Raw genomic sequence first — 106,018 nt, forward strand, 5'->3', positions numbered from 1 at the left:
CGTCGTGGCCCCCGGTGGACAGGGCGGCCTCGGCAACGCGGCGCTCTCCACCACCAAGCGCAAGGCCCCCGGCTTCGCGCTCCTCGGCACCGAGGGCTGGGCGGGTGACATCAGCCTCGAGCTGAAGACCATCGCCGACGTCGCCCTCGTCGGGTTCCCGAGCGCCGGCAAGTCCTCGCTCATCGCCGCGATCTCGGCCGCGAAGCCGAAGATCGCCGACTACCCCTTCACCACGCTCACCCCGAACCTCGGTGTCGTCGAGTCGGGCGAGAGCCGCTTCACGGTCGCGGACGTCCCCGGGCTGATCGAGGGCGCGTCCGAGGGCAAGGGCCTCGGCCTCGAGTTCCTGCGCCACGTCGAGCGCTGCGAAGCCCTGCTGCACGTCATCGACTGCGCGACGATGGACCCGGGCCGCGACCCGATCAGCGACCTCGACGTCATCCTCGGCGAACTCGAGCGCTACCCGGTCCCCGAGGGCCAGGTGCCGCTGCTCGAGCGTCCGCAGCTCATCGCGCTCAACAAGATCGACGTGCCGGACGCCGCCGAGCTCGCCGAGTTCGTCACCGCCGAGCTCGAGGGCCGCGGCTACCGCGTGTTCCCGATCTCCACGGCGTCCCACAAGGGTCTGCGTGAGCTGACCTTCGCGTTGGCCGAGGTCGTCGAGCAGGGTCGTGCCAAGCGCGCGGCCGAGCCCGTCGTCGAGCGCATCGTCATCCGCCCCCGTGCCGTCAACGACCAGGGCTTCACGGTCCGTGCCGAGGGCGGCGAGGAGCACCGCTTCTTCCGCGTCCGCGGCGCGAAGCCGGAGCGCTGGATCCAGCAGACCGACTTCACCAACGAAGAGGCGATCGGCTTCCTGGCCGACCGGCTCGCGAAGCTCGGCATCGAGGACGGCTTGTTCAAGGCCGGCGCGGTCGCCGGTTCGACCGTCGTGATCGGTGGCGACGGCGGCATGGTCTTCGACTGGGAGCCGACGCTCACGTCCACCGCGGAGCTCATCACGAGCGCGCGCGGGACCGACGCCCGCATCGGTGCGACCTCGCGTCCGACCCGCAACGAGCGTCGCGAGGAGTACTTCGAGCGGATGGACGCCAAGGCCGCTGCCCGTGCCGAGCTCGAACAGGAGCGTGTCTCCGGCCTCTGGGTGAACGACGAGGTCGTCACCAGCGACGACCTCGAGACCGGCGACCCCGAGGCCGGAGTCGAGACCGGCGTCGAGACCGGTGACTTCGAGACCAGCGACCAGAAGGACTGACCGCGGCATGACCGACACGACCGCCCGCACCGACCTCGGACTCGTCACCCGGCGAGAGGACATCCCGCGTGCGCGGCGGATCGTGGTCAAGGTCGGCTCGTCCTCGGTCAGCGGTGACGCCGCCGGCCAGATCGGTCCACTGGTGGACGCCCTGGCCAGCGCGTACGGCCGTGGCACCGAGGTCGTGCTCGTGTCGTCCGGTGCGATCGCGACCGGGTTCCCGTTCCTCGGGCTCGAGGGCCGTCCCGACGACCTCGCCACGCAGCAGGCCGCGGCGGCCACCGGCCAGAACGTCCTGATGTTCCGGTACCAGAAGGAACTCGACCGGCACCGGGTCGTCGCGGCGCAGATCCTGCTGACCGCCGGCGACCTGCAGAACCCCACGCACCGGGTCAACGCGCAACGCGCCATCGACCGGCTGCTCGCCCTGCGGGTGCTGCCGATCGTGAACGAGAACGACACGGTCGCCACGCACGAGATCCGCTTCGGCGACAACGACCGGCTCGCTGCCCTGGTGGCTCGGCTGCTCGGTGCCGACGCCCTGGTGCTGCTGTCGGACGTCGAGGCCCTGTACACGAAGCCGCCGGAGCAGCCCGGCGCCGAGCGCATCGACGAGGTACCGTTCGGCGACGAGCTCGCCGGCGTCACCTTCGGCTCCGTCGGCAAGTCCGGCGTGGGGACCGGGGGAGCAGGCACCAAGGTCGCGGCTGCACGGCTCGCGGCCGAGGCGGGCACGTCGGTCCTGGTGACCGCCACGGCCCTCGTCGACCGCGCCCTGTCGGGCGAGCACGTCGGCACCTGGTTCCACGCCGCGCCGCGTCCCTGACACGGGTCGTCGACGGCTGACGGGAGGCGCAGGTCCCGTCCGTCACACGGGCTCGCGTCGGACCTAGAATCGGTCCATGTCGTCGATCGCGCCCGCCCCGACCCTGACCGACACGCTCGTGGCGGCCCGCACCGCCTCGTCGGCGCTGGCGACCGCGACGACGGCGGTCAAGGACGCCGCCCTGGTGGCGATCGCCGCCGGGGTCCGCGCAGCCACCGACGAGATCGTCGCCGCGAACCACGGTGACCTGGTCGCGGGCGAGGAGATCGGCCTGTCCTCCGGTCTCGTCGACCGCCTCCGGCTCGACCCCGCACGCATCGAGGCACTGGCCGCCGCGGTCGAGGACGTCGTCGGCCTGCAGGACCCGGTGGGGGAGCACCTGCGGGGCTCGCTCCTGCCGAACGGCCTGCAGCTCACGCAGGTGCGGGTGCCGTTCGGGGTCGTCGGCGCCATCTACGAGGCACGACCGAACGTCACGGTCGACATCGCCTCGCTCGCGCTGAAGTCGGGCAACGCGGTCGTGCTCCGTGGGGGATCCGCCGCCCAGCGGACGAACGCCGTGCTCGTGGCCCGCATCCAGGACGCCGTCGAGTCGGTCGGTCTGCCGCGCGAGCTCGTGCAGACCATCGACGAGTTCGGCCGTGCCGGAGCCACCGAGCTCATGCGCGCCCGCGGCCTGGTCGACGTGCTCATCCCGCGCGGCAGCGCCTCGCTCATCCAGACCGTCGTCACCGAGTCGCAGGTCCCCGTGATCGAGACCGGTGCCGGCGTGGTGCACGTGTTCCTCGACGCGTCGGCCCCCGAGCAGCGCGCCGTCGACATCGTCCTGAACAGCAAGGTGCAGCGGCCGAGCGTCTGCAACGCCCTCGAGACCCTGCTCGTGCACGAGCATGCGGCCGAGCGGCTGCTGCCCGTGCTCGCGGACCGGCTCCGCGCCTCCGGCGTCACGCTGCGCGGCGACGACGCCACGCGGGCGATCGTGCCGGGCGTGCTGCGCGCCACCGACGAGGACTGGGCGACCGAGTCGATGGACCTCGACCTGTCGATCCGCGTCGTGCCGGACGTCGACGCCGCGATGGCGCACATCGCGCGCTGGTCCACCCACCACACCGAGTCGATCGTCACGAACGACGTCGACACGGCCGAGCGGTTCCTGGCGACGGTCGACTCGGCGGTCGTGATGGTGAACGCGTCGACGCGCTTCACCGACGGCGGGGAGTTCGGCTTCGGCGCCGAGGTGGGCATCTCGACGCAGAAGCTGCACGCGCGTGGCCCGATGGGGTTGCCGGAGCTCACGAGCACCAAGTGGATCGTGCGCGGGAACGGCCAGATCCGCGGCTAGACTGAACGGCGTCTTTCCCCGACCGAACGGAGCACCGAACGATGACCTTCCTCGCAGAAGCTGCTGAGCACGCCTCCGGGGCCCCGGCGTTCGTGTTCCCGATGGTCGGCGCGCTGTTCTTCATCTTCCTGGGCTTCGTCACCTGGAGCTTCCGCGACGTGGCCTACCGCCACTCGCAGAAGTTCGAGGCCACCCGCCACCACGAGACGGGTGTCGACGAGTTCGGTCACACCAAGAGCTGATCTGCACCCGATGCTCGAGAGCACCGGACGACCGCGCATCGGGGTGATGGGCGGCACGTTCGACCCCATCCACCACGGTCACCTCGTCGCGGCGTCCGAGGTCGCTCGGGCGTTCGACCTGGACGAGGTCGTGTTCGTCCCCACCGGTCAGCCGTACATGAAGTCCGGCGTCACGGATGCCGAGCACCGATACCTGATGACGGTCATCGCGACCGCGTCCAACCCGATGTTCACGGTGAGCCGCGTCGACATCGACCGCCCCGGCCCGACGTACACGGTCGACACGCTCCGCGACCTGCACGAACAGCGGCCCGACGCGCAGCTCGTCTTCATCTCGGGCGCAGACGCCGTTCAGCAGATTGTCGACTGGAAAGACCATGATGGTCTCTGGGACCTCGCGCACTTCGTCGCCGTGACGCGTCCGGGACACGACCTGAGCATCAGCGGACTCCCCGAGCGAGACGTAAGCTTGCTCGAAGTCCCCGCACTGGCCATCTCGTCGACCGACTGCCGCGACCGGGTGAGACGTGGTTCCCCCGTCTGGTACCTGGTCCCCGACGGGGTCGTCCAGTACATCTCCAAGCACCACCTGTATCGGAGCGTTGCATGAGTTCGTCCGACGCGCAGCCGCCCCTGTCGCGGCGTCAGGCGCGCGAGCGGGAGCGTGCCGCAGCAGCCGGTTCGCAGCCCGCGACGCCGCCGCCGACCGTCGCCGCACCCACCGAGTCGACGGAACCCCGTCCTCGGCCCGGCTCGCACGTGGCACCCGCTCCCGGCGGTCCGGCCCAGTCCTCCGCTCCGGCGTCCGCCGCGACGGCGACGTCGGCACCGACGGGCACGCCGGCCTCGGCGCCCTCCGTGCCGGTGACCTCCGTCCCCGCGGCCGGAGTGTCGCCGTTCCCGCCCGCCTCGGCGACCGAGATCGTGCCCGGAAGCGGTGGTCTGACCCGCCGCCAGATCCGACAGCAGCGCGCCGCCGAGAACCAGGCGGTCCTGCCGGTCCCGCTGCAGAACCCCACGCCGCAGTCCTCCGACCGCACCGTCGAGGACGTCCTCGGCTCGGTCGACACCATCGAGCCGACCTCGGCGCCGCGCGCCGCGGACGCGCCGTCCGGTTCCGAGACCCCCACGGTGCTCGACGAGGCAGCGGTCGCCCAGGCCACCGAGGCCGACGGGTCGCCCGACGCCCTCGAACCGCTCGACGAAGCCGCTGCGCACGCCGAGGAGCCCCGGCGCCACCGGTCGACCTGGTCGCCGCCCGCCGACGACGGCGACGACGCATCCGACGCACAGCCCGGATACGGGTCCACCGACGCGGCTCCCGCAGCGACGCCCAGCGACCAGACGGGCACCGACCAGACGAGCACCGGCCAGACCAGCACCGGCCAGACCAGCACCGACGCGATCGCACCGGTCGACGCCGCTGCGCCCGAGCACCCCTCGGCCACGTCGCTCCCGGGGATCCCCGACGGTGCGCCGTCGACCCCGGCGGTGTTCCCGCTGTCGCTCGACCCCGAGGACGACGACACCGACCACGACACCAACGAGGTCCCGATCCCGGAGCCCGCACGGACCGAGCCCCCGAAGGTCCCCGCGTCCTTCCAGCGGCCGGCCGAGCCGAAGCCGATGACGACGGCCTTCGAGCCACCGGTCGGGCACTGGTCGCAGCAGGCGCACGGCTCGAACGACGCCGAGGTGCACGACGACTCGACCGGCACCCGCCGGATCGCGGTCACCGACACCAACGCGATCATCCTGCCGAACTCGGCCCTGGCCGACCCGACCGGAGCACTGAACGCGACGGGCGAGGTGATCCTCACGGGGTCCATCGACCTGCCCGCGTCGTTGTCCTCGACGGGGTCGCACCGACCGATCGACGGCGCCGAGGTCGACCGCCTGCTCGAGCAGCACGACGAGCAGCCGGAGACCGACGCCAGCCCGGTGCGCGCCAGCCGCGCGGTGTCCAGCCACACCTCGACCCGCCAGGTCGTCCTCGCCGCCGCGAAGCCGAAGGAGTCGCGCACGCCGCTCATCCTCGGTGTCACGGTCGGCGCCGTCGGTGTCGCCGCAGCCGCGGTCATCATCGTCGCGCTCGTCACGACCCACACCTTCGGCGGCTGACGCCCCGACCCGAACCACCGATCCCGACACCTGCGTCGGCCGCGGCCTGGCCGTGCGTCGGCGGGGTGGCTTATGATCGTGACCCATCAAGCGATCCGGCTCCCTGCCGGGTCGACGACCGGAAGGAATCCGTGACCGCCTCCACTCGCGCACTGGAACTCGTGCAGGCCGCCGCTCTCGCGGCGGACGCCAAGCAGGCCGAGGACCTCGTCGCGCTCGATGTGACCGGGCCGTTGCAGCTCACGGACGTGTTCCTGCTCGCAACCGGTCGGAACGAGCGCAACGTGCAGTCCATCGCCGATGCGGTCGAGGAGCGCCTCCTCGAGCTCGGCGCCAAGACCCTCCGCCGCGAAGGCCGGAGCGAGGGCCGCTGGGTCCTCATCGACGTCGGCGACATCGTGGTCCACGTCTTCCACGACGAGGACCGTCAGTACTACTCGCTCGAGCGGCTCTGGGCAGACTGCCCGACCATCCCGCTCGAGCTCCCGGTGGACCACACCGCCTGATCAGCGACGCGCCCGGGTGACGGCTTCGATTTCGTTGCCCGGCGTTCGCATGGTGTACGCTTCTATGGTGCCTCCGGGGAACCGGTCGGCACGGAAGCAACACAATCTGGGTCTGTGGCGCAGCTGGTAGCGCACCTGCATGGCATGCAGGGGGTCAGGGGTTCGAGTCCCCTCAGATCCACCAACAACCCCCGTCGTTCCCCGGAACGGCGGGGGTTTTCTCGTGGTGCGGGTGGCCGCACGTGCCCGATACGCTGAGCGCATGAGCAACGATGCGCCGCTGTCCGGAACCCCGCTGACGATCTCCGCCGCCGGGTACACGGCCGACATCGCCACGGTCGGTGCGACGCTGCGGACCCTGCGGCACGAGGGTCGCGACCTGATCGTGCCGTTCGCCGCCGACGAGGTCCGTCCGGCGTTCCGCGGTGCCGTCCTCGCTCCGTGGCCGAACCGCGTCGTCGACGGCGAGTACTCGTTCGGCGGTGTCGACCACGAGCTCGCGCTCACCGAACCGGCACGGCACCACGCCCTGCACGGACTGGTCGCCTGGACCGACTTCCGGGTCGAGGCGCAGGAGCCCGACCGCGTGGTGCTCGCCACCACCGTGCAGGCCCAGGCTGGCTACCCGTACCGCGTCGAGGTCCTGGTCGAGTACCGGCTGGACGACGCCGGGCTGCACACGACGATCACCGGCACGAACTCCGGCGCGGACGACGCCCCGTGGGGGACCGGCCCGCACCCGTACCTGGTCGCCGGCGCCGGCACGGTCGACGACTGGACCCTCACCCTGCCCGCGGCCGAGGTGCTCGAGGTCACGCCGGACCGGCTGATCCCGACCGACCTGGTCCCCGTGCACGACGAGTTCGACCTGCGCACCGCCACACGCATCGGCGACCGGTTCATCGACCACGCCTTCACGGGCTTCGACCGCGACGCCGACGGGGCAGCGACCATCGCCCTGACCGCGGCGGACGGCCGGGGTGTCCGCGCGACCTTCGGTCCGGAGTGCCCGTGGGTGCAGGTGCACACGGCCGACCACGTCGTCCCCGAGTACCACCGCGCCGGCCTGGCGGTCGAGCCGATGACGTGCGCCCCCGACGCCTTCAACGACGGTGTCGACCGCGGTCTCGTGGTGCTCGCCCCCGGTGCGTCCCACGCTGCCGCATGGACGATCTCCGCGATCTGACCGGTCCGTCGGCCGGCGCCCGCATCGAGGTCCGCCGGCTCGATCCGGTCCCCGACCTCGGCGCACTGGCCGCCGCGGCCGACGGCGACCTCGTGTGGCTCGACTCCGCGCTGCCGGAGGGCGCACCCGACGCCGCTCGACCACGGGCGCGATGGTCGGTGCTCACGTGGGCGGACGGACCGTTCGCGGCCCGGTTCCGCCACCAGGACCGGCAGGCGTCCGTCGAGGTCGCCGCGCCCGCTGCCGGCTGGTTCGGCTCGTCGTCCTCCGACGACCGTCCGGCCTTCACCGTGCTGGCCGACCTCCTCGCGCGGACGCCGCAGCTGCCCGAGCCGATCGCCGGCTGCGGCTTCGCACTCGGCTGGGTCGGGTTCCTCGGGTACGAGCTCGGTCGCGAGTCCGGCGGCCCGGACCGCACCGCCGACGGCCACGCCGACGCCGACCTGCGGTTCGTGGACCGCGCCGTGGTCGTCGACCACACCGGCGACGCCTGGGCGCTGACGCTCGTCGCCGACGCGGAACCGGCGGCCAGCGCGCAGAACCGGGCGTGGCTCGAGACGGTGACCGGGTCGCCGTCGCCGGCCGACGTGGCGGACGCGGCCACGGGCCTCCCGGCCGGGGTGTCGTCAGCGGTCGGACGCACATCGCGTGCCGACCACGAACGCGCCGTCGACGCGTGCCGCGCCGAGATCCGCGAGGGCAACGCGTTCCAGGTCTGTCTCACCACCTCCTTCTCCGTGCCGGGCGGGGGCCGGGAGGCCCGGGTCGGCCCCGGCACGGACCCGCACCTGTCCGAGTACCTCCGGATGCGGGCGTCGGACCCCGTCCCGTTCGGTGCGTACCTGCGGCTCGGCCCGCTGCGCGTGGCGAGCCGGTCGCCGGAGCGGTTCCTGCGGATCGCCGCGGACCGCACCGTGCTGGCGGAACCGATCAAGGGCACGCGGCGACGACTCGCCGACGCTGCCGCCGACGCGGCCGTGCGGGACGAACTCGCGGTGAGCGCCAAGGACCGTGCCGAGAACGTGATGATCGTGGACCTGCTGCGGAACGACCTGCTGCGGACGGCGATCCCCGGGTCGGTGCACGTCGAACGGCTGTGTGCGGTCGAGACCTACGCGAGCGTGCACCAGATGGTGTCGACGATCGGTGCGGTGCTGCCGTCGGGGACGTCGCCGGCGGACGTGGTGCGGGCGGCGTTCCCACCCGGGTCGATGACCGGCGCGCCGAAGATCAGCGCGATGGCGATCGCCGACCGGCTCGAGGGCACGCCGCGCGGGGTGTACTCGGGGACGATCGGGTACTTCTCGGCGAGCGGGGCGGTCGACCTGTCGGTGGTCATCCGGACACTGGTGACGGTGGTGGACGCACCGGGCGGCGGGCTGGATCCGGTCGAGGTCCGGTCGCGGACGCTCGGGGCCGGGGGAGCGGTGACGTGGTCGTCGGTGGCGGCGGACGAGGCAGACGAGGTCGTGACGAAGACGCGGTCCGTGCTCGGCGCGGTCGGTGCGGTGGCGACGTGGTGAGCTGACCGAACACCCGTTCGACCCGATTGTCCACGGATGTCGGACGCGATTGACATCATCGAACACATGTTCGAATATGAGGGCATGCAGACGGCGGCGGCACTCCGGTCGCCCGGCCCGGACCGGGTCGGGCGGAGCGGTGCTGCGCGCGGGGGTTCGGGTGCTGCGCGCGGGGGCGCGGGTGCTGCCCGTGGGGGCGGCGCGGGCGCTGCGGACCACCTCGGTGACGCCCGGGCGGCGCTCGACCGCATCACGTCCCTGCGGTCCCGGGTCACCGACATGGAGTCCACCCGTGTCGACACCGCCGGGCTCCCGACCGCCTCCGCTCTCGAACCCCTGCTGCCCGGCGGTGCGATCCGGGTCGGCGGCACCTACGCCGTCCCCGAGTCGGTGCTGCTCGCGATCACCATGCTGCAGGCGGCCTCGGCGGCCGGTGCGTGGTGCGCGGTCGTCGGGGTGCCGTCCTTCGGGATCGAGGCCGCGGCCGCTGCGGGGATCGACCTCGAGCGGCTCGTGCTCGTCCCCGATCCGGGCGACCAGTGGCTCGCGGTGACCGCGGCGATGGCCGATGTCGCCCAGATCGTGCTCACCCGGCCGCTCGGCCGGGTGGTGCCGGGCGACGTCGCCCGCCTGTCGGCCCGGCTCCGGCAACGCGGCGGGGCCCTCGTCGCGCTCGGGTCCTGGCCGGGAGCGGACGTCACGCTGCGGATCACGTCGTCGGTGTGGAGCGGCATCGGGCAGGGCCACGGGCACCTGACCGAGCGTCGTGCCACCGTGACGGCGACCGGTCGTGCGGGTGCGGTGCGCCCCACGAGCGCCGAACTGCTCCTGCCCGCGGCCGACGGCACGGTCCGGACGGCGACCCCCGTGCCGTCGGTGGGGTCCGGCGACACCCGGGTGCTGCGGCCCGTGGCGGTGGCGTCGTGACCGCCGCGGTGCTGCTGTGCGTGGCGGTGGCGTCGTGACCGCCGCGGTGCTGCTGTGCGTGGCGGTGGCGTCGTGATCGCGCCGGGGCGTGTCCGGGCCGACGCGATCGCCCGCGGCGGGGCGCTGCCCGAGCCGCCACCGACCCGGACCATCGTGCTCTGGTGCCCGGACTGGCCGGTGATCGCGGCGGCCCGCGCGGCCGGGGCACCGCCGGAGCAGCCCTTCGCCGTGGTCGCGAAGGGCCTGGTGTTCGCGAGCTCCGCGTCCGCACGGCAGCACGGCGTCGTCCGGGGCCTCCGGGTGCGCGAGGCGCAGGCGCGCTGTCCGGAGCTCGTCGTGCACCCCTACGACGATGCGCTCGACCACCGCGCGTTCGAACCCGTCATCCGCGCGGTCGAGGCGGCCGTCCCCGGGGTCGAGGTACTGCGGCCCGGCACCCTCGCCCTGCGTGCCCGGGGCCCGGCGCGGTACTACGGCGGCGAGCGGGCGGCCGCGGCGACCCTGGCGGGGATCGCGGCCGACCACGGTGCCCCGGCGGTGCGGGCCGGTGTGGCGGACACCCCGTTCGCGGCGGAGCAGGCAGCACGGGCCCGACCGGTGCGTCCCGGCGAACGGGTACGGATCGTGCCGGTCTCCGGGTCGTCGGACTTCCTGGCGGCCCTGCCCCTCGGTGTGCTCGGCGACCCCGAGCTCGCGACGGTGCTCGACCGGCTCGGCATCACCACGCTGGGCGATTTCGCGTCGCTCAGTGACGAGCAGGTCCGCGACCGGTTCGGGGTCGCCGGGGCGTTCCTGCACCGGCTGGCCGGCGGACGCGACCCGCGGGAGATCTCGGCACGCGCGATCCCGCCCGAGCTCCGGATCGAGGCCGCCTTCGAGCCCCCGCTCGACCGTGCCGACCAGATCGCGTTCGCGTTCCGGCGCTCCGCCGACGACTTCGCCGCGCGCCTCCGTGCCGCGGGGCTGGTCGCGACGACCATCCGGGTGGGGATCGTCGACGAGCGGGACATCCTGCTCGAACGCACGTGGGCGCACCCCCGGTGGTTCGACGCCGCCGACGTCGTCGACCGGGTGCGGTGGCAGCTCGCCGGCGGGGTCGACCCGACCGGGCTCGAGGCCCCGGTCACCTCGGTCGTGCTCGAGCCGGTCGCCGTCGACGACATGGCGAACCACGAACGCGGGCTCTGGGGCTCCGGGCCGGACGAGCGCGTGCACCACGGGCTGGCCCGGATCCAGGGCATGGTCGGGCACGACGGGGTGGTGAGCCCGCGGGTCGGTGGTGGCCGGACCCTGTCCGAGCGAGTGGTGCTCGTGCCCTGGGGCGACGCCCCACCCGGCGGTGAGCGCGCCCTGGCCGCCGTGCGCGACCGACCGTGGCCCGGCAAGCTGCCCGGTCCGCCGCCCGCCACCGTCCTCGAGCGTCCCCGACCGGTCGACGTGGTCTCCGGCGACGGCGCGAGCGTCGACGTCGACGACCGCGGTGTGCTGTCCGGCGCGCCCGAACGCTTCCGCGCCGAGGGGGACCGGGGCGGCGGGTTCGCACCCGTCACGGCCTGGGCGGGCCCCTGGCCGCTCGTCGTGCGGTGGTGGGAGTCCGGCGGCCGACGACTGCACCGGCTGCAGCTCGTCGACGCCGAGGGCCGTGCCTGGTACCTGGTGCTGGCGGACCACCGCTGGTGGGCGGAGGCGATCGCCACGTGAACCGATCCAGGAGCAGGACCTGATGGGCTACAGCAACCCACCCGTGCCGTGGTCGCAGTTCGAGCGCGCCCTGTCGGACAAGCGCAGTCCGGGGACGGCGAAGGCCGGCGACGGCGGGGACAGCCCGGCGTGGTCGCGCAAGCGCGAGCCGTACGTGCCCACGGACCAGCCGGCGGCTGCGGACGACGGCCCTCCGGTCGTGCCGTACGCCGAGCTGCACGCGCACTCGGCCTTCAGCTTCCTCGACGGTGCCAGCCAGCCCGAGCAGCTGTTCGAGGAAGCCGCACGGCTGCGCCTGCACGCCCTCGCCCTCACCGACCACGACGGCTTCTACGGTGCCGCCCGGATGGCCGAGGTCGCCGAGGCGTACCCGCAGGTCGGCACCGTCTACGGCACCGAGCTCTCGCTGGGCCTGACCGAACCGCAGAACGGCGTCCCCGATCCCGAGGGCTCCCACCTGCTCCTGCTCGCCGACGGGCAGGACGGCTACCACCGGCTCGCGGGCGCGGTGACGAGTGCGCACCTCGCGGCCGGGTCCGAGAAGGGCAGCCCGCGCTACGACCTCGACGAGCTCGCGGGGCGGGCCGACGGACACTGGCGGGTGCTCACCGGGTGCCGGAAGGGCACCGTCCGGCAGGCGCTCGAGCAGGGCGGGGAGTCTGCGGCGGAGACCGCGCTGCGCGTGCTGCTCGACCGCTTCGGGCGCAGCAACGTCGTGGTGGAGCTCCTCGACCACGGCGACCCGCTCGACAGTGCGCGGAACGACGTGCTCGCGACCCTCGCCGAGCGGTACACGCTGCCCCTGGTCGCGACCGGCAACGTCCACTACGCCACCCCGGACCGGTTCCCGGTGGCGACGGCGCTGGCCGCGGTGCGGGCCCGGCGCAGCCTCGACGAGATCGACGGGTGGCTGCCGGCCGCCGACACCGCGCACCTGCGCTCCGGCGCCGAGATGACCCGGCGGTTCGGGCGGTACCCGGGGGCGATCGAGAACACCGTCACGCTGGCCGACGAACTCGGGTTCCGGCTGCGCACGGTCAAGCCCGGGCTGCCCGACCTCGACGTGCCGGACGGCCACACCGCGATGTCCTGGTTGCGGGAACTCACCTGGACGGGTGCACGTCGCCTCTACCCCGGCAGTGCCGACGGCGTGGACCCCCAGAAGCGCGAGCGCATCGAACGCGAGCTCGCGGTGATCGAGGACAAGAACTTCCCCGGCTACTTCCTGATCGTGCGCGACATGGTGCAGTACGCCCGCGGCCGGGGGATCCTCTGCCAGGGGCGGGGCTCCGCCGCGAACTCCGCGGTCTGCTACCTGCTCGAGATCACCGCGGTGGACTCGATCCGCTACGGCCTGCCGTTCGAGCGGTTCCTGTCGGCGATGCGCGACGAAGAACCCGACATCGACGTCGACTTCGACTCGGACCGCCGCGAAGAGGTGATCCAGTACGTCTACGAGAAGTACGGCCGGTACAACGCCGCCCAGGTCGCGAACGTCATCACGTACCGCCCGAAGGGTGCCGTCCGCGACATGGCGAAGGCACTCGGCCACAGCCCGGGGCAGCAGGACGCCTGGTCGAAGCAGGTCGAGCGGTGGGGCTCGGTGACCGAGAGCCAGGACCACGACATACCGCCGGCCGTCGTCGGGCTGGCGAGCGACGTCCTGGGCTTCCCGCGCCACCTCGGCATCCACTCGGGTGGCATGGTGCTCACCGACCGGCCGGTGGGCGAGGTCGTGCCGATCGAGCACGCGCGGATGGACGGCCGCACCGTGCTGCAGTGGGACAAGGACGACTGCGCCTTCATGGGGCTCGTGAAGTTCGACATGCTCGGCCTCGGCATGCTCGCGGCGCTGCAGTACTCGTTCGACCTGGCGGCGGAGCACTGCGGGGAACGCTGGGAGATGCACTCCATGCCGAAGGAGGAACAGGGCGTCTACGACCAGCTCTGCCGAGCCGACACCATCGGGGTGTTCCAGGTGGAGTCCCGCGCGCAGATGGGCACCCTGCCCCGGCTGCTCCCACGGCGGTTCTACGACCTGGTGATCGAGGTCGCCCTCGTCCGCCCCGGCCCGATCCAGGGCGGTGCCGTGCACCCCTACATCCGGCGTCGGACCGGCGAGGAACCGATCACGTACATCCACCCGTCGCTCGAACCGGTGCTCGAACGCACCCTCGGGGTGCCGCTGTTCCAGGAGCAGCTCATGCAGATGGCGATCGCGGTCGGCAACTGCTCGGGCGACGACGCCGACCTGCTGCGGCGGGCGATGGGGTCGAAGCGCGGCCACGAGAAGATCGACCGGCTGCGCGACAAGCTCTACGCGGGCATGTCGGACAACGGCATCCACGGCGAGGACGCCGACGCGATCTACGCGAAGATTCAGGCGTTCGCGAACTTCGGCTTCGCGGAGAGCCACTCGATCAGCTTCGCCCTGATCGTCTACGCGAGCGCCTGGATGCGCCTGCACTACCCGGGGGCGTTCCTGGCCGCGCTGCTCCGGGCGCAGCCGATGGGGTTCTACTCACCGCAGACCCTGGTCGCCGACGCCCGTCGGCACGGCGTCCAGGTGCTCCGACCGGACATCCTGCGCTCCGGTGTCGACGCGACGCTCGAACCGCTCGGCGACGACCAGGTGGTGCCCCCGTGCGGTGACGACGCCTGCCTGCACACCGAGCAGCCGCCGGTGCTGCCCTTCGACAAGGCACTGCCCGACGACACCGCACGGCACCGCCGCGACGGCGCGTTCGCGGTCCGGCTCGGACTCGCCGAGGTCGCCTCGCTCAGCCGGAAGAGCGCCGAGAAGATCGTCGCCGAGCGTGACGCGAACGGTCCCTTCGTCGACATGTCCGACCTGGCCCGCCGGGTGGGGCTGACGACGGCGCAGCTCGAGGCGCTCGCCGCAGCCGACGCCTTCGCCCCGTTCGACATCGACCGCCGCGGGGCGATGTGGTCGGCGGCGCAGGCCGCTGCGGAGCGCGCTGACCAGCTGCCGGACACGCAGGTCGTCGTCCAACCGCCGCTGTTCGGGCAGATGACGAGCGGCGACGTCCTGATCGCCGACATGTGGTCGACGGGCATGACGACCGACGACCACCCCGTCCGGCACGTGCGCGACCGGCTCGCCGCCCGCCGGGTGCTCAGCGTGCAGGACACCGCGACGGCCGAGACCGGGCGGCGGGTCGAGATCGGCGGGATCGTCACGCACCGGCAGCGTCCGGCGACGGCGTCGGGGATCACGTTCATGAACGTCGAGGACGAGACCGGGCTGGTCAACGTCATCTGCAGCGTCGGGGTGTGGGGGCGGTACCGCCGGGTTGCCCGGGAATCCCCGGCGGTGATCGTCCGCGGCATCCTCGAGCGCTCGCCCGACGGCGTGGTCAACCTGGTGGCTGACCGGATCGAGCACCTGTCGCTGTCCGTGCGCACGCGGTCGCGGGACTTCCAGTGAGTGGTCGGGGGCGGCGGTCCGCGCGCGGCGGGCGGCGGGCGGCGGAGTAGGCGCGCGGCTACTCGACCTCGGGCAGTCGCACCGTGACCTCGAGCCCGCCGGAGCGCACGTTCCGCAGCGACGCCGTCCCACCGGCGCGCTCGGCCACCGCACGGACGATCGCGAGCCCCAGGCCGGATCCACCCGGCAGGGCGATCGCACCGGTGGCCGGGTCGGGGTTCGGGCGCGACTTCCGTGCCTCGTCCGGTCGGGTGAACCGGTCGAACGCCACCGGGATGAACGACTCGGGGACACCGGGGCCGTCGTCGGTGACCTGCAGGACACCCTCGCCGCCGGTGCTGCGCCAGGACACGAAGATGCCGCCACCGCGGGGGAGCGCCGACACCGCGTTGCCCGCGATGTTCGTGACGAGCTGCGCCATGCCGCCGGTGTCGAGCCGGTAGCGGGGCTCGTGGGTCCCACCGCCGATGCCGGGCCCGGAGCCACCGACGCCCACCGGGGCCTCGAGGTCGAAGTCGACGGTGACGTCCTTGGCTGACGCGATGAGCCGGACCCGGTCGACGGCCGCCATGACCTCGTCACCGAGGTCGGACCAGGCGGTCTCCGGGCGCTGGTCGCCGTCCTGTTCCAGCCGTTCGGACTCCTCGATCCGCGACAGCGCGAGCAGGTCGTTCGCCAACCGGGAGAGCCGGGCGACGCTGTGCTTGGCGCGCTCGATGTGGGCGGCCAGGGCAGCGGCGTCGTCACCGTCGAGCGACGCCAGGTCGAGCTGGGTGGTCAGGATGGCGAGCGGTGTGCGGAGCTCGTGGCTGGCGTCGGACACCATCTGCCGTTCCCGCTCGGTGGCCTGGCGCGTGCGGGCGAGGAAGGCGTTGAGGGTCGTGGCGAGGGACGCGAGTTCGTCCTGCGCGGGCCCGACGGGCAGCTCGGCCCGTTCGGGCGCGACGGACAGCCGCTCGGCCTCACGGCGCATGCGGTTGACGGGACGGAGTGCCGCGGTCGCCAGGATCCACGAGGCGATGCCGAAGGCGAGCAGGATCGCGACGCCCGTGAGCGACAGGGTCGAGGTGAGGTCGTCGACCACGATCGCCTCGGCCTGCGAGTTCCGGGCGGCGACGACCGTCCACCGGCCGGCCTGGTTCACGGGGTGTTCGACCACTACGCGGTACTCGGACCCGGACACCCGGATGATCGAGGTGCCGGCCGCCGTGGAGGTCAGGCTGCCGAGGGCGCTCTCCACGCGGGTGGGCATCGTCGAGAGCACGATGTCTCCGGACGGTGAGACCACGGCGACGAGCTGCGCGTTGCCCGGCGGGGACAGGTCGGGATCACTGTCCACCTCGAGCGTGGCGACGTAGGGGTCGGCGTCGGCGTCCAGCAGGGTCCGGGTCGCACTCGCGACGACGCTGACCACCTGGAACCGCATCACCAGCACGAGCAGCACGATCACGACCGCGGCGATCGCCGTCGAGCCGATCGTGATCCGTGCCCGCAGCGACAGCAGGCGCAGGGGGCGGACCAGACCGCGTCGTGGGCGGTCCGGCCCCGGGCGAGCGGAGGCCCCGCTCACGCCCCGAGCAGATCCAGGCGGTACCCGCGGCCGCGCACGGTGGCGATCGCGACGGTGGCCTCGTGGGCAACGAGCTTCTTGCGGAGGTACGAGATGTACTGCTCGACGACGTTCGGGTCGACGTGCTGCGAGCCGTCCCAGACCTCTTCGAGGATCTTCGGCCGGTCGACCACGCTGCCGGCGGAGCGCGCGAGCAGGCGGAGCAGCGCGAACTCGGTCGGGCTGACGGCGACGCGCTGGCCCTTGATCGAGATGCGACGGGCCTCGGAGTCGATAGAGACGTCGCCGACCTCGATCGTTCGAGGTGCCCCGGCGGACTCGCGGCGACCGAGGGCGCGGAGCCTGGCGGTGAGCTCGGCGAACGCGAACGGCTTGGTGAGGTAGTCGTCCGCCCCGGCGTCGAGGCCGAACACGCGGTCGTCCACGGCGTCGCGCGCGGTGACGAGCAGGATCCGCACGGGGTCCTCGCGCTCGCGGATCCGTCGTGCGAGCTCGAACCCGGACATGCCGGGCATCATCACGTCCACGACGGCCAGGTCGAACGCCTGCTCGCCGAGGGCGATGAGCGCCTCGACCCCGTTCTCCACCGCCGTCACGCGGTACCCCTCGGCAGCGAGACCGCGCTCCATCAGGGCACGCATCTCATCGTCGTCCTCGACCACCAACAGCCGCATAGTGGACCTCCTCGGACCCATCGTGGCATCGAACGGGCGCGGAGGGCCGATGCCCGGGCCGAACTCACTGAATCTCGTCACAGGAGCGGGTACCGTGGCTGCCAGGCCACCGGGCAGAACGGTCTGTCCCGCGTTCTAGGGACATGAGGACTTCTTGCTTCATTGGTAGGATCACCTGGCGGACAGCGCTTACCCGAAGGGCGGTCCGTTGCACCAGGGGGCACCATGAACGACCCGATCGACCACGCGTCCGTCGACCACCCGTCCGTCGACCACCCGGCCATCGTCCGTCTCCGCGCGGAGCTCGACGCCGCGTGGAAGGGCATCGGCGCGCTCGGCCAGATGGAGGGCGTCCGCCGCGACCGCGTGGTCGCCGAACTGCGGACGGCCGTCCCCGATGTGGCGAGCCGCGCGGCGCGCGAGGTCGGCACCGAGGCCGTCGTCGCGGAGATCAGCCGGTTCGCCGACGTCGGCGTTCCCGGCACCGATCCCGCCGTGCCGGCCGCGGTGATCTGGGACGACGTCGTGCAGACGGCGGCCGAAGCCGCACGCGCCACGCGCTGACCGGCACCGGCACGCCGCGCCCGACCGGCGCCGGCGCTAGCACGCCGCGTCGACCGGCGTCAGTCGTCCTCGCCGAGCAGCTCCTCGCGCACGCGTCGGACGTCCTCGAGCAGAGCGCCGATGAGCACCCAGTGCCGTGAGTTCGGTCGCACGATCTCCATCGGTGCCGTCAGCGCGGGTTCCGCGGTCGCCACCCCGGCATCGTCCCCATCGGCACCCGCGGCGAACGACGGGTCCAGCCGTGTCGACTCGACCCGGGCGCTCAGCGCGCGGACGTCCGAGCCGATCCGGGCCACCTCGGTCGCGATGCCACCGACCACCGGGTCAGCGCGCAGGTCTGGTGCGGTGTTGTCGTGGATCGCCCGGGTCATGCCGGTGACGCGCGTCACCAGGACGCGCAGGTGCTCGGTGATGGCGACGTCGCGGTCGAGGATCGTGCGGTGCCGGCCGCCTCGTGGGTTCATCGTCAGGGACTCGCGAGCCGCGTTCAGTGATGCCTCGGTCTTCGCGTGCTGCTGCCGGAGCGCGCGCGCCCGCACCAGGGCGTCCTGCCACCGGTCGCGGTCCCACCCCTCGGTCAGGCCGATCGCGACGCGTTCGAAGGCCACGGCGGTGTCGCGGGCGAGTCGGGCGACGGCGAGGTGAGCGGGCTCGAGCAGGACCGGCGGGATGATCAGGGCGTTCACGACGAGGGCGACGACCGCACCGATCACGGTCTCGAGGATCCGGTCGGCCGAGTAGTTCGGCGTGACGACCCCCGCGGTGAGCACGAGCATCCCGCTGATGCTGACCTGGGTCGCCGAGGTCGGGGTCAGCCGGAGCACCCAGGCGATGAGGATGGCGAGCACGACCACGAGCAGGACGACCCACACCGAGTCGCCGAGCAGCAGGTGGAACCCGGTGGCGAGCAGCACGCCGAGCACGACCCCGGCGCTCCGCTCGAGGCCCTTGACGAACGACTGGTTGATGCTCGGCTGCACGACGAGCAGCGCGGCGATCGCGGCGAAGGTCGGGAACGGTCCCTGGATCAGCAGCCGGCACAGCAGCACCGCCGCGACGACCGCGACCGCGGTCTTCACGACCTGCAGGAACGGCGTGCGACTGGAGCTGCGGAGACGCGCGACCGGGTTCACCTCGACCACGCTAGCCACCGCCCGCACGCCGAGCCGTGCACGAACGCGACGAAAACGTCCGGACACGGTTGACTGATGTCGTGTGGCCCAACCATGAGCGCGTCATCCCGCAGGCCTTCGCCGGCTCCGGGACCTCTGTCGTGGCCGCACGGGCGCACTCCGTCGAGCCCTCGGGCAACGGCTACCTGTACGGCTACGAGGTCGACACCGTCGACCGGAACGGTCAGCGCGCCACCGTCCTGACGTACGTCGACACCGGCGGCGCGCACGACCAGAACAGTGCGATCGTCACCGATCCCGCGACCGGCGAACCCGTCTCGGTGTGGGCGTACCCGAACGACCCGGGTCTGCCGGTGCTGCCGCAGGTGACCTACCGGGACGCGGTCGCCGAGCTCCTGACGACGCTCGGCATGCCCGTCACCGACCCGGTGCTCACGGTGGCCGCGTACCGACCGGGCAAGCGGGCGGTGGTGCGGGTGGACGCCCCCGAGCGAACCCTGTTCCTGAAGATCGTCCGTCCGCACCGGGTCGCGCCGATCGTGAAGTCGCACGAGCAGTTCGTGGCGGCGGGCCTGCCGGTGCCCCGCGTGCTGTCCAGCCGCGGCGACGGGCTCCTCGTGCTCGAGCGGATCCGCGGCGTGCCGGCCGGCAGCCGCATCCTCGACATCGCCGACGACCCGCGGTTCGTCGCGTCGCTGGCCGCCCTGAGCGGTCGGGTCGCGACCGTCCCGATGACCCAGCAGGCCCGTGCCGACGCGATGGACCACGCCGACTGGCACCGCCGCACGCTCATCGCCGCGTTGCCGCAGGACGCCGACGAGATCGACCGCCTGTACGACGCCATCGGCCGCCGGTCGATCGGCTGGACGAGCGCGACGAAGCAGGTCGTGCACGGCGACCTGCACCTCGAGCAGGTCTTCGTCGACGAGGACGAGCCCTGGCGCATCTCCGGCCTGCTGGACATCGACACCGCGGGATGGGGCTTCCCGGTCCGCGACATCGGGGCGGTCGTCGCCCACCTGGTCGTCACCGGCCTCTGGCACCGATCGCGCGGAGACGCCGACCGCGGAGCCGCAGCCGAGCGCCTCGCCGACGCGATCGCCCGCGACTGGGTCGCCCGCAACTCGCGCGAGACCGACCGCATCGGGCCCGCAATCGGTGCCCAGCTGCTGGCCCACGCCGGCGGCCAGGCGACCACCGGCTCCGCGAACGGCATCCAGACCGCCGAGCAGCTCCTCGCGGCGACGCGGGCCGCGTTGGCCGAGGCTGCTCCGGTCCTGCCGGCGGCCGGCCTGGTCCGCCCGCGGTCCGCGCCCCGCGTCTGACGGGGTTCCACGGCACGCCGCGCGCCTAGCGCCCAGTTTTCACGACACGCCACGCGCCGAGCGCCGAGGTTCCACGACATGCCGCGCGCGGTGCGCCGAGGTTCCACGGACGCTTCCGAGGCGGCGTGAGATGCCAAGATTTCGGAACCCCGGGCGCGGCGGTGAATGCGACCCGTGGCGGTCGGGAGGCCCGGGGCGGGCCCGCCCCGGGCCTCCCGGTCGGCCGTCGCGAACGTTCCAGATCCCGTGGGACGCGCGCGGGAAGGGGACGCTCGGGCCGCAACGGCCAGGAGGCGCGACGCGCGCGGGCGACGAGGAGTCGCCTCTGTCGGGGGTCGGGGAGTAAACTGAGCGCGCACGCACCGCGTTCCCGCGTGCCGCGTCGATTCCGGACGCAGCCGTCGATCACTTGATCGACGCGGGAACCGGGCCGTGACCGCCCCGCGGGGGCGTCACGTGCGTGTGACGACGCCGGATCCCGGCGCGGACCGTCGCACCCGGCGCCGAGCAGGCGCTCGCGGTGGAACGGTCCGCGGGACTCCACCGGACGTCCCGAAGCGGGGACCGGCGAAGCGGTGGGCCACGGTGGCCCGCAGCCGAACCGGAGCCGTGTCAGGCCCCGGTGCAGGACTTCCGCCCCACGGGCGGCTCGCCCCGATGCGTGGGCGGAACAGGAGGAGCGTTGGCTCGATCAGGCACCCGGCGAGCTGCCGGCGGGACGCGGACCGCGTCACGTCGGACGAGGCCGCTGGACAACGACGGCGTGATCCCCGTCCTCGCCCGCGCGGTGCGCGAGGTCGAGGCGGCGGCGCAGCGCGGACCGCTCAAGGCGACGAACCGGACGAAGTTCCAGGCCGTCGCACTGCTCATGCGCGAAGAGCGCGCTCGGGTGAAGGGCGACACCGACCTCACCGACTCGCAGCGCGCCGAGCAGCTCAAGCGGCTCGACGGCGTGGCGACGATCCTCGCGAAGACCGCGGCCCGCGACACCAGCGTCATCCAGCTGCTGGCAGAAGAGGTGCAGGTCTCCGAGGCGACCCGCGCCGTCAAGCGCGACATGATGATCGCCGGCGGCATGGAGCTGCAGCCCGAGGACCTCGTCATCGCAGCGGAGCCCACCCCGGTCGCCGAGACCCCGGTGCGCGCGGTCACCCCGCAGGCGGTCGTGCAGCGTCAGCTCGCCAACCCGTTCCTGCCGCCGGACTTCGCGCTCGCCGACCAGCCCGTCGCGCACCCGCGTCGCCTGGCGAACTGGGAGCTCTTCGGTCCGCTGTTCAAGTCGTTCGAGTACGGCGCAGGCGGGGGAGCGGCGACGATGCCGCTGCCCGAGCCGACCTCGCTGCACTCCCGCTCCGGCACCACCCTGATGAAGCACCAGGCCGAACTGGTCGCCGCCGCGTCGCAGGGGCACCGCACGTTCCTGCTCGCCGACGAGCCGGGCCTCGGCAAGACAGCGCAGTCGTTGCTCGCCGCCGACGCCGCCAACGCGTTCCCGCTGCTCGTCGTGGTGCCGAACGTCGTCAAGACGAACTGGGCGCGCGAAGCCGAGCGCTGGGTGCCGAACCACCGCGCTACCGTCATCCACGGGGACGGCAACGACCTCGACGGGTTCGCCGACATCATCATCGTGAACTACGAGATCCTCGACCGGCACGCCGGCTGGCTCGGGGGCTTCGGCTTCAAGGGCATGGTCGTCGACGAGGCACACTTCATCAAGAACAAGGACTCGCAGCGCGCTCGCTTCGTGCTGCAGATCGCCGACCGCATCCGGCAGCGCACCGCGGCACCGCTGCTCATGGCGCTGACGGGCACCCCGCTGATCAACTCGGTCGAGGACTTCCGGACCATCTGGGAGTACCTCGGCTGGATCGACGACAAGAAGCCCCGCGCGAAGCTCATGAACGAGCTCGAGGAGATCGGCTTGACGCCGGCCGACCAGGGCTTCTTCGTCGAGGCCCGCCGTGCCGTGATCGACCAGGGCATCGTCCGACGCCGCAAGGTCGACGTCGCCGCGGACATCCCTGCCCGCCGGATCGCCGACATCCCCGTCGAGCTCGACGGCGACGAGGGCCGCTCCATCCGCGATGCCGAGCGCGAGCTCACCGCGAAGCTCGTCCGCCGGTACCACCAGGCGCTCGACGCCCGCACCGGGCAGGACCCGGTCGTCGGCATCGACCACAAGCTCGTCCGGCAGGTCGCGCGCTGGGAGCTCGAGGACCAGGACGCCTCGTCGACCGGCGAGAACGTGTTCTCGATGGTCCGACGCATCGGTCGCGCCAAGGCCCAGCTCGCAGCGGACTACGCCGCGCAGCTCGCGTCGAACGTCGGCAAGGTCGTGTTCTTCGCGAAGCACCTCGACGTGATGGACCAGGCGGAAGAGGTCTTCGCTCGACGTGGCCTGCGCACCGCCACGATCCGCGGCGACCAGACGGCCACGCAGCGCACGGCGCAGATCGACTCGTTCGTGAACGACCCCGACGTCGCCGTGATCGTCTGCTCGCTCACCGCGGCCGGCGTGGGCCTGAACCTGCAGGTGGCGTCCAACGTCGTGCTCGCCGAGCTGTCGTGGACGAGCGCCGAGCAGACCCAGGCGATCGACCGCGTGCACCGCATCGGGCAGGAAGAGCCCGTCACCGCGTGGCGCATCATCGCCGCGCAGACGATCGACACCAAGATCGCCGAGCTCATCGACTCGAAGGCGTCCCTGGCCGCTCGCGCGCTCGACGGTTCGGACGAGGAACTCGTCGACTCCGGCGACATCCAGCTCGACGCCATGGCCGCGCTGCTGACCGAGGCGCTCGGGGGCTAGCTCCGGGGCGGGCGGCGCGCGACGCGCATCCGTTCAGCACAACCAAAGTCCGTCCGAACCACGTGATCACGCGGTTCGGACGGACTTCGGTCGTGCGGGGCTTCGCGCCAGGGGGTGCCGCTCAGATGCGGGACTGCACCTCGGCCAGCGACGGGTTCGTCGCCGTGCTGCCGTCGGGGAACACGAGCGTCGGGACGGTCTGGTTGCCGCCGTTGACCTCGGCGACGAGTTCCGCCGTGCCCGGGGTCTGCTCGATGTCGACCTCGGTGAAGGGCACGCCGGCCTTCGTCATCTGGTTCTTCAGCCGGGCGCAGTAGCCGCACCAGGTGGTCGTGAACATCGTGACGCCGCCGGCTTCGGGGGTGAACTGCTCGCGGGTGATCGTGTCGCTCATGGCGCCAGGCTAACCCCGCTGTCTGGACACCCTTGACGTGCTTATCCGATATAGCTAGGTTAAGCCGCATGGATCCGATCCGACGCGTCACCGCCCCGACGCTCGACGTGCTCGACGCACTGCTGGCCGCCGACGGCCCGGCATGGGGGCTGCTCGTCATCAAGGCCACCGGGCGCCAGGCCGGCACCGTCTACCCGATCCTCGAGCGACTCGAGCGGCAGGGGTGGATCACGTCGTCGTGGGACGACGAGACCGACCGACCGGGGCCGCGTCGTCGGCTCTACGAGTTCACGCCCGATGGGTTCGACGCCGCACGCGACCTCGTCGCCGCGCGTCCGTCCGCCGCGACGCCCGTTCGTCCGGCTCGCTCGGCCCACCGGCCGGTGACCTCGTGAGCGCGCTCGACCGGGTGCTCGTGGGGGCCGCCGTCGCCGTCTCGCCCGCAGCACACCGCGCCGCCCGCCGCGAGCAGTGGCTCGCCGACGTGCGCGATGCCCACGAACTCGACCTCTCGCCGACTGCACTCGCGTTCGGCGCGTTCACCACGGCGCTGTTCCACAGACGCGCCGGCCACCGATCCACCTGGGGGGACACCATGACCGCACTGCCGACACCCGTCCGTTCTGCACCGCACACCATCCGGACCGTGCCGGTGCTGGTCGCCCTCGCGGTCGTGTCGTTGCTCGTGGAAGGGGCGTGGCTCATCCTGCAGCCGAACTACGGCTACGAGAGTGCCTCGGACCGAGTCCTCGGCATCACCGGGACGTGGTCTCTGGTGTTCTTCGTGCCCGGTGCGGCCATCGCGCTGGCAGCGCTCACGCTCCGCACGGGTGCTCGACGCCGTCGCCTCGGCGCCAGCATGATCGTCGCGGCGGCCGTCGGCGGTGCGCTGCAGCCGATCCTCACGCCGCCGACGAGCCTGCCGATCGCCCTGGTGCCCGTCGTCCTCGCCCTTGCCGGGTGGCTGGTCGCGGCACGCGCTGCGCGGTGGACCTGGGTACTCCTGGTCCTCCCGGTCGCTGTCTTCGCCCTGCAGTGGGCCGGCGTGCTCTACCCGCTCGTCCCGGTGCGGTGGAGCCCGTTCCTCGTCACCCTGCCCCACCTGGCGATCGTCCTCGCCGGAGCGGTGGCGTCACGGTTCTCCACCGATGCGCCCGCGGTGGTCGGGGCGCACGGCGAAGCCCTGGTAGACAAGACCGTGTGAGTGACACCCACCTCGAGATCGAGCGCACCTACGACCTGCCAGAGGGCGGTGCCCTGCCCGACCTCGTCGGCGCCGGTGGCATCCTCCGCACCGAGCACCAGGAGCCGTTCGAGCTCGATGCGACGTACTGGGACACCGAGCGGTACGACCTGGTGGCGGCGCGGGTCACGGTCCGCCGTCGGACCGGTGGCCCCGATGCCGGGTGGCACATCAAGCGCTCCGAGTCGGACACGGTCCGCCACGAGCAGCACTTCCCGCTGACCGACGACGCCGACACGGTGCCGACCGAGGTCCTCGCGGCGCTCTTCACCGAGCGTCGCGGCCGTGGCCTGCGCCCCGTGGTCCGCATCACGACCACCCGCACCGTCACCCGCCTGCTCGACGAGGACGGCGACCAGGTCGCCGAGCTCGCCGACGACCAGGTGACCGCGCAGCGCCTCGACGACGACGCTCCGGAGACGCCGCGCACCTGGCGCGAGGTCGAGGTCGAGGCCGTCGCCGACGTCGACCCGCAGGTCGCGCACGAGCTCTTCGCGGCCCTGGACGGGCGCTTCGCGGCCGTGGGCGCCGGCCCCGCCGCCGTCGCGTCCAAGCTGGCACGCGGGCTGGCAGGAGCACCGGCACCGCGCCTCCAGACCGAGGAGAAGCCGGACAAGGGCACGACCGCACGCGTCCTCGCGAAGCGACTGCGGAAGCTGCGCGCTGCGCTGCTCGGCCAGGAATCGCGGCTCCGCTCCGGCGACGCGGCCGACCTCCGGCAGACGGCTGAGACCGCACTCGAGATCGCCTCGATCCTCGGCGCCTACCGTCCGGCGTTCGCCGACGGTGACGCCGTCGACCGAGCCGCCGAGGCGGCCGACGGCCTGGCTGCCGTGACCGCGCGCGCAGCACTCAACGAGTACCTCATCGACCGGTTGCCGCGCGCGTCGACCCCGGCGCAGGACGACCTGGTCGACTCCATGACCCGCGAACGCATCCTGGCGTCGACCCGTGAGCGCCGCGACCAGTCGGTGCGGGACGTCGTCGCGTTCGTGCACGGCGAGCCGTTCCTCGAGCTGCTCGACGCGCTCGACGACGCCGTCGAACGTCCGACCCCGACCGAGTGGTCGCTCCGTTCGCCGAAGAAGGTCGCGCAGGACGTCGGCGCCGTCGTGAAGCCGCACATCCGCGAGCTCGTCCGGGCCGCGGTCGCCGACGACACCTCGGACACCGCCGCCGAGCGCGAGGCCGCCGACCGTGCGACCACCGAAGCCGCCTGGCAGGGCACGATGCGGGCACGGATGGCGATGGACGTCCTCGGCGACGACGCGTTCCCGCACGCGCTGTGGAAGCGGATCGGCAGCGCAGCCGACGTGCTGACCGAGCGTGTTCGATCGCTGCACGCCCTCGACGCGCTGCGGACCAACGCGGCGATCGCCGAACGCGGTGGCGAGGGGACGTTCGGCTACGGCGTACTCGCGGGGGACCGGGTGCGCCTGGCCGAGGAGTCCTACGACGAGGCGGTGCACGCGCTCAACCGCGTGTGAGGCGCGCCGCGCGGCGGGTGCCGCGCGACTCGGGGCGCGGGTCGCGGGTCGCGGGCGCGGGCGTTCGCTTGGTGAGCAGAAATGGTCGGGTGCGCGCGCGCAACCCGACCATTTCTGCTCACGAAGTCATCAGGCGGCGGGCGTCTCGTCGGCCAGCCCGAGCACGTCGAGCAGCCAAGCGAGCTCGAACGCCCGCTCCTTCCACGAGGCGTACCGACCGCTCACGCCGCCGTGGCCCGCGGACATCTCGGTCTTCAGCAGCACTGGCGCCCCGACCTCGCGCAGCTTCGCGGTCCACTTCGCCGGCTCGACGTAGAGCACACGGGTGTCGTTGATCGACGTCACGGCGAGGATCCGCGGGTACTGCACGTCGTCGCGGACGTTCTCGTACGGGGTGTACTCGCTCATGTAGCGGTAGACCTCGGCGTCGTGTAGCGGGTCGCCCCACTCGTCCCACTCGATGACGGTCAGGGGCAGGTCGGGGTCGAGGATGCTCGTGAGCGCGTCGACGAACGGCACCGCGGCGACGATCCCGGCGAACCGGTCCGGTGCGATGTTCGCCACCGCACCCATGAGGAGCCCGCCGGCGCTGCCGCCCTCGGCCACGAGCCGGTCCGCGGTGGTGCGGCCGGACTCGATCAGGTGGTCGGCGACCGCGACGAAGTCGGTGAACGTGTTCTTCTTCGTCAGCGTCTTGCCGTTCTCGTACCAGTGGCGACCCATCTCGCCGCCACCACGCACGTGGGCGACCGCGAAGACGACGCCGCGGTCGAGCATCGACAGACGCATGACGCTGAAGCCCGGGTCGATGGAGTGCTCGTACGAGCCGTAGCCGTACAGGTGGAGCGGCGAGGGGGTGTCCGCGTCGACGGCGTCGCGCCGCCAGACGAGCGAGATCGGTACGCGGGTGCCGTCCGCCGCCGTGGCCCAGTCGCGCTCCTGCGCGTAGTCGGCGGGGTCGTAGCCGCCGAGCACCGGCTGGCGCTTCAGGACCGTCACCTCGCCGGTCGCCAGGTCCAGGTCGCTGACCTCGGACGGGGTGACGAACGAGGTGAACCCGATGCGGAGCGTCGGCTGGTCCCACTCGGGGTTGCCGCCGAGACCGGCCGAGAACAGTGCTTCGTCGAACGGGACCTCGTGCGCGTCGCCGTACCCGTCACCCTCGATGGGGATGATCGCGATGCGGGGGAGCGCCTCGGAGCGGTACTCGAGCGCGAGGTGCCCGGCGAAGGCGTCGACGGACTCGATGCGGCGCTCGGTGTGGTGCGCCACCACGACCCGGCGGTCCCGCTCGGACGTGGGGTCGTCGGCGGGGACGTCGACGAGCTCGAAGTTCTCGGCACCGTCGTTGTGCAGCACCAGGAACCGGTCGCTGCCGCCGACGATGGCGTGCTCGATCTCGTACTCGACGCCGTCGCGCCGCGGCCACACGACCTGGAACTCGCCGGTCGGGTCGGCGGCGTCGAGCACCAGGGCCTCGGACGTGATCTTCGACCCGAGCTCGATGACGATGTACTGCGACGACCGGGTGACACCGACGCCGACCCAGTAGCGGTCGTCGGGTTCCTCGAAGACCAGGACGTCGTCGGACGCCGCCGTGCCGACGGCGTGCCGCCAGATCTTGTCCGGGCGCCACGACTCGTCGACCGTCGGGTAGAAGACGTAGCGGCCGGCCGGGTCGAACGTCGCGCCGGCCCCGGTGTTCGGGATGGCGTCGCCGAGATCGGTGCCGGAGGCCAGGTCGCGCACGTGCAGGGTGTACCGCTCGTCGCCCTCGACGTCGATGCCGTAGACCAGGCGGGTGCCGTCGTCGCTGATGTCGTAGGTGCCGAGGGAGAAGAACTCGTGGCCGTCGGCCAGGGCGTTGCCGTCGAGGACGACCTGCTCGCCGGGGAGGGTCGACTCGCCCTCGACGACAGCCGGCGGGGTCCAGTCGTCCGGACCGGCGATCGGCGCGCGGCAGTGCACGCCGTACTGGCTGCCCTCGGCCGTGCGGGTGAAGTACCACCAGCCGCCCATGCGCACCGGCACCGAGAGGTCCGTCTCCTGGACACGGTTCTTGACCTCGGCGAAGACGCGGTCGCGCAGCGGGGCGAGGTGGTCGGTGGCGGCGTCGGTGTAGGCGTTCTCGGCCTCGAGGTAGGCGAGGGTGTCCGGCGACTCCTTGTCACGCAGCCACTCGTAGTCGTCGACGAAGTCGATGCCGTGGTGGGTCCGCGTCACGGGCCGCTTGGCGGCGGTGGGCGGGGTGGCCTGGGAGTGCTCGGTGCTCACCATCCCACCCTATGCGCACGGCCCCGTGGCGAGCCGGGCGTCACGCCGCCGCACGCAACCGGTCCGACCACGCCCGTGCGTCCACCCCCGCGCGGATCCGCTGCTCGAAGGCCTCGAGCTCGTCCACGACGGCCGGTGCGACCCAGGCACGGTCACGCCGCCGCTCGGTGACCGGACGCAGCACCCCGGCGCGGACGAGGTCTGCAGCCACGGAGCCGGCCAGGTCGGCGTCGACCGGTCCGCCGTCGACGCCGGCGGCGAGGAGGTCCTGCAGCCGGGTCTCGGTCAGGACCGGGTCGTCGGAGAGCGCCCGCCCGACGACTGCGTGCACACCCGTGGCACACGGACCCGCCATCCGGTCGGCCGCGTGCTCGTCGAGCAGCAGGGCGGCCACGGTCGCCTCGTCGCACACGGTGCCGATGGCGATCGCGATGTCTGCCACCAGGGCGTCCACGATCCCGTCGCGGTACCGCTCGAGGTGCCGGAAGTACCGGCCCCGATCCGCTGCGAGCGCGGTGGCGATCGGCGCGGTCACCGTCGTCGTGACGCCCCGGCGTCGCAGCACGGCGCTGATCAGCGCACGTCCGATCCGGCCGTTGCCGTCGGTGAACGGGTGAATCGACTCGAACTGGGCGTGCCCGATCGCAGCCTGGGCGATCGGGTGCAGGTCCGTCCGGTGCAGGAACGCGAACAGGTCGGCCATGAGGGGCGCGACGAGCTCCGGCGGCGGCGGGACGTACGTCGCCAGCCGCGGGGTGTCACCGCCACCGATCCAGTTCTGGACGCTGCGGTAGCGCCCGGCGTACCGGCCGTCGACCGGGTCGTCGCGCATGAGCAGCCGGTGCGCCTCGAGCAGCGCGGTCTCGGTGATCACGCCCGTGTCCGCTGCCGCGACCAATCCCTCGATCGCACCGGCGGCGCGGACGACGACGGTCGCACTCGGGTTCGCGCGGATGCCCACGAGCGCTCGGGCGCAGTCGTCGAGCGACGCGGACTCGTCCTCGATCCGCGACGAGGCGACGGCCTCGGTCCGACCGATCACCGATCCGAGGGGCGCGAGCCGGGAACCGTGGTGGACGTCGAGCGACCGGAGCGCCGCGGCTGCGCGGTCGAGCAGCGCCTCGGTCCGGACATCGGGCTCCCACCGAGCACGAGCGATCACCGGTGGGAGCGACACCCGGACGGACGTGGTCATCCGATCGGCGCGGGAACCCCGGCGGGCACTGCGCCACGGACGCGCCGCGCTGCCGTGCACGGGCCATCCGCGGTGCAGGAGCACGCCGCCGTGCGCGGTCTGGCCCCCGAGCGCGGTCGAGCCGTCGTGGACGTGCGGGGTCTCGCTCCGATGCACCATGCCGGGAGCGTAGGGACCCCCGGACGCCCGACGCCAGGAATTCGTATTTCGCCGGCCCGCGTAGCGTTGGTGGCATGAGCAACTCCTTCGCGATCACCGGTGCCCACGTCGTCCCCGTCTCCGCCCCCGCCTTCGACGGTGGCGCGGTCGTCGTCGAGGACGGCCGCATCACCGCGATCGGCCCGGACGTCACACCGCCCCCGGGGATGACCGTCGTGGACGCAGCCGGTGCGTGGCTCGTCCCGGGCTTCGTCGAGTCCCACGGCCACGTCGGCATCCACGAGGAGGCGAACGGCGAGGCCGGCAACGACACGAACGAGATGACCGGCCCGAACATGGCCGGGGTTCGTGCGATCGACGCGATCGACATCGACGACGAGGGCTTCCGCGACGCGCTCGCCGGGGGGATCACGAGCATCGTCGTGAAGCCGGGGTCCGGCAACCCGATCGGCGGCCAGACCGTCGCCATCAAGACCTGGGGCGGGCGCACGGTCGACGAACAGCTCATCTCGGACTCGGTGAGCATCAAGAGCGCGCTCGGCGAGAACCCGAAGCGGGTGTACGGCGGCAAGGGTCAGACGCCGGCGACGCGCCTCGGCGTCGCGAAGATCATCCGTGACGCCTTCGTCGAGGCCCAGAACTACCGCGCCGCCCGTGACGCCGCCGCCGCGAAGGGTGAGCCGTTCGCGCGTGACCTGACGAAGGAGGCACTCGTCCGGGTCCTCGACGGCGAACTCGTCTGGGACCAGCACACCCACCGCCACGACGACATCGCGACCGCGATCCGGCTGTCCGAGGAGTTCGGCTACCGCCTGGTCGTGAACCACGGCACCGAGGCGCACAAGATCGCCAGCCTGCTCGCCGAGAAGGACATCCCGGTCATCTACGGCCCCCTGTTCACGAGCCGCTCGAAGGTCGAGCTCCGCGACCGCGGCATCCCGAACCTCGCGACCATCGCCGCCGCCGGCGTCCGGGTCGCCATCACCACGGACGCCCCCGTCGTGCCGATCGGCATGCTCGTCGACCAGGCCACCGCCGCGGTGAAGGAGGGCCTGCCCGCACAGACCGCGCTCGAGGCGCTCACCGTCAACCCGGCCGAGTTCCTGGGCTTCGGTGACCGTGTCGGTCGGCTGGCCGTGGGCCACGACGCCGACCTCGTGCTCTGGGACGGCGACCCGCTCGACGCGACCAGTCGCGCGACACGTGTCTGGATCGACGGCCGGCAGGTCTTCGAGTGGGCGGACGGCACGGGCGTCACCACCCCGCGCTGGTAGCGCTCCCGCGCCCCGCCCTCGAGACGCCGGCGTCTCGGCACCACGCCGTCACGTCCGCGAGACGCCGTCGGATCCGGCGGCGCCGGGACGACACGACGGCGTCTCGCGCTGGCAGTGCACGCAGCTGACGGCGGACGGGAGGCACGGTACAGGGCCGCCACGGGCCTCCCGTCCGCCGCGTGGTCGGCCGCACGACGCCGGCGTGTCCGCACCACGCCGTCACGTCCGCGAGACGCCGCCGGATTCGGCGGCGCCGAGACGACACGACGGCGTCTCACCGAGCGAACCGAGCGAACCGAGCGAACCGAGCGAACCGAGCGCACTCGGCGAACCCGGCCGGCTCAGACCTCGCGCGCCAGCAGGAACTCGTTGATCCGGTCCGTCAGGTCCGCGTCGATCGCACGGGCGTCGCCGTTCACGGAGCGGATCGGCGCCGCCTGCCGGACGCTCGACACGAGCCAGAGTGCGTCGGCAGCCTGCAGATCGGCGAGCGTGACGAGTTCGTAGGCGGTCTCGATGCCCTGCTGCTCGGCGAAGCGGAAGACGTCGGCTTGCGTGGTGCCGGCCAGGATCCCGATGTCGGTGCGCGGCGTGACGAGCCGGTCGTCGACCTTCAGGATCAGGTTCGCGCGCGTGCCCTCGAGCACGTAGCCGTCGCTCGACACGAACAGGGCGTCGTCGGCACCGCGGCGGACGGCCTCGCGGAGCGCTGCCATGTTGACCGCGTACGACAGGGTCTTCGCGCCCTGCAGCAGCCACGGCGAGGTGCGCTCGACGTCGTGTCGGTAGCCGCGGTCCAGCACGACGACGGAGATGCCCTCGGTGCGCGCGGCGGTCGAGTCGACGGACGGTGCGGCGTAGACCCAGCCGGTGGGTCGGTCGGTGCCCTCGACGCCACGGGTCAGGACGGTCTTCGCGAAGGCCTCGCGGACCGGGTCGAGCCGGGCGCAGACGGCCTCGATCGCCTGCCGCCAGGCGTCGGGGTCCGGCGCGGGCAGGTCGAGCATCGCGGCGGAGCGGCCGAACCGGTCGAGGTGCGCCTCGAGGGCCTGCGGACGACCGTCGACCACCGTGATCGTCTCGAACACGCCGTCGCCCCGGGTGATGCCGAGGTCCTGCACCTGCAGGTGCTCCTCGAGCGGCTTCGCCCAGGTGAAGGCGTCCGCTGCGGTGTCGTGCGGCGCGGCGTCGCGGGAGGGCTGGTTGAGGATCGCGAGCACGGTTTCGGTCATACGCCCATCCAATCGCACACACGTCCGCGCACGTTGTGCGTGGGCGCGCTTCGTGCGTGGGCGTCAGCTCGCGTCGGGCAGGGCGCCCATGAGCTTCCACACCGCCTGGGTGAGCTCGGGGTGCTGCAGCGCGATCCGGCGCAACCGGTGGTACTCCTCGCCGAGGACAGTGCCCTGACCGGACGCGGGGTGCATCGACCACTGGGCGTGCCGCTTGCCGATCGCGGCGTCGAGGTCGACCGCGTCGGCCCGCAGGATGAGCACGACCTGCTCGTCCACCGTGGGGAGCGTCGGCATGAACTCCCACGGGTCCTCGCCCTGGCGGCTCCGGTGCTCGACGAGCATCGAGATCTCCTCGGCGGCCTCGGCGCGCAGCACTTCGAGGCTGCGCCCGGTCCTGCGGGGCTCAGCCATGGTGCCCCCGCAGCACGCCTGCCATGGGAAGAGCGTACGACACATCTTCGGCCAGACTTGACGGGTGACCCCGCGCGACGAGAGCAAGTCCCAGCACCCCCGAGTGGTCGTCGTCTACCTGCTGCGCGACGGCGCGAGCGGGCCCGAGGTCCTGCTCGGGGAGAAGCGCCGCGGTCTCGGCACCGGCCGGCTGGTCGGCCCGGGCGGCAAGCGCGAGCCCGGTGAGTCGGCGGTCGAGACCGCCGTGCGCGAGGTGCGCGAAGAGGTCGGCCTGCGTCTCGAGACGGTCGACCTGGAGGCCCGTGGCACGTTGGACTACCGGTTCCCGTACCGGCCGTCCTGGTCCCAGGTCTCGGACGTCTTCGTGTGCCGCCGCTGGCAGGGCAGCCCGTCGGGCTCCGACGAGCTCGAGCCGCGGTGGATCCCGGTCGCCGACGTCCCCTACGAGGCGATGTGGGACGACGCGAAGTACTGGCTGCCGGCGGTGCTCCGTGGGGGTTCGGTGCGTGCACGCTTCACGTTCGCCGACGACGACGCGACGGTCGCGGGCTTCACCGGGACGGGTGTCGAGTCACCCGCGTAGAGCGGATCAGCGGATCTGCTGGGTGCGGGTGCTGCCGGTGCGAGCTTCCTCGGCGGCGGCGATGACCTCGGCGTCCCCGCTGCGACCACCGAGGGGCCGGACGAAGAAGTCGATGATCCCGAACACGATCGCGCCGACCATGGCGAACATCGCCCAGCCGACGAAGAGCCCGGCGGTGTTCCGGCCGTCGGCGGGTGCGAGCACGATGCTCGCGACGTAGAAGCCGACCGTCAGCACGAGGAGCACGACGACGACGGTGACGAGGACGCGGTGCCAGGTGATGCGCGGGTTCATGCCCCCCAGGATACGCGCCGCCGACGCCTCACCGGTCCGCGTGGCGTCCGTGCGGCGGCTCGTCCCCGGCGTCGACGCGAGCGGACGTGTCGGACCGAGCCGGTGCCCTGGAGCCCTCGGTGCGTGGGACGGGACGCGTGCGTGGTCCGGTCCCCGCGCCTCCCGGCCGTTGCACGGGGCCGGTGCGGTCCCCGGTCCGCACCACGGGGATGCGGCCGGTGGGGGTGGTCTCGGTCTCGAGGCCGTCGCGTCCGCCGGTGAAGACGTCACCGCCGACGCGGGCGTCCTCCCAGTCGTCGTCGCTCAGGACGCTCAGGGTGCCCGTCTCGGTGGACTCGAGGCCGTGGCGCTCGAGCTCGGCGTCGCGCTCCTTGCCGAGGAACTCACGGTTCGCTGTGTTGGCGTCCTGGAACATCGTGGTCCGGCCCGTGACGATGGCGCGGATGCGTCGCCGCTCCCACCACTTCTTGCCGAAGTACATGAGCACCAGGCCGACCGCGGCGTAGCAGCCCATCGTGATCAGACCGCGGGCAGGGCCGGGGCCGACGCCGTAGATCTGGTGCTTGATCATGTCGACCATGCTCGACCCGACGACGACGTTGTTGAGCCAGGCGAACGGCTCCGGCATGAACCACTTCGGGTACGCCCCACCGGACGACGGCATCGACAGGAACACGAAGCAGATCATGGCAGGGGCAGCGATGAACCGGCCGACGAAGTAGCTCAGCCCGTTGACGGCGAGACCGATCGCGACGATCCACCCCCACGCGATGAGCACGAGCTGGATCCAGTGGCCGTGGATGGCGCCGACGACCGGACCGGCGAGCGTGTTCGTGATGAGGGAGATGACGAGCCCGCCGACGACGATGACGGTCATGCGGGTGCGGTGCCGGAGCGGGCCGCCCATGATCCCGATGAACATCGCGACCATGTAGCCGCCGATGCACCAGGCGAGCATCACGTACATCGGGACGGTGCCGTACTCGTCCCACGCGGGCAGGGGAGCGAGCTCGGTGATCTTCGGGGTCGCGACGCCGATGCCCGTGAGCACCGCGCTCAGTGTCGCCGGCACGAGGCTCGCGACCTGGAACTGGTGGGCGCTCGCCTTGAAGAACTCGTTCGTCGCGGGGTCGTAGGCGACCGCCATCGACCCCGCGATGACGTCCCGCTTCGCCGCCGCCAGGGAGTCGTAGGTGTGGAACACGAACTCGCCCGGCAACGCCTTCTGCACGGCGGCGACGAGTGTCGGGTCGCTGCCGACCAGGGCGATCGGCACGTCGTGCGGGTGCGGTGCGTGGAACGCGAAGACGTAGCAGAGGCAGAAGCCGACGATGAAGAACAGCGGCATCCAGAGCTGCAGGCCGATGAGCTGGAGCGACGGGTGCAACGTCGAGTACCAGCGGCGGTACGCGCCGTGCTGCTGCGGTGCCGGCACGGGTGCCTGTCGGCGCAGAGCCGGTCGGGTGGAACCGGCGACCTTCGCACCCCGGCGGGGCTTCGTGCCACGGGCCGAGGGGCGGGTGCTGCGTGGCTTCGGCGCCGACGTCGGCCGGGACCCTCCGGGACGGTCCGGGGTGTCGTCGTTCCTGTTGACGTCGTTCCGCGGCGTGCTCACTCGGCGCTGTGCTCCTGTTCTCGGACGGAGCGCCAGGATACGCCGAGGCACTCAGGAGCGGCTGCGTGAGGCCTGCGCCGAGTCCATCGCGAGTTCTTCGGCGTCGAGGGTCACGAGCACACGGCGCATGACCTCTTCATCGAGGTTGCCCTTCTCGCGCTCCTCGAGCACGATCTCGCGTCGTCGGTCGAGCAGCTCGCGCCGGATGTCCTGGATCTGCGAGCCGCGCAGGCGCATCGGGGCGTTGCGCTCCTCGACCTCTTCTTCCTCGGCGTCCTGCCGGAAGGTCTCGACCTGCCGCTCGAGTCGGGCCTTCAGCCGGTTCACCACCGAGTCGACCGCGACGTCGCCGTACTGCTTCGACCAGTCCGGCCGTCGCTTCTCGAGCAGCTCGATGGCGGCCTCGGTCGTGCGCTGGTTCAGCCGCATCTCGCTCCGGACGTCCTCCTCGCCCTCGGCCGGGTCCTGCACCTTGAGTGCACGGATGACGAAGGGCAGGGTCAGGCCCTGCAGCAGCAGCGTGCCGACGGTGACGAAGAACGCGATGATGAAGATCGTGTCCTGTGCGGGGATCTGCGTCGGGCTCGCGACCACGGACACCGCGGCGGCGAGGGTCACCACGCCGCGCATGCCGGTCCACGAGATGACGGTGAGCTCGCGCCAGTTGAGCTTCGGCTCGGCCGTCCCGCGCATCCACCGCAGTGACGGGTGGCCGCGGGAGAGCTTGATGCGCAGTGGACGGAGCCATCGCCCGTTGAAGCGGTTGCGCACGTACGACTCGAAGATGAAGAGCGGCCGCACCAGGATCACGACGCCGAGCACCACTGCCGCGGCGGTGAGTGTCTGGCCGAGACTCCGTTCGCTCTCGACCAGGTCCTGCACCACGGTGTTGAGCTGCAGGCCGATCAGGGCGAAGACGAAGCCCTCGAGGATGACGTCGATGCTGGTCCACAGCGGACGCTCCTGCAGTCGGGTGGCGTAGCCCTCCTTCGGCGAGTTGTAGCCGATGTACAGGCCGGCCGTGACGACCGCGATGACGCCGGAACCGGACAGGTCCTCGGCCAGGATGTAGGCGACGAAGGGCAGCAGGATGCTCATGATCGTCTCGACCACGGGGTCGTTGAGCCGCATCCGGATCCAGTGCACGACGACGCCGAGCACGATGCCGACGGCCAGGCCGACGCCGATCGCCAGGCCGAAGATGCCGAGGTCCTGCCAGATCGTGAGCGATGTCCCCGCGATGATCAGGGTGAACACGCGCACCAGGGTCAGGGACGCGGCGTCGTTGATCAGGCTCTCGCCGGACAGCACCGTCATCACCCGGCGGGGGAGCCCGAGCTTGCGACCGATCGCGGCGGCGGACACGGCGTCCGGCGGGGCGACGATCGCACCGAGCAGGATCGCCGCGGGCAGGGTCATGTCCGGGATCAGGAAGTACGCCACCGCGCCGACCACGAGTGCCGTCACGATGACCAGGAAGATGCCGAGACGTCGGATCTGCTTGATCGACGTCCGGAAGCTCTGCCACGACACGTCGAGGGCCGCCGAGTAGAGCAGCGGCGGCAGGATCACCGTCAGGATCACCTCGGAGTCGATCTCCATCGCGGGCAGCCCCGGCAGGAACGACGCTGCGAGGGCGACCGCCGTCACGAGGAGGGGAGCGGGGAGTCCCTTGGCCCGTGCGAACCCGGTCACCGCGAGCGATCCGACCAACAGGATGAGGAGCTCGACGGTGTCCATGGGACTCATTCTCGCATCGGCATGGTTCCGAATCTGAACGAGTCTGAAGCTCCGGTGAACAGCAGGTTGCCGATCAGGTTTGCTCCGGAGGCCGTCGATGGGGAACACTGGCCCGCGGTGGACATCACACTCATAGTCGTCCTGGTCATCGCGTTGGCCCTCTTCTTCGACTTCACAAACGGTTTTCACGACACCGCCAACGCGATGGCGACTCCGATCGCGACCGGGGCCATGAAGCCCAAGGTCGCGGTCACGGTCGCCGCGGTGCTCAACCTCGTCGGTGCGTTCCTCAGCACCGCGGTGGCGACCTCGATCTCGCACGGCCTCATCAACGAGGGCCCGGGCGGCGTCGCGATCTCACCGGAGATGATCTTCGCGGGGCTCATCGGAGCGGTCGTGTGGAACATGATCACGTGGCTCCGCGGGCTGCCCTCGTCGTCGTCGCACGCGCTGTTCGGCGGACTGATCGGCGCCGCGATCGTCGGGGCCGGGTTCCAGTCCGTCAACTACGTCGCGCTGCTGACGGTCGTCATCATCCCGGCCTTCGCGTCCCCGGTGATCGCGTCGCTCGTGTCGTTCCTGTCGACACGCATCGCGTACCGGATCACGAAGCGTCCGGTGTTCCCGAACGAGCGCGGTGGCTTCCGCGTCGGGCAGATCTTCACCTCGTCGATGGTGTCGCTCGCACACGGCACGAACGACGCCCAGAAGACGATGGGTGTCATCACGCTGACGCTGATCGCCTCGGGGGCGCAGTCGTCGAACCAGGGCGTGCAGTTCTGGGTCGTCGTCGCCTGTGCCCTGGCGATCGCACTCGGCACCTACACGGGCGGGTGGCGCATCATCCGCACGCTCGGGTCCGGCATCACCGAGATCCGTGCCACCCAGGGCTTCGCGGCCGAGGCCTCGACCGCCGCGACGATCCTGGCGTCCAGTCACCTCGGCTTCGCGCTCTCGACCACGCAGGTGTCCTCCGGCTCGATCATCGGTGCCGGGCTCGGCCGCCGCGGCTCGAAGATCCAGTGGTCCACCGCCGGCAAGATCGTCATCGCGTGGTTCATCACGCTGCCCGCCGCCGCAGCCGTGGGTGCGGTGGCCTCGGGCATCGCGCGCCTGGGCGTCATGGGGCTCGTGATCGACGCCGTGGTCGGCGCCGCCGTGATCCTCGGCCTGTACCTGTGGTCGCTCCGGAAGCCGCACGAGGGTGCCTCGGCGATCGAGGTCGACGTCGCCGCGAACGCCGTCTACACCCGCAAGGAACTGCGCGACCTGCAGCGCAAGAAGCGTGCGGACGCCGTCGCCGACCGCCGCGCCGCACTGAGCCGCGAGCGCACGCTCCGCCGCATGGCCGCACGCAAGGGAGGCCGTCGCTGATGGGTATCGACTGGTTCGCATTCGTCACCGTGGCGCTCGTCGCCGTGGTCTCGTCGTGCTTCGTCGTCGCCGTGTACTCCGTCGGTCTCCGGTTCTGGAGTGCCGCGGACACCCGCGCGGGCAAGTTCACCGTGAAGGACGACGGCACGATCGGTCCGGCGACCGCCGGGTTCCCGAACCCCGCCGGAGCGACGACCGCGGTGCGTGCCTTCCGTGCGCTCGCGATCCTCTGCTACGCGGTCTGCGGCGCCGTCGTGCTGTACGGCATCTACCTCATCGTCCCCCAGTTCCACTGACGCGGGGCGCGCGGGGCGACGCGCGCTTCGTGAGCAGAAATGGTCGGGTGCGTTCCGGCGACCCGACCATTCCTGCTCACCATGTGCGCGCCCCCGCTCGGCTCCCGGACCGGCCGGACGGACTGGGCTAGCCTCGACGTGTGACCGGCAACGAAGCAGCACAGGCCCCCACCGGGGCGCAGACCCGTACCGAGAGCGACTCGCTGGGGTCGCGCGAGGTCCCGATCGACGCGTACTGGGGCATCAACACCCTGCGGGCCCTGGAGAACTTCCCGATCACGTCGGTGCCGATCTCGGTGTACCCGGACCTCATCGAGGCGCTCGCCACCGTCAAGCAGGCGGCAGCGCGGGCGAACCGGGCGATCGGGGTCCTCGACGACGAGCGCGCTGACGCCATCGACCGTGCTGCGCAGGAGGTGCGGGACGGCGCCCTGCGTGAGCAGTTCGTCGTCGACATCGTGCAGGGCGGTGCCGGCACGAGCACGAACATGAACACGAACGAGGTCCTGGCGAACCGGGCCCTCGAGCTCCTCGGCCACGAGCGGGGCGACTACGGGTACCTGCACCCGATCGACCACGTGAACCGCAGCCAGTCGACGAACGACACGTACCCGACGAGCATCAAGATCGCGATGATCTTCTCCGCCCGGCGGCTCATCGAGCAGCTCGAGCAGCTCTCCGCGGCGTTCGCCGAGCGCGGGAACGCCTTCGCCGACGTGCTCAAGGTCGGCCGCACGCAGCTGCAGGACGCCGTGCCGATGACCCTCGGGCAGGAGTTCACCGGCTTCTCGCACACGATCCAGGAGGACGCCGACCTGCTCCGCAAGGTCCTGCCGCTGCTGGCCGAGATGAACCTCGGCGCGACGGCGATCGGCACCGGGATCACCGCGGACCCGCTCTACCGCGACGAGGTCCGCCGGCAGCTGCAGGACGCCAGCGGCATCGACGTCGTGACGGCACCGGACCTGATCGAGGCGACGAGTGACGCCGGCGCCTTCATGACGCTGTCCGGCACGGTGAAGCGCAGTGCCGCGAAGCTCTCGAAGATCTGCAACGACCTGCGGCTGCTCGCGTCGGGGCCGCAGGCGGGACTCGGCGAGATCACCTTGCCGGCGCGCCAGGCGGGCTCGTCGATCATGCCGGGCAAGGTGAACCCGGTGATCCCCGAGGTCGTGAACCAGATCGCGTTCGCCGTGGTCGGCGCCGACACGACCGTGACGATGGCGGCCGAGGGCGGACAGCTCCAGCTCAACGCGTTCGAGCCGATCATCGCGCACTCGATCCTGCAGTCGCTGCAGTGGATGTCACGGGGCTGCGCGACGTTGCGCGAGCACTGCGTGACGGGCATCGAGGCGAACGAGGCGAAGCTCGCGGCGCAGGTCGACACGAACGTCGGGGTGGTCACGGCCCTGACCCCGTACATCGGCTACGCGGCTGCGGCGTCGATCGCGCACACCGCACTGACCACGTCGACGCCGATCTCGACGCTCGTCGTGGCCGCCGGCCTGATGGACGAGGACCAGGTGCAGCGCGTGCTGAGCCCGGCGCGGCTGTCCGGCATCGAGCTCGCGACCGGTGCGATCCCGGTGGTCACCGAGGAGATGCTGGACCGAGCGGCACGCGAGCGCTGACGCGCAACCAGCGCCACCAGCGCAACCAGCGCGTCCAGCGCAAGCATGGGCGGCACGACCGCCTCAGGGTATCGGCGCCTCGCCGACGCGCACCTGCTGGGCCACGTCGCGCAGGTGCTCCTGCGCCGGGGTCGGCTCGACGTCCTCGTCGGCGGCGACCTGGGCCGCGGTGGTCCGGACGTTCCGCGCCGCGGCGATGTCGGCGTCCCGCCAGCGGGCGAGCGTGAAGTTGCGGGTGACGTCGCGCAGCGGCAACCGGATCGACTCGTCGGCCTCGATGCCGGCCAGGAGCTGCCGCATCCGGATCACCTCGGAGTCGAGCTCACCGCCGACCACGAGCACGAAGTTCGAGATGTACAGGTAGACGAGCAGCAGGATCCCGCCGCCGAGCCACCCGTACGCACGGTTCCCGCCGCCGATCGTCTCGACGTAGACGGCGAAGCCGAGGGTCGCGAGCGCCCAGGTGACGATGGCGAACGCGGCACCGGCGGACACCCACCGCAGCTGCGGCGTCTTCACGTTCGGGGTCGCGTAGTACAGGACCGCGACCATCACCACGAGGTCGGCAGCGAGCACGGGCCACTTCACGACGTTCCACACGTCGTCGATCCACGGTGCCCACCCGAACGACGCGACGATCGCCGCCGAGATCGTCGGGGTGCCGAGCAGGATCACGATCGCGATCGCCCCGCCCGCCATCACGAGCAGCGTCACGAGGAGCATCATGCTGCGGAACTTCCAGATCCGCCGACCCTCCTCGACCTCGTACGACGTGTTCATCGCCCGCCCGAACGCCGTCGCGTACCCGGACAGCGACCACAGCGTCAGCACGACGCCGGTCGCGAAGCCGAGCCACGGGTTGTCGAGGGTCAGCAGCTGGCGCAGCGGGGTCTCGAGGTGCTCGGCCGTCTCCGGACGCAGGATGAACCCGAGCACTCCGATGATGTCGGCCAGGCTGTCGCCCTTGCGGTCGACGATCGACAGCGCGGACACCACGGTCAGCGCGGTGGGGAACACGGTCAGCAGCGCGAAGAACGTCAGCGATGCCGCCGCGTCGACGACGCGGTGCCGGATGACCGAGTGGTAGGTGCGCCGGACGACGGCGCGGACTCCCGTCCGCTGGAGGTCGCGCGATGCGCTGTCCGGCATGCGTTGTACGGTACCCGACACGTGACGTCACGCCGTGCCGTGGTCGCGCCGCGGTGCGGACGGGAGGCCCGTGGCGGGCCCGCCCCGCGCCTCCCGTCCGCTCCCTGGTCGCGTCGAACCCGCCAGAGCGACACGATCCCGCCACGGTCTGCCGTCCGTCTCGCGAAAGCGACAGACGTCCGCGGAAGGTTCGCGCAGATCTGTCGCTTTGGCGGGAGGGCCTGCGGCCGCTCGGGCGTCAGTTGGCGTGGGGGTGCAGGGCGTCGTAGCGGCGGAAGGAGGGGACGAGGCGGAGGAGCAGCGCGACGAGCGCCACGATGAGCACGCCGCCGATGATCGGCGGGTACGCGATGCCGGCCGCGACGACCAGACCCGCGTAGAGGTCGCCGAGCCGCGGGCCTCCTGTGACGACCACGATGAAGATGCCCTGCAGCCGGCCGCGCATGCCGTCCGGCGACGCTGCCTGCAGGATCGTGTTCCGGAACACCGAGCTGACGTTGTCCGCACCGCCGGCCGCCGCCAGGAACAGGGCCGCCAACCCGAGCGCGGGCAGGATCTCGACGGAGAACGACTCGCCCGATCGTCCGCCGAGCACGTGCGCGAGCGCGATGACGACGCCGAACGCCGCGATCGCGCCGCCGTACGCGGTGATGGCCCACCCGACCGCCTCACCCTGGCGGCGCACGTGTCCGAGCGGCCCGGAGAAGACGCTCGACAGCAGCGCGCCGATCGCGTAGGCGGCCGTGAGGGTGCCCACGGTGATCGATCCGCCGCCGATCACGAGCGCCCCGATCGCGGGGAACAGGACGCGGGGCTGGCCGAACGTCATCGCGACGATGTCGAGCACGAACGTCATGGTGATGTTGCGCGACCTCCGCAGGAACCGTGCGCCCTCGACGAGGGAGCTCAGGCCCGGGCGGAGGGCACCGTGGTCGGCCGCCATCCGCGGCAGCGTGAACACCCCGAGGAACGCGAAGGTGAACAGGACGACGTCGATCGTGTAGGTCGGCGCGAACCCGACGCTCGCGATCAGGACACCGGCGACGGCCGGTCCGACGGTGACCTGGAAACCCGAGGCGATCCCGCCCAGGGCGCTCGCCGCTGGCAGCAGGTCGGTGCCGACGAGTCGCGGCACGATCGCCGAACGCGAGGCGTTGCTCACGGTCGCGGCGACGGCGTTCACGGTCGCCAGGACGTAGAGCAGTGCGACGCTGTGCAGCCCGAGCCACGAGTGCGTGGCGATGAGGGCGACCGCGACCCAGGCGATGATCGACGACACGAGCGCGACCGTTCGGCGGTCGAAGGCGTCCGCGAGCATGCCGCCGTACAGGCCGGCGACCACCATCGGCAGCAGGGCGATGACCCCCACGAGCGCCACGGCGAAGGTGGAGTGCGTGATCTCGTACACCTCGAGCCCGACCGCCACCGTGGTCATCTGCGTGCCGATCCCGGCGATGGCGGTGCCCGCCCAGAGCCGGGCGAAGGCGGGGGATCGGCGGAGCGGGGTGAGGTCGGCGAGCAGGCGGCGGCGCGGCGGTGCGGGAGTGGGTCGTGTCACGGTGGAACCATTCTGCGGCCTGGGTGGCCGTTGCGTCTGCCGTTGCCGCGCTCTGGTTGACTGGATCGCATGACTGACCTCAACAGCAAGCCCGAATTCGACGCGCCCGAGGGCCCGGCCCCCACCGACCTCGTCATCACCGACATCGTCGAGGGCTCCGGCGAGGAAGCGTCCGCTGGCTCGACCGTCAAGGTGCACTACGCCGGCGTCGAGTACGAGACCGGCGAGGAGTTCGACAGCTCCTGGAACCGCGGTGAGCCCATCGACTTCCCGCTCGCAGCGCTCGTGCGCGGCTGGCAGGAGGGCATCCCCGGCATGAAGGTCGGCGGTCGCCGCAAGCTCGTCGTCCCGCCGGAGCTCGCCTACGGTCCCGCCGGTGGCGGCCACTTCCTGTCCGGCAAGACCCTGATCTTCGTGATCGACCTGCTCGGGGTGCGCTGATGCAGGTCGGTGCCCCGACCATCGAGCTGAACGACGGCCACCGGTTCCCGGAGCTCGGCCTCGGCACCTACGGCCTGAACGGCGACGAGGGTGCGGCCGCGGTCGGCACCGCGATCGCCAGCGGCTACCGGCTGCTCGACACGGCGCTGAACTACGGCAACGAAGATGCCGTCGGCCGCGCCGTCCGCGAGTCCGACGTGGCACGCGAGGACCTCGTCGTCACGTCGAAGCTCCCCGGCCGCCACCACGGCTACGACGAGGCGCACCGCTCGATCGACGAGACCCTCGGCAACCTCGGGCTCGACCACGTCGACCTGTACCTGATCCACTGGCCGAACCCGTCGGTGGACAAGTTCGTCGACACGTGGAAGGCGTTCGTCGACCTGCGCGACAGCGGCAAGGTCCGCTCGATCGGTGTCTCGAACTTCACCCCGGAGCACCTGCGTCGCATCATCGACGCGACCGGTGTCGCCCCGGCCGTGAACCAGGTCGAGCTGCACCCGTACTTCCCGCAGGCAGAACTGCGGAAGGTGCACCAGGAGCTCGGCATCGTGACCGAGAGCTGGAGCCCGCTCGCCGTCCGGTCGGAGCTCCTCACCGAGCAGCCGATCACCGACGCCGCAGCGGCCCACGGTGTGACCCCCGGCCAGGTCGTCCTGCGGTGGCACGTCCAGCTCGGTGCCGTGCCGGTGCCGAAGTCGGCCGACGCCACCCGGCAGCGCGAGAACCTCGACGTGTTCGGCTTCGAGCTGACCGACGCCGAGGTGCAGGCCATCTCCGGCCTCGAGCGCGGTCGGCTGTGGGACGCAGACCCGGACACGCACGAAGAGATGTGACCGACGACCCTTCGGGAACTGCGGGCCTCCAGCGGGCAGTACACTGGATTCCCCTCTTCCCGAAGGGTTGCGTGTGTCCGAACCGACCGAGATCGACCGCGAGCGCGGCTACGTGGACGGCCTCTTCCGCCGTCTCGACGAGCTGACCGCCGAGGCCGAACAGCGTCTCGCCGAGACCCGTCGTCAGGCGGTCGGCGGGAACCACCAGAGCCGCAGCGAGCGCGACGCGTACGCCCGACTCTACGAAGACACCGTGGCGACGCTCGAGCGCGTGGGGGACCGTCTGGTCTTCGGCCGGCTCGAGGTCTCCGAGCCCGACAGCTCGGAGGACGCCTTCCGGTACATCGGCCGCGTGGGCCTGCGTGACGCCGACCACCGCCCGCTCCTGCTCGACTGGCGTGTGCCCGGTGCCAGCGCGTTCTACCAGGCCACCGCGGCGCACCCGATGGGCATGCGCTCGCGTCGCCACCTGTCGCTCGAGGGCCGTCGGGTCGTCGGCGTCGAGGACGAGGTGTTCGACGCCTCGCTCTACGACGACGAGCGCACCCACCTGCAGGGAGAGGGGGCGCTGCTGGCCGCTGTGACCGCCGAGCGCACCGGCCGGATGACCGACATCGTCGCCACCATCCAGGGCGAGCAGGACCGCATCATCCGTTCACCGCTCGAGGGTGTCCTGATCGTGCAGGGCGGCCCCGGCACCGGCAAGACCGCCGTGGCGCTGCACCGTGCCGCGTACCTGCTGTACTCGTACCGCGAGCGGCTGCGGGGCTCCGGCGTCCTGATGGTCGGCCCGTCGCCGGCGTTCCTGACCTACATCGAACAGGTCCTGCCGTCGCTCGGTGAGACCGGCGTCGTGATGGCCTCGCTCGGCTCGCTCTACCCGGGGGTGCACGCGACGACCCACGACGCCCGTGACGTCGCCGCCGTGAAGGGCTCCGCGCAGACGGCTGCGCTCCTGCGCCGCGCCGTGCGGTCCCGCCAGGTGGTGCCGACCGAGTCGGTGACGCTCGACGTCGAGGGCGAGCGGCTCGTGGTGCCGCCGCAGCTCGTGGCCGACGCGATGAAGCGCGCACAGGACCGCGGCAAGCCCCACAACGCCGCGCGCGTGACGTTCAACAAGCTGGCGCTCGACGCGATGACCCGGCTGCTCGCCGAACAGCTGCGCGAGCGCGGCACGACGGTGGACGAGGCCGACGAGAAGGTCCTGCGCGAGGACATCCGGAGCTCCTACGACGCCCGGGTGCTGCTGAACACCGCGTGGCTGCCGCTGCCGCCGGAGAAGTTCCTCGAGGACCTGTACGCCCGTCCGAACTGGCTCGCCTCGCTGACCCCGGACTGGACCCCGGAGCGCCGTGCCCTGCTGCAGCGCGCACGCGGTGGTGCCTGGACGGTCGAGGACGTCCCCCTGCTCGACGAGGCCGCCGAACTGCTCGGCCCGTTCGACCCGACCGGCGGCGCCGCCAAGCGTGCGGCGAAGGCCAGCCGGAACCGTGACATCGAGAACGCGCGGCAGGCGATCGAGAACATGGGTGTCGAGGGCATCGTCACCGCCGAACAGGTCGCCGGCTCGTTCGCCGAGGGCGGCGACCCCCGCTCGACCGCGGAGCGCGCCGCCGACGACCGCGAGTGGACCTACGGGCACATCGTGGTCGACGAGGCGCAGGAGCTCTCGCCGATGCAGTGGCGCGTGCTCGCCCGCCGCAACCCGCTGCGCTCCTTCACGATCGTCGGCGACATGGCGCAGGGCTCCTCGCCCGGGGCCGCGCGCACCTGGGACGACGTGCTCGGCGCGCTCGCCCGCCGACGCCGTGGCCGGGCACCGCTCGTGCCGCTCGACCACCGCATCGAGCAGCTCACCGTGAACTACCGCACCCCGCGGTCCATCGTCGAGGCCGCCGGCGTCTTCGCCGACGGCGCCGGCCTGACCGTCACCCGCAACGAGGCCGTGCGCGACGGCGACCCCGTCGAGCGCGTTCGCGTCGCCCGCGCCGACCTGCTCGACACGGTCGTGTCGGTCGCCGACGCCGAACGGTCGCGGATCGGTGCCGGCACCATCGGCGTGATCGTCCCCGAGTCCGAGGTCGCCGCTGTCCGGCAGCGGCTCACGCGCACCGAGGCCGACGTGCGCGGGCTCGCCTCGCCGCACGCCGGGTCGCTCACGGTGCTGACCGGGGCCGACGCCAAGGGCCTCGAGTTCGACGGCGTGCTGCTCGTCGACCCCGACCGGGTCGGTGCCGACGCTGCGCGCCCGGCGGCCGCGGTCTACGTCGCGATGACCCGTCCGACGCGGCGCCTGACGGTCATCGACGTCGACTGAGGGGTCGCGTTCGCGCGCGGCCACTTCGTGAGCAGAAATGGTCGGGTTCGCCGCGCGGAGGCGACCATTGCTGCTCACGATCCGCGGCGCTCCGGCGGGCGCGGGGCGGACGGGAGGCCCGTGGCGGCTCCGGCACACCCCCGCCGTCTCAGGACTGGTCGCCTGCAGAGCGGACGCGCGCGACGAGGTCGGCCCACGCGCCGTCGAGACGGCGACCCGGGATCGTCACGGTCGTGCGCTCGACGGTGATCGTCCACGTGAAGTCGTCGGGGACCGGCGGCCCGGCCGACGCCGTCGCGGGGGTCCGGGGGAGCGCGTCGACGACCTCGGACCACGCCGCGGGGTCGGCGCTCGTGTCCGTGTCGACCCGCCAGTGCCGCGTGGTACCGGCGAAGCCCCCGGAACGACGGACCTCGATGCGCATGCTCCCGACCGTACGCCGGTGCGTGGCGCTCGATCGTCTCAGTCGAGGACGCCCACCGTCCGCCAGGCATCCCGCACCGCGGTGTGCTCCGCGGAACCGGCGCCGAACCGGGACCGAGCGGCGTCGATCGTCACGGCGGCGAACCCGGCGAAGTCGATCGAGGCGGTGACGGACTCCGAGGTCAGGGCGTCCCACCACACGGCACCGGCGCCCTGCCAGACGTACCCGCCGATCGCGGTCGCCGCCAGGAAGAACGCGTGGTTCGGGATACCGGAGTTCGTGTGCACCCCGCCGGCGTCGTCGGTCGTCACGACGAAGTCGGCCATCGTCGCGGGCTGCGGGTCCTTGCCGAGCACCGGGTCGTCGTAGGCGGTGCCCGGGGCCCGCATCGAGCGCAGGGCGTCGCCGTGCACGGCATCCGTGAAGAGCCCTCGCCGATGAGCCAGCTCGCCTGCTCGGCGGTCTGCCCGGCCGCGTACTGGGCGACGAGGGAGCCGAACACGTCGCTGATCGACTCGTTGAGCGCCCCGGACTGCCCCTGGTAGGTCAGGTCGGCGGTGTACTGCGTGACACCGTGCGCCAGTTCGTGCCCGATGACGTCGAGCGCGATCGTGAAGCGCCGGAACACCTCGTCGTCGCCGTCGCCGAACACCATCCGGCTGCCGTCCCAGTAGGCGTTGTCGTAGTCCTGCCCGAAGTGGACCGTGGCGTCGAGGGGGAGCCCGGCGCCGTCGATCGACACCCGGCCGAAGACGTCGAGCCAGAAGGCGTGGGTCGCGCCGAGGCCCGCGTACGCCTCGTCGACGGCCGCGTCGCCGGTGTCGGGATCGCCCTCGTGCCGGACGACCGTGCCGGGCAGCGTCGTCGTGCCGCGGGCATCGGCGATCGTGCGCTGGGGCGACCGGTCGACCGTGCCGCTGCCCTTGACGCTGACACCGCGCGGGGCGACCAGGTGCCGGTGCTTCGGGCGCTGCACGAGCTCGAGCGACGCCAGTGCGGTGCGCGCGGCCGACGCCGCACGGGGGAACTCGGCCGCCTGGGCCACGGCGTGGAGCAGGTAGGGCGGGACGACGGAGCGCCGGCTGTCGGTCGGGGTCATGCGCTCATGCAACCACCGGGCACCGACACCCCGGCCGTGGGTCAGTCGCGCTTGCGGTTCTCGACCAGACCGAGCGCGTAGGACTCCCACCACTGCCCGGCGGCCGGTCCACCGTTGCACGTGCCGTCGCTGAGCCCCGGCGTCTTGACCCAGAGCAGGGCGTCGAGCCGGCTCGATCCACCGGTGACGTGCGGGTCCTGGCCGAGGCCCGCACCTTCGGGGTTGCACCAGGTCCCGCGCCAGCCCTGACCGTTGCGGGACACGTCGATGACGAAGTGCGGATCACCACCGATCGCGTCGGCGAGTTCGTCGGCGTAGGTGCGTTCCTGGTCGACGCGGTAGAAGTTCGACACGTTCGTGAAGAAGCCCTGCACCTCGTCGACACCCGCCTGACGCAGCCAGTCGGCCATCGTCGCGGTCGGGACACGGTTCTCGTTGCCGCCGTCGAGGTACACCGTCAGTCCGTGCCCGGTCAGCGCGTCCACGGCCTCGCGGAGCAGGGGGAGCCGGGAGTCGCGGAGGCGCTCGCAGTTCTGGATCTGTGCGATCGCGTCCGGTTCGACGAGCACGACGGCCTTCGAGCCGGCCATCGCGCGGACGGCGGAGCGGACCCACGGCAGGTACGCGTCGTCGGTGGTGCCGCCCTTCGAGTAGCTGCCGCAGTCGCGGTCCGGCACGGTGTACAGGACGAAGACCGGGGTGGCGTGCTGCCGTTGAGCGCTCCGGACGACGGTGCGGATCGTCGCGCGCGTCTCGGACTGCGAGGGGTTCGTGAGCCAGGTCGCGATCGGCTGGTCGGCGATGCGGGCGATCTGCGCCGCGGTGTCGTCGTGTCCGGCGGCGCGGGCCTGGCGCTCACGGAGTCCCGGCTGGTTCATCGCGGACGGCTGGTGTGCCAGCCCGCCGGGGAACGCCTGCTCCACGGTCTTCCGCGTCACGACGTCCCGTCCGCTCGCTGTCGGGTCGGCGTCCGGCCCACTGCCGTGCGGCACGACGACCACGAGCGTCGTGACGACCGCCGCGACGCCGACGACCGCGGCCGTGATCCACAGCCACTGACGTCGCGCGGACGCACGCTTCCCCTGGTGCTCCGGCATCCGGCGGTCCTCCCTGTTCGCACCCATGCTGACAGGTGCGGGGGAGTCCTGGCCAGGACGCCGGGGTGTTCGTCCAGGTCGGCTGACGGGTTCTGCCAGGAGCGCTCCAGCGGGCGTGCAGGGCGGTGCCGCAGACTGGCGGGATGTTCCGTCGACTCCTCCTCCTCGCCGTGACCGCGGCGTACGCCTGGGTGATCTGGCGGATGACGCTGACCCCGCAGGTGTTCACGTCGGCACAGAACTCGTTCGTGCTGCACGCGATCGCCTGGGTGCAGCAGCTCCCGCACGGCACGTGGTTCACGTACGAGCGCACCGAGTTCCTCGCCAACATCGCGATGTTCGTCCCGGTCGGCATGCTCGCCGCGCTCTGGTTGCCGCGGCGCTGGTGGATCCTCGGAGCCCTGGTCGCGGTGGCCCTGTCGACCGGCATCGAGTTCGCGCAGGCCACCTACCTGCCGTACCGCGTCGCCGACCCCCGCGACGTGCTGTCGAACGGCCTCGGCGGTCTGCTCGGCGCGACCCTCGTCGGACTCGTCCGCAGTCTGCTGCCGGCCCCGCGTCGTCGTCGCCTGCGCGCCAGGACCGCCTAGGACTCTGGTAGTCTTGCGCGGTTGCCGTCGAACGGCCGCGGACAAAGAGCGCTCGTGCATCAGGCACGGGCACCGCGCAACGGACTGAAAGGGGATCTACGCATGGCACTTGACGCGAAGGTCAAGCAGGAGATCATCGAAGAGTACGCGACCCACCCGGGCGACACCGGTTCCCCCGAGGTCCAGGTCGCCGTTCTGACGCGTCGTATCAACGACCTGAACGAGCACCTCAAGGAGCACAAGCACGACCACCACTCGCGTCGTGGTCTGCTGCTCATGGTCGGTCAGCGTCGCCGTCTCCTCGGTTACCTCTCCGACGTCGACATCGCCCGCTACCGTGCGCTCATCGAGCGCCTCGGCCTGCGCCGCTAGTCGACGCCTCACGGCTTGACTGAACGCCCCGGTCCTCCTCGCGAGGACCGGGGCGTTCTCCGTTCCCGGGAATGGTTGCGCGCTGCGTGTGGTTCAGTACGATGTTCATGCAAACGCATCGAAAGTCGGGAACCACCATGACCACCATCGCCGTCGTCTCCGCCGGACTCTCCGAGCCCAGCTCCACCCGCCTGCTCGCCGACCGCCTGGGCGAGGCCGCCGTCGCCGCGCTCGTCGCCGAGGGCGCGCCCGCGCACGTCCTGCACGTCGAGCTCCGGCCGCTCGCGCACGAGATCACCGACGCGATGCTCACCGGCTTCGCGGCGCCCGCGCTGTCCGCCGCCACGGCCGCAGTGGTCGAGGCCGACGCCGTCGTCTTCGTCACGCCGATCTTCACGGCCGGCGTCAGCGGTCTCGCGAAGTCGTTCCTCGACGTCCTCGACAAGGACGCCCTCGCCGACCTGCCCGTCCTGCTCGGCGCCACGGGCGGGACCTCGCGGCACTCGCTCGCCATCGACCACGCCCTGCGTCCGGTCTTCGCGTACCTCCGCGCAGCGGTGGTGCCGACCGGCGTGTTCGCCGCGACCGACGACTGGGGGAGCGACGGCGACGCCGCGGCCCTGGACGGACGCATCCGCCGGGCCGGAGCGGACCTGGCCTGGGCGATCCGGGCCTCCCGGCGGGCCCCGCAGGAAGCCGACGCGCTCCCCGCGACCGTGGACTTCGCGAGCCTGCTCGGCGGCCTCGGTCACTGACCCCGTGCCCCTTCCCGGAAGACGCCGTCGTCCTGCTGAGACGCCGCCGGATCCGGCGGCGTCTGGCTGACTCGAGGGCGTCCAGCCAACACGCCGGCGTCTCGTGGACGGGCTCTTAGGCGGACCACAGGGTTCGTGGGGTCGGCGTGCGGCCGGCTGGCGGCTCGCTCATCGGTGCGCTCGGGAGCCTCGTCATGACGACGAGGAGGACCGATGGACACCAGGGGCAACGGCAAGCGATCCGCACGGGTCACGAGTGCGCTCGTGGGCCTGGGCGGACTCGCGGTCGCGACAGTCACGGGTGCCGGGCTGTGGTTCGGGCACGAGCAGGCCAGCACGACGACGACCGACACGTCCACGAGCACGAACACCACGACGGACTCCGGTTCGGGTACCGGGACGTCGAGTGACGCCACCACCGACTCCGGGTCGTCGTCCTCCTCGTCGTCGAACGACACGTCGACCGACACGTCGACCGACAGCGGCACGAGCAGCAGCGACACCGGCGTCTCGCAGGGCGCCACCGGTGGGTCGTCCGACACGACGACGACGGGATCGTGACCGTGCGCGCCGCCGCCGAGTGGGACCTCTGGACCACCACCGCCCGGGTCGTCCTCGACCACCGCGACCGCCGCCACCTCGCCGCCGCCGAGTCCTGCGTCCGAGACGTCACGGCCGCCGTCGACGCCGCGTGCAGCCGGTTCCGCGCCGACTCCGAGCTCGTGGCCCGCGCCGACGACCTGGCGCGCGGCACCGAGGTCTCGCCCCTGCTGGCGACGCTCGTGCACCAGGCCGTCGACGCCGCACGGCTGTCCGACGGGGACGTCGACCCGACGCTCGGACGGCGCATGGTGTCCCTCGGGTACGACGCCGCGTTCGCCGACGCGCCCCCGGTCCCGTCACCCGACGCCGTCGCCCGAGCGCTCGACGACCGCCCGGCGTGGCAGCGGATCCTGCTGTCCGGCACGTTCCTGCGGGTCCCCGAGAGCGTCACGCTCGACCTCGGTGCCACGGCGAAGGCCGCCGCCGCGGACATGGCGGCCGCGAGCATCACCGCGCGGCTCGGCGTCGGTGCCCTCGTCTCGCTCGGCGGGGACGTCGCCACGGCCGGCCCGGACCCCTCCGGCGGCTGGCAGGTGCGTGTGCAGGACCTGGCGGACGACCCCGTCGACCACGTCCGGATCGCCTCCGGGTGGTCCGTCGCGACCTCGAGCACGCAGAAGCGCCGCTGGGAGCAGGACGGGACCGCGCGGCACCACATCCTCGATCCGCGGTGGGGCCTGCCCGCCGAACCGGTGTGGCGGTCGGTGACGGTCGTCGCCCCCTCGTGCACCACCGCCAACACGATGACCACCGCCGCGATCGTCCGGGGGCACGGCGCCGTGGAGTGGCTCCGGCAGAGCGGCCGTGCGGCCCGGCTCGTCGCGGCCGACGGCTCGGTGCTGCGGATCGGCGGATGGCCCGACGACCAGGCTGCCGACGGTTCCGTCACCGTCACCGTCGACGGGGCGGACGCCGCCTGATGGACACCGCGCTCTGGGTGGTCGGCCGCGGCACGGGCGTCGCCGCCGTCGTGCTCCTGACCCTGACGGTCCTGCTCGGCATCGTGACCCGCGGCGGACGACCGCTTCCCGGCCTGCCGCGGTTCGGCGTGCAGCTCGTGCACCGTGACGTCGCCCTGGCGTCCACCGTGTTCGTGGCCGTGCACGTGGTGACGCTGCTGCTCGACACCGAGGCCGAACTGCGTCTGCTGGACGCCGTCGTGCCGTTCGTCGGTGCGTACCGCTGGTTCTGGCTCGGTCTCGGCACCCTGGCCGTGGACCTGCTCGTGGTGCTCGTCGTCACGGCGATGCTCCGCCGGGTGATCGGTCCGCGGGTGTTCCGCGCCGTGCACTGGGCCGCCTACGCCATGTGGCCGATCGCGATGGCGCACGCGATCGGTACCGGGACCGACGGCACGTCCGCCTGGTTCCTGGTGGTCGCCGGGGTCTGCGCCGCCGTCGTTTTCGGCGCCGTGGCCTGGCGCTGCACGGCCGGCGTCACCGCGTTCCGTCCGACCCCGAAGGAGGCCCTCCGATGACCCTGGCCCACCCGCTCACCGTGCCACCACCGACCGGCACGCAGCGACTCCTCGCCGCCCCCGGCCCCGGGCTCGACGCCCACCTCCGCACGCACGGGCCGCTGCCGCACGTGGGACCCGGGATCATCGACGAGATCGGTCTCGCCGGGGTCGACGGCCGCGGCGGAGCCGGGTTCCCGCTCGCCCGCAAGCTCGACGCCGTGGCGGGCCGGACCCGGCGCGGAGGCCGCGGTGCCCCGATCGTCATCGCCAACGGTGCCGAGGGGGAACCCGCCAGTCGCAAGGACGCCGTCCTGCTCGAACGCGCACCGCACCTGGTGCTCGACGGCATCGTCGTCGCGGCGCTCGCGATCGGTGCGACCGAGGCCGTGGTCGCCACGAGCGCGCGGCTCGCCGACCGGGTCCGGCAGGCACTCGCTGAACGCACCGACGGCCGGCGCGGCACCGGCACCGACCCGGTCGCCATCGAGGTCCGTGCTCTGCCCCACACCACCTTCGTCGCCGGGCAGGCCACGGCGCTCGCCTCGGCCGTCGCCGGAGGACGCGGCCTTCCGGAGGACCGCGTCGTGCGGCTCGCCGACCGTGGCCCGAGCGGTCGGCCGACCCTCGTGTCGAACGTCGAGACCCTCGCCCAGGCAGCACTCGTCGCACGGTACGGGGCGGCGTGGGCGCGGAGCGTCGGCAGCGCGAGTGCTCCCGGCACCCGTCTCGTGACGGTCAGCGACGTGACCGACCCGGGCGGTGCCGTGGTGCTGGAGACCGCCGGGGGTGCGCCGCTCGGGCAGCTGCTGGGGGCCTCCCGGCTACCGGCGGCCGACCCTCGACGGACGCGAGCCGTCCTGCTCGGCGGGTGGGGCGGCACCTGGGTGCCGGCCGCAGCGCTCGACGCGGCCTTCGACGTCGACGGGCTCGCACCGTGGGGTGCGGCGCCCGGGGCGGGCGTGCTGGCCGTGCTCGACGACCGGACCTGCCCGGTCGGGGTCACCGCAGGCCTCGCCGCGGCGCTCGCCGGGGCGTCCGCCGGCCGCTGCGGGCCGTGCGTGAACGGGTTGCCGCGGATCGCCGACGTGGTCGCCGACCTGGCCTCCGGGCGTCGGGCGGGCGACCTGGCCGGCGAGGTCCGGCGGGTCGCTGCCCTGGTCGACGGACGTGGGGCCTGCCACCACCCGGACGGCGTCGCGCGGATGGTGCGGAGCGCCCTCGACGTGTTCCACGACGACGTGCAGGCGCACCTGCGGGGCGCGTGTCTGGTCGGGCCCGGTGCGGCCGGGTCCGGCTCGGCGGGGTCCGGCTCGGTCGGGGGACCCCGATGACCGCCGCCGGTACCGTCGCCCTGCACGTCGACTGGACCCGCTGCCGGGGACGCGGCCTGTGCACCGAACTGTTCGCCGAGCGGCTGGCGCGCGACGAGTGGGGCTACCCGATCGCACGGGACGGCAGCGGCACCCGCGACGTGCCGGTGCGGCCGGACGAACGCGCCGCAGCTGCGGACGCGGTGGCGATGTGCCCGCTGCAGGCGTTGCGACTGGTGGGGGAGTGAGCAGGGCTGCGGCGAGCAGTGGCGCTCAGTACCAGTGCGGGTTGACGCTCATCTCGTGGCCCCACGCACCGCACGGCGACCCGTAGGCGCTCTTGATGTAGGCGAGTCCCCAGTTGATCTGCGTGTTCGCGTTCGTCCGCCAGTCCGCCCCGGCCGCCGACATCTTGTCAGCGGGCAGGGACTGCGGGATGCCGTAGGCGCCGCTCGAGGCGTTCAACGCGTTCGCCCGCCAGCCGGACTCCTGCGTCCACAGCGACACCAGGCAGGAGAACTGGTCATCGCCCCAGCCGTACGAGCCCAGGGCGCTCCGCGCGTAGGCCTGTGCGGCCGCGGGGTCCACCACGACACCGCCGGTGCTCGGGTAGCTCGTGCCCCCGCCGCCACCGGCGCTGGTGCTCCCGCCGCTGCCGGTGTCGGCGCTCGCCGAGGCTGCTGCCGCCGCCTGTGCCGCGGCGGCCGCCGCACGCTTGCGCTGCTGTTCGGCCTTCTGCGCCGCGACCTTCTGCCCGAGCTCGTACCCGGCTGCCTGCTTGGCGGTGGTGTCCCGGAGCGACGCGAGCTGCGCGTACAGCTCGTCGCTGTGCTGCTCGGTCGACTCGACCGCGGCGTTCGCCACGGCCTCGGCGGACTTCGCCGCCGCGGACCGTTCCTCGGCCGCCTGCGCACGCGTCGTGCGTTCGGTCTCGGCGCGTTCGGCCTGTTCGTGCAGTGACGATGCCGTTCCGGCCGCGACGGACGCCTCGTCCATCACGCCGGACCACGTGGACGACAGCTGGTCGAGCGCGCCCAGCTGGTAGAGCAGTTGGTCGGGGTTCCCCGCGGTCGCGATCCGGGTGGTCATCTGGTTCGTGCTGCCGTCGCGGTACAGGTTCGCCGCCAGCTGGCCGGCACGCTGCTGGGCCCGGTCCGCCGTCTCCGTCGCGTGCTGCGCCTGGGCCTGGAGGCTCGTGGCGGCCTGGGTGGCCTCCGCCAGCTCCGCCTCGGCCGCGTCCGCCTTCGACGAGGCCGTCAGCGCGGCCTGCGACTTCGCCGCCGCCTCGTCCTGCGCCGACTGCAGCGCGGCCTGCACCTTGGTGACCTCGGCGCGCTTGGCGGTCTCGTTCCCCTTGGCCCGCTGCACGTCCTGCCAGGTCGGGTACTCCGTCGCGGACGCCGGGACAGCGGTGAGGACCGGGGCGACGAGCGCGCCGACGACCACGGCGGCCGCGACGAGCACGCCCCGCGAGGGGGTGAGACGCATGGCAGCAGGTTACCGAGGCTCGCCCGGCCGTCAGCGAGCCGCGCCGCCGATTCCCTGTGGACTGGTAAAGTCCATCGTGTCCGAGGACCGTTTCCCCGGATGTTCGACACAACACTGCGCAGGCCGGGCACGGAGCTGGTCATCGGTGGTGGCTCGCGGGCCGGAACGGTTTCCCGAGTGCTTCTACTGCTGGCCAGACATGCGTCCGGAACGATCGGCGCGCACGCACCATCGAGTGCCGTCGCCACGGCCTGCCGAACACACATCAAGGAGGCACCCTTTTGGAGGGTCCCGAGATCAAGTTCGCCGAAGCCGTCATCGACAACGGCAAGTACGGCAAGCGCACCGTCCGGTTCGAGACCGGTCGGCTCGCACAGCAGGCGCAGGGCGCGGTCGCCGCGTACCTCGACGAGGAAACGATGCTCCTCTCGGCCACCAGCGCCGGCAAGCACCCGCGTGAAGGATTCGACTTCTTCCCGCTGACCGTCGACGTCGAGGAGCGCTCCTACGCCGCCGGCAAGATCCCCGGTTCGTTCTTCCGCCGCGAAGGCCGCCCGTCGACCGAGGCCATCCTGGTCTGCCGACTCATCGACCGGCCGCTGCGCCCGTCGTTCGTCGACGGCCTGCGCAACGAGGTCCAGATCGTCATCACCGTCCTGAGCATCGCTCCGGACGAGTTCTACGACGCGCTGGCCATCAACGCCGCGTCCGCGTCGACGCAGATCTCCGGTCTGCCGTTCTCCGGCCCGATCGCCGGTGTGCGCCTCGCGCTCATCCCGGGTTCGAACGGCACCGACCAGTGGGTCGCGTTCCCGAAGGCATCGCAGCTCGCCGACGCCGTCTTCGACCTCACGGTCGCTGGCCGTGTCGTCACCGACGAGGCGGGCAACGAGGACGTCGCCATCATGATGGTCGAGGCCGAGGCCACCGAGCACAGCTGGGAGCTCATCCAGGGCGGCGCCACCAAGCCCGACGAGGCCGTCGTCGCGCAGGGCCTCGAGGCGGCCAAGCCGTTCCTCAAGTCCCTCGTCGACGCCCAGGCGAAGCTCGCCGCGCAGTCCGCCAAGGAGATCCAGGACTACCCGGTCTTCCCGCCGTACGCGCCCGAGGTCTACTCGGCCGTCGAGGCCCTCGCGCTCTCCGAGCTTGGTGACGTCTACAAGATCGCCGCCAAGACCGAGCGCCAGGACGCCGACGACGCACTCAAGTCGCGCGTCAAGGAGGCCATCGCGTCGAAGGTGTCGGCGGGCGAACTGCCCGAGGTCGCCAACTCGCAGGTCAGTGCCGCGTACAAGTCGGTCACGAAGAAGGTCGTCCGCGGCCGCATCCTGACCGAGCAGGTCCGCATGGACGGTCGCGGCCTCGCCGACATCCGTCCGCTCGACGCCGAGGTCGCCGTGATCCCGCGCGTCCACGGTTCGGCGATCTTCCAGCGCGGCGAGACGCAGATCCTCGGCGTCACCACGCTGAACATGCTCAAGATGGAGCAGCAGATCGACTCGCTGTCGCCCGTCACGAAGAAGCGCTACCTGCACCACTACAACTTCCCGCCCTACTCGACCGGTGAGACCGGCCGTGTGGGTTCGCCGAAGCGTCGCGAGATCGGGCACGGCTTCCTCGCCGAGCGCGCCCTCGTGCCGGTGCTGCCGACGCGTGAAGAGTTCCCGTACGCCATCCGTCAGGTCTCCGAGGCGCTCAGCTCCAACGGCTCGACCTCGATGGGTTCCGTCTGCGCCTCGACCCTCTCGCTGCTCAACGCCGGTGTGCCCCTCAAGGCCCCGGTCGCCGGCATCGCGATGGGCCTGGTGTCCGACACCGTCGACGGCCAGACCCGCTACGCGGCGCTGACCGACATCCTCGGTGCCGAGGACGCCCTCGGTGACATGGACTTCAAGGTCGCCGGTACCTCGGAGTTCGTCACCGCGATCCAGCTCGACACCAAGCTCGACGGCATCCCGTCGACGGTGCTCGACGCGGCGCTGAAGCAGGCCAAGGAGGCCCGCTCGGCCATCCTCGGTGTGCTGAACGAGGCGATCGACGCCCCCGACGAGATGGCGGACACCGCTCCTCGCGTCATCTCGGTGCAGATCCCCGTCGACAAGATCGGCGAGCTGATCGGCCCGAAGGGCAAGACGATCAACGGCATCCAGGACGAGACCGGTGCCGACATCTCGATCGAGGACAACGGCACCGTCTACATCGGTGCCGTCGACGGACCGTCGGCCGAGGCCGCTCGTGCGTCGGTCAACGCGATCGCGAACCCGACCAACCCGGAGATCGGGGACCAGTTCCTCGGCACCGTCGTGAAGATCGCCACGTTCGGCGCCTTCGTGTCGCTGCTCCCGGGCCGTGACGGTCTGCTCCACGTCTCCGAGGTGCGCAAGCTCGCCGGTGGCAAGCGTGTGGAGAACGTCGAGGACGTCCTGGGCGTCGGCCAGAAGGTCCTGGTCGAGGTCACCAAGGTGGACGACCGCGGCAAGCTGTCGCTCGCGCCGGTCGTCGCCGAGGAGTCGGACACCGACTCCAGCGGTGCCCGCGAGGAGTCGACGGACGCCACCGTCTGATCCACCCCTGGCACACGAACGGCCGTCGTCCCTTCCGGGGCGGCGGCCGTTCGTCGTTGCGGGGCGGCCCGTGCCGAGACTCGGACTGGGCGACAGTTCTCGGGCACCGGGGCCCGAGAACTGTCGCTGACGCCGAGTCTCGGCCGAGCCGCGGGCGGCTGCCGGTCAGGCGGCGGGGGTCTCCTGCGTGCCGACGAGCTGCGCGCGACCGAGCAGGTGCTCACGCAGCACGAAGCCGACGACCGCGGGCGTCGCGTCGGCCGGCGCCTCGAGCAGCGGCACGTCGAGGGCGCTCAGCGTGAAGAAGTAGCGGTGCGCGCCGTGGCCCGCGGGCGGAGCGGCGCCGAGGAACGTGTCGGTGCCGAACTCGTTGCGGCGGCGGAGTGCCTCGGCCGGCAGCAGGGCGTCGTCGGTGCCGGCGCCGGCGGGCAGCGAGGTCGCCGAGCCCGGGATGTCGGTCAGGCTCCAGTGCCAGAAGCCCGAGCCGGTCGGGGCGTCGGGGTCGTAGACGGTGAGGACGAAGCTCTTCGTGCCCTCGGGAGCGCCGGACCACTCGAGTGCGGGGGAGCGGTCCTCGCCACCCGCGTCGGTGCCGCGCGCCGAGGTCGGCAGCTCGCTGCCGTCGGTGAAGTCGGGGCTGGTCAGGGTGAACGAGGGGACCTCGGGGAGGTTCCAGTTGGGGTCGTTGGCCATGCGCCCAGCCAACACCCACAGCCTCGGCGGCCGCCCGACGCGGCCGCCCGACGCGGCCGCCCGACGCGGTCGCCCGACGCGGTCGCCCGACGCGGCCGCCCTGTCCGAACTCCGCCGAATGACCGGGAACGCTGGAAGCGCCCCCTGTTCGGGGGTATCTTCACCCCACGATCGACCAACCTGCCGATCGCGATCACGCCGACCCGTTTCCCTGCAGCGTCGGTGGGGTCCCGTGCTGCCAGCACGACATGAGGACAACGATGTTCGACAAGCGTTTCATCCACCACGCCATCGATCGCAGCGCCGAGAACGCGCTCGACCGACGACGGTTCTTCGCAGCCGCCGGCGTCGCCGGTGCCTCAGCCGGCATCGCCGCGCTCGGCTCGTCGGTGCTCACCACCGACCGCGCCGCCGCCACCCCGGAAGAGGACGGTGCCGTCTCCGACGCGGCCATCCTCAACTTCGCCCTGAACCTCGAGTACCTCGAGGCCGAGTTCTACCTGCGTGCCGTGTTCGGCGCGGGGCTCGCCGACAGCATGATCACCGGCATCGACCCACAGGGGCCGGTGATCGGTGGCAAGAAGGTGCCGTTCAAGACCGCGGCCATCCGCGGCATCGCCACCGAGATCGCGAACGACGAGCGCGCGCACGTGGCGTTCCTCCGATCCGCCCTCGGCGGTGCGACGGTCTCACGTCCGAAGATCGACCTCGTGTCGAGCTTCACCGCGGCGGCGCGCGCTTCGGGTGTGGTCGGCCCGACCGGCACCTTCGACCCGTTCGCCAGTGAGGAGAACTTCCTGCTCGGGGCGTACATCTTCGAGGACGTCGGGGTCACCGCCTACAAGGGGGCCGCGCCGCTCATCACCAGCAAGACGTACCTCAGTGCCGCGGCGGGCATCCTCGCCGTCGAGGCCTACCACGCCGGGATCATCCGGTCGAAGCTCTCGGACAAGGGGCTGCAGGTGCCGGCGAACAAGATCTCCGACGCCCGTGACTCGCTCGACGGTCCGACCGATGACGACCAGGGGGTGACGACCCGGTCGGGAGCGGTGAACCTCGTGCCGACGGACTCGAACTCGCTCGCCTACGGCCGCACCGCGGAGCGTGTCCTGAACGTGGTGTTCCTGAACCCGAACCAGATCGACAAGGGCGGGTTCTTCCCGGACGGCGTCAACGGGTCGATCGTCTCGAGCGGCAACCCCGGGAGCGCCACCGGACCGGCCTGATCCGCGCGACGCGACCGGTCGCGGTGAGCGCGACCACAGTGCGGACGGGAGGCACGGTGCCAGCTGGCGCCGTGCCTCCCGTCCGCTCGTGGTCGCGCCGGGCTGACGCCGACGGCTGACGCGACAAGGTCGACGTCGTGCGACATCGGGGATGTCGTTCGTGCGCGCCTGCGACTGTTGCGGCCGCGGTGGAGCGACAAAGCCGACGTCGTACGACATCGGGGGTGTCGTTCTGCGTCGACGGCAGCCGGGCGTCAGGCGGCGAGGACGCGGTCCACGACGCGACCGAGCGCTGCCGTCGCCGCGATGGCGTCACCGGCGTAGGCGCCGGCCATCGCACCGTCGCGCGCGAGCATGAGCTCGTCGGCACCGTCGCCCGGCAGCTGGTGGCCGGACTCCTGCAGCAGGGTGGCGAGCCGGTCGGTGTACCAGTCGCGGTGGGTGGCGACCACCTCGCGCACGGGGTCGCGGGGGTCGTGGTACTCAGCGGCGGCGTTGAGGAACGCGCACCCGCGGAAGTCGGGGTCGTTGACCTCGTCCGCCAGGGCGGCGACCCACGCGCGGACCGCTGCGGCGGAGGAGCCGGCGTCGGTGACGAGCTGTTCCAGGCGTTCCTGCACCCGCTCGTGCTGCGTGCGGATGTAGGCGAGGATCAGGTTGTCCTTCGACCCGTAGTGCTTGTAGAACGTCGCCTTCGTGACGCTCGCCTCGGAGATGAGGCGGTCGACGCCGACGCTGTGGATGCCCTCTTCGTAGAAGAGTCGCGTGGCCGTCTCGAGGATGCGGACCTTCGCGCCGCCGGAGCGGGGAGTCGGGGGGACGCTCGACCCGTCCGGCGACGCGAGGTTCGTGCTCGGACCAGGGAGACGCTGGACGGCCGGTTGGGGGGAATCGACCGTCACAGCGTGGCTCCTTGGTTCATCGGCTCCGCGACCGAGTGGGGGGACTCGTGGCCGCGAGGACTGATGTCCCGAGCCGCCGGATCGGAACTTAGGGGGGCTTTCGATCCGGCGTGAACGACTGTACCACAAGGAGGACAGACAGACGAGTCGGTCTGTCCGCAATTTCTGTACCCCTCTTCGAGTGACAGTCCGTGGGCCTGTGGAAACTGGGCGGTGGGCTCCGGAGCATCAGTAGGCTCGTCTGCGATGAACCAGCCAGTGCCACTGCCGCTCGGAGCCCCGGACACGTCCTTCCTGACGTCCGGAGGGGCCTTCGTCCGCCGCACCGTGCTGCCGTCGGGTGTCCGGGTGTTGACCGAAGCCGTGCCCGGTGCCGCTTCGACGAGCATCGGCTTCTGGGTCGGCGTCGGTTCGCGCGACGAACGCGACGGCCAGTTCGGATCGACCCACTTCCTCGAGCACCTGCTGTTCAAGGGCACCGAGACCCGGTCGGCGCTCGACATCGCGATCGCGTTCGACTCGGTCGGCGGCGAGCACAACGCCGCGACCGCCAAGGAGTACACCTGCTACTACGCACGGGTGCGGGACGCCGACGTCCCGATGGCCGTGCAGGTCATCGGTGACATGGTCACCGGCTCGGTGCTCGACCCCGAGGCGTTCGCCGTCGAGCGCGGCGTCATCCTCGAAGAACTCGCGATGGCCGCCGACGACCCGGCCGACGTCGCGGGCGAGGCGTTCTTCGCCGCGGCCTTCGGCGGACACGCGCTCGGCCGCCCGATCGGCGGGACCCCGGACAGCATCCGCGCGGTCCAGCGGGACGAGGTCCTGGCCCACTACCGCGAGCACTACGCACCGAACGGCATCGTCGTGACCGCCGCCGGTGCCGTCGACCACGACCGGTTCTGCGACGCGGTCGCCGCGGTGTTCCACGACGCACCGCACGCCGAGCCGCTCGCGCGCCGGACGCCACAGACCGTCGCCGACCCCATCGAGCCCAAGCTGTCGGTGGTCCACCGCCCGACGGAGCAGGTCAGCATGCTGCGCGGCTCGCAGGGGCTCGACCTGCGCGACGACCGCCGGCCGTCCCTCAGCGTCCTGAACGCCGTGCTCGGCGGGGGCATGAGCTCCCGGCTCTTCCAAGAGGTCCGCGAGCGACGCGGCCTCGCCTACGCGGTGTCGTCCTTCGCGCCCGCCTACCTCGACAACGGCGCCTTCGGCGTCTACGCGGGCTGTGCGCCCGACAACGTCCCCGGGGTCATCGAGATCATCGACGCCGAGTTCCGCCGCATGGTGGACGACGGCATCACCGACGACGAGCTCCGCCGCGCCAAGGGCCAGATCGAGGGCGCCCTGACGCTCTCGCTCGAGGACTCCGACGCCCGGATGACCCGCCTCGGCCGGTCCGAGCTCGGCACCGGGGAGTACACCGACCTGTCGACCGCACTGGAGCGTGTCGACCGGGTCACCACCGACGGCGTGCTCGAACTCGCCCGCGACCTCCTGACCCGCCCGACGATCACGTCGGTGGTCGGGGCGGTGCAGCAGGACGAGCTCGCCGCAGCGATCGGGATGGGCAGCTGAGCACGGACATGTCGCACTACCTGTACCTCGTCCGGCACGGCGAACACCAGGACGCCGAGCACGGCCTCCGCGACGGCAAGCTGTCGGAACGCGGCAAGCGCCAGGCGATGCTGGTCGCCGATCGACTCGGCGGGCTGCCGTTCGACGGCGTGTACCACTCGCCGTTGGAGGCCCCCAGCGAGACCGCCGCGTTCCTGGCGCAGCGACTGCCGTCGATCCAGCCCGAACCCTCGACGCTGCTGTTCGACTGCGTCCCCTCCGGCCCGACCCCGGACATGCCGCACGCCTACCAGGGCTGGTACGGCGGCGTCACGGAAGAGGAGATCATCGCCGGCCAGGCGCAGATGGGCGACGCCGTCTCCGAGTGGTTCACCCCGGCGCGCGAGGACCGGCACGACCTGCTCATCACCCACAACGCCGTGATCGGCTGGTTCGTGCGCGAAGCGTTCCAGGCGCCCGAGTGGCGCTGGATGGGCACGAACGTCGCGCACACCGCGCTCACGATCATCCGGATCCGCTCCGCGAAGCCGGCCGAGGTGGTCGCTCTGAACGACCTGGCCCACCTGCCGGTGGAGCTCCGCACCGGGCTGCCGGTCGACCAGCCCGTCTAGCGTCGCGCGCTGGCCGGGTGGTCGGCGTCGACCGGGAGGCCCGTGACAGCTCAGACGATCGGCGTGCGGGCCGTGCGCTTGCGGGCCGTGCGTTTGCGGTACCAGGCGGTCGCGTTCGGGTTGTCGTTGAACGGCGCGACGCGCTCGTAGCCCCGGCTGCGGTACATCGCGCCTGCGGCGACGAGCGAGTCGTTCGTGTCCAGCACGATGCTCGTCGCCCCCAGCGCGGCGCCCTCCCGTTCGAGCGCGTCCATCAGCGCCGTGGCCACGCCCTTCCCCCGGCCCGCCGGGGTGACGAAGACGTGCTTGACCTCGAACCGGACGTCCGTGGTGGTCGCGTCGGGGTCGTCCGCGATCCGCCGCAGGCCGCCGCAGCCGACCGCGACCCCGTCGTCGTACGCCACCGCGAAGACCCCGTTCGGCGGCGTGAACTCCGCCGCCGGGGTGCGCTTGCGCGAGTACGCGCCCTGCGCACTGGGGAACGTCGCCTCGCGCTCGTCGAGGTACGCGTCGAGCAGGACGTCGACCTCGGGCAGATCGGCCGGCACGGTCCTGACCTCGACTGACATGCGGTCGATCCTAGGATGGACCGCATGGTCACTCCCGTCGCCGTCGTCGGCGCCACCGGTCGTCTCGGGGGCCTCGTGGCCTCCGTCGTCGAGGAACTCCCGGAGTTCGAGCTCGTCGCCCGTCTGTCATCGAAGGACGGTGCCCACGAAGCACCGCCGTCGGTGTTCGGCGGTGCCGCGCTCGTCGTGGACGTGACGGTGCCCGCGCTCAGCCCCGCGATCGTCGAGAACGCGCTGTCGAGCGGGGCGAACGTCCTCGTCGGCACGTCCGGGTGGTCCGCCGACCGTCTCGCGAAGCTCCGTACCGCCCTGCAGGAGCGTCCCGACCAGGGCGTCCTCGTGGTGCCGAACTTCTCGATCGGGTCGGTGCTCGGCACCCACCTGGCCACCATCGCGGCGCCGTGGTTCCCCTCCGTCGAGATCGTCGAGACGCACCACGCCGGCAAGATCGACTCGCCGTCCGGCACCGCGGTGCGCACCGCCGAGCTCATCGCCGAGGCCCGTCGCGACGTCGGCCCGGTCGAGGCCCCGCACGTCGACCAGCGCGCCCGCGGCCAGCAGGTGGCGAGCGTGCCGATCCACTCGCTCCGGCTGCCCGGGGTGAAGGCCGTGCAGGACGTCCTGCTCAGCGGCCCCGGCGAGACCCTGACGATCCGGCACGACACCAACGACGACGTCGCCTACGTCGCCGGGATCCGTGCGGCGTTGTCCGCCCTCGGATCCGCCCGCGGGCTCACCGTGGGCCTCGGCAGCGTCCTCGGCATCGGCTGACCCGGTGGGACGTGCAGCGCGTGCCGGTCGCGCGATCCGGTCGCCGTTCTGGGGCGCAGCGCTGATGACCCTGCTGCTGGCGCTCTACATCGTGCTCGTCGGGCAGCGGGCCGTGGCGTTCATCGCCACCGGCATCCCGATCGGGATCGGCATCGGCGTCGCCCTGTTCATCGTCGCCGCGATCGGGGCGCTGCTGCTCGTGCTCGAGTTCCGCTTCGGCATCCGGATCACCCGGCTCGGCTCCCGGCTCGAGGCGGAGGGCGGTGCACCGGAGGACGTCGTGCCCGTGCGTCCGTCCGGCCGTCCGACGCGCGATGCCGCCGACGAGCTCTTCCCGCAGTACAAGGCCGCCGTCGAGCAGGACCCGGCGGACTGGCGCGCCTGGTACCGGCTCGGGGTCGTCTACGACGCCGCGGGGGACCGCAAGCGCGCTCGAGCCGCGATGCGCACGGCCCTGTCGCGATCGAGCGCCTGAGACCCGGTCAGAGGACCGCGTCGACGGCGTCCACCGCACGCGTGTACCGGAACGTGTAGCCGGACTCGAGCAGCTTCGTCGGCACCATCCGCTGACTCGACAGCAGCATCTCGTCGGCGGCGTCCTGCAGCGCCAGGCGCAGCGCGAACTCCGGGATCCGGAACAGGTACGGCCGGTGCAGGTCCTCCGCGACGCGCTTCGTGATGCGGTCGGCGACGACGGCTTCCGGCCCGGCGAGGTTGACCGGTCCGCTGACACCGGACGCCGACGGGCTCGTCGCCAGGTGCACGATCGCCCCGACCTCGTCCTCGAGCGCGATCCACGGCCAGTGCTGCCCGCCGGTGCCGAGGCGGCTGCCCAGTCCGAACCGGGTCAGCGGCAGGATCGGTGCGAGCGCGCCGCCGCCCTCGCCGATCACGATGCCCGTGCGCAGGGTGACGACACGGACGCCCTCCGGAGCCGCGTTCGCCGCGGATTCCCAGGCGGTGCAGACCTCGGCGAGGAACCCGGTGCCGGGGGCCGCGTCGTCCTGCAGGACGTCCGCCGGGCGGTCGCCGTACACGCCGGACGCCGACCCGGACAGGAACAGCGCCGGGGGAGTGCTGGCGTGCCGCATCGCCTCGACCAGGGTGTCGGTCGCGTCGACGCGGGAGCGCCGGATCTCCTCGCGGTACTTCGCGGTCCAGGGCAGCTTGCCGATGTTCGCCCCCGCCAGGTTGATCACCACGTCGGCACCGTCGACGATGGCCGGGTCGAGCGGCCGGCGACCCGGAGCCCAGCGGAACTCGGTGGCCGTGTGGGGCTCGCGTCGGACGAGCGTGGTCACGTGGTGGCCCGCCTCGCGCAGCGCGCGGACGAGCGGGGTGCCGATGAAGCCGGACGCACCGGCGATCAGGATCGAGAGGGGCTCTGCCGCCGTGTCTGCCATGCCGGCAACGCTACTCATGCTGCCGTTGGCTTTCGCCGACGTAGGCTTCTGTGTGTGAGCGACAGCGAGACCGTGCAGCCCGACCCCACCGTGCCGACCCCGTACGAGGACCTGCTCCGCCGGGTCCTGACCGAGGGCACGCCGAAGGGTGACCGCACCGGCACCGGGACCCGCAGCCTGTTCGGCGCGCAGCTCCGCTACGACCTGTCGAAGGGCTTCCCGCTCGTGTCCACGAAGCGCGTGCACTTCAAGTCGATCGCGTACGAGCTGCTCTGGTTCCTGCGCGGCGACGGCAACGCCACCTGGCTGCAGGAGCACGGTGTCCGGATCTGGAACGAGTGGGCGGACGAGGACGGCGACCTCGGCCCCGTCTACGGCGTGCAGTGGCGCTCGTGGCCGACCCCGTCCGGCGAGCACGTCGACCAGATCGCCCAGGTCATCGACCAGATCCGCACGAACCCGGACAGCCGTCGGCTCATCGTCTCGGCGTGGAACGTCGCAGAGATCCCGGACATGGCGCTCGCCCCGTGCCACGCGTTCTTCCAGTTCTACGTCAACGACGGCAAGCTCTCGTGCCAGCTCTACCAGCGCAGCGCCGACATGTTCCTCGGCGTCCCGTTCAACATCGCCTCCTACGCCCTGCTCACCCACATGATCGCCGCGCAGACCGGGCTCGAGGTCGGCGACTTCGTCTGGACCGGCGGCGACTGCCACGTCTACGACAACCACGTCGAGCAGGTCGAGGAGCAGCTGTCCCGCACGGCGTACGCCCTGCCGACGCTCGAGCTCGCGCCGCGCGACTCGATCGACGACTACGAGTACGAGGACTTCACCGTCGTCGGCTACCACCACCACCCGGCGATCAAGGCCGCGGTCGCCGTCTGATGATCGGCATGGTCTGGGCTCGGTCGACCGACGGGGTCATCGGGGCCGACGGCGGCATGCCCTGGCACGTGCCCGAGGACCTCGCGCACTTCAAGCAGGTCACCGGCGACGCAACGGTGCTCATGGGCCGTCGTACCTGGGAGTCCCTGCCGGAACGCTTCCGCCCGCTGCCCGGTCGCCGGAACGTGGTGCTCACCCGAGACGCGTCCTGGACCGCCGACGGCGCCGAGGCCGTGCACGACCTCCGCGCCACGCTCGACGGTGCCGACGGTGCCGACGGTGCCGAGGGCCCCGTCTGGGTCATCGGCGGCGGCCAGGTCTACGCCGCGGCGCTGGACCGTGCCGACCGCGTGTCCGAGACCGTCATCGACGTCGACGTGCCCGGCGACACCGTCGCACCGACGCTCGGCGAGTCGGCCGGCTGGACGCTCACCGACGAGGGCCCGTGGCAGGTGTCCCGCACCGGGGCCCGCTACCGCTTCCTCGAGTGGCGCCGCAGCGCGTCCTGACCGACAGCGGCCCGCGGTGCCCCGTGCTCGCGCCCGCTCGCGGGCGTCGCGCGCGTGCTCGCGCCCGCTCGCGGGCGTCGCGCCCCGGTGAGTCGGGGCGCGACGGCCATTGCGGGGCGCGACGCGGGCCGGGACCCGGGCGTGAGCGGCGGGGCGGAGGCGATCCGGGCCTCCCGTCCGCGCCGCAGGCAGGCGACCGTCCACCCGGACGGCGGCCATCGCGCGCATCCCCGGTACGCTGGTGCCCGTGTCCCCGCGTGAGAATCCCTTCGGTCAGGTCCTCGTCGCCCTCGTGACCCCGTTCACGGCCGACGGCGAGGTCGACTGGCCCGGCGTCGAGCAGCACATCGACGACTGCATCACCGCCGGTGCCGACGGCATCGTCGTCACCGGAACGACTGGCGAGACGAGCACCCTGACCGACCCCGAGAAGCTCCGTCTGGTCGAGGTCGGCAAGTCCGTCGCCGCGGGCCGCGCGAAGATCATCACGGGTGGCGGGTCGAACGAGACCGCGCACGCGATCCACCTGTACAAGCAGAGCGAGAAGGCCGGCGCGGACGGTGTGATGATCGTCACGCCGTACTACAACAAGCCGACCCAGTCGGGGGTGCTCACCCACTTCCGGATGATCGCCGACGCCACCGACCTGCCGGTGATCCTGTACGACATCCCGGGGCGCACCGGCATCCCGATCACGTACGAGACGATCGTGCGGGCGTCGCACCACCCGAACATCCTCGCCGTGAAGGACGCCAAGGGCGACTTCGCCGAGGTGTCCCGCGTGCTCAACAACACCGACCTCATGTACTTCTCCGGCGACGACACCAACGTGCTCCCGCACCTGTCGATCGGCGCGACGGGCCTGATCGGCGTCACCGCGAACATCACGAGCACGCCGTACCGCACCATCATCGACGCCGTGAACCGCGGCGACCTGGCGACCGCCACCGCCGAGCACAAGCGCGTCGAGCCCCTCGTCCGCGCCGTGATGACCCACGTTCCCGGCACAGTCGCGGCGAAGTACATCCTGCACGGGCTCGGCCGCATCGGCAGCCCGCGCGTCCGTCTGCCGCTCGTCGGCCCCGAGGACTCCGAGGCGTACGCCATCGAGACCTCGCTCGAAGCCGTGCGCGACGTGCCCGGCGCCGACTTCTCGAACTTCCGCCCCGACCGCAACGCAGCGGCCGGCGGCGCACTGCCAAAGGTGCCAGGCACCACCCGCTAGCGAACACCGCGGCGCGCTCCTCGCGCGTCGCCTGAATCCGTAGGACCGAATGCCCACACAAGTCTCCACACCGCAGCCGCTCGAACCCGGAACCCTCCGCGTCATCCCCATCGGGGGACTCGGCGAGATCGGTCGCAACATGACCGTCTACGAGTACGAGGGCAAGCTGCTCATCGTCGACGCCGGCGTGCTCTTCCCCGAGGAGCACCAGCCCGGGGTCGACCTGATCCTGCCGGACTTCGCGCCGATCCGTGACCGTCTCGACGACGTCCTCGGTGTCGTGCTCACGCACGGCCACGAGGACCACATCGGTGCCGTCCCGTACCTGCTGAAGCTCCGCGACGACATCCCGCTGATCGGCTCCACGCTGACCCTCGCGCTCGTCGAGGCGAAGCTCAAGGAACACCGGATCAAGCCGTACACGCTCGTCGTGGCCGAGGACCAGACCGAGCAGCTCGGCCCGTTCCACCTCGAGTTCGTGGCCGTGAACCACTCCATCCCGGACGCCCTCGCCGTCTCGATCACGACCCCCGCCGGTCGTGTCCTGCACACGGGTGACTTCAAGATGGACCAGCTCCCGCTGGACGACCGCATCACCGACCTCCGCGCGTTCGCGCGCCTGGGCGAGGCCGGCGTGGACCTGTTCCTGCCGGACTCGACCAACGCCGACGTCCCGGGCTTCACCGCTCCGGAGCGCGACATCGGCCCGGTCCTCGAGAACATCATCACGCGCGCCCGCAAGAAGGTCGTCGTGGCGAGCTTCTCGTCGCACGTGCACCGTGTCCAGCAGGTCCTCGACGCCGCCGCGGCCGCGAACCGCAAGGTCGCCTTCATGGGGCGCTCGATGATCCGCAACATGACCATCGCCGCCGACCTCGGCTACCTCCGGGTGCCCGAGAACGTCCTCATCGACACGAAGAAGGCGAAGAACGTCCCCGACGACCAGATCGTCTACATGTCGACGGGGTCGCAGGGCGAGCCGATGGCCGTGCTCGCGCGCATGGCGAACCTCGAGCACCAGATCGAGATCGGCGAGGGCGACACCGTCATCCTCGCCTCGTCGCTGATCCCGGGCAACGAGAACGCCGTGTACCGCGTCATCGACGGGCTGACGAAGCTCGGCGCGAAGGTCGTGCACAAGGGCAACGCCAAGGTGCACGTCTCCGGACACGCCTCGGCCGGTGAACTGCTCTACTGCTACAACATCCTGCGTCCGCGCAACGTCCTGCCCGTGCACGGCGAGCACCGCCACCTGTACGCGAACGCCGACCTGGCGATCCAGACGGGTGTGCCGCCGCGCAACGTGATCCTCGGGCAGGACGGCATCGTCGTCGACCTGAAGGACGGCGTCGCGACGGTCGCCGGGCAGCTCGACATCGGTTACGTGTACGTCGACGGCTCGACCGTGGGCGAGATCACCGACGCCGACCTCAAGGACCGCCGCGTGCTGTCCGAAGAGGGCTTCATCTCGGTCTTCGCCGCGGTGGACTTCACCACCGGCCAGTGCGTCATCGGCCCGGAGATCCAGTCGCGCGGCTTCGCCGAGGACGACTCCGTGTTCGACGACGTCCGCCCCCAGATCGCCAAGGCGATCGCCGAGGCGGCCGCCAACGGCACGCGCGACTCGCACGCGTTCGCGCAGGTCGTCCGCCGCACGGTCGGCCGGTGGGTCAACACCAAGCACCGTCGTCGTCCGATGATCGTCCCGGTGGTCATCGAGGCGTAGCGCGTCAGTCGCGTCAGTCGCGTTCATCGCGGTCGACCGGGAGGCCCGTCCAGCGTCCGTCACGGATGCTGCGGCGGGCCTCCCTTGGTTTGTCCTGAGTGGGGATTAGGGTTCTGCCCATGGCCGGAGGCACCAAGTCGACCACGCGCTCGCGCGCGTCCACGTCGTCCCGTGGGAACGGGACGCGCGGTTCGTCGCGCACCCAGGCCACGACGAAGAAGCTGCCGCAGGCGGCACCGACACCGGTGTTCCGCGAGCAGAACCCGCTCGTGACGTTCTGGCTCGCGATGGCGCACGGCGTCGGCGCGATGTTCCGACTGCTCGGCAAGGAGTCCCTCGAGAAGGACCAGCGGCGTGACGGGTTCCCGTTCCTGCTGTTCGTGCTGGCCATCGCCGGCGCGGTCGTCGAGTGGCTCAACCCGACGAACGGCGTGTCGGTCGCACTCGACGCGTACACGTTCGGCGGGCTGTTCGGTCGGTTGGCGTTCGCCCTGCCGGTGATCATGATCGTCTTCGCCGGATGGCTGTTCCGGCACCCGGCCTCGGTGCACGACAACACCCGGATCGGCATCGGCCTCGGGATCCTGCTCGTCGCGATCGCCTCGCTCTGCCACGTCTTCGGCGGGCAGCCGAGCGCAGCGGACGGCATGCCCGCCCTGGCTGCGGCCGGCGGGGTGCTCGGCTGGGTCGTGATCGGCTGGCTCGTCACGATCGCGACCGCCTGGGTCGCGGTCCCGGTGGCGATCGTGCTGCTCGTGCTCTCCCTCTTCATCATCACCAAGACGCCGCCGAACAAGGTCGGGCGTCGGCTGCACGAGCTGTACGCGTACCTGTTCGGCGCGCCGGCCCCGGCCGCCGAGCCCGAGGTCGAAGCGGCAGCTGCGGCGCCCGCTGCGCGCACCAAGACGGCCAAGCGCGGCAAGAAGGGCGACACCGACTTCCAGCTGTTCGACGACCTCGGCTTCGGCGACGAGCAGGCTGCTGCCGACGGTGACGCCGGCGGCGACAACGTGCCGTGGTGGCGGCGGAACAAGTCCGGGCGCGAAGAGGACCCGGCGTACGACAGCCCGGTGCTGCCCCCGGCCACCGGTGTCGCACCGACGGCCCCGCCCGCCGCGGCGGCTGCACCCGCTGCCCCGGTGGTCAACCCCAACGCGGGCGCTGCCGCCGGCCTCGTGGACCTGACACCGGCCGAACCCGCGTCGGTCAACCTCAACGACTCCGTCGAACAGGACCTGCAGGTCGCCGAGCAGGCCCTGCGAGACTTCGGCACCGACGTCCCCGCGCGTCCGGAGCCGACCGCGGCGATCCGCCCCGCGGTGCCCGACGTGGTCGCGGCCCCCCTCGTCGAGGACCCCGCCGCCGACGAGCCCGAGGAACTCTCCGCGGCGGCGACCGACGACGACCCGTCGAAGCCGTACCGCCTGCCGGCCGCCACCACCCTGAGCTCCGGCACCCCCTCGGTCGCCCGCAGCCAGGCGAACGACGACATCGTCGCCGCCATCACCGGCGTGCTGACGGAGTTCAAGGTCGACGCGAAGGTCACCGGGTTCTCCCGCGGCCCGACGGTCACCCGCTACGAGATCGAGCTCGGACCGGGCGTCAAGGTCGAGCGCGTCACGGCGCTGTCGAAGAACCTGTCGTACGCGGTGGCCTCCAACGAGGTCCGGATCCTCTCGCCGATCCCGGGCAAGAGCGCCATCGGCGTCGAGATCCCGAACTCCGACCGCGAGATCGTGTCCCTCGGCGACGTGCTGCGCTCGAACGCGGCACGCAAGTCGAAGCACCCGATGACGATCGGCGTCGGCAAGGACGTCGAGGGTGGCTTCGTCGTCGCGAACCTGGCGAAGATGCCGCACCTGCTCGTCGCCGGTTCGACCGGTTCCGGCAAGTCGGTCTTCATCAACTCGATGATCACGTCGCTGCTCATGCGGGCGAAGCCGTCCGAGGTCCGCATGGTCCTGGTCGACCCGAAGCGCGTCGAGCTCTCGATCTACGCGGGTGTCCCGCACCTCATCACGCCCATCATCACGAACCCGAAGAAGGCCGCCGAAGCGCTGCAGTGGGTCGTGAAGGAGATGGACATGCGGTACGACGACCTGGCGTCGTTCGGGTTCCGCCACGTCGACGACTTCAACAAGGCGATCGAGAACAACGAGATCGTCCTGCCCGCGGGCAGCGAGCGGAAGCTCAAGCCGTACCCGTACCTGCTCGTCGTCGTCGACGAGCTCGCGGACCTCATGCTCGTCGCCCCGCGCGACGTCGAGGAGTCGATCGTCCGCATCACCCAGCTCGCCCGTGCCGCCGGCATCCACCTGGTGCTCGCGACGCAGCGCCCGTCGGTGGACGTCATCACCGGCCTGATCAAGGCGAACGTGCCCTCCCGCATCGCCTTCGCGGTGACGAGCGTCACGGACTCCCGTGTCATCCTCGACCAGCCCGGCGCGGACAAGCTCATCGGCCAGGGCGACGCGCTGTTCCTGCCGATGGGGTCGTCGAAGTCCCTGCGCGTGCAGGGAGCGTGGGTGCAGGAGGGCGAGGTCGCCGAGGTCGTCCAGCACGTGACCCGCCAGGCCCAGCCCGAGTACCGCCAGGACGTCCAGGCCGTGGTCGAGCGCAAGGAGATCGACGCCGACATCGGCGACGACCTCGAGCTGCTGCTCGCGGCGGTCGAACAGGTCGTCTCGACGCAGTTCGGCTCGACCTCGATGCTGCAGCGCAAGCTCCGGGTCGGCTTCGCCAAGGCCGGTCGCCTGATGGACCTGATGGAGTCCCGCGACATCGTCGGTCCGTCCGAGGGCTCGAAGGCCCGCGACGTGCTCGTCACCACCGACCAGCTGCCCGCGGTGCTCGCGAAGCTCCGCGGCGAGGAGCCACCGGCTGCTCCGGCGCCCGTGGCCCCCGTCCCCGGCCCGAGCGACGACGGCGACCGCTACGGCGCCGACCCCGTGGGCGACATGACCCGCGGGTACGATGAAGTGCACGACGAGCCCGATGAGGACGCGTGGGGACTGACGGGCAGGGAGTGAAGGCGATGACCGCCTCGGACGGCACGGACACGGCACACGGCGCGAAGTTCCCCTGGCGCGGGCGACTGCTCCGCAAGGGTCCCGGCCCCGCATCGACGGCGAACGTCGCGAACATCATCACCGTGGTGCGCATCCTGATGGCGCCGCTGTTCTTCGTGCTGCTCCTCGCCGATGCCGGCAACGACGGCCCGCTGCGCATCTGGGCGGCGATCGTCTTCGTCGTCGCGATCGTGACCGACAGCGCCGACGGCATCATCGCCCGGCGGCAGAACCTGGTCACCGACTTCGGCAAGCTCGTCGACCCGATCGCCGACAAGGTCCTGATCGGCGGCGCGCTCGTCGCCCTGTCGATCCTGGCCGAGCTGCCCTGGTACGTGACGGTGCTCATCATGGTGCGCGAGATCGGCATCACGGTGTTCCGCTTCGCGGTGCTGTCGGACCGGGTGATCCCGGCCAGCCGTGGCGGCAAGATCAAGACGGTGCTGCAGGCCGTCGCCCTGACGTCGGCACTCTTCCCGTGGTGGGAGCTCGTCGGTGACTGGGCGCACTGGGTGAACGTGGTGCTGATGAGCGCCGCCTTCCTGGCGACCGTGCTCAGCGGCATCGACTACCTGTACCAGGCGTGGAAGCACAACCGGACCACCGCGTGACGCAGGCCGACGACGCGACCGGCGCCGTGCCTCCCGGCCCTGCCGACACGGTCGACGCGATCGCGCGGGACCTGGTCGCCGACCTGACGCGTCGCGGTGAGACCGTCGCCGTGGCGGAGTCGCTCACCGGCGGGTTGGTGGTGTCGACGCTCGTCGGTGTTCCGGGAGCGAGCGCCGTGGTGCGCGGGGGAGTCGTGGCCTACGCGACGCCCGTCAAGCACACCGTGCTCGGGGTGTCGTCGGCGTTGCTGGCGGCCAACGGGGCTGTCGATCCCGAGGTCGCGCGGCAGATGGCGGCCGGTGTCCGCATCGCGCTGTCCGTCGACGGTGAGCCGGCGACGTGGGGGATCAGCACGACCGGTGTCGCCGGGCCGGACCCGCAGGACGGCAAGCCGGTCGGCACCGTGTACGTCGGCATCGCGTCGGCGGACGGCGCCACTGCCTGGGAACTCCACCTCGACGGGGACCGCGGTGCAATCCGCACGGCGTCCGTCTCCGAACTCCTGACACGGATGTCGTCCGTGGTCCGGGGCCGGGAATAGGTCCCGTTTCCACTGGGTTACATCTCACGCAATCTCCAGCAGGACGGCAGCCAGCCTGGTTAGCATGCTTCAACCGGCAACGCTAAAGTTGCTGAACCCGAACTCGATCCTCCGGATCGGGCGGGCGCGGAGACGACAGAGAGGAGGAGTTCTCATGGTTCTCGTTCGTCAGGAAATCGGCGATGTGCTTCGGGACTTCCGCTTGCAGAAGGGCCGGACCCTCCGTCAGGTCGCGTCCAAGGCCAGTGTGGCTCTCGGGTACCTCAGTGAGGTCGAGCGTGGTCAGAAAGAGGCCAGCTCGGAGATCCTCGCGTCCGTCGCGGATGCGCTGGACACCCCCATCTCCACGATCATGCGCGAGGTGGGCGACCGCCTCGCGATCGTCGAGGGACTCACTCCCGTCCCCGACACGCTCCCGGACGACCTCGTCGCCGAGTTCGACAACGACCTCGCGGTGCGCTGAGCGCCTCGCACTGAACGCCCCCGCCGGAACCTCCCGGCGGGGGCGTTCTGCGTTCGGGGCGCTGTGCACGGGGGCGCTGTGTGTTCGGGGACGCTTTAGGCTTGTCGGATGCGGGTGAGTGAGTTCTGGCGTGCCGTCGACCAGGTGTTCGGCGAGGCCTACGGGTCCGTGGTCAGCCGTGACGTCGTGCTCGAGGACCTCGGCGGCCGCTCTGCCGTGGACGCCCTCGCCGCCGGCATCGACGCCCGTCGGGTGTGGGACGCCCTCTGCGACTCGCAGGACGTCCCGCTCGACCGGCGGCACGGCAAGGGGTTGGCCGAGCCGCTGAGCTGAGGCAGCCGCGCGTGGCCGCGCTGTCTCCGATACCCGAAACTGTGTTCGGCGTGTTGCTCGAACGGGTGTTCGATCGGTGGTACGTTCCTCCACAGCGGCGTCGCCCGGGTGTTCCATCCACAGATCGCGTGACCGTCGGCAGTGATGTCGGTGGCCAGCCATAGGTTGATGGACATCGGGAACAGCCCGAAGCCTTGTCGCAGAACCATCGGCCTTGCACCACCGGCCGGCGTGGACGCGACAGCCTACAGGCGGCCGAACACGAGCACGAAGGAGCACCCCATGCCATCACCGGCAGACCGCGAAAAGGCCCTCGAGACCGCACTCGCACAGATCGACAGGCAGTTCGGCAAGGGTGCGATCATGCGCCTCGGTTCGGACGAACGCGCACCCGTCAACGTCATCCAGACCGGGTCGGTGGCGCTCGACGTCGCGCTCGGCATCGGGGGACTGCCCCGCGGCCGCATCGTCGAGATCTACGGCCCGGAGTCCTCGGGTAAGACGACCCTCACCATCCACGCCATCGCCAACGCCCAGCGCGCCGGTGGCATCGCGGCCTTCATCGACGCCGAGCACGCGCTCGACCCGGAGTACGCCAAGAAGCTCGGTGTCGACATCGACGCCCTGCTCGTGTCGCAGCCGGACACCGCCGAGCAGGCGCTCGAGATCGCGGACATGCTCGTCCGCTCCGGCTCGATCGACCTCATCGTGATCGACTCGGTCGCAGCACTGGTGCCGCGCGCCGAGATCGAGGGCGAGATGGGTGACTCCCACGTCGGTCTGCAGGCCCGCCTCATGTCCCAGGCGCTGCGCAAGCTCGCCGGTGGGCTGAACCAGACGCAGACCACGATGATCTTCATCAACCAGCTGCGCGAGAAGATCGGCGTGTTCTTCGGTTCCCCGGAGACCACCTCGGGCGGTAAGGCACTGAAGTTCTACGCGTCCGTCCGCCTCGACATCCGTCGCATCGAGACGCTCAAGAGCGGCACCGACGCAGTGGGCAACCGCACGCGTGTCAAGGTCGTCAAGAACAAGATGGCGCCGCCCTTCAAGCAGGCCGAGTTCGACATCCTGTACGGCGTCGGCATCTCGCGCGAAGGCTCGCTGCTCGACTTCGGTGTCGACCACGGCATCGTCAAGAAGTCGGGTGCCTGGTACACCTACGACGGCGACCAGCTCGGGCAGGGCAAGGAGAACTCGCGTTCCTTCCTGATCCAGAACCCCGACACCGCGGCTGAGATCGAGGGCAAGATCCTCGCCAAGCTCGGCGTCGGTGGCGCCAAGGCGGAAGAGGCTCCGGTCGAGTCGATCGCGCCGAAGCTCGCGGAGCGCAAGGGCGCGTGAGCACCGACCACGACGACGACGGCCTCGCACCGGTCACCGACCTGTTCGGTGCGAGGTCCCGTCGCCGGGCCCCGGCAGCTGCGGAACCCACCCCCGAACCCGAGCAGACGGTGCCCAGCATTCCGGAGCCCGTGCTCGAGGACGATGCGGACACCCCCGTCCCCTTGCCCATCCGCGGGCCGCGTGCACAGGCCGACTGGGTCTCGCCGGTCATCGGCGACGGTTCCGGCCGGACCGCGCGGGCCGAGCAGGACGGCTACGACGACGACGGGGCGGACGCCACGACGGCGTCGGTCTTCTGGATCGCCGGTGGCGAAGAACTCGACCCTGCGGATGCCCCTCGTCCCCTCGACGAGCAACGCGCCGACGCCGAGCGGCTCAGCATGCGGGCGCTCGGCCGCAAGGGCGTGAGCGAGTCCGAGATGCGGACACTGCTCACCCAGCAGGACCTCGACCCCGACGTGGTCGAGCACGAGATCGAACGCCTGACCCGCGTCGGGCTGCTCGACGACGTCGCCCTCGCCACCGACCTGGTGGACCGCCTGCACGCCCGCAAGGGACTGGGGCGACAGGGCGTGGTCACCGAGCTGCGTCGTCGTGGCATCGACCAGATCGCGATCGACACCGCGCTCGACGAAGCTGCGGACGACGAGGACGACGAGTTCATCCGCGCCCAGGAGCTCGCCGACAAGCGTGCGCCGCAGATGCGTGGGCTCGACCGTGCGACCGCCGAGCGTCGGTTGTCGGGGTTCCTGATGCGCAAGGGCTACGGCTCGGGCGTGGTGCGGATCGCCGTCCAGCGTGCCCTCGACGGCGGCGGACGCCGGCCTCCGACGGGCCGCGGGACCGTGCGCTTCGAGTAGTCGCCCCGACCTACACTGGGACGACCATGGCCACCGTCGCAGCGCGCCAGCGCACCTACGAAGTCCGCACCTACGGGTGCCAGATGAACGTGCACGATTCCGAGCGGCTGAGCGGGTCGCTGCAGGCGGCGGGCTACACGGCTGCGGACGGCGAGCAGGCCGACGTGGTCGTCATCAACACCTGTGCCGTGCGCGAGAACGCCGACAACCGCTTGTACGGCAACCTCGGGCAGCTGGCCGGCATCAAGCGCGACCACCCCGGCATGCAGATCGCCGTCGGTGGGTGCCTGGCGCAGAAGGACAAGAACGTCATCCTCGAGAAGGCGCCGTGGGTGGACGTGGTCTTCGGCACGCACAACATGGGCTCGTTGCCGACGCTGCTCGAACGTGCGCGGCACAACGACGAGGCGCAGATCGAGATCCTCGAAGCGCTCGACGTGTTCCCGTCGACGCTGCCGACCAAGCGTGACTCGACCCACAGTGGGTGGGTGTCGATCTCGGTCGGGTGCAACAACACCTGCACGTTCTGCATCGTCCCGTCGCTCCGCGGCAAGGAGAAGGACCGCCGCCCGGGTGACGTCCTGGCCGAGATCCAGGCGCTCGTCGACGACGGTGCGATCGAGGTCACGCTGCTCGGGCAGAACGTGAACTCGTACGGGGTCGAGTTCGGCGACCGGCAGGCGTTCGGCAAGCTGCTGCGCGCGGCCGGCACCATCGACGGCCTCGAGCGCATCCGCTTCACGAGCCCGCACCCGGCAGCCTTCACCGACGACGTCATCGACGCCATGGCCGAGACCCCGAACGTCATGCCGCAGCTGCACATGCCGTTGCAGTCCGGGTCCGACCGGGTGCTCAAGGCCATGCGGCGGAGCTACCGGAGCGAGCGGTTCCTCGGCATCCTCGACCGGGTGCGCGCCAAGATCCCGAACGCGGCGATCTCGACCGACATCATCGTCGGGTTCCCGGGCGAGACGGAAGAGGACTTCGCGGACACCCTGCGCGTCGTCGAGCAGGCACGGTTCGCCAGCGCCTTCACGTTCCAGTACTCGATCCGCCCCGGTACCCCGGCGGCGACGATGGACGACCAGCTGCCGAAGCACGTCGTGCAGGAGCGGTACGAGCGGCTCGTCGCGCTGCAGGAACGCATCACCGCGGAAGAGAACGCCGCGCAGGTCGGCCGGAGCGTCGAGGTCCTCGTCGCGACGGGCGAGGGGCGGAAGGACGACGCCACCCGCCGGTTGTCCGGACGCGCGGAAGACTCGCGGCTCGTGCACTTCGCCGTGCCGGAGGGCTCCGCGGTCCCGCGACCCGGCGACGTCGTCACGGTCGAGATCACCCGAGCGGCCCCGCATTTCCTGATCGCCGACGACGACGCTCCGCTGCGCATCCGACGCACCCGGGCGGGCGACGCCTGGGACCGTGCCGAGGCCGAGAGCTGCGGCGTGCCGACCCCGGCGGCGCCCGGCGACGGTCCGCGCCCGGTGTCGCTCGGACTGCCCACGCTCCGTGTCGGGCGCTGACGCCCCCGTCGGGGACGGCTCCGAGCGCGACACGGCCCAGGTCCCCGAGCGCGACCCGGTACAGCACCGCGAGCGCGACGCGTCCGACGCTGATCTGATCGCCGTCGTCGGGGCGACGGGGACGGGCAAGTCGGACCTCGGGATCGCGATCGCCGAACGCCTCCGCGCCGCCGGCCGGAACGCCGAGATCGTCAACGCCGACGCCATGCAGCTGTACCGCGGCATGGACATCGGCACCGCGAAGCTGTCGTTCGACGAACGGCACGGCATCCCGCACCACCAACTCGACGTGCTCGACGTCACCGACGAGGCCAGCGTCGCCGCGTACCAGGCGGCCGCCCGAGCCGACGTGGACCGCATCCGTGCCGACGGCGGCGTCGCCGTGCTCGTCGGCGGGAGTGGCCTCTACGTGTCCTCCGTCCTGTTCGACCTGGCGTTCCCCGGCACCGACCCGGCACTCCGCGCGCAGCTCGAGCGCGAGCACGACGAGCTCGGTCCGGGCATCCTGCTCGAGCGGCTCCGCGGCCTGGACCCGGCGGCCGCAGCGACGATCGATGCACGCAACCCACGGCGGTTGATCCGGGCACTCGAGATCGCGAGCCGATCCGAGGTCGTGACCCCGAGCCTCCCGTCCGCGCCCCGCGCCTGGCGACCGTCCCGGATCCTGCACCTGCGACGCGATCGTGAGCAGCTCGTCGCGGCGCTGCACGCGCGTGCGGCGGGGATGTTCGCCGCCGGACTCGTCGACGAGGTCGCAGGGCTGCGCGAGCAGGGCATCGAGCAGGGGAAGACCGCGCGGGCCGCGATCGGGTACTCGCAGGCGCTTGACGTGCTGCGGGGGACCTCCACGATCGAGGCCGCGGTCGAGGCGACCGGGATCGCGACGCGCAAGTACGCCCGACGGCAGGTGTCGTGGTTCCGCCGCTACGCCGACGCCGAGACCCTCGACGTCACCGGGGCGGACCGCGGGGACCTGTCGGAACTGGCCCGTAGGATCGTCCCGTGACCGAGCTGCACTTCACCAAGGGCCAGGGGACCGGCAACGACTTCGTCCTGTTCGCCGACCCCGACGCCACCGTCGACCTGACCCCCGAGCGGATCCGCGCGATCGCGGACCGACGCTTCGGCGTGGGCGGCGACGGCGTGATCCGTGCGGTGCGGTCCGAAGCGATCCCCGAAGGACGCGCCCTGGTGGCCGTCGAACCCGCGGCGACGTGGTTCATGGACTACCACAACGCCGACGGCACGATCGCCGAGATGTGCGGCAACGGGATCCGGGTGTTCGCGCGGTACCTGACCGAGTCCGGCCTGGTCGAGCTCGCACCCGGCGAGACCCTGACGGTCGGCAGCCGCAAGGGCCTGGTCGACATCCAGCGGACCACGAACGGCTTCGCTGCCGACCTCGGCCGGTGGGGGCTGGGCATCGAGGACGGCGGCTCGGACGACGTCATGGTGCGCGCCAAGAACCTCGACGGTGCCCGGCCCGGCATCGGCATCGACGTCGGCAACCCGCACGTGGTCGTCGCCGTCGCGACCGAGGACGAACTCGCCGACCTCGACCTGACCTTCCTGCCCGTGCTCGACCCGGCGCCCGAGCACGGCGCCAACGTCGAGTTCGTGCTGCCCGGCGACCCCCTGATCAACGACGGCGTCGGCGAGATCACGATGCGGGTGCACGAGCGGGGCAGTGGCGAGACGCTGTCGTGCGGCACCGGTGCGGTGGCTGCTGCCCTCGCGACGCGGTACTGGGTGGGCTCCGGTGCGCCGGACACCTGGCGCGTGCGGGTTCCGGGCGGCGTCGTGACGGTGCGGATGTTCGCGGCGGAGGACGGCGAGCACGTGTCGCTGTCCGGGCCCGCCGAGCTCGTGTTCTCCGGGGACCTGACGGTCTGACGCGGGCCGCGGGGCGGGCCGCGCCGCGGGCGGAGCGCCGCAGGCGGCGCGCGCCGCTTCGTGAGCAGAAATGGTCGGGTGCCCTGCGGCGACTCGACCATTTCTGCTCACGAAGCCGTCCGTCCGCGCGGGCGGCGCGGCGCGGCGCGGCGCGCGCCGCGCTACGCCGTCCGGCGCACGCGGATGACGCGGAACCCCTTGTCGGTGGACGCCCGCGCGACGTGGAACCCTGCCCCGAGCGCACCGACGAGCCACTTCTGCAACGAGTCACCCCCGAGGTCCTTCGACACCACGAGCCAGGCGTCGCCCTCGACCTCGAGCCGGGGCAGCCACGTCAGCAGGATCTCGTGGAGTTCGTCCTTGCCGACGCGGATCGGCGGGTTCGACCAGATCGTCCGGAACCGCAGGTCGTCCGGGACGTCGTCGGGCAGGGCGATGGTGACGTTCGACGCACCGGCGGCCTCGGCGTTGGTCCGCGCCAACCCGAGCACCCGTTCGTTGACGTCGACGCCCCACACCGACGCGTCGGGGGAGTGCAGCGCCATCGTGATCGCGATCGGGCCCCAGCCGCAGCCGACGTCGAGCAGGGCGCCGTCGTGCGCGGGCGGCGGGACGGAACCGAGCAGCACGCGGGTGCCGCGGTCGAGGCCGTCCGGGCTGAAGACCCCTGCTGCCGTGGTCAGCGTGAGCGACCGGCCGGCGAGGGTGACGTCGATCTGGCGTTCGCGGGTGTCCGATGACGGGTTCGCGGAGAAGTAGTGGTCGTTCGCCATGGATGAACCGTAGCGGGAACCCGGTGTGTCCGAGGCCCGCCGGAGGTACCCTGTGGACAGGATGACGGATACCCATCAGCAGAACGACCAGACCAACGACGACAGCGCAGACGGTGTCGTCGAACGGGTGTTGCGCAACGCCGACCGCCGCGCAGCATCGTCCATCTTCGCCCCCGCCCAGGCGATCCAGACCCGCTCGGTCGACGAGCACGGGTGGGACGGCGACGGCGACCAGTACGACCGAGAGGACCGGGCGGCCCTGCGCCGCGTCGCTGGCCTCTCCACCGAGCTCGAGGACGTCACCGAGGTCGAGTACCGCCAGCTGCGGCTCGAGCAGGTCGTCCTGATCGGCGTGTACCCGCACGGTGACGCCCAGGACGCCGAGAACTCCCTGCGGGAGCTGTCCGCCCTGGCCGAGACCGCCGGCGCGGTGGTCCTCGACGGGCTCCTCCAGCGTCGGCCGAACCCCGACCCGGCGACCTACCTCGGCAAGGGCAAGGCAGAAGAGCTCGCGATGGTCGTCAAGGCCACCGGAGCCGACACGGTGATCGCGGACACCGAGCTCGCCCCGTCACAGCGCCGCGCGCTCGAGGACGTCGTGAAGGTCAAGGTCATCGACCGCACGGCCGTGATCCTCGACATCTTCAGTCAGCACGCGAAGACCCGAGAGGGCAAGGCCCAGGTCGAGCTCGCGCAGCTGCAGTACCTGCTGCCCCGACTGCGCGGCTGGGGTGACTCGATGTCCCGGCAGGCCGGTGGTCAGGTCTCCGGCGGTGCGGGCATGGGTTCGCGTGGTCCCGGTGAGACGAAGATCGAGCTCGACCGTCGTCGTATCCACACCCGCATGTCGAAGCTCCGCCGCCAGATCGCCGGGTTCCGCCCCGCGCGCGAGGCGAAGCGTGCCGACCGTCACCGCAACGAGGTGCCGAGCGTCGCGATCGCCGGCTACACGAACGCGGGAAAGTCCTCGCTCCTGAACCGCCTGACGAGCGCCGGTGTGCTGGTGCAGAACCAGCTGTTCGCGACGCTGGACGCCACGGTCCGCCGGACCGAGAGCACCAAGGGCCGCGAGTTCACCTTCGTGGACACGGTCGGCTTCGTCCGGAACCTGCCGCACCAGCTGGTCGAGGCGTTCCGCTCCACCCTCGAGGAGGTCGGCGAGGCCGACGTCATCGTGCACGTGGTCGACGGCTCGCACCCCGACCCCGGGGCGCAGCTCGCGACCGTGCGCGAGGTCATCGGCGACGTCGGCGCGCACGACATCCCCGAGATCGTCGTGTTCAACAAGGCCGACCTGATCGACGACGCACAGCGCCTCGTCCTGATCGGGCTCGCGTCGGACGCCGTCTTCGTGTCGGCCCGCACGGGCGAGGGCATCCCGGAGCTCCTCCGTACCATCGAGGAGCGCCTGCCGGAGCCCGACGTCGAGCTCACGGTGGTCGTGCCCTACGACCGGGGGGACCTCGTCTCCACGCTGCACGACGCGGGCGCGGTCGACTCGGTCGACTACGTCGAGGACGGCACCCGCCTGCGCGTGCGTGTCTTCCAGCGCCAGGTCGCGGAGCTCGATCCGTACGTGGTCGCCCCCGTCACGTCCTGACGGCCTGTACCGGCTGACGGCCGGGAGGCCCGCCCCGGCTCCGCACGACGCCGTCGTGTTCCTGAGACGGCGGTGTTGCACTGCCCCAGTCGGCCGGGCACGACGCCGTCGTGTTCCTGAGACACCCCGCAACGCACGAGACGCCGCCGGATCCGGCGGCGTCTCGTCGTTTCGGGGGCGTCGTGCGGGGACGCCGGCGTCGTGCGCGGGTCGGTGCGCGGGGCGGGTCAGAGGGAGCGGAGGACCGCGACGACCTTGCCGAGCACCGACGCCGCGTCGCCGAGGATCGGCTCGAACGCGGTGTTGCGGGGGAGCAGCCAGGTGTGGCCGTCGCGCTGGCGGAAGACCTTGACGGTCGCCTCTTCGTCGAGCATCGCGGCGACGATGTCACCGTTCTCGGCGGTCTGCTGCGCACGGACGACCACCCAGTCGCCGTCGCAGATCGCGGCGTCGATCATCGACTCGCCGACGACCTTGAGCATGAAGAGGTCGCCCGAGCCGACGAGCTGCCGGGGGAGCGGGACGATCTCGTCGACGTGCTGCTCCGCCGTGATCGGGACACCGGCGGCGATCCGGCCGACCAGGGGCACGAGCGTGGTGGCGTCGACGTCGGGTCCGGTGACGTCCGGGGTGGGCTCGTCGACCAGGACCTCGAGCGCACGGGGACGGTTCGGGTCGCGGCGGATCCAGCCGCCGAGCTCGAGCTGGCCGAGCTGGTGGGACACGCTCGACAGCGAGGAGAGCCCGGCTGCGTCGCCGATCTCGCGCATGCTCGGCGGGTAACCCCGCGAGGCGATGGACGCACGGATGGCGTCGAGGATCGTCTGCTGCTTCGCGGTCAGCGGCTTCTGGCCCCGCAGTTCGTCCACCACGTCGTCTCGCTTTCGTCGGTGCTGAGCGGCCGTGGCGGGAATGTCGGTGGTCCCCGTTTGACTTGTCCCAGTCGATCGAAACAGTATCCGACCGGTCAACCCCGGACAAACACCTGTTCGAGCGTGTCGCAAGAAAACCCCGCAGAAATCCTCTCCCAGGACTTGTGCGGCGTCTGATTCGAAACTATGTTCGGTACACGACTTCGGTTCACCCGAACGGGAAGGCAAGAACGACATGAGCACCATCGCCATCGCTGACATCCAGCGCACCGCGGCCCCCGCCGTGCACGTCCGCCTGCGCCTGACGCGCCGCGGCCGCATCGTCTTCACGACGCTCGCCGCGCTCCCTCTCCTCATCGTCGTCGCCTTCTTCGTCCTGAACGGCGGCCAGGCGTCCGCCGGTGACGCCGCCGCTGGTGGCGCCCGGACGCAGTTCGACACGGTCACGATCCAGCCGGGCGAGACGCTCTGGCAGCTGGCCGAGGACACCGCGCCGAACGCCGACCCGCGCGACTTCGTGCAGGACGTCATCAGCCTCAACGCTCTCGACGGCTCCGGGCTGCAGGCCGGCGAGCAGATCGCCATCCCGACGAAGTACACCTCCGGCCAGTAGTCGCTGCGAGTGGTCGAGGGCAGTCCCGTCCGGACGGCTGGTCGTCCGGTGGCCACAGCGGCCTACGATGGATCGGTGGCATTCACGCTGGAAGACCTCCCGATCCGAGATGACCTCCGCGGTCAGAGCCCCTACGGCGCTCCGCAGAAGCACGTCCGCGTCCAGCTGAACGTCAACGAGAACACGCATCCCGTGCCGGACGACGTGGCTGACGACATCGTCGCCTCGATCCGCCAGGCGCTCGCGACGGTGAACCGCTACCCGGACCGCGAGTTCACGGAGCTCCGCGAGTCGCTGGCCGGGTATCTCGGGCACGGCCTGTCGGCAGAACAGTTGTGGGCGGCGAACGGCTCGAACGAGGTCCTCCAGCAGCTGTTGCAGGCCTTCGGCGGCCCGGGGCGTTCCGTCCTCGGGTTCCCGCCCACCTACTCGATGCACTCGATCCTGGCGTCCGGAACCGGCACGACCTGGATCCCGGCGGAGCGCGACGACGAGTACCGCATCTCTCCCGAGACCGTGGTGGCGGCGATCGAGCAGCACCGTCCGGACATCGTGTTCCTGTGCGGGCCGAACAACCCCACGGGCACACCGCTGCCGATCGAGACGATCGAGGCCGCGTACGCCGCGACCGACGGCATCGTGATGGTGGACGAGGCCTACGCCGAGTTCATGCCGGCCGACGTGCCGAGTGCCCTCACGCTGCTGCCCGGGCGGGAGCGACTCGTGGTCTCCCGGACCATGAGCAAGGCGTTCGCGTTCGCCGGCGCACGGGTCGGCTACATGGCGGCACACCCCGCCGTGATCGATGCCGTCCGCCTCGTTCGGCTGCCGTACCACCTGTCCGTCCTGACGCAGGCGGCCGCCGTCGCCGCACTGCGCCACGCGCCCGAGATGCTCGCGATGGTCGACGACATCAAGCAGCAGCGCGACCGGATGGTGACCGAGCTGCAGGCCATGGGCTACCGGACGTACGAGACCTGGTCGAACTTCGTGCTGTTCGGTGGGGTCGCTGACCCGCACGCTGCGTTCGAGTCGCTGCTCGAGCGGGACGTCATCGTGCGCGACCTCGGGATCCCGAACCACCTGCGGGTGAGTGCCGGCACCGAGGAGGAGACCACCGCCTTCCTCGACGCCATGCGGCAGGTCGCCGCTGAGCAGCCGCCGGTTAGGGTTGGGGCATGACCGCCCGTACCGCCTCGATCAGCCGCAGCACGAGCGAATCGAGCGTCGAACTCGAGCTCGACCTCGACGGCACCGGCTCGTCCGACATCTCGACGAGCGTGCCGTTCTTCGACCACATGCTCACCGCGTTCAGCAAGCACTCGCTCATCGATCTGCGCGTGCGCTCGACCGGTGACACCGACATCGACGTGCACCACACGGTCGAGGACACCGGCATCGTGCTCGGACAGGCCATCAAGCAGGCCCTCGGCGACCGATCGGGCATCGGCCGGTACGGCGACGCCCTCGTGCCCCTCGACGAAGCGCTGGCCCAGGCGGTCGTCGACGTCTCCGGGCGTCCGTTCCTCGTGCACTCGGGTGAGCCCGAAGGGTTCGAGTTCCACCGCATCGGCGGTCACTTCACCGGGTCGATGATCCGCCACGTGTTCGAGGCGATCACGTTCAACGCGGGCATCACCGTGCACGTCCGTGTGCTCGGTGGCCGCGACCCGCACCACATCGCCGAGGCCGAGTTCAAGGCGTTCGCGCGTGCGATGCGCAAGGCGGTCGAACTCGACCCGCGCGTCGACGGCATCCCCTCCACCAAGGGTGCACTGTGACCGCGAAGCCGAACGTCGTCGTCCTCGACTACGGGTCGGGCAACGTCCACTCCGCCGCCAAGGCCCTCGAGCGGGCCGGGGCCGAGGTCACGCTGACCTCCGACAAGCAGGCGGCGCTCCGTGCCGACGGCCTGCTCGTACCCGGGGTCGGGGCGTTCGCAGCGGTCATCGACCAGCTCGAGGGCGTCCAGGGCGGCGAGATCGTGGACCACCGTCTCGCCGGTGGTCGTCCGGTGCTCGGCATCTGCGTGGGCATGCAGGTGCTGTTCTCCCGCGGCATCGAGCGCGGAGCCGACGTCGAGGGTCTGGGGCAGTGGCCCGGCACCGTCGAGCAGCTCCAGGCCGAGGTCCTCCCGCACATGGGCTGGAACACCGTCCAGGCACCGGAGAACTCCGTGCTGTTCGACGGGCTGCACGACGAGCGGTTCTACTTCGTGCACTCGTACGGCGTGACCGACTTCCCGCTCGACGCCTACGGGCCGTTCCGTGCTCCCGGCCTGACGTGGGCCGAACACGGGCAGCGGTTCATCGCCGCGGTCGAGAACGGGCCGCTCACCGCGACCCAGTTCCACCCCGAGAAGTCCGGCGAGCCGGGCATCCGCCTGCTGACCAACTGGGTGCGCTCGCTCTGAACCCGGCCCGCAACGGGCGCGACGGCGCCGCCGGACGTGCCACGGGCCTCCAGGCCGAACCCCGCACCTTCACCACTGCCCCTTCTCCACCGTGACGAAACCGACAGGACCATGACCGACCTCACCGACACCTCGCCCCTCGTCCTGCTGCCTGCCGTCGACGTGGTCGACGGCCAGGCCGTCCGGCTGACCCAGGGCGAGGCCGGGAGCGAGACCGGCTACGGCGACCCCGTCGCCGCCGCGCGCACCTGGCGTGACCAGGGCGCGGAGTGGATCCACCTGGTGGACCTCGACGCGGCCTTCGGTCGGGGCGACAACCGCAAGGTCATCGCGCACGCGATCCGCGAGGTCGACGGCGTCTCGGTCGAGCTGTCGGGTGGCATCCGCGACGACGCCTCGCTCGAAGCCGCGCTGGCCACCGGCGCTGCCCGGGTCAACCTCGGCACGGCGGCGCTCGAGAACCCGGACTGGGCCGCTCGGGTGATCGGCGAGTACGGCGAGCAGATCGCCGTCGGGCTCGACGTGCGTGGCACGACCCTCGCCAGCCGTGGCTGGACCGAGGACGCCGGCGACCTGTGGGAGGTCCTGGACCGGCTCGAGGCCGCGGGGTGCGCCCGGTACGTCGTCACCGACGTCACGAAGGACGGCACGCTGCAGGGCCCGAACGTCGAGCTGCTGCGCCAGGTGTGCGACCGGACCGACCAGCCCGTCGTGGCCTCGGGTGGGATCTCGACGCTCGACGACCTGCGGGCGCTGCGCGAGCTCGTGCCGTTCGGGCTCGAGGGCGCGATCATCGGCAAGGCGCTCTACTCCGGGGCGTTCACGCTGCCGGCCGCACTCGACATCGCCTCGGAGTAGCGGCGTGGCGGGGATCTCGAACGGGCGCGGAACCGGTCCCGAAACGGCAACCGGTCCCGACGACGCGCACACCCCGGGTGGCGCGGCGGACTCGGCCGGCTTCGCCTGGGAAGGTCGAACGTTCGATCACCACGACACCGCGTTCGCCAACGACGACGGGCTGGCCGACCCGGCGCTGACCGCAGCGATCGCGGGCGTGGCCGCCGGTGCATCACAGGCGGCGGTCGTCGAGGCGCTGCGCACCGCCCGGCTGCTCATCCCGCTCATCGCCGAGGCCGGCGACCTCGGCGAGACCGACGCCGGCAAGCTCGTGGACAAGACCCAGGAGCTCTCGATCGTGACGGTCGCCGGTCCGGACGGGCGCAGCGTGATGCCCGCGTTCACCTCGGTCGAAGCAATGCACGTCTGGGACGCCGATGCCCGGCCCGTGCCCGTGGAGTCACGCCGGGTGGCGATGGCCGCGGCGAGCGAGGAGACGCAGCTCGTCGTGCTCGACCCGAAGTCGGCGACCGAGTTCGTGCTGCGCCGTCCCGCGGTGTGGGCGCTCGGTCAGGACCTGCCGTGGACCCCGTGCTTCGAGGACCCCGAGGTCGCCCAGGCGTTCGCCGACTCGGTCGTGGGGGAGCGCAGCGTCGCCCGTGTCGAACTGACCCCCGGTGACCCCGTCGGACGCTTCGCCGGCCCGGAGCTGACCGTCGGGCTGGCGTTGCACCCCGGGCTCGACCGCGAGCAGGTCGGCGAGCTCGTCGGACGCCTGCAGCGGCGGTGGTCGACGGACGCCGTCATCGCCGAACGCGTCGACAGCATGCGCGTGGCCCTGCGCGCAGCCTGAGCCGCGTCTCCGTCAGCTGCTGCCACGAGCAACGCAGACCCGGCCGCGCGCGGCGGTGCGGCCCCGGGCCGGGCGACGTCGCCGGTACGATGGCCGGGTGAGCACGAACCCGACGACCAACCCCACCGGCGCGACCTCCATCGGTCCGACGGGTCGTCCTGTCCGGGAGTTCCCCGTGCCCGAGGAACTCGACAGCACCGGCCCTGCGCGCATCATCGCCCTCTGCAACCAGAAGGGCGGCGTCGGCAAGACCACCACGGCGATCAACCTCGGTGCAGCCCTGGCGGAGTACGGCCGCAAGGTCCTTGCAGTCGACTTCGACCCGCAGGGTGCGCTCTCGGCGGGCCTCGGTGTCCGCACGCACGACATCCACACCGTCTACGACCTGCTCATGGGCGCCGTGAAGGACCCGATCCAGGTCATCCAGCCGACGAACACCCCGGGGCTCGACGTGATCCCGGCGAACATCGACCTGTCCGCGGCCGAGGTGCACCTGGTCAACGAGGTCGCCCGCGAGCAGATCCTGGCGAGCGTGCTGCGCAAGGTCGCGAACGACTACGACGTGATCCTGGTCGACTGCCAGCCGTCGCTCGGCCTGCTCACCGTCAACGCCCTGACCGCGGCGCACGGTGTGCTCATCCCGCTCGAGTGCGAGTTCTTCGCCCTGCGCGGTGTCGCCCTGCTCATCGAGACGATCGACAAGGTGCGCGACCGCCTCAACCCGGCGCTGACGCTCGACGGCATCCTGCCGACGATGTACGACTCGCGCACCCTGCACTCGCGTGAGGTCATGGAGCGCGTCGTCGACACCTTCGACGACCGGGTCCTCGACACCGTCATCGGGCGCACCGTGAAGTTCCCGGACGCCACGGTCTCCGCTCGACCGATCACCCAGACGGCACCCGACCACGCCGCCGCCCACGCCTACCGGCAGCTCGCACGAGAGCTCGTCCAGCGTGGCGCCGTCGCCTGAGTCGGGGTTCCGGGTCCGACTCACCAACTTCGACGGCCCGTTCGACCTCCTGCTGTCGCTCATCACGAAGCACGAGCTCGACATCACCGAGGTCTCGCTCGGCGCGGTCACGGGGGAGTTCATCCAGTACGTGCGTCAGGCCGAGTCGGCGGACGAACTCGACGAGGCGAGCGAGTTCCTCGTCGTCGCCGCGACCCTGCTCGACCTGAAGATCGTCGGGCTGCTGCCGCAGGGTGAGCTCGTCGACGCCGAGGACGTCGCCCTGCTCGAGGCCCGCGACCTGCTGTTCGCACGGCTGCTGCAGTACCGGGCGTTCAAGCAAGCCGCCGACTGGTTCGGCGAGCGCTGGGGTGTGGAGTCGCGTCGGCACGTCCGGAGCGTCCGGCTCGAGGAGCGGTTCCGCGCGCGCACGCCCGAGCTCGTGTGGACCCTCTCGGTGCAGGACTTCGCCGCGCTGGCAGCGTTGGCGTTCGCCCCACGGGAGATCCCGACGGTCGGCCTCGACCACCTGCACGCGCCGCTCATCAGCATCCGCGAACAGGCCGCGATCGTCGTCTCGATCCTGCGGACACGCGACGGCGAGGGCGTCTCGTTCCGCGAACTGGTCGCGGGCGTCGACCAGACGGGTATCGTGGTGGCTCGCTTCCTCGCGATCCTGGAGCTGTACCGGAACGCATCGATCTCGTTCGAACAACTCGAGCCGCTCGGGGAACTCACGCTCCGATGGACCGCCGAGGACTGGTCCGACGAGAGCCTCGCCAACCTGGGAGCCGACTATGACGGATGACGTGCACGACACGTCCAGCGCCGAACCCGGCGGCGCCGACGAGATGGCCGACGCCCGCGCGATCGAGCACGAGATCCACGCGCGTGCCGAGCACGACCACGCCCCGCAGGCGCACCCGGCGATCCCGATCGACCGCCAACTCGAGGCGATCCTGATGATCGCGGACGAGCCCCAGTCGCTCGTCGCGCTCGGCGCCGCCGTGAACGCCCCCGTCCCCGCCGTCCGCCAGGCCGTCGAACGCCTCGTCGCGGACTTCGACGGCGTCGACGGCACCACCCGCCGCGGATTCGAACTCCGCGAGGTCGGCGGCGGCTGGCGCTTCTACGTCCGCCAGGACCTGGACGCCGTCGTCGAGCAGTTCGTCGAGGCCGAGCGTCCCTCGCGTCTGTCGCAGGCCGCGCTCGAGACCCTCGCGGTCGTCGCCTACAAGCAACCGATCACGCGATCCCAGATCGCGTCGATCCGCGCCGTCAACGTCGACGGCGTCGTCCGAACGCTGGTCGCGCGCGGTCTCATCGAGGAGTCGTTCACCGACTCCGAGACCGGCGCCATCAACTACGTCACGTCCGATCTGCTCCTGCAGCAGCTCGGCATCAACTCGCTCGACGAGCTGCCGCTCATCTCGCCCCTCCTGGACGACGGTGCGGACGGCTTCGGGCAGAACGAAGGGATCCCCGATGGCCGGGTTTGACGACCGGGGGCGCGGCGCGCCCCGAGACCGAGACGACCGCAACGGACGCTCAGGAGGCCCGGATCGACCCGGGCGTTCGGCTCCCGGCCGCGGCGGGGCCGGCTCCAGTGCCGGTGGCCGCTCCGGCGGGTACGGTCGCGACGACCGCGGGGGCGCACGTCCGCCGCGTGACGACGACCGTCGTGGCGGCTACCAGTCGCGCGACGACCGTGGTGGCTACCGGGGTCGCGACGACCGTAGCTCCGCGCCGCGTGATGACCGTGGTGGGTACCGCGGCCGTGACGACCGCAGCTCGGCGCCGCGCGACGACCGCGGCGGGTACCGGGGCAACTCTGCTCCGCGTGACGACCGCGGTGGGTACCGAGGCCGTGACGACCGTGCCGGCGGCGGCGACCGTGGCGGCTACCGCGGGAACTCCGCGCCGCGCGATGACCGTGGTGGCTACCGCGGGCGCGATGACCGCAGCTCGGCTCCGCGCGATGACCGCGGTGGCTACCGCGGGAACTCCGCGCCGCGTGACGATCGCGGTGGCTACCGGGGTCGCGACGACCGTAGCTCGGCCCCGCGTGACGACCGTGGTGGCTACCGGGGCAACTCGGCTCCGCGTGATGACCGTGGTGGCTACCGCGGGCGCGATGACCGCAGTTCGGCTCCGCGCGACGACCGTGGTGGCTACCGCGGTAACTCGGCTCCGCGTGATGACCGTGGTGGGTACCGCGGTCGCGATGACCGCAGCGCCGCGCCGCGTGATGACCGCGGTGGGTACCGCGGCCGTGATGACCGCAGCTCAGCGCCGCGTGATGACCGTGGCGGCTACCGGGGTCGCGATGACCGCAGTTCGGCACCCCGCGACAACCGTGACGACCGTGGCGGCTACCGGGGTCGCGATGACCGCAGTTCGGCACCTCGCGACAACCGTGATGACCGTGGCGGCTACCGGGGTCGCGATGACCGCAGCTCGGCACCCCGCGACAACCGTGACGACCGTGGTGGGTACCGCGGTCGTGACGACCGCAGCTCGGCACCTCGCGACAACCGCGACAGCCGCGAGGACCGCCGCGGCCCCGACGGCCAGCAGAGCCGCGTGTGGCACAACGGTCGCCGCTACGTCGGCGGCACCACGAGCGTCCGCAACAGCGACCGCCCCGGTAAGGGCGGCAACAGCGCCGGCAACCGCACCACGCCGAAGCCGAGCGGTGAGCGCGACAGCCACGGCGCCCCGGTGGAGGGCACGCCCGAACGCCCGATCATCGAGGACTGGGACGCGGCGGACGGGACGACGTCTGCCGGGGCCGAGCCGGGCCTCCAGGCAGAGGGGGAGCGCCTGCAGAAGGTGATCGCCGCTGCGGGCGTGGCATCTCGCCGCGTCGCGGAGAACCTGATCGTCGAGGGCCGCGTCACGGTCAACGGGCAGGTGGTGGACGCCCTCGGGCGTCGTGTCGACCCCGCGACGGACGCGATCTCGGTCGACGGCGTGCCGGTGCAGATCGACTCCTCGCGGCGGTACATCGTGCTGAACAAGCCGACCGGTGTCGTCTCGAGCCTGCAGGACGAGCGCGGTCGCCGCGACCTGACCGAGTTCGTGGACCGCTACGAGGAGCGCCTGTTCAACGTCGGCCGCCTGGACACCGAGACCTCCGGGCTGCTCGTCCTGACGAACGACGGCGACCTGGCGCACGTGCTCGCGCACCCGTCGTTCGGCGTGCAGAAGACCTACATCGCGAAGGTGCACGGCAACGTGAACCCCGCCGTGGTCCAGCGTCTGACCGAGGGCGTCGAGCTCGAGGACGGTCCGATCAAGGCCGACAAGGTGCGGTTGCTCGAGTCCTCGCGGGGTGAGTCGCTCGTCGAGATCACGCTGCACTCCGGCCGCAACCGGATCGTCCGTCGCATGCTCGAGGCCGTCGACCACCCGGTCCTCGAACTCGTCCGGCGCTCGTTCGGGCCGCTGCACCTCGGCAGCCTGCCGCCGGGCAAGATGCGTGAGCTCGGCACGGTCGAGGTCGGCAAGCTGCTCGGCACCGTCCGCGACGCGAAGCCCTCCGCTCGTGACGACCGCGACGTCGCCCTCGACCAGGGCGACGACGACGAGTGGGACGACGAGACCGCGGACTGAGCGCGGACTGACCGCGCTCGGTCTGCGACCGGCCATCTGGCCGTGACCGACACACGGGCCGTGACCGACACCCGGGCGTCGACCGATGCCCGGGTGTCGGTCGGTAGGCTTGCCCGGTGACCGACCTGACCCCACCCGACATCGACCGCCGCGTGCGCGGCCCGGTGCGGGTCGTCGGCACCGGGCTCCTCGGCACCTCGATCGGTCTGGCGCTGCGCGAGAAGGGGGTCGACGTCGTCCTCGACGACGTCTCACCCGGCGCGTTGGCGCTCGCCGTCGACTACGGTGCCGGCCGGCGGCCCGAACCCGGCGACCAGCCGGAACTCGTGGTGGTGGCGGTCCCGCCGGACGTCGTGGCGACCGTCGTCGCCCGCGAACTGTCCGCCTACCCGGACGCCATCGTGACCGACGTCGCGAGCGTCAAGGCCGGACCGTTGGCCGAGCTCGTGGCAGCCGGCGCCGAGGTCACCCGGTACATCGGGTCGCACCCGATGGCCGGTCGTGAACGCAGCGGACCGAGCGCCGCCCGCGCCGACCTGTTCGTCGGCAGCCCCTGGGTGATCGCCGGACACGACGCCATCAGCTACCAGCGCGCCGCCGTGGTCGAGGACCTGGCGCTCGACGTCGGTGCCACCGTCGTGCCGATGGACCCGGCGTCGCACGACCTGGCCGTGGCCTACGTCTCGCACGTGCCGCAGCTCGTGTCGACGTTGATGGCCTCGCGGCTGCGTGACGCCCCGGACGGCTCCCTCGGTCTGGCGGGCGGTGGCGTCCGCGACGTCACCCGTGTCGCCGCGAGCGACCCCGGCCTGTGGGTGCAGATCATCGGCGCGAACGCGGCCAACGTCCGGCGGGTCCTGGCCGACCTGCGCGACGAGCTGAGCGGCGTGATCCGGGCGCTCGACGACCCCGCCGCCGCCGGGGCTCCGCGGACCCTGGCCGAGACGATCGCCGCCGGCAACCGTGGGGTCGAACGGCTGCCCGGCAAGCACGGCACCACCAAGCGCTTCGCCCAGGTGGTCGTCCTCGTCGACGACACCCCCGGGCAGATCGCCGCGCTCCTGACGTTCGTCGGGGAGATCGGCATCAACCTCGAGGACATGCGCCTCGAGCACTCACCGGGCGCGCAGATCGGCATCGTCGAGGTGTCGGTCCTGCCCGAGCAGGAACAGCGACTCGTCGAGGAACTCGAGGGTCGCGGATGGAGGATCGCAGCAGCATGGGCCTGAACGACACGAACGCAGCGACGAACGACTCCGGCGTGACCGGCGGGCCGGACGGTCCGGACTCCGGTCTGCCGACCCCGACCCCCGGTGACGGCGCTCGCGGTGGCGCGGACGGCGGCCCGCTCGGCGGTCCAGCCGGTGGCCTCGGCGAACCCGGCGGCGAGCCCGGTTCGACCAGCGCCCCGGTACCCGCCGGCCTGACCGACGGCGCCTACGTCGCGAAGATCGTCATCGCGGTCGACGGCCCCGCGGGCAGCGGCAAGTCGAGCGTCTCCCGCGCGGCCGCCCGCGCCCTCGGCTACGGCTACCAGGACACCGGCGCCGCCTACCGCGCCCTCGCCTGGCACGCCCTGCAGCAGCGGGTCGACCTCGACGACGCGGCGGCGATCCTGGCGAGCTGGGACACCTTCGACTACGCCATCGGCACCGACCCCGACGACTACTACGTGCGCGTGGGGGAGACCGACGTCACCGACGCGATCCGCACGCCGGACGTGACAGGCGCGGTGGCCCACATCGCGAAGCTCCCCGACGTCCGGCACCGCCTCGTGCAGCTGTTCCGGAACGTCATGCGGAAGACCGACGCACCGGGCATCATCACCGAGGGTCGGGACATCACCACGGTGGTCGCACCCGACGCCGAGGTCCGGATCCTGCTGACGGCCGACGAGTCCGTTAGAATGGCCCGGCGCTCGGCGGAGGTCACGACCCAGTCGGCCGCAGAGACCTCCGCCGCACTCGCTCGTCGAGACGCGGCGGACGCGAAGGTCGTCGACTTCATGAACGCCGCAGACGGCGTCACGACGCTCGACTCCACCGACCTCGACTTCGACCAGACCGTGCAGGCGGTCGTCGACCTGGCCCGCGCGGCCACGCACTGACGCACGACCGGACGGCCTCGGCCGCCTGGTCACACCACGGCCGGATCTCCGGCCCGGCCGGGAACGGCCACCGACACCGCGGCTCCGGCCGCTCGCGAGGAACCCACCATGGCTCAGTTGGACAACCCGGACAACGACGACTTCCCCCAGTACGACGACGCCCTCGGCGAGCGGCTCGCCGGACTCGACGAGGCCGAGGCCGAGCAGCGTGCGACCGCGCTCCGCGCCGGACTCGAGGAGTACGACCTCGAGGACGACGACCTCGCCCTGCTCGAGGCCGGTCAGGTCGGCGAGGACGGCGTCCACTACCTGCCCGCCTACCCGGTGCTCGCGATCGTCGGCCGCCCGAACGTCGGCAAGTCCGCGCTCGTCAACCGCATCCTCGGTCGTCGCGAGGCCGTCGTGCAGGACGTCCCCGGCGTCACGCGTGACCGCGTCAGCTACAAGGCCGACTGGAACGACAAGCGCTTCACGCTCGTGGACACCGGCGGCTGGGAGCCCGGCGCCGAGGGCATCAACGCCTCGGTCGCCGCGCAGGCCGAGGTCGCGATCGACCTCGCCGACGCCGTGCTGTTCGTCGTCGACGTCACGGTCGGGATCACCGCCACCGACGAGCACGTCGTCAAGATGCTCCGCGGCACCGACCGCCCCGTCATCGTCGTCGCGAACAAGGCCGACGACGAGCGCCGCGAACTCGACGCCTACGAGCTCTGGAACCTGGGGCTCGGCGAGCCGCACCCTGTGTCGGCTCTGCACGGCCGTGGCGTCGCGGACCTGCTCGACCTGATCATCAAGACGCTGCCCGACACCTCGGCCGTCGCCAAGCAGGAGGTCGGTGGCCCCCGCCGCGTCGCCATCCTCGGCCGCCCGAACGTCGGCAAGAGCTCGCTGCTCAACAAGGCCGCCGGTGAAGAGCGCGTCGTCGTGAACGACATCGCCGGCACCACCCGCGACCCGGTGGACGAGCAGATCGAGCTCGGCGGCAAGGTGTGGCGCTTCGTCGACACCGCCGGCATCCGGAAGCGCGTCCACATGCAGCAGGGCGCCGACTTCTACGCCTCGCTCCGCACCACCGCCGCGCTCGAGAAGGCCGAGGTCGCCGTCGTCGTCCTCGACGTCACCGAGCCCGTCTCCGTGCAGGACCTGCGCATCATCGACCTGGTGCTCGAGTCGGGCCGTGCGCTCGTCCTGGCCTACAACAAGTGGGATCTGCTCGACGACGAACGTCGCCGTTACCTCGAGCGTGAGATCGAGCAGGACCTGGCGCACGTCGCCTGGGCCCCGCGCGTCAACATCTCCGCCCGCACCGGCCGCCACCTCGAGAAGCTCGTGCCGGCGCTCGAGACCGCCCTCGCGTCGTGGGACACCCGCATCCCGACGGGCAAGGTCAACGCCTTCATCGCCGAGCTCGTCCAGGAGCACCCCCACCCCGTGCGCGGCGGCAAGCAGCCCCGCATCCTGTTCGGGACCCAGGCGTCGAGCCAGCCGCCGACGTTCGTGCTCTTCACGTCGGCGTTCCTCGACCCGCAGTACCGACGGTTCATCACCCGTCGACTCCGCGAGGTCTGGGGCTTCTCCGGCACCCCGATCAACGTCAACATGCGCGTGCGCGAGCGCCGGAAGCGCTGAGTCGCAGCTCCGTCACACACAACGCGTCCCGTCTGCACGGGGCGCGTTGTGCGTTGTGCGTTGTGCGTTCGCGTTCGGCCGGGAGGCCCGGAGCGCGTCCGCAGCGTCGGCGCGGCATCATGGGAGCGTGCGCATCGGGCGGTGGGGAACGGATCGACGTCGGCTCGCCCTGGTGGGTGCCCTCGTCGCCGTGGTCGTCGTCGGCTCGGTGTCGCTCTGGACGGTCTCGCACGCACCGCCCGAGGACGACGCAGTCAGCCGCTCCGAACGCGCTGCGCCCGTGCCCGAGCCCGCGCAGTCGCCCGCGGAGGGGCTGCAACCCTCGAACGGCCTCGGCATGCCCCTGCCCGAGGCGTCCCCGGCCGTGCAACCCGTCGATTCGTCGCCGATCGAGCCGTGGTGGCGCCGTGTCCCGCCGGTCTCCGGGGACATCGTGGGCATCGACGGCGCCGCTGCCTCTGGCCACGTCCACATCGCGGGGAACACGGGTGACGCCACCCTCGCGGTGGACATCTCGCACCTGAAGACGGGCGCGAGTGGCCCGGTCGACCTCGTGTTGTCCGGTGGGACGGTCACCGGTGGGAAGGACCCGGAGTGGACGCCGGCCGGGGAGTCCTTCGACGTCTTCCAGGCCGCCGGCGTCGAGCAGGGACTGACCGTCGTGCTGAGCGACCCGTGGACCCTGCCCGACGAGGTCCGCTCCCTCGTCCTGCTCGATGCGGCGACCGGCACCGTGCTGGGCGGCGCGGCGCTGGTGCCGAGCGACTGAGCCGGCTGGGCAGTCCCGCGCCGACCCGGAACGACATAGCCGACGTCGTGCGACCTCGAGGACGTCGTTCGGGGTCGGGGTTGGCGTCGGCGTCGGCGCGGTACGCCGACGGTCGCTCGATGCGGCACGATGTACTGGTGACGCAGCGCAACGACGGACTCGGTGGCCTCGCCGACCGTCTGTGGTGCCGGCTGCGGCTCGACCGGCTGGCCGGAGGTCGCCAGGGCGGGTACGTCATCCGCCAGGACATGCTCGAGCACCCCGACACCGTGCGGTCGTTCCGGTGGATCCGGTGGCTGCTCGTCGCGGAGACGATCGTCGGACTCGCCGCCATCGTCGTGGCCGTGCTGTTGACGCGCGCGGGGGAGACCGTGCCGTGGGCGGTGTGGTTCCGAGCGACGGTCGTGCTGCTCATCACCCTGACGCTCTACGTGTTCGCGTGGCGGGCACAGCTCGGGTACTACTGGGCGTACCAGCGGGTGCGGTTGTTCAGCCGGATCTTCCCGATCGTGACGCTCATCGTGGCGGCGATCCCCGGGCTGTACCCGTTCTGGATGGTGATCGAGCAGATCGTGTTCTCACTGCTCATGATCGGCATCGGCGACGTGCTCACCACCGACCACATGCGCGCCACGTTCCCCAAGCCCGCCCGCCGCTAGCCCCGCGCGCCGGCCGCCGACGCCGAACGACTCTGTCGATGTCGTACGACGTCGAGGAAGTCGTTCCGAGTCCGTACGCGCGCGCAGCGCTACGCGACCGTGGCCAGCGCGAAGGGCAGCACGGCGGCGGCACCGGCACGCCGGAGTTCGCGCCCCGCGACGGTCATCGTCCACCGACTGTCGACCAGGTCGTCGACGAGCAGCACCGGGCCCTCGTGGGACTGCAGGGCAGCGGCGAGCGACGAATCGACCACGAAGGTGTCCCACACGCCGGACAACCGGTAGGCGCTGTTCGTCGCACCGTCGCCGCGGGGCGTGCCGCCGTCCCGGTCGAGCGTGCCGAGGAACTGCAGCCGCCCGATGGTCGACAGCGCCTGGGCGAGGGACCCCACGAGCTGCGGCCGCGACCGCGAGGACATCGCCACGACCCCGGTCGGCCGGGTCTCCCACGGCCAGTCCTTGAGCGCCCGGACACAGCCGTCGACGAGCTCGCGGGAGATCGGAGCATCGGGCGTGGACGGTGAGAACAGTGCACGGAGCGGTCCACCCCAGCCGAGGTCGGTCAGACGAGCCACTGCACGACCGGGCTGCACGAGCTCGTCGGCGCCGATCTTGCCCCGCACCGAGACGCCGAGCGACGACATGCCCGACGGCCACTGGGCACGCGGGGCGATCTCGACGCCGACCTTGTCGAGCGCGGCAGCCGCACCGGACGAGTCCGAGTCGGAGACCGCGGTCGGGAACCACGCCCCGGCGCAGTTGTCGCACCGGCCACAGGGCTCGGCCGAGGGGTCGTCGAGGTCCTGCTGCAGCAGCTGCATGCGGCAGGCCGAGGTGGACTCGTAGTCGAGCATCGACGCGGCCTCCGCAGCACGGGCCGCTGCGACCCGCTCGTACCGGGGTGCGTCGTACTCCCACGGCTGCCCGGTCGACACCCAGCCGCCGGTGACGCGTCGGACGGCACCGTCGACGTCGAGCACCTTGAGCAGGAGTTCGAGGGTGGAGCGCTTGATGTCGACCAGACCCTCGAGCGCGACCGTCGACATCGCGGTGTCGGTGGACAGGGCACCGAGCACGGCGGAGGCGCGGGCCTCGGTCGGCATGGACGCACTGGCGAAGTACTGCCAGATCTCACGGTCCTCACGACCGGGCAGCAGCAGCACGTCGGCGTTGTCGGTGGCACGACCCGCACGGCCGATCTGCTGGTAGTACGCGACGGGTGACGAGGGCGCGCCGACGTGCACGACGAACCCGAGGTCCGGCTTGTCGAACCCCATGCCGAGCGCACTCGTGGCGACCAGGGCCTTCAGCTCGTTGCCCTTGAGCTGCTGCTCGAGCTGTTCCCGCTCGTCGGTGTCGGTGCGCCCCGTGTAGGCCCGGACGGCGTACCCGTTGTCGCGGAGCAGTCGGGCGATGTCCTCGGCAGCCGAGACCGTGAGCGTGTAGATGATGCCACTGCCGGGTAGGTCGCCGAGGTGCGCGAGCAGCCAGCCGAGCCGCTGCCGGGCGTCGGGCAGCGTGAGCACGCCCAAGCGCAGCGACTTGCGGGCGAGCGACCCACGGATCGTGAACACCGGGTCGGCCGGGCCAGCCGTCAGCTGCTCGGCGACGTCCTCGACCACGCGCTCGTTCGCCGTCGCGGTGGTCGCCAGGACGGGGACCCCGTGGGGGAGGGACCGGATGAGCTCGGCCAACCGGCGGTAGTCCGGCCGGAAGTCGTGTCCCCAGTCCGAGATGCAGTGCGCCTCGTCGACCACGAGCATGCCCATCCGGGCGATCAGGGTCGGCATCTGCTCGTCGCGGAACTTCGGGTTGTTCAGGCGCTCGGGGGAGACGAGGAGCACGTCGACCTCGTCACGGGCGAGCGCGGCCTGGGTCTCGCCCCACTCGTGTGCGTTCGCGGAGTTGATCGACACCGCACGGACCCCGGCCCGGGCAGCTGCAGCGACCTGGTCGCGCATCAGTGCGAGCAGCGGCGACACCAGGACGGTCGGGCCACCACCACGACGCCGGAGCAGCAGGGTCGCGAGGAAGTACACCGCGGACTTGCCCCACCCCGTGCGCTGCACGACGAGGGCCCGCTGCCGGTGCTCGACCAGGGCGGAGATCGCCTCGAGCTGGCCGGGGTGGAAGACCGCGTCGGGGCGCCCGGTGAGCGCAGCGAGCGCCTGCTGTGCCTCGGCGGCGATGTCCGCAGAAGGCGAGACGACAGACGGAGCGGCGGTGGGGGTGTCCATGCCCCCATGCTGTCAGGAGCAACCGACGAAAGCCGACCCGCGCCTCCCGACTGTGGACAACGCGACGGAACGCGCTTACTGGTAGGTGACCAACGACGGCGTCGGCTGCACGTCCGCCATCGTCTGCCCGGGCGTCAGCATGGGCGTGTCCTCGTCGTAGAAGTTCTTCCAGCCCCAGTGCAGGCCCTCCGGAGCACCCTCGTGCAGCGCCTTCCACGTCGCCTGCTTGTCCGGCTGCGAGCCCTGCCCGTCGACGTGCACGAGCATGTCGAGCTCCGGGTGCGTCTTGAGCGCATCACGGTCCTGGATCATCGAGAGCCGGAACTGGTGCAGCACGAGCGCCTTCGGCGGCAGCCCCTCCTTCTCGACGAGCGACGCCAGCCACGAGGACACCTCGTTCACCTCGGACGCCGACACGCTGCCGATCTGCTCGAGCGGCACCTGGTCCTCCGTCAGCCGCCACTCCGGGTCGAGCGCGAGCCAGACCCCGGGCTTCTTCAGCAGCGACTCGTACTTCTTCGCCTGCGACAGGAAGTCCGAGCGGCCCGGCTGCAGGTCGATGATCACGGGCATGTCGGCGTCGTGTGCAGCATCGACGTAGGGCTCGAGCGTCGACACCGGCAGCTCGGTCGAGTAGTCGCCGTCCGCCCCGGCGTCACCCGCGGCGACGGTCGCGATGACCTCCATCGCGGGCGTCACGAGCTCGTCGGACTCGGCCCGGTACGGCTTCGCGACCTGCTCGGCGCGCTGGACGGTGGCCTCCGGCCCCTGTTCGCCGAGCACGCCCAGCGCCGGCGCGCCGGGAGCCCCGTAGAGCGCCACGTAGCGGTGCCCGTCGAACGGCCGCTGGCCGCCGTTCCGCAGCTGGAAGCCGCCCTCGGCCGCCCGTACCGTCCACTCCGGGTCCTGCAGCGCGTCGAACGCCGCACCGACCAGGACCGTCTGGTGCTGCCTCCGCTCGTGCAGCGCCGTCACCACGTCGGGTGCGGCAGCCGGGTCGGTCACGCCCTCCGGCATGGTCACCACCTCCGCACCGGCGGCCTTCGCGGTCGCCACGGCCGCAGCGTCCGCGCTCGCGTCCGCCACCACCACGGTGGCCTGCCGGGAGGCCCGGGTCGACTCCGGCGCGTCGCCGCCCTCAGGCGCCTTCCGCTGTTCGACGTCCGTGTCGACCGACACGTCGCCCTCGGCCTGGTACCAATCAGCCCCGAGCCGATCGAGCTCGCGGGCGACGGCAGCGCCGCCCTTCGTGTCCTGCTCGTCCTTCGCGGTCAGCAGCACCGGAACGTGGGCGCTCGCCGCGGCCTTCGCGGCATCGGAGATCGCGTCGGCATCGCCGGCCGTCGCCACGATCGCGCCGGGAGCACTCGCGAACAGGGCCGTGCTCACCCGCACCGACCGTGCCGCAGCGTCGGAGGCATCGGCGACCGTGACCGTCTGCGCCGTGGCCTTCACGAGCGTCGGGCGGCTCGTGTCCGGGCCACTCGAGGTACACCCGGCGGCTCCGAGCAGCAGTCCGGAGACCGCGATCGCGACGAGGACACGAGGGGTGGGACGAGAACGCATCGGGCCACCCTACGAGCCACGCGGAGAGGTCCCTGGGAATCCGACGGGTGTCGTCTCGTAGAAGGGAGGCATGCCCCAACACCCCGACGACCACCCGCTCATCGGAGCCGTCCGGTCGCCCGAGGTCCACTGCATGACCCTCAACGTGCGGCGCCGCGTGCCGCGACCGTCCGCGCACCCGGACGCCTGGGAGCGTCGCCGCGATGCCATCACCGCGCTCGTCACGTCCGAAGCGCCCACCGTCCTCGCCGTCCAGGAGGCCCTCCCCACGCAGGCAGACGACCTCACGGCCGGCCTCGGATCCGGTTGGGAGCCCGTCCTGGTCGGGCGCGGCGCGCGTGGCGATGGGGAGCAGGTCGGGCTCTTCCTGGACCGCTCGCGCCTCGACGTCGTCGAGCGCCGCACCTGGGCACTCTCCCGCACACCCCACCGTCCCGGCTCGCGGTCGTGGGCCACGTCCTTCCCCCGGCACGCCGTCGGAGCCGTCGTCGACGACCGCGCGACCGGCATCAGGTTCCTGGCCGTCGCCACCCACCTCGACGTCGCCTCGCCGTGGGCCCGACTGCGGTCCGCCGAACTGCTCGGCCGGATCGTCCGGCAGCGCGGCCTGCCCGCCGTGGTCATGGCCGACTGGAACAGCCCCGCCGGTTCCGCACCATGGCGAGCCCTGGCGGAGGCGGGGGTCGAGGACAGCTGGGGGCGGGCCTCCAGGCAGGTGGGTGAGCCCTACGGGACGTACCCGCACTACGGGAGTCCGCGCGTCGCTGGCCGGCGGATCGACGGGGTGCTCGTGACGTCCGAGGCGGAGGTGGACCGCGTCGCGGTCGACGTGCGGCGGCCGGGCGGCGTGTGGCCGTCCGACCACGCCGCCGTGCACGCGGTCGTGCGGTGGGCGTCGTGATCGCCACGCTCGGACCGACGTTCCTGCGGCCGCGGTTCCTGGTGGCCGACGTGGTGCGGGCGCTGACGCTCGTGAGCGTCGTCGTGGCGAGTGTCGGGTGGGGTGGGACGGCGTTCCCGGTCATGGCGCTGGCGCTGCTCGGCGTCGTGGTGCCGCGGATGCTCGGGTTGCGGCCGGCCTTCGACGTGGCGGTGTGCGTGCTCGTGCTCCTCGCCGGGTGGTCGAGCGTGCTCGAGTGGTACACGACCGTGTTCCTGTGGGACAAGTTCATGCACGTCGTGCTCACCGGGCTGCTCGCCGCCGTGCTCTACGTCATCGGTGCCGACCTGCGCGCGGTGCCGGCGCCGGACGGGGAGCGCCGGGTGGTCGTCGCGGTCCTCGGGCTGTGTGCGGGACTCGCGATCGGGGCGGCGTGGGAGATGGGGGAGTGGCTCGGGCACAACTTCGTCGACTCGGCGATCTACGTCGGGTACGACGACACGATCGGGGACCTGGCGGCGGACGGGGCCGGTGGGTTGCTGGTCGGGATCGGGTTGCCGTGGTTGGCGGCGCGGCGCGAAGTGGTGCGGCCGGGGTGACGGTCTCGCCCGGGGGGGGGGATCATGCCGTGTGGGTTGTTCGGGCGGCTCGGGTTGCTCGTCGCTCCGACTCGCCGTGGCACGGAGGGGGTCTGACGTCCGCTATGCTGGACCGGTCGCTCGCGCTCCGGTCGGACGTGGGCGAGGGTCCTCCGGGATCCTGAGTTCTCCGGAACTCGCGGGCTGTGGCGCAGCTTGGTAGCGCACTTGACTGGGGGTCAAGGGGTCGCAGGTTCAAATCCTGTCAGCCCGACCGAACGGCCGGCTCGGACATCGTCCTGAGTCGCCACGACGAAGAAGCCCACCGAGGATCTCGGTGGGCTTCATCGTTTCGGTGGCTGTCGTGGGGGACTGCTGCAGGTTGGGTTGACTCGTTGGTTTAGGCCGCGAGTGCTGCCTGTGGGTTGATGATTGCTTCGTACTCGATGGGCGTCAACTTCCCGGGACCGCGCTGTCGGCGCTTTCGGTGGTAGGTGCCCTCGATCCAGTGCACGATCGCGAGCCGCAGTTGCTCACGAGAAGTCCATCGGTGCCGGTTGAGGACGTTCTTCTGCAGCAGCGCGAAGAACGACTCCATTGCCGCGTTGTCCGCGCACGCCCCGACCCTGCCCATCGACCCCAGCAGTCCGGCATCCGACAGCGCTCGAACGAACTTCTTGGACCGGAACTGGCTGCCGCGATCCGAATGAACCACGGTGTGGAGCGGGTCGCGGCGAGAGATTGCCATCTGCAGTGCCGCGACGGCGAGCGAGGATCGCATCCGAGAGTCGATGGAGTAGCCCACGATCCGGCGGGAGCACGCGTCCTTCACAGCGCAGAGGTAGAGCTTGCCCTCGCCCGTGTTGTGCTCGGTGATGTCGGTCAACCACAGCTTGTCCAGATCCGGAGCGGTGAACGCCCTCCGCACCCGATCGTCATGCACTGGTGGTCCGGCCTTCCGGGTCAGGCCCCGTTTCTTCGCGTGCAGTGACCAGAGCCGCTGCTGCGAGCACAACCGCCAGACACGCCGCTCCGAGACGAGCAGGCCGGCTGCGTGGAGGTCGTCAGCGATGAACCGGTACCCGAACGTCGGGTCGTCGCGGTGCGCGTCGACGGCGGCATTGGTCAGGTGCGCGTTCTCCCAATCGCGGCGGCTCACCGGGTTCCTCCGCCATGCATAGAACGCCTGCTTCGTGAAGCCCAACACCCGGCAGGTCACCGCGACCGGGATCCGGTCGGCGGCGAGTTCAAGGACCAGCGGGTACATCATTTTGGGAGATGGGCTTGGGAGAGATACGCGGCAGCACGGCGGAGGATCTCGTTCTCCTGCTCGAGTAGCCGGTTCCGTTTCCGCAGTTCTCGCAGCTCCACGTTCTCCACAGTCGTGACGCCCGGCTTGACGCCATCGTCGACGTCGGCGCGGCGGAGCCAGTTCGTCACCGTTCCCTCAGATATCCCGAAGTCCTTCGCCACTTGATGCAGCGGGATCTCGCCCCGGCGGGCAACCGCGACCACATCGCGTCGGAACTCCTCCGGATAAGGCTTGGCCATGATCGACATCCTTCCACCGAGGACCAAGTCCTCAGAGGTCAGGAGTCAACCCAACCTGCAGCAGTCCCATCTGCCCGAGCACCTTCGATAGGTGGAGATGTGACCTGATCCTTGGTCACTCTGGAGAGCACGAGTGTGTCTACGGGAGCGAGCGGGTGCGTTGGAACGAGCGGGCCACAGGTCACGCGCTCCGTGAACGAACTCGATTGCCGAGGTAACTGGCGGCACGTCGGACGTCGCCTGCTTCCCCTCCTCGGAAACGAGCAACGCCCCGTCGCGAGCGACGGGGCGTTGGCCGTTCCGGTCTGCCATGCACAGCCGGAGTACGTGGGGTGTTACTTGATCTGTGCGGTGATG

The 106,018-nt window shown here is 71.7% G+C and carries 97 protein-coding genes, 2 tRNA genes and 1 pseudogene (1 of these 100 cut by a window edge); 74 read left to right on the forward strand and 26 right to left on the reverse strand.

The window, feature by feature from the left end; translation table 11 throughout:
- From obgE to EDF40_RS17670, 13 genes are all read left to right on the forward strand, one after another.
- Nucleotides 1-1,255: the 3' portion of a GTPase ObgE gene (gene obgE, locus EDF40_RS17610; protein WP_123341076.1), read on the forward strand. Its footprint begins 344 nt before the window's first position; 1,255 of the gene's 1,599 nt are visible here — the last part of the coding sequence; the start codon falls outside the window, past its left edge; it ends in the stop codon at nucleotides 1,253-1,255.
- Between the two features lie 7 nt (nucleotides 1,256-1,262).
- Nucleotides 1,263-2,081, forward strand: a complete 819-nt coding sequence (gene proB, locus EDF40_RS17615) for a glutamate 5-kinase (RefSeq protein WP_260213531.1) — start codon at nucleotides 1,263-1,265, stop codon at nucleotides 2,079-2,081.
- A 76-nt stretch (nucleotides 2,082-2,157) separates the two neighbouring features.
- A complete protein-coding gene (locus tag EDF40_RS17620; protein WP_123341075.1) occupies nucleotides 2,158-3,423 on the forward strand; it encodes a glutamate-5-semialdehyde dehydrogenase in 1,266 nt (421 codons plus the stop codon).
- A 41-nt stretch (nucleotides 3,424-3,464) separates the two neighbouring features.
- Nucleotides 3,465-3,665 carry a hypothetical protein gene (locus tag EDF40_RS17625; RefSeq protein WP_123341074.1) on the forward strand — a complete coding sequence of 67 codons (201 nt, stop codon included), beginning with the start codon at nucleotides 3,465-3,467 and terminating at the stop codon, nucleotides 3,663-3,665.
- Between the two features lie 10 nt (nucleotides 3,666-3,675).
- Nucleotides 3,676-4,275, forward strand: coding sequence for a nicotinate-nucleotide adenylyltransferase (gene nadD, locus EDF40_RS17630; RefSeq protein WP_111084540.1), 600 nt, complete (start codon nucleotides 3,676-3,678; stop codon nucleotides 4,273-4,275).
- On the forward strand, nucleotides 4,272-5,786 hold the full coding sequence (locus tag EDF40_RS17635) for a hypothetical protein (RefSeq protein ID WP_123341073.1): 1,515 nt from the start codon (nucleotides 4,272-4,274) through the stop codon (nucleotides 5,784-5,786). Before nadD ends, EDF40_RS17635 begins: the two co-directional genes overlap by 4 nt.
- A 131-nt stretch (nucleotides 5,787-5,917) precedes the next feature.
- On the forward strand, nucleotides 5,918-6,292 hold the full coding sequence (rsfS, locus tag EDF40_RS17640) for a ribosome silencing factor (RefSeq protein WP_111084542.1): 375 nt from the start codon (nucleotides 5,918-5,920) through the stop codon (nucleotides 6,290-6,292).
- A 108-nt stretch (nucleotides 6,293-6,400) separates the two neighbouring features.
- Nucleotides 6,401-6,476, forward strand: a tRNA-Ala gene (locus tag EDF40_RS17645).
- Nucleotides 6,477-6,554: 78 nt separating this feature from the next.
- Nucleotides 6,555-7,478, forward strand: a complete 924-nt coding sequence (locus tag EDF40_RS17650; RefSeq protein ID WP_123341072.1) for an aldose 1-epimerase family protein — start codon at nucleotides 6,555-6,557, stop codon at nucleotides 7,476-7,478.
- The gene (locus EDF40_RS17655; RefSeq protein ID WP_123341071.1) at nucleotides 7,457-9,001 is read left to right on the forward strand and encodes an anthranilate synthase component I family protein; all 1,545 of its coding nucleotides are present in this window, start codon (nucleotides 7,457-7,459) and stop codon (nucleotides 8,999-9,001) included. The genes EDF40_RS17650 and EDF40_RS17655 overlap by 22 nt, the downstream gene beginning before the upstream one ends.
- A 66-nt stretch (nucleotides 9,002-9,067) precedes the next feature.
- On the forward strand, nucleotides 9,068-9,928 hold the full coding sequence (locus EDF40_RS17660; RefSeq protein ID WP_148053903.1) for a hypothetical protein: 861 nt from the start codon (nucleotides 9,068-9,070) through the stop codon (nucleotides 9,926-9,928).
- A gap of 72 nt (nucleotides 9,929-10,000) precedes the next feature.
- Nucleotides 10,001-11,629 (forward strand): DNA polymerase Y family protein, encoded by a 1,629-nt coding sequence (locus EDF40_RS17665; RefSeq protein ID WP_123341147.1) that lies wholly within the window; start codon nucleotides 10,001-10,003, stop codon nucleotides 11,627-11,629.
- 22 nt (nucleotides 11,630-11,651) lie between these two features.
- Nucleotides 11,652-15,077 carry an error-prone DNA polymerase gene (locus tag EDF40_RS17670; protein WP_123341069.1) on the forward strand — a complete coding sequence of 1,142 codons (3,426 nt, stop codon included), beginning with the start codon at nucleotides 11,652-11,654 and terminating at the stop codon, nucleotides 15,075-15,077.
- Between the two features lie 58 nt (nucleotides 15,078-15,135).
- On the opposite strand, the gene EDF40_RS17675 is transcribed toward EDF40_RS17670, so the two are convergent.
- Complete coding sequence (locus tag EDF40_RS17675) at nucleotides 15,136-16,647, reverse strand: cell wall metabolism sensor histidine kinase WalK (RefSeq protein WP_123341068.1); 1,512 nt, start codon at nucleotides 16,645-16,647, stop codon at nucleotides 15,136-15,138.
- Nucleotides 16,644-17,321 (reverse strand): response regulator transcription factor, encoded by a 678-nt coding sequence (locus EDF40_RS17680; protein ID WP_111084549.1) that lies wholly within the window; start codon nucleotides 17,319-17,321, stop codon nucleotides 16,644-16,646. The genes EDF40_RS17675 and EDF40_RS17680 overlap by 4 nt, the downstream gene beginning before the upstream one ends.
- A gap of 225 nt (nucleotides 17,322-17,546) precedes the next feature.
- Here EDF40_RS17680 and EDF40_RS17685 point away from each other — a divergent pair, with 225 nt between their 5' ends.
- The gene (locus EDF40_RS17685) at nucleotides 17,547-17,885 is read left to right on the forward strand and encodes a hypothetical protein (protein ID WP_111084550.1); all 339 of its coding nucleotides are present in this window, start codon (nucleotides 17,547-17,549) and stop codon (nucleotides 17,883-17,885) included.
- A 59-nt stretch (nucleotides 17,886-17,944) separates the two neighbouring features.
- On the opposite strand, the gene EDF40_RS17690 is transcribed toward EDF40_RS17685, so the two are convergent.
- Nucleotides 17,945-19,018: an aromatic acid exporter family protein gene (locus EDF40_RS17690; protein WP_123341146.1), complete on the reverse strand. Its 1,074-nt coding sequence runs from the start codon at nucleotides 19,016-19,018 to the stop codon at nucleotides 17,945-17,947.
- Between the two features lie 80 nt (nucleotides 19,019-19,098).
- Between EDF40_RS17690 and EDF40_RS17695 the strand changes: the two genes are divergently transcribed.
- Nucleotides 19,099-20,343, forward strand: coding sequence for an aminoglycoside phosphotransferase family protein (locus tag EDF40_RS17695; RefSeq protein WP_123341067.1), 1,245 nt, complete (start codon nucleotides 19,099-19,101; stop codon nucleotides 20,341-20,343).
- Nucleotides 20,344-21,025: 682 nt separating this feature from the next.
- On the forward strand, nucleotides 21,026-23,152 hold the full coding sequence (locus tag EDF40_RS17700; protein WP_165901102.1) for a DEAD/DEAH box helicase: 2,127 nt from the start codon (nucleotides 21,026-21,028) through the stop codon (nucleotides 23,150-23,152).
- Nucleotides 23,153-23,273: 121 nt separating this feature from the next.
- Here the strand turns inward: EDF40_RS17700 and EDF40_RS17705 are convergent, their stop codons facing one another.
- The gene (locus tag EDF40_RS17705) at nucleotides 23,274-23,546 is read right to left on the reverse strand and encodes a mycoredoxin (protein WP_123293947.1); all 273 of its coding nucleotides are present in this window, start codon (nucleotides 23,544-23,546) and stop codon (nucleotides 23,274-23,276) included.
- Nucleotides 23,547-23,614: 68 nt separating this feature from the next.
- On the opposite strand from EDF40_RS17705, the gene EDF40_RS17710 reads away from it, so the two are divergent.
- The 3 genes from EDF40_RS17710 to EDF40_RS17715 are packed head-to-tail and all read left to right on the forward strand — an operon-like array spanning nucleotide 23,615 to nucleotide 26,276.
- Nucleotides 23,615-23,941: a PadR family transcriptional regulator gene (locus tag EDF40_RS17710; RefSeq protein WP_123341066.1), complete on the forward strand. Its 327-nt coding sequence runs from the start codon at nucleotides 23,615-23,617 to the stop codon at nucleotides 23,939-23,941.
- Nucleotides 23,938-24,750 (forward strand): hypothetical protein, encoded by an 813-nt coding sequence (locus EDF40_RS19340; protein ID WP_185003206.1) that lies wholly within the window; start codon nucleotides 23,938-23,940, stop codon nucleotides 24,748-24,750. Before EDF40_RS17710 ends, EDF40_RS19340 begins: the two co-directional genes overlap by 4 nt.
- Nucleotides 24,747-26,276 carry a CYTH domain-containing protein gene (locus EDF40_RS17715; RefSeq protein ID WP_185003208.1) on the forward strand — a complete coding sequence of 510 codons (1,530 nt, stop codon included), beginning with the start codon at nucleotides 24,747-24,749 and terminating at the stop codon, nucleotides 26,274-26,276. The genes EDF40_RS19340 and EDF40_RS17715 overlap by 4 nt, the downstream gene beginning before the upstream one ends.
- Nucleotides 26,277-26,405: 129 nt before the next feature.
- Here EDF40_RS17715 and EDF40_RS17720 read toward each other — a convergent pair whose 3' ends face one another.
- Both EDF40_RS17720 and EDF40_RS17725 read right to left on the reverse strand, forming a co-directional pair.
- The gene (locus EDF40_RS17720; RefSeq protein ID WP_123341064.1) at nucleotides 26,406-28,553 is read right to left on the reverse strand and encodes a S9 family peptidase; all 2,148 of its coding nucleotides are present in this window, start codon (nucleotides 28,551-28,553) and stop codon (nucleotides 26,406-26,408) included.
- 37 nt (nucleotides 28,554-28,590) lie between these two features.
- Nucleotides 28,591-29,904 carry a Fic family protein gene (locus tag EDF40_RS17725; RefSeq protein WP_123341063.1) on the reverse strand — a complete coding sequence of 438 codons (1,314 nt, stop codon included), beginning with the start codon at nucleotides 29,902-29,904 and terminating at the stop codon, nucleotides 28,591-28,593.
- 74 nt (nucleotides 29,905-29,978) lie between these two features.
- Between EDF40_RS17725 and EDF40_RS17730 the strand changes: the two genes are divergently transcribed.
- Nucleotides 29,979-31,178 carry an amidohydrolase gene (locus tag EDF40_RS17730; RefSeq protein WP_123341062.1) on the forward strand — a complete coding sequence of 400 codons (1,200 nt, stop codon included), beginning with the start codon at nucleotides 29,979-29,981 and terminating at the stop codon, nucleotides 31,176-31,178.
- Nucleotides 31,179-31,519: 341 nt separating this feature from the next.
- Here EDF40_RS17730 and EDF40_RS17735 read toward each other — a convergent pair whose 3' ends face one another.
- Nucleotides 31,520-32,410, reverse strand: a complete 891-nt coding sequence (locus EDF40_RS17735) for an aminodeoxychorismate lyase (protein ID WP_123341061.1) — start codon at nucleotides 32,408-32,410, stop codon at nucleotides 31,520-31,522.
- Between the two features lie 63 nt (nucleotides 32,411-32,473).
- Nucleotides 32,474-32,824: a tryptophan synthase subunit alpha gene (locus tag EDF40_RS17740; protein ID WP_123294181.1), complete on the reverse strand. Its 351-nt coding sequence runs from the start codon at nucleotides 32,822-32,824 to the stop codon at nucleotides 32,474-32,476.
- Between the two features lie 64 nt (nucleotides 32,825-32,888).
- Between EDF40_RS17740 and EDF40_RS17745 the strand changes: the two genes are divergently transcribed.
- A complete protein-coding gene (locus tag EDF40_RS17745) occupies nucleotides 32,889-33,407 on the forward strand; it encodes an 8-oxo-dGTP diphosphatase (RefSeq protein ID WP_123341060.1) in 519 nt (172 codons plus the stop codon).
- A gap of 6 nt (nucleotides 33,408-33,413) precedes the next feature.
- Here EDF40_RS17745 and EDF40_RS17750 read toward each other — a convergent pair whose 3' ends face one another.
- From EDF40_RS17750 to EDF40_RS17760, 3 genes are read right to left on the reverse strand one after another with little or no spacing between them, the layout of a single operon-like run.
- Nucleotides 33,414-33,701, reverse strand: a complete 288-nt coding sequence (locus EDF40_RS17750; RefSeq protein WP_123341059.1) for a hypothetical protein — start codon at nucleotides 33,699-33,701, stop codon at nucleotides 33,414-33,416.
- Nucleotides 33,702-33,729: 28 nt separating this feature from the next.
- A complete protein-coding gene (locus tag EDF40_RS17755) occupies nucleotides 33,730-35,316 on the reverse strand; it encodes an ABC transporter permease (protein ID WP_123341058.1) in 1,587 nt (528 codons plus the stop codon).
- Nucleotides 35,317-35,367: 51 nt separating this feature from the next.
- A complete protein-coding gene (locus tag EDF40_RS17760) occupies nucleotides 35,368-37,056 on the reverse strand; it encodes a sodium:proton antiporter (protein WP_123341057.1) in 1,689 nt (562 codons plus the stop codon).
- A 117-nt stretch (nucleotides 37,057-37,173) separates the two neighbouring features.
- Between EDF40_RS17760 and EDF40_RS17765 the strand changes: the two genes are divergently transcribed.
- The 3 genes from EDF40_RS17765 to EDF40_RS17775 all read left to right on the forward strand — a co-directional run bounded on the left by EDF40_RS17765 (nucleotide 37,174) and on the right by EDF40_RS17775 (nucleotide 40,357).
- Nucleotides 37,174-38,430: an inorganic phosphate transporter gene (locus EDF40_RS17765; RefSeq protein WP_123341056.1), complete on the forward strand. Its 1,257-nt coding sequence runs from the start codon at nucleotides 37,174-37,176 to the stop codon at nucleotides 38,428-38,430.
- Nucleotides 38,430-38,726, forward strand: a complete 297-nt coding sequence (locus EDF40_RS17770) for a hypothetical protein (protein ID WP_123293936.1) — start codon at nucleotides 38,430-38,432, stop codon at nucleotides 38,724-38,726. Before EDF40_RS17765 ends, EDF40_RS17770 begins: the two co-directional genes overlap by 1 nt.
- 140 nt (nucleotides 38,727-38,866) lie before the next feature.
- Nucleotides 38,867-40,357 (forward strand): aspartate ammonia-lyase, encoded by a 1,491-nt coding sequence (locus EDF40_RS17775; RefSeq protein WP_123341055.1) that lies wholly within the window; start codon nucleotides 38,867-38,869, stop codon nucleotides 40,355-40,357.
- Nucleotides 40,358-40,420: 63 nt separating this feature from the next.
- Here the strand turns inward: EDF40_RS17775 and EDF40_RS17780 are convergent, their stop codons facing one another.
- Both EDF40_RS17780 and EDF40_RS17785 read right to left on the reverse strand, forming a co-directional pair.
- The gene (locus tag EDF40_RS17780; RefSeq protein WP_123341054.1) at nucleotides 40,421-41,506 is read right to left on the reverse strand and encodes a YihY/virulence factor BrkB family protein; all 1,086 of its coding nucleotides are present in this window, start codon (nucleotides 41,504-41,506) and stop codon (nucleotides 40,421-40,423) included.
- 238 nt (nucleotides 41,507-41,744) lie between these two features.
- The gene (locus EDF40_RS17785; RefSeq protein ID WP_123341053.1) at nucleotides 41,745-43,064 is read right to left on the reverse strand and encodes an MFS transporter; all 1,320 of its coding nucleotides are present in this window, start codon (nucleotides 43,062-43,064) and stop codon (nucleotides 41,745-41,747) included.
- A gap of 69 nt (nucleotides 43,065-43,133) precedes the next feature.
- Between EDF40_RS17785 and EDF40_RS17790 the strand changes: the two genes are divergently transcribed.
- The 3 genes from EDF40_RS17790 to EDF40_RS17800 all read left to right on the forward strand — a co-directional run bounded on the left by EDF40_RS17790 (nucleotide 43,134) and on the right by EDF40_RS17800 (nucleotide 46,658).
- A complete protein-coding gene (locus EDF40_RS17790; protein WP_123293932.1) occupies nucleotides 43,134-43,505 on the forward strand; it encodes an FKBP-type peptidyl-prolyl cis-trans isomerase in 372 nt (123 codons plus the stop codon).
- Complete coding sequence (locus EDF40_RS17795; RefSeq protein ID WP_123341052.1) at nucleotides 43,505-44,341, forward strand: aldo/keto reductase; 837 nt, start codon at nucleotides 43,505-43,507, stop codon at nucleotides 44,339-44,341. Before EDF40_RS17790 ends, EDF40_RS17795 begins: the two co-directional genes overlap by 1 nt.
- 73 nt (nucleotides 44,342-44,414) lie before the next feature.
- Nucleotides 44,415-46,658: an AAA family ATPase gene (locus EDF40_RS17800; RefSeq protein WP_260213528.1), complete on the forward strand. Its 2,244-nt coding sequence runs from the start codon at nucleotides 44,415-44,417 to the stop codon at nucleotides 46,656-46,658.
- 148 nt (nucleotides 46,659-46,806) lie between these two features.
- Here EDF40_RS17800 and EDF40_RS17805 read toward each other — a convergent pair whose 3' ends face one another.
- From EDF40_RS17805 to EDF40_RS17815, 3 genes and pseudogenes are all read right to left on the reverse strand, one after another.
- Nucleotides 46,807-47,082, reverse strand: coding sequence for a protealysin inhibitor emfourin (locus tag EDF40_RS17805; RefSeq protein ID WP_123341050.1), 276 nt, complete (start codon nucleotides 47,080-47,082; stop codon nucleotides 46,807-46,809).
- A gap of 38 nt (nucleotides 47,083-47,120) precedes the next feature.
- Nucleotides 47,121-48,181, reverse strand: a pseudogene (locus EDF40_RS17810) (M4 family metallopeptidase).
- A 41-nt stretch (nucleotides 48,182-48,222) separates the two neighbouring features.
- Nucleotides 48,223-49,278 (reverse strand): glycoside hydrolase family 6 protein, encoded by a 1,056-nt coding sequence (locus EDF40_RS17815; protein WP_123341049.1) that lies wholly within the window; start codon nucleotides 49,276-49,278, stop codon nucleotides 48,223-48,225.
- Nucleotides 49,279-49,421: 143 nt separating this feature from the next.
- Here EDF40_RS17815 and EDF40_RS17820 point away from each other — a divergent pair, with 143 nt between their 5' ends.
- The 8 genes from EDF40_RS17820 to EDF40_RS17855 all read left to right on the forward strand — a co-directional run bounded on the left by EDF40_RS17820 (nucleotide 49,422) and on the right by EDF40_RS17855 (nucleotide 54,615).
- The gene (locus tag EDF40_RS17820; RefSeq protein WP_123293926.1) at nucleotides 49,422-49,868 is read left to right on the forward strand and encodes a VanZ family protein; all 447 of its coding nucleotides are present in this window, start codon (nucleotides 49,422-49,424) and stop codon (nucleotides 49,866-49,868) included.
- Between the two features lie 102 nt (nucleotides 49,869-49,970).
- A complete protein-coding gene (gene rpsO / locus EDF40_RS17825; protein ID WP_070416523.1) occupies nucleotides 49,971-50,240 on the forward strand; it encodes a 30S ribosomal protein S15 in 270 nt (89 codons plus the stop codon).
- Between the two features lie 137 nt (nucleotides 50,241-50,377).
- The gene (locus EDF40_RS17830; RefSeq protein WP_123341048.1) at nucleotides 50,378-50,995 is read left to right on the forward strand and encodes a CE1759 family FMN reductase; all 618 of its coding nucleotides are present in this window, start codon (nucleotides 50,378-50,380) and stop codon (nucleotides 50,993-50,995) included.
- 213 nt (nucleotides 50,996-51,208) lie between these two features.
- On the forward strand, nucleotides 51,209-51,556 hold the full coding sequence (locus EDF40_RS17835) for a hypothetical protein (RefSeq protein WP_123341047.1): 348 nt from the start codon (nucleotides 51,209-51,211) through the stop codon (nucleotides 51,554-51,556).
- Nucleotides 51,553-52,518 carry an FAD:protein FMN transferase gene (locus EDF40_RS17840; RefSeq protein ID WP_185003210.1) on the forward strand — a complete coding sequence of 322 codons (966 nt, stop codon included), beginning with the start codon at nucleotides 51,553-51,555 and terminating at the stop codon, nucleotides 52,516-52,518. Before EDF40_RS17835 ends, EDF40_RS17840 begins: the two co-directional genes overlap by 4 nt.
- On the forward strand, nucleotides 52,518-53,075 hold the full coding sequence (locus tag EDF40_RS17845; RefSeq protein WP_123341045.1) for a ferric reductase-like transmembrane domain-containing protein: 558 nt from the start codon (nucleotides 52,518-52,520) through the stop codon (nucleotides 53,073-53,075). The genes EDF40_RS17840 and EDF40_RS17845 overlap by 1 nt, the downstream gene beginning before the upstream one ends.
- The gene (locus EDF40_RS17850; RefSeq protein WP_123341044.1) at nucleotides 53,072-54,388 is read left to right on the forward strand and encodes an NADH-ubiquinone oxidoreductase-F iron-sulfur binding region domain-containing protein; all 1,317 of its coding nucleotides are present in this window, start codon (nucleotides 53,072-53,074) and stop codon (nucleotides 54,386-54,388) included. Before EDF40_RS17845 ends, EDF40_RS17850 begins: the two co-directional genes overlap by 4 nt.
- The gene (locus tag EDF40_RS17855; protein ID WP_123341043.1) at nucleotides 54,385-54,615 is read left to right on the forward strand and encodes a ferredoxin; all 231 of its coding nucleotides are present in this window, start codon (nucleotides 54,385-54,387) and stop codon (nucleotides 54,613-54,615) included. The genes EDF40_RS17850 and EDF40_RS17855 overlap by 4 nt, the downstream gene beginning before the upstream one ends.
- A gap of 25 nt (nucleotides 54,616-54,640) precedes the next feature.
- Here the strand turns inward: EDF40_RS17855 and EDF40_RS17860 are convergent, their stop codons facing one another.
- Nucleotides 54,641-55,855, reverse strand: a complete 1,215-nt coding sequence (locus EDF40_RS17860; protein WP_123341042.1) for a lytic transglycosylase domain-containing protein — start codon at nucleotides 55,853-55,855, stop codon at nucleotides 54,641-54,643.
- Nucleotides 55,856-56,136: 281 nt separating this feature from the next.
- On the opposite strand from EDF40_RS17860, the gene EDF40_RS17865 reads away from it, so the two are divergent.
- The gene (locus EDF40_RS17865) at nucleotides 56,137-58,419 is read left to right on the forward strand and encodes a polyribonucleotide nucleotidyltransferase (protein WP_123341041.1); all 2,283 of its coding nucleotides are present in this window, start codon (nucleotides 56,137-56,139) and stop codon (nucleotides 58,417-58,419) included.
- A 165-nt stretch (nucleotides 58,420-58,584) separates the two neighbouring features.
- On the opposite strand, the gene EDF40_RS17870 is transcribed toward EDF40_RS17865, so the two are convergent.
- Nucleotides 58,585-59,112 carry a YbhB/YbcL family Raf kinase inhibitor-like protein gene (locus tag EDF40_RS17870; RefSeq protein WP_123341040.1) on the reverse strand — a complete coding sequence of 176 codons (528 nt, stop codon included), beginning with the start codon at nucleotides 59,110-59,112 and terminating at the stop codon, nucleotides 58,585-58,587.
- Between the two features lie 260 nt (nucleotides 59,113-59,372).
- On the opposite strand from EDF40_RS17870, the gene EDF40_RS17875 reads away from it, so the two are divergent.
- Nucleotides 59,373-60,338 carry a ferritin-like domain-containing protein gene (locus EDF40_RS17875; protein ID WP_123341039.1) on the forward strand — a complete coding sequence of 322 codons (966 nt, stop codon included), beginning with the start codon at nucleotides 59,373-59,375 and terminating at the stop codon, nucleotides 60,336-60,338.
- Nucleotides 60,339-60,592: 254 nt separating this feature from the next.
- Here EDF40_RS17875 and EDF40_RS17880 read toward each other — a convergent pair whose 3' ends face one another.
- Entirely contained in the window at nucleotides 60,593-61,240 is a 648-nt protein-coding gene (locus tag EDF40_RS17880; protein WP_123341038.1) for a TetR/AcrR family transcriptional regulator, read from the reverse strand.
- 246 nt (nucleotides 61,241-61,486) lie between these two features.
- On the opposite strand from EDF40_RS17880, the gene EDF40_RS17885 reads away from it, so the two are divergent.
- Both EDF40_RS17885 and EDF40_RS17890 read left to right on the forward strand, forming a co-directional pair.
- The gene (locus tag EDF40_RS17885; protein WP_123293916.1) at nucleotides 61,487-62,821 is read left to right on the forward strand and encodes a pitrilysin family protein; all 1,335 of its coding nucleotides are present in this window, start codon (nucleotides 61,487-61,489) and stop codon (nucleotides 62,819-62,821) included.
- An 8-nt stretch (nucleotides 62,822-62,829) separates the two neighbouring features.
- A complete protein-coding gene (locus EDF40_RS17890) occupies nucleotides 62,830-63,432 on the forward strand; it encodes a histidine phosphatase family protein (protein WP_111084585.1) in 603 nt (200 codons plus the stop codon).
- A gap of 50 nt (nucleotides 63,433-63,482) precedes the next feature.
- Here EDF40_RS17890 and EDF40_RS17895 read toward each other — a convergent pair whose 3' ends face one another.
- Nucleotides 63,483-64,001: a GNAT family N-acetyltransferase gene (locus EDF40_RS17895; RefSeq protein WP_123341037.1), complete on the reverse strand. Its 519-nt coding sequence runs from the start codon at nucleotides 63,999-64,001 to the stop codon at nucleotides 63,483-63,485.
- A 24-nt stretch (nucleotides 64,002-64,025) separates the two neighbouring features.
- On the opposite strand from EDF40_RS17895, the gene EDF40_RS17900 reads away from it, so the two are divergent.
- Together EDF40_RS17900 and EDF40_RS17905 are read left to right on the forward strand one after the other, a co-directional pair.
- On the forward strand, nucleotides 64,026-64,772 hold the full coding sequence (locus EDF40_RS17900) for a 4-hydroxy-tetrahydrodipicolinate reductase (RefSeq protein WP_228505012.1): 747 nt from the start codon (nucleotides 64,026-64,028) through the stop codon (nucleotides 64,770-64,772).
- Nucleotides 64,773-64,836: 64 nt separating this feature from the next.
- The gene (locus tag EDF40_RS17905; protein WP_123341145.1) at nucleotides 64,837-65,247 is read left to right on the forward strand and encodes a tetratricopeptide repeat protein; all 411 of its coding nucleotides are present in this window, start codon (nucleotides 64,837-64,839) and stop codon (nucleotides 65,245-65,247) included.
- Between the two features lie 7 nt (nucleotides 65,248-65,254).
- Here EDF40_RS17905 and EDF40_RS17910 read toward each other — a convergent pair whose 3' ends face one another.
- Nucleotides 65,255-66,175 (reverse strand): TIGR01777 family oxidoreductase, encoded by a 921-nt coding sequence (locus EDF40_RS17910; RefSeq protein WP_123341036.1) that lies wholly within the window; start codon nucleotides 66,173-66,175, stop codon nucleotides 65,255-65,257.
- 54 nt (nucleotides 66,176-66,229) lie between these two features.
- Here EDF40_RS17910 and EDF40_RS17915 point away from each other — a divergent pair, with 54 nt between their 5' ends.
- From EDF40_RS17915 to dapF, 14 genes are all read left to right on the forward strand, one after another.
- Nucleotides 66,230-67,060, forward strand: coding sequence for a thymidylate synthase (locus EDF40_RS17915; RefSeq protein ID WP_123341035.1), 831 nt, complete (start codon nucleotides 66,230-66,232; stop codon nucleotides 67,058-67,060).
- Complete coding sequence (locus EDF40_RS17920; protein WP_123341034.1) at nucleotides 67,060-67,569, forward strand: dihydrofolate reductase; 510 nt, start codon at nucleotides 67,060-67,062, stop codon at nucleotides 67,567-67,569. Before EDF40_RS17915 ends, EDF40_RS17920 begins: the two co-directional genes overlap by 1 nt.
- 247 nt (nucleotides 67,570-67,816) lie before the next feature.
- Nucleotides 67,817-68,794, forward strand: coding sequence for a 4-hydroxy-tetrahydrodipicolinate synthase (gene dapA / locus EDF40_RS17925; RefSeq protein WP_111084638.1), 978 nt, complete (start codon nucleotides 67,817-67,819; stop codon nucleotides 68,792-68,794).
- Nucleotides 68,795-68,843: 49 nt separating this feature from the next.
- Complete coding sequence (locus tag EDF40_RS17930) at nucleotides 68,844-70,520, forward strand: ribonuclease J (RefSeq protein WP_123341033.1); 1,677 nt, start codon at nucleotides 68,844-68,846, stop codon at nucleotides 70,518-70,520.
- A gap of 119 nt (nucleotides 70,521-70,639) precedes the next feature.
- The gene (locus EDF40_RS17935; RefSeq protein ID WP_123341032.1) at nucleotides 70,640-73,549 is read left to right on the forward strand and encodes a DNA translocase FtsK; all 2,910 of its coding nucleotides are present in this window, start codon (nucleotides 70,640-70,642) and stop codon (nucleotides 73,547-73,549) included.
- Nucleotides 73,550-73,554: 5 nt separating this feature from the next.
- Nucleotides 73,555-74,199: a CDP-diacylglycerol--glycerol-3-phosphate 3-phosphatidyltransferase gene (gene pgsA, locus EDF40_RS17940; RefSeq protein WP_185003212.1), complete on the forward strand. Its 645-nt coding sequence runs from the start codon at nucleotides 73,555-73,557 to the stop codon at nucleotides 74,197-74,199.
- Nucleotides 74,196-74,741: a CinA family protein gene (locus EDF40_RS17945; RefSeq protein WP_248704548.1), complete on the forward strand. Its 546-nt coding sequence runs from the start codon at nucleotides 74,196-74,198 to the stop codon at nucleotides 74,739-74,741. The genes pgsA and EDF40_RS17945 overlap by 4 nt, the downstream gene beginning before the upstream one ends.
- 154 nt (nucleotides 74,742-74,895) lie before the next feature.
- On the forward strand, nucleotides 74,896-75,204 hold the full coding sequence (locus EDF40_RS17950) for a helix-turn-helix domain-containing protein (RefSeq protein WP_027464765.1): 309 nt from the start codon (nucleotides 74,896-74,898) through the stop codon (nucleotides 75,202-75,204).
- A 108-nt stretch (nucleotides 75,205-75,312) separates the two neighbouring features.
- Nucleotides 75,313-75,537, forward strand: a complete 225-nt coding sequence (locus tag EDF40_RS17955) for a DUF3046 domain-containing protein (protein WP_123341030.1) — start codon at nucleotides 75,313-75,315, stop codon at nucleotides 75,535-75,537.
- Nucleotides 75,538-75,819: 282 nt separating this feature from the next.
- Nucleotides 75,820-76,881, forward strand: a complete 1,062-nt coding sequence (gene recA / locus EDF40_RS17960; protein WP_111084595.1) for a recombinase RecA — start codon at nucleotides 75,820-75,822, stop codon at nucleotides 76,879-76,881.
- Nucleotides 76,878-77,744, forward strand: coding sequence for a regulatory protein RecX (locus EDF40_RS17965; protein WP_123341029.1), 867 nt, complete (start codon nucleotides 76,878-76,880; stop codon nucleotides 77,742-77,744). Before recA ends, EDF40_RS17965 begins: the two co-directional genes overlap by 4 nt.
- Before the next feature lie 26 nt (nucleotides 77,745-77,770).
- Nucleotides 77,771-79,264 carry a tRNA (N6-isopentenyl adenosine(37)-C2)-methylthiotransferase MiaB gene (gene miaB, locus EDF40_RS17970; protein WP_123341028.1) on the forward strand — a complete coding sequence of 498 codons (1,494 nt, stop codon included), beginning with the start codon at nucleotides 77,771-77,773 and terminating at the stop codon, nucleotides 79,262-79,264.
- Between the two features lie 94 nt (nucleotides 79,265-79,358).
- Nucleotides 79,359-80,270, forward strand: coding sequence for a tRNA (adenosine(37)-N6)-dimethylallyltransferase MiaA (gene miaA, locus EDF40_RS17975; protein ID WP_123341143.1), 912 nt, complete (start codon nucleotides 79,359-79,361; stop codon nucleotides 80,268-80,270).
- Entirely contained in the window at nucleotides 80,267-81,157 is an 891-nt protein-coding gene (dapF, locus tag EDF40_RS17980) for a diaminopimelate epimerase (RefSeq protein WP_123341027.1), read from the forward strand. Before miaA ends, dapF begins: the two co-directional genes overlap by 4 nt.
- Nucleotides 81,158-81,318: 161 nt before the next feature.
- Here dapF and EDF40_RS17985 read toward each other — a convergent pair whose 3' ends face one another.
- Nucleotides 81,319-81,930: a class I SAM-dependent methyltransferase gene (locus EDF40_RS17985; protein WP_123341026.1), complete on the reverse strand. Its 612-nt coding sequence runs from the start codon at nucleotides 81,928-81,930 to the stop codon at nucleotides 81,319-81,321.
- 61 nt (nucleotides 81,931-81,991) lie between these two features.
- Here EDF40_RS17985 and hflX point away from each other — a divergent pair, with 61 nt between their 5' ends.
- Nucleotides 81,992-83,530: a GTPase HflX gene (gene hflX / locus EDF40_RS17990; RefSeq protein ID WP_111084601.1), complete on the forward strand. Its 1,539-nt coding sequence runs from the start codon at nucleotides 81,992-81,994 to the stop codon at nucleotides 83,528-83,530.
- Nucleotides 83,531-83,757: 227 nt separating this feature from the next.
- On the opposite strand, the gene lexA is transcribed toward hflX, so the two are convergent.
- On the reverse strand, nucleotides 83,758-84,402 hold the full coding sequence (lexA, locus tag EDF40_RS17995) for a transcriptional repressor LexA (protein ID WP_123293903.1): 645 nt from the start codon (nucleotides 84,400-84,402) through the stop codon (nucleotides 83,758-83,760).
- 235 nt (nucleotides 84,403-84,637) lie between these two features.
- Between lexA and EDF40_RS18000 the strand changes: the two genes are divergently transcribed.
- The 15 genes from EDF40_RS18000 to EDF40_RS18070 all read left to right on the forward strand — a co-directional run bounded on the left by EDF40_RS18000 (nucleotide 84,638) and on the right by EDF40_RS18070 (nucleotide 98,849).
- The gene (locus EDF40_RS18000; protein ID WP_123341025.1) at nucleotides 84,638-85,015 is read left to right on the forward strand and encodes a LysM peptidoglycan-binding domain-containing protein; all 378 of its coding nucleotides are present in this window, start codon (nucleotides 84,638-84,640) and stop codon (nucleotides 85,013-85,015) included.
- 75 nt (nucleotides 85,016-85,090) lie between these two features.
- Nucleotides 85,091-86,197, forward strand: a complete 1,107-nt coding sequence (locus tag EDF40_RS18005; protein ID WP_123341024.1) for a histidinol-phosphate transaminase — start codon at nucleotides 85,091-85,093, stop codon at nucleotides 86,195-86,197.
- Nucleotides 86,194-86,796 (forward strand): imidazoleglycerol-phosphate dehydratase HisB, encoded by a 603-nt coding sequence (gene hisB, locus EDF40_RS18010; protein ID WP_123341023.1) that lies wholly within the window; start codon nucleotides 86,194-86,196, stop codon nucleotides 86,794-86,796. The genes EDF40_RS18005 and hisB overlap by 4 nt, the downstream gene beginning before the upstream one ends.
- Nucleotides 86,793-87,428 carry an imidazole glycerol phosphate synthase subunit HisH gene (gene hisH, locus EDF40_RS18015; RefSeq protein WP_123341022.1) on the forward strand — a complete coding sequence of 212 codons (636 nt, stop codon included), beginning with the start codon at nucleotides 86,793-86,795 and terminating at the stop codon, nucleotides 87,426-87,428. The genes hisB and hisH overlap by 4 nt, the downstream gene beginning before the upstream one ends.
- Nucleotides 87,429-87,539: 111 nt before the next feature.
- Nucleotides 87,540-88,286 carry a bifunctional 1-(5-phosphoribosyl)-5-((5-phosphoribosylamino)methylideneamino)imidazole-4-carboxamide isomerase/phosphoribosylanthranilate isomerase PriA gene (gene priA, locus EDF40_RS18020; RefSeq protein WP_111084607.1) on the forward strand — a complete coding sequence of 249 codons (747 nt, stop codon included), beginning with the start codon at nucleotides 87,540-87,542 and terminating at the stop codon, nucleotides 88,284-88,286.
- 4 nt (nucleotides 88,287-88,290) lie between these two features.
- Nucleotides 88,291-89,118 carry an SseB family protein gene (locus EDF40_RS18025; protein WP_123341021.1) on the forward strand — a complete coding sequence of 276 codons (828 nt, stop codon included), beginning with the start codon at nucleotides 88,291-88,293 and terminating at the stop codon, nucleotides 89,116-89,118.
- 97 nt (nucleotides 89,119-89,215) lie between these two features.
- Nucleotides 89,216-90,091, forward strand: coding sequence for a ParA family protein (locus tag EDF40_RS18030; RefSeq protein WP_111084609.1), 876 nt, complete (start codon nucleotides 89,216-89,218; stop codon nucleotides 90,089-90,091).
- Nucleotides 90,075-90,878 carry a ScpA family protein gene (locus EDF40_RS18035; RefSeq protein ID WP_111084610.1) on the forward strand — a complete coding sequence of 268 codons (804 nt, stop codon included), beginning with the start codon at nucleotides 90,075-90,077 and terminating at the stop codon, nucleotides 90,876-90,878. Before EDF40_RS18030 ends, EDF40_RS18035 begins: the two co-directional genes overlap by 17 nt.
- Nucleotides 90,868-91,569, forward strand: coding sequence for an SMC-Scp complex subunit ScpB (gene scpB, locus EDF40_RS18040; RefSeq protein ID WP_260213527.1), 702 nt, complete (start codon nucleotides 90,868-90,870; stop codon nucleotides 91,567-91,569). The genes EDF40_RS18035 and scpB overlap by 11 nt, the downstream gene beginning before the upstream one ends.
- A 1,324-nt stretch (nucleotides 91,570-92,893) precedes the next feature.
- Complete coding sequence (locus EDF40_RS19575) at nucleotides 92,894-93,685, forward strand: pseudouridine synthase (protein ID WP_240347709.1); 792 nt, start codon at nucleotides 92,894-92,896, stop codon at nucleotides 93,683-93,685.
- A gap of 116 nt (nucleotides 93,686-93,801) precedes the next feature.
- Entirely contained in the window at nucleotides 93,802-94,914 is a 1,113-nt protein-coding gene (locus tag EDF40_RS18050) for a prephenate dehydrogenase (RefSeq protein ID WP_123341019.1), read from the forward strand.
- 194 nt (nucleotides 94,915-95,108) lie between these two features.
- A complete protein-coding gene (gene cmk / locus EDF40_RS18055) occupies nucleotides 95,109-95,792 on the forward strand; it encodes a (d)CMP kinase (RefSeq protein WP_214546585.1) in 684 nt (227 codons plus the stop codon).
- A gap of 108 nt (nucleotides 95,793-95,900) precedes the next feature.
- The gene (der, locus tag EDF40_RS18060; RefSeq protein WP_123293896.1) at nucleotides 95,901-97,421 is read left to right on the forward strand and encodes a ribosome biogenesis GTPase Der; all 1,521 of its coding nucleotides are present in this window, start codon (nucleotides 95,901-95,903) and stop codon (nucleotides 97,419-97,421) included.
- Nucleotides 97,422-97,548: 127 nt separating this feature from the next.
- Nucleotides 97,549-98,190: a hypothetical protein gene (locus EDF40_RS18065; protein WP_148053902.1), complete on the forward strand. Its 642-nt coding sequence runs from the start codon at nucleotides 97,549-97,551 to the stop codon at nucleotides 98,188-98,190.
- Between the two features lie 137 nt (nucleotides 98,191-98,327).
- Nucleotides 98,328-98,849 (forward strand): hypothetical protein, encoded by a 522-nt coding sequence (locus EDF40_RS18070; RefSeq protein ID WP_123293894.1) that lies wholly within the window; start codon nucleotides 98,328-98,330, stop codon nucleotides 98,847-98,849.
- A gap of 89 nt (nucleotides 98,850-98,938) precedes the next feature.
- On the opposite strand, the gene EDF40_RS18075 is transcribed toward EDF40_RS18070, so the two are convergent.
- Complete coding sequence (locus EDF40_RS18075; protein WP_123341016.1) at nucleotides 98,939-101,086, reverse strand: ATP-dependent DNA helicase RecQ; 2,148 nt, start codon at nucleotides 101,084-101,086, stop codon at nucleotides 98,939-98,941.
- 75 nt (nucleotides 101,087-101,161) lie between these two features.
- Nucleotides 101,162-102,652 (reverse strand): hypothetical protein, encoded by a 1,491-nt coding sequence (locus EDF40_RS18080; protein WP_123341015.1) that lies wholly within the window; start codon nucleotides 102,650-102,652, stop codon nucleotides 101,162-101,164.
- Between the two features lie 70 nt (nucleotides 102,653-102,722).
- Between EDF40_RS18080 and EDF40_RS18085 the strand changes: the two genes are divergently transcribed.
- The 3 genes from EDF40_RS18085 to EDF40_RS18095 all read left to right on the forward strand — a co-directional run bounded on the left by EDF40_RS18085 (nucleotide 102,723) and on the right by EDF40_RS18095 (nucleotide 104,384).
- A complete protein-coding gene (locus EDF40_RS18085) occupies nucleotides 102,723-103,553 on the forward strand; it encodes an endonuclease/exonuclease/phosphatase family protein (RefSeq protein ID WP_123341014.1) in 831 nt (276 codons plus the stop codon).
- Nucleotides 103,550-104,131: a hypothetical protein gene (locus EDF40_RS18090; protein ID WP_148053901.1), complete on the forward strand. Its 582-nt coding sequence runs from the start codon at nucleotides 103,550-103,552 to the stop codon at nucleotides 104,129-104,131. Before EDF40_RS18085 ends, EDF40_RS18090 begins: the two co-directional genes overlap by 4 nt.
- Nucleotides 104,132-104,310: 179 nt before the next feature.
- A tRNA-Pro gene (locus tag EDF40_RS18095) sits at nucleotides 104,311-104,384 on the forward strand.
- A gap of 126 nt (nucleotides 104,385-104,510) precedes the next feature.
- On the opposite strand, the gene EDF40_RS18100 is transcribed toward EDF40_RS18095, so the two are convergent.
- A protein-coding gene (locus EDF40_RS18100) for an IS3 family transposase (RefSeq protein WP_395863131.1) occupies nucleotides 104,511-105,661 on the reverse strand; the annotation gives its coding sequence in 2 pieces (ribosomal slippage) (nucleotides 104,511-105,391 and nucleotides 105,391-105,661; 1,152 coding nt in all).
- Nucleotides 105,662-106,018 lie beyond the last annotated feature (357 nt).

This window comes from Curtobacterium sp. PhB170, from assembly GCF_003752345.1.
In the GTDB taxonomy this organism is placed as follows: domain Bacteria; phylum Actinomycetota; class Actinomycetes; order Actinomycetales; family Microbacteriaceae; genus Curtobacterium.

Excerpts from the sequence above, each read along its gene's own strand:
- proB (WP_260213531.1), top strand. The coding sequence starts at position 1,263 with ATGACCGACACGACCGCCCGCACCGACCTCGGACTCGTCACCCGGCGA.
- EDF40_RS17620 (WP_123341075.1), top strand. The coding sequence starts at position 2,158 with ATGTCGTCGATCGCGCCCGCCCCGACCCTGACCGACACGCTCGTGGCG.
- EDF40_RS17625 (WP_123341074.1), top strand. The coding sequence starts at position 3,465 with ATGACCTTCCTCGCAGAAGCTGCTGAGCACGCCTCCGGGGCCCCGGCG.
- nadD (WP_111084540.1), top strand. The coding sequence starts at position 3,676 with ATGCTCGAGAGCACCGGACGACCGCGCATCGGGGTGATGGGCGGCACG.
- EDF40_RS17635 (WP_123341073.1), top strand. The coding sequence starts at position 4,272 with ATGAGTTCGTCCGACGCGCAGCCGCCCCTGTCGCGGCGTCAGGCGCGC.
- EDF40_RS17650 (WP_123341072.1), top strand. The coding sequence starts at position 6,555 with ATGAGCAACGATGCGCCGCTGTCCGGAACCCCGCTGACGATCTCCGCC.
- EDF40_RS17655 (WP_123341071.1), top strand. The coding sequence starts at position 7,457 with ATGGACGATCTCCGCGATCTGACCGGTCCGTCGGCCGGCGCCCGCATC.
- EDF40_RS17660 (WP_148053903.1), top strand. The coding sequence starts at position 9,068 with ATGTTCGAATATGAGGGCATGCAGACGGCGGCGGCACTCCGGTCGCCC.
- EDF40_RS17670 (WP_123341069.1), top strand. The coding sequence starts at position 11,652 with ATGGGCTACAGCAACCCACCCGTGCCGTGGTCGCAGTTCGAGCGCGCC.
- EDF40_RS17680 (WP_111084549.1), bottom strand. The coding sequence starts at position 17,321 with ATGCGGCTGTTGGTGGTCGAGGACGACGATGAGATGCGTGCCCTGATG.
- EDF40_RS17685 (WP_111084550.1), top strand. The coding sequence starts at position 17,547 with ATGAACGACCCGATCGACCACGCGTCCGTCGACCACCCGTCCGTCGAC.
- EDF40_RS17705 (WP_123293947.1), bottom strand. The coding sequence starts at position 23,546 with ATGAGCGACACGATCACCCGCGAGCAGTTCACCCCCGAAGCCGGCGGC.
- EDF40_RS17710 (WP_123341066.1), top strand. The coding sequence starts at position 23,615 with ATGGATCCGATCCGACGCGTCACCGCCCCGACGCTCGACGTGCTCGAC.
- EDF40_RS17720 (WP_123341064.1), bottom strand. The coding sequence starts at position 28,553 with ATGGTGAGCACCGAGCACTCCCAGGCCACCCCGCCCACCGCCGCCAAG.
- EDF40_RS17725 (WP_123341063.1), bottom strand. The coding sequence starts at position 29,904 with ATGGTGCATCGGAGCGAGACCCCGCACGTCCACGACGGCTCGACCGCG.
- EDF40_RS17730 (WP_123341062.1), top strand. The coding sequence starts at position 29,979 with ATGAGCAACTCCTTCGCGATCACCGGTGCCCACGTCGTCCCCGTCTCC.
- EDF40_RS17735 (WP_123341061.1), bottom strand. The coding sequence starts at position 32,410 with ATGACCGAAACCGTGCTCGCGATCCTCAACCAGCCCTCCCGCGACGCC.
- EDF40_RS17740 (WP_123294181.1), bottom strand. The coding sequence starts at position 32,824 with ATGGCTGAGCCCCGCAGGACCGGGCGCAGCCTCGAAGTGCTGCGCGCC.
- EDF40_RS17750 (WP_123341059.1), bottom strand. The coding sequence starts at position 33,701 with ATGAACCCGCGCATCACCTGGCACCGCGTCCTCGTCACCGTCGTCGTC.
- EDF40_RS17760 (WP_123341057.1), bottom strand. The coding sequence starts at position 37,056 with ATGGACACCGTCGAGCTCCTCATCCTGTTGGTCGGATCGCTCGCGGTG.
- EDF40_RS17770 (WP_123293936.1), top strand. The coding sequence starts at position 38,430 with ATGGGTATCGACTGGTTCGCATTCGTCACCGTGGCGCTCGTCGCCGTG.
- EDF40_RS17780 (WP_123341054.1), bottom strand. The coding sequence starts at position 41,506 with ATGCCGGACAGCGCATCGCGCGACCTCCAGCGGACGGGAGTCCGCGCC.
- EDF40_RS17790 (WP_123293932.1), top strand. The coding sequence starts at position 43,134 with ATGACTGACCTCAACAGCAAGCCCGAATTCGACGCGCCCGAGGGCCCG.
- EDF40_RS17795 (WP_123341052.1), top strand. The coding sequence starts at position 43,505 with ATGCAGGTCGGTGCCCCGACCATCGAGCTGAACGACGGCCACCGGTTC.
- EDF40_RS17805 (WP_123341050.1), bottom strand. The coding sequence starts at position 47,082 with ATGCGCATCGAGGTCCGTCGTTCCGGGGGCTTCGCCGGTACCACGCGG.
- EDF40_RS17815 (WP_123341049.1), bottom strand. The coding sequence starts at position 49,278 with ATGCCGGAGCACCAGGGGAAGCGTGCGTCCGCGCGACGTCAGTGGCTG.
- EDF40_RS17820 (WP_123293926.1), top strand. The coding sequence starts at position 49,422 with ATGTTCCGTCGACTCCTCCTCCTCGCCGTGACCGCGGCGTACGCCTGG.
- rpsO (WP_070416523.1), top strand. The coding sequence starts at position 49,971 with ATGGCACTTGACGCGAAGGTCAAGCAGGAGATCATCGAAGAGTACGCG.
- EDF40_RS17830 (WP_123341048.1), top strand. The coding sequence starts at position 50,378 with ATGACCACCATCGCCGTCGTCTCCGCCGGACTCTCCGAGCCCAGCTCC.
- EDF40_RS17835 (WP_123341047.1), top strand. The coding sequence starts at position 51,209 with ATGGACACCAGGGGCAACGGCAAGCGATCCGCACGGGTCACGAGTGCG.
- EDF40_RS17845 (WP_123341045.1), top strand. The coding sequence starts at position 52,518 with ATGGACACCGCGCTCTGGGTGGTCGGCCGCGGCACGGGCGTCGCCGCC.
- EDF40_RS17850 (WP_123341044.1), top strand. The coding sequence starts at position 53,072 with ATGACCCTGGCCCACCCGCTCACCGTGCCACCACCGACCGGCACGCAG.
- EDF40_RS17855 (WP_123341043.1), top strand. The coding sequence starts at position 54,385 with ATGACCGCCGCCGGTACCGTCGCCCTGCACGTCGACTGGACCCGCTGC.
- EDF40_RS17860 (WP_123341042.1), bottom strand. The coding sequence starts at position 55,855 with ATGCGTCTCACCCCCTCGCGGGGCGTGCTCGTCGCGGCCGCCGTGGTC.
- EDF40_RS17870 (WP_123341040.1), bottom strand. The coding sequence starts at position 59,112 with ATGGCCAACGACCCCAACTGGAACCTCCCCGAGGTCCCCTCGTTCACC.
- EDF40_RS17875 (WP_123341039.1), top strand. The coding sequence starts at position 59,373 with ATGTTCGACAAGCGTTTCATCCACCACGCCATCGATCGCAGCGCCGAG.
- EDF40_RS17885 (WP_123293916.1), top strand. The coding sequence starts at position 61,487 with ATGAACCAGCCAGTGCCACTGCCGCTCGGAGCCCCGGACACGTCCTTC.
- EDF40_RS17890 (WP_111084585.1), top strand. The coding sequence starts at position 62,830 with ATGTCGCACTACCTGTACCTCGTCCGGCACGGCGAACACCAGGACGCC.
- EDF40_RS17895 (WP_123341037.1), bottom strand. The coding sequence starts at position 64,001 with ATGTCAGTCGAGGTCAGGACCGTGCCGGCCGATCTGCCCGAGGTCGAC.
- EDF40_RS17900 (WP_228505012.1), top strand. The coding sequence starts at position 64,026 with ATGGTCACTCCCGTCGCCGTCGTCGGCGCCACCGGTCGTCTCGGGGGC.
- EDF40_RS17905 (WP_123341145.1), top strand. The coding sequence starts at position 64,837 with ATGACCCTGCTGCTGGCGCTCTACATCGTGCTCGTCGGGCAGCGGGCC.
- EDF40_RS17910 (WP_123341036.1), bottom strand. The coding sequence starts at position 66,175 with ATGGCAGACACGGCGGCAGAGCCCCTCTCGATCCTGATCGCCGGTGCG.
- EDF40_RS17920 (WP_123341034.1), top strand. The coding sequence starts at position 67,060 with ATGATCGGCATGGTCTGGGCTCGGTCGACCGACGGGGTCATCGGGGCC.
- EDF40_RS17930 (WP_123341033.1), top strand. The coding sequence starts at position 68,844 with ATGCCCACACAAGTCTCCACACCGCAGCCGCTCGAACCCGGAACCCTC.
- EDF40_RS17935 (WP_123341032.1), top strand. The coding sequence starts at position 70,640 with ATGGCCGGAGGCACCAAGTCGACCACGCGCTCGCGCGCGTCCACGTCG.
- pgsA (WP_185003212.1), top strand. The coding sequence starts at position 73,555 with ATGACCGCCTCGGACGGCACGGACACGGCACACGGCGCGAAGTTCCCC.
- EDF40_RS17950 (WP_027464765.1), top strand. The coding sequence starts at position 74,896 with ATGGTTCTCGTTCGTCAGGAAATCGGCGATGTGCTTCGGGACTTCCGC.
- EDF40_RS17955 (WP_123341030.1), top strand. The coding sequence starts at position 75,313 with ATGCGGGTGAGTGAGTTCTGGCGTGCCGTCGACCAGGTGTTCGGCGAG.
- recA (WP_111084595.1), top strand. The coding sequence starts at position 75,820 with ATGCCATCACCGGCAGACCGCGAAAAGGCCCTCGAGACCGCACTCGCA.
- miaB (WP_123341028.1), top strand. The coding sequence starts at position 77,771 with ATGGCCACCGTCGCAGCGCGCCAGCGCACCTACGAAGTCCGCACCTAC.
- EDF40_RS17985 (WP_123341026.1), bottom strand. The coding sequence starts at position 81,930 with ATGGCGAACGACCACTACTTCTCCGCGAACCCGTCATCGGACACCCGC.
- hflX (WP_111084601.1), top strand. The coding sequence starts at position 81,992 with ATGACGGATACCCATCAGCAGAACGACCAGACCAACGACGACAGCGCA.
- EDF40_RS18000 (WP_123341025.1), top strand. The coding sequence starts at position 84,638 with ATGAGCACCATCGCCATCGCTGACATCCAGCGCACCGCGGCCCCCGCC.
- hisB (WP_123341023.1), top strand. The coding sequence starts at position 86,194 with ATGACCGCCCGTACCGCCTCGATCAGCCGCAGCACGAGCGAATCGAGC.
- priA (WP_111084607.1), top strand. The coding sequence starts at position 87,540 with ATGACCGACCTCACCGACACCTCGCCCCTCGTCCTGCTGCCTGCCGTC.
- scpB (WP_260213527.1), top strand. The coding sequence starts at position 90,868 with ATGACGGATGACGTGCACGACACGTCCAGCGCCGAACCCGGCGGCGCC.
- der (WP_123293896.1), top strand. The coding sequence starts at position 95,901 with ATGGCTCAGTTGGACAACCCGGACAACGACGACTTCCCCCAGTACGAC.
- EDF40_RS18075 (WP_123341016.1), bottom strand. The coding sequence starts at position 101,086 with ATGGACACCCCCACCGCCGCTCCGTCTGTCGTCTCGCCTTCTGCGGAC.
- EDF40_RS18080 (WP_123341015.1), bottom strand. The coding sequence starts at position 102,652 with ATGCGTTCTCGTCCCACCCCTCGTGTCCTCGTCGCGATCGCGGTCTCC.
- EDF40_RS18085 (WP_123341014.1), top strand. The coding sequence starts at position 102,723 with ATGCCCCAACACCCCGACGACCACCCGCTCATCGGAGCCGTCCGGTCG.